This is a genomic window from Burkholderia stagnalis (genome assembly GCF_039848545.1).
GTDB lineage: Bacteria > Pseudomonadota > Gammaproteobacteria > Burkholderiales > Burkholderiaceae > Burkholderia > Burkholderia stagnalis.
Genome location: NZ_CP156687.1, coordinates 633,551 through 745,894, shown reverse-complemented (window position 1 = coordinate 745,894; position 112,344 = coordinate 633,551). Strand labels below are relative to the sequence as shown.

Here is a 112,344-nt window from a genome sequence, read left to right as displayed (position 1 = left end):
GAACGGCTTGCCGACCGGCTGGTACGCGTTCTGCTCGATGCTGTTCTGGTAGGGCAGCGTTTCCCCGCCCTGCACGGCCGCGTCGATCCGGTTCTGGCGCAGCTGCATCCGCGCGTCCGACGAGCCGTCGGTGCCCACCACGACGATCGCGGGCTTGCCGGCCTTTACGCAGTTCTCCGCGCTCCACGCGGCCGTGTTGTCGGGGAACGACGTGCGCCGGCTCGACCCGACCCGCTTGCCGCACAGCGCGCTCATCTGCGCGAACTCGCCGGCGCGCGCCTTCAGCGTGTAGAACTGCGGGCCGGTCTCGATGTAGTCGACGAACGTCACCGCGTCGCGGCGCGCCGGCAGGTCGGTCATGCCGGACAGGATCATGTCGACGCGCTGCGTCGCGACCGCGCTCATCATCTGGTCGAAGTTCGTCTCGACCCAGTTCAGCTTCACGCCCATCTTTGCAGCGAGCGCCTCGCCGAGATCGACGTCGAAGCCGGCGAGCTTGTCGGTCGCCGGATCCTTGTACTCGAACGGCGGATAGTTCGGCACGATCGCCACGTTCAGCGTGCGCTTCGCGGCGGCCGGCGCGGATTGCGCGGCCGCGAGCGACGCATGCAGGGCGACGGCGCCGAACGCGACGGCGGCCAGGGTGCGGGTCAGGATGGATGCTTTCATGGGGCGTTGCCTTGTCGTTGTGAGCGTGTTTCGTTGACGGAGAAATCGTTCGGGCGTGTCGCCCGCTCAAGCAATCACGGCCGAGATGAAGTCGCGCGTGCGCGGATGCGTCGGCGCGGACAGCACCTGCTCGGGCGGCCCGCTCTCGATGACGCGGCCGCCGTCCATGAACACGACGCGGTCGGCCACTTCGCGCGCGAAGCCCAGCTCGTGCGTGACGACGATCATCGTCATCCCGCTCTTCGCGAGATCGCGCATCACCGCCAGCACTTCGCCGACGAGTTCCGGATCGAGCGCGGACGTCGGCTCGTCGAACAGGATCAGCTGCGGATGCATCGCCAGCGCCCGCGCGATTGCGACGCGCTGCTGCTGGCCGCCCGACAGCTCGACCGGAAACGCGTCGCACTTGTGCCCGAGCCCGACGCGCGCAAGCAGCGCGCGCGCTTCCTCCTCCGCTTGCGCGCGGCGGCGCTTGAGCACCTGCACGGGGCCTTCGATCACGTTTTCGAGCACGGTCTTGTGCGGGAACAGGTTGAAGCGCTGGAACACCATGCTCGTCGACAGCCGCTGCCGCGCGACCTGCCGCTCGGACAGCTCGTGGAGCCGGTTGCCGGCGCGCCGGTAGCCGGCCAGTTCGCCGTTTACCCACAGCGCGCCCGCGCTGATCGTCTCGAGCTGGTTGATGCAGCGCAGGAACGTGCTCTTGCCCGATCCCGACGGCCCGATGATGCAGAGCACTTCGCCCTGCGCGACATCGAGCGTGATGCCGTGCAGCGCCTGGAATTCACCGTACGACTTGCGCACGTCGACGGCGCGAACCACTGCGTTCGTCATCGCGTTCTCCCGATGGTTGACGGTCGTGCCGTTCATTTGCGCGCTCCCCGTCCCGCGCCGCGTGCGAAGCGCCGTTCGACGCGCGCCTGCGCGAGCGACAGCACCGTGACGACGACGAGATACCAGACCCCCGCGACGATCAGCAGCTCGATCACGCGGGCGTTCGCGTAGTAGATGTTCTGCGCGTTGTGCAGCATTTCGGCGTACTGCACGACGCTCGCGAGCGACGTCAGCTTGACCATGCCGATCAGCTCGTTGCCGATCGGCGGCACGATCACGCGCATCGCCTGCGGCAGGATGATCCGCCGCAACGCCTGCATGCGCGCCATGCCGATCGACTTCGCGGCTTCGTACTGGCCGGTGTCGACGGACAGCAGCCCGGCGCGCACGACCTCCGACGTATACGCGCCCTGGTTGAGGCCGAGCCCGAGCACGGCCGCGAGGAACGGGGTCATCACGTCGACGGTCCGGTATTCGGCGATGCCCGGAATGCCGAGCGTCGGAAACACCAGCGCGAGGTTGAACCACAGCAGGAGCTGCAGGATCACCGGCGTGCCGCGGAACAGCCAGATGTAGCCCTGCGCGACCGCGCCCAGCACGGGGTTCGTCGACAGCCGCATCACCGCGGTGACGACGCCGAGCGTGATGCCGAGCGTCATCGCGAGGATCGTCATCACGATCGTGTTGCCGAGGCCGGTCAGGATCGAGCGCGCGGTCAGGAACTGGCCGACGACGCGCCATTCGATCTGGCCGTGCGCGAACGCGGCGGCCACGTAGGCCAGCGCGGCGACGATCGCGGCCGAGGCCGCATAGCGGCCCCAGTAGCGCCGCTTCACGCGCTCGAGACCGGCGAGGCCGGCCGTGTCGGCGCCGGCCGCCGGTGCGCCGTCGACACGGCGGGTATCGGATGCGCTCAGCATGACGGCCCCCGGTAGTCGGCCGCCCACGCGGCCTGGCGTTCGATCGCGCCGCGCAGGCGGTCGATCTGTTCGCGCACGCGCGCGGGCGATGTGCCGCCCGCGCCGCCGCGCGCCGCGACGGCGGCGTCGAGTGTCAGTCGCTCGCGCATCGCCGGTGCGAGACGCGCATCGATCGCCTGCAGTTGTTCGGCGCTCGCGTCGGCCAGCTCGATGCCGTCGCGCTCGCACGCGCGCACCAGCGCGCCGGTGATTTCGTGCGCCTCGCTGAACGGCACGCCCGTCAGCGCGAGCCAGTCCGCGACCTCCGTCGCGAGCGTGAAGCCGAGCGGCGCCTGGCGGCGCATTTCGTCGACGTTCACGCGCATCGTCCGGATCATCCCCGCCATCGCCGGCAGCACGAGTTCGAGCGTGTCGATCGAATCGAACGCGGCGATCTTGTCCTCCGCCAGATCGCGGTTGTACGCGAGCGGCAGCGATTTCAGCGTCGCGAGCAGGCCGCTCAGGTTGCCGATCAGCCGGCCGGCCTTGCCGCGCGTCAGCTCCGCGATGTCCGGGTTCTTCTTCTGCGGCATGATCGAACTGCCCGTCGCATAGCCGTCGTCGAGTTCCACCCAGCGGAATTGCCGCGACGTCCACAGGATCACTTCTTCCGACAGGCGGGACAGGTTCACCGAGAGCATGCTCGTCACGAACGCGAATTCCGCGACGTGATCGCGCGCGGCGACGGCGTCGATCGAGTTCTCGCACGGCGCGTCGTAGCCGAGTTCCCGCGCGGACAGCTCCGGCCGCACGCAGATGGCCGAGCCGGCGAGGGCGGCCGCGCCGAGCGGCGAGCGGGCGGTGCGGCGATCCCAGTCGACCAGGCGGTCGACGTCGCGATACAGCGCCTGCGCATGCGCGAGCAGCTGGTGCCCGAACACGATCGGCTGCGCCGGCTGCAGATGCGTGAAGCCGGCGGTAACCGTGTCGACGTGCTGGCCGGCCTGGGCCACGAGCGCGTCCTGCAGGTCGAGCACGCCGCGCACGAGCTGGCGCGACTTGTCGCGCAGATACAGGCGAAGATCGTTCGCGGCCTGGTCGTTGCGCGAGCGTCCGGCGCGCAGCTTGCCGCCAATTGCCGGCAGCCGCTGCGTGAGCACGCGTTCGAGGAACGTGTGGACATCCTCGTCGGCCAGCGACGGCACGATCGCGCCCGCCGCGAAATCGCGTTCGATGCCGTCCACCGCGGCGAGCAGCTTCGCGAGCTCGTCGTCGTTCAGGATGCCGGAGCGATTCAGTTCGCGTGCATGCGCCCGCGAGCCGGCGAGGTCGTACGGCGCGAGGCGGAAAAAGCTGGGATCGGAGCGCGACAGCGCCTGCAGCGCGTCGGACGGCTGCGACTGGAAACGGCCGCCCCACAGGCGTTCGATCGGTTCGGTAAGGCTCATTGCGGTTGACCTCGAGTCCGTTGAATTGCACCTACTGTAGGCATTCAATTTTTTTTGTTGTAGCGAGAAATTGAATCCGTTTAAATGAAATTTTTCTCAGCACGTGAAGGACGCCGATGCGCAACCGCCTGCCCCCGCTGAACCCCCTTCGCGCGTTCGAGGCCGCCGCCCGGCTCGGCAGCGTGTCGGCCGCCGCCGACGAGCTGCATGTGACCGCCAGCGCGGTCAGTCACCAGATCCGCATTCTCGAAAGCACGCTCGGCGTCGTGCTGTTCATCCGCTCGAAGCCGCGCGTGAAGCTCACGCCTGAAGGCGGGGCGCTGCTCGAGCCGGTCGGCCGCGCATTCGACATGATCGCGAACGCGACCGTGCAGCTCGATTCGCCGGCCGCCGTGGGCGATCTCGTCGTATCGACGCCGCTGTCGCTCACGTCGCGCTGGCTCGCGCGTCACATCGGCGATTTTCTCGAACGGTATCCGGGCATTCATCTGAAGGTAATCCCGTCGAACGACGATCGCGAGGTCTATTCGCCGGACGTCGACGTGTGCGTGCGCTACGGGGAGGGCAACTGGCGCAACCGGCGCGTCACGCTGCTCATGCACCCGACGCTCTTTCCGGTCGTGAGTCCGGCGCTGATGAACGGGCCCGACGCGATCCGCAAGGTGCAGGACCTGGCCGGGCGCGCGCTGTTCTGCGAACATTCGGGCTCGTGGATGCGGTGGCTCGCGGAGGCGAAAGCCGACCAGCTGCCGGGCATCCGCGTCCTCGAGATCGGCAATGCGCACATCGGCCTCGAGGCCGCCGCGCGGGGCCAGGGCGTTGCGCTCGGGGACAGCCTGTCGGTGCGCGACGACCTGCTCGACGGCACGCTCGTGCGCCCCTTCGACACGACCGTGCCGGCGCGGTATGCGTACTACGCGGTGACGCGCCAGGAGCTTGCCGACACGCCGCTCGTGACGGCGTTCATGTCGTGGATCGACGCGCATATTGCGTGACGCGGTGCGGCGGCGGGGCGTTCCCGCCCCGCCGGGGTTCAGAACCGATGCCGGATGCCGACGAGCGCGAGTTCCTGCGTACGCTTGCCCGAATCGATGCCCGACGACCCGATCACTGCCTGCGCGTTGCCGGCTCCGTTCGAGCCCGACGCGTGGCCGTAGCCGACGGACGCGTAGAGATCGGTGCGCTTGCTGAGCGCGTAGTCGACGGCGGCGCTCACCTGCTGATAGGTCGCCGACGAATGGCCGTTCGACTTCAGGTAGTTGTAGCCGACCTCGACGACGAGCGGCACCGACACCTGCCACAGCGCATAGACCGACCCGTTGTTGTAGCGCTCGCTGCCGCGGAACGACGAGCTGGCGTCGGCGACGTATTCGGAGAAGCTGTAATAGCCGCCGAGCGTGACGGGGCCGACCGCGTACTTCGCGCCGGCGCGCAGGATGTTGATCGCGCGCGCGGACGCATAGGCCTTGTTGACCGACGTCGCGAAGATGCTGTCGGCGCTCGACGTGCCGCGCGTCGACAGCGAGGCATTGCCGTTGTCGATGTGCATGTAGCCGGCTGCCGCGCCGAACGGCCCCGCGTTGTACGCGAGCGCGCCGCTGTACGATTGCCCCGAGCCCACCGAGCCCGCGACGCCGCCGAACGAATAGGTCGCGACGGCCTGCAGGCCCGACCACACCGGGCTTGCCCACTTCACCGTGTTGTTGAAGCGCACGCTGTTGTCGGCGTCGTCGACGTCGCCCGGCGACGTGAAGTACTGGAGATAGTTGTCGCCCTGCATGGGCTGCACGAGATCGCGCAGCGCGTCGTACTGGCGGCCGAGCGTGATCGTGCCCCAGCGGGCCGACCCGATGCCGACGTAAGCCTGGCGGCCGAACTCGCGGCCGCCCTGGTTGAGCCCGCCGGTGTTCACGTTGAAGCCGTTCTCGAGGCGGAACACGGCCTTGAGGCCGCCGCCCAGATCCTCGGAGCCGAGCAGGCCCCAGCGGCTGCCGGACATCACGCCCGAGGCGAGGCCGAGCTTCGTGCTCTTGCCGGCGACGTTATGCGTGTACTGGATCGCATCGTCGATGACGCCGTAGAGCGTCACCGTGCTTTGCGCATGCGCGTGATGGGCCGCGGCCAGGGCGGCAGCGGACAGAATCAGTTTTCTCTTCATGGGATGTCTCGTCGTAAGCGGATCAGGATCTCCGCCTGCCGGGGCACGCTCGCATCGGCATGCATGTGTGCGAACGGCTACCGGGTCAGGCGGGACTAGGTTAGACGTTGAAATTTCCGCGCGTGACGAGAAATAAATGTCGTGATCCTGAAGAAATTCTCAGCATGGAAGACGTCGTTGCAGGCACGGGCCCGCGCGGGGAGGCATGCCGCGCGCGCACGGGCCGATCCCGTTACCGCTCGACCTGCCGGTTCCAGCGCGCATCCCACTGCGCGCGGCGCGCATTGATCGCGGTCCAGTCGACGACCGTCGCCTTGCGCACGAGTTCGTCGACGTTGCCGAGGCTGCGCTGCATCGATGCCGGCATGGTCGCCAGCCGGTTGGTCGGAATCTGCTTGCCGGCCTCGGCGGCCTTGGTTTGCGCGGGCGCCGACAGCAGGAACTGCGCGAGCTTCTGCGCGAGCTGCGGATCGGGGTTGTTGGCGACGACGCACAGGTCGACGAGCAACAGCACCGGCCCTTCCTTCGGATTCGCATAGGCGACCGGAATGCCCTTGTCCTGCAGGTCGCCCACCGCGGTCGGCGTCAGCGGGAACAGCCCGGCTTCGCCTGTCTGCACCATCTCGGAGATCTTCGCCGAGTTGGGGATGTATTCGATGACGTTCGGCCCGACCGTGCTTGCCCACTTGCCGAAGGCCGGCTCGACGTTCTGCTCGTTGCCGCCGAGCAGGCGGTTGATCGCGAGGAAGCCGTGCAGCCCGAACGTGCTGCTCGACGCGGACTGGAACACCACCTTGCCCTTGTATTTCGGATCCGCGAAATCCATCCACGACGTCGGCGGCGCCCAGCCTTTCTCCGCGAACAGCTTCTTGTTGTAGGCGATGCCCGTCATGCCGAGCTGCACGCCCGCGCCGATGTCGTCCTTCATCCGCGCGAACGGGTACAACTCCTTCAGCACCGGCGAATCGTCGAGCTTCTGGCATACGCCGAGGCTGGCCGCGCGCGTCATCACGCCGTCGTCGAGCAGCGCGACGTGGATTTGCGGCTTGTTGCGATTCGCAAGCAGCTTCGCGAGCACGTCCGACGACGTGCCGGGCACGATCACCACCTTCACGTTGTTCGCCTTCTCGAAATCGGGCAGCACCTGGCTCGTGTAGGCCTTTTCCATCGGGCCGCCGTTCATGCCGACGTAGATCGTCTTCGTTTGCGCGAATGCGGGGGAACATGCGCCCGCGAAGCACAGTGCGGCCGCCGCCGCGATCGTTCCGAACAGTTTCATCTTTGAGTCTCCTCGTGAGGGTGTTGGTCAGACGGGGCAGCCTGCGACGCGAAGCGGTCGACCGCGAACGCGTCGAGCGGGGTGATGGTCTCGCCGGCCGTGACGAGATCGGCGAGCACGTCGCCGACGCCCGGCGCGAGCAGGAAGCCCCCGCCGGAGAAGCCGAAGGCATGCAGGAGGCGCGGTGTCGTACGGCTCGCGCCGATGATCGGGTTGTGATCGGGCGTGCAGCCTTCGACGCCGCTCCAGGTGCGGATCACGAGCGCATCGCGCAGCGCGGGCAGCAGCGCGCACGCGTCGCGCATCACCGCGCGCGTGGTGTCGACGGACGGCTGGCCGAACTCGCCGTCGCCGTGCCCGCGCCCGCCGCCGATCACGCAGTTGCCGCGCGCGACCTGCCGTGCATAGACCCCGCCGCCATAGACGCCGAGGTTGTGCACGATGAACGGCGGCAGCGGCTCGGTCACCCACATGTTCGGGTAGATCGGCTGCATCGGCACCGCTTCGTCGAAACGGTCGGCGATCGTGTTCGCCCACGCGCCCGCCGCGTTGATCAGCCAGGTCGCGCGGGTTTCGCGGCCTGCGGCGCGCAGCCGGAAGTGCACGCCGTCGTGATGCACGTCGTCGACCGGCGTGTGCTCGAACACGTCCGCGCCCGCCGCGCGGGCCGCGCGCGCAAATGCCGGCGACACGAGGCGCGGATTCGCATGGCCGTCGGTCGCGCACAGCGAGCCGCCGCGCGCCGCGCGGCCGAGCCAGGGGTAGCGGCGGCGAAACGCGTCGCCCGTGATCATCTGCAGCGGCAGGCCGTGTTCGCCGGCGAGCACGGCATACGCGTCGAGCGCGTCGAGATCGGCGTCGCTGCGCGCGAGCCGCAGGTGGCCCGACAGCACGAACTCGCCGTCGATGCCGATCAGCTCGGGCAGGCGATCCCAGATGCGCCGTGCGCGCAGCGCGAGCGGCAGCTGCTCGGCGGGGCGCCCCTGGCAGCGCACGCCGCCGTAGTTCACGCCGCTCGCCTGCGCGCCGCAGTCGCGACGCTCGAACAGGCCGACCGACAGGCCGCGCTTCGCCAGCGCCAGCGCCGCCGACGCGCCGACCAGGCCGCCGCCGACGATCGCGACGTCGTAATGCGTACGGTCATTCATCGCGCGCCTCGTCGGGAATGGCCGCGACGTCGTCGCCGGCGAGCGTGGCGGCGATCGGGAACGGTTTGACGGGCGGCTGCGCGCGCAGCCGGCCGACGTCGGCGAGCGGTCTGCCGGTTTCCGCGGCGAGCACGCGCGCCGCCGCGTCGCCGCACATGCGGCCCTGGCAGCGGCCCATGCCGACGCGCGTCAATGCCTTCAGCCGGTTGATCTCGTGCGCTTGCCCGCCGCGGATGCAGCGGCGCAAGGCGCCGGCGTCGACTTCCTCGCAGCGGCACACGATCGTGTCGTCCGGGCAGTGCATCGCGTCGAGCGCGGGCAGCGCGAATGCGGCTTCGAGGCCGGCGCGGAACGCGCCGACGCGCGCGAGCGTGCGTTCGAGGGCGCGCGCGTCGGGCTTCCCGCCGGGCGGGGGCGCGGCGATGCCGGCATCCTCGAGCAACGCGAGCGCCGCACGCCGGCCCGACGCTTCGGCCGCATCGGCGCCCGCGATACCCGCGCCGTCGCCCGCGACGTAGAGCCCATCCACCGACGTGCGGCCGGCCGCATCGCGCTCGGGCAGCCACGCGCGATTGAGCGGATCGAAGCGGAACCGGCAGCCCGCGAGATCGGCGAGCTGCGTTTCGGAACGCAGGCCGAAGCCGAGGCCGAGCGCGTCGCAATCGATCAGGCGCGACCTCGCGCGATCGCCCGCGCCGCGCCATGCAAGCCCGGTCACATGCCGGTCGCCAAGCACGCGTTCGAGCGTGACGCCGGTTTCGACCGCAATGCCGTGGGCACGCAGCCAGCCGACGTAATAGAGCCCCTTCGCGAAGGTCGATGGGGCGCGCAGCAGCTGCGGCACGGCCGCCGCCTGCTGTCGCCACGGGCTCGTGTCGAGCACCGCGACGACCCGCGCGCCGGCCTTCGCATACTGATACGCGACCAGATAGAGCAGCGGGCCCGTGCCCGCGAATACCACGCGTTGCCCGATCGCGCAGCCCTGCGCCTTCAGCGCGACCTGTGCGCCGCCGAGCGAGTACACGCCCGCGAGCGTCCAGCCGGGCACCGGCAGCAGGCGATCGGTCGCGCCGCTCGCGACGATCAGATGCGAGAACGGCACTGCGACTTCGCGGCCGTCCTGCAGCGTGTCGAGCCGGCCGGCGCCGCATGCCCACGCGAGCGTGTCCGGGCGATAGTCGAGCTGCGGCAGCAGCGCGGCCATGGTCCGATGCAGCGCATCCGCCTTGCCGGCTTCGAAGCCGTAGAGCGTCGACTTCGAGCGCGCAAAGGCACGATCGGCGGGCGGCTGCCGGTAGATCTGGCCGCCCCAGCGCGCGTTCTCGTCGATCACGACCGGCCGCAGCCCCGCGTCGACGAGCGCCTCAGCCGCGCGCACGCCGGCCGGGCCCGCGCCGACGATCACCGGTTGCAGGGGCCGGGTCATCGCGCGCCTTCGTCCGATGCGGCCACCGCGCCGGTGACGATGCGCATGCCCGCCGCGATCGGCGTCGAGCATGCGCGCAGCCGCGCGCCCGCTTCCGTGCGCACCCAGCAGTCCTGGCACGCGCCGATCAGGCAGAAACCCGCGCGCGGCAGGCCGCTGAATTCGCTGATACGCACGCATCGCTGCGCGACGAGGATCGCGGTGAGCACGGTGTCGCCGGCGAGCGCCTGCGCGGGGCGGCCGTCGAGCGTGAAGTTGACCGGCGCGCGCTCGCGCTCGGCCACGCGCACGAACTGGGCGCCGCCGGCCGGGCCGTCGTCCGCGGCGGATGAGCGAGAAGGGGAAGCGGAAACAGCAGCGGAAATCGCCATCAGTGTTGACCGATCAGGATGCGGTTGAGGCCGTACACGCGATCGAGCAGCAGCATCGCGGCGGCGGTGATGAAAATGACGAGCGCGGATACCGACGCCATCATCGGGTCGATCGATTCGGTCGCGTACATGTACATCCGCACCGGCAGCGTGACCGTCTGCGGCGACGTGATGAAGACCGACATCGTCAGTTCGTCGAAGCTGTTGATGAACGCGAGCAGCCAGCCGCCCGTGATGCCGGGCAGGATCATCGGCAGCGTGATGCGGCGGAACGTCGTCCACGGGGCCGCGCCGAGCGATGACGCGGCCTGCTCGATGCTCCGGTCGAGCCCGGCGACGGACGCGAGCACGAGCCGCATCACGAACGGCGTGACGACGATCATGTGCGCGAGCACGAGCCACGCGAACGAGCCCGTTGCGCCGATCATCGCGAAGAAGCGCAGCAGCGCGATGCCGAGCACGAGCCCGGGGATCATCAGCGGCGACAGCAGCAGGCCGTTTACGAACGCGCGGCCGGGAAACGTCGCGCGGCCGATCGCGAGGCCGGCGGGCAGCGCGATCGCGAGCGACAGCGTCGCCGACGCGAACGCGAGCTTCACGCTGTTGAGGAACGCGGTGACGAAGTCCGGATAGTCGAGGATCGCGCGGAACCAGCGCAGCGACAGGCCGCGCGTGGGCAGCGTCAGCGTTTCGTCGGGCGTGAACGCGACGAGCACGACGATCGCGAGCGGCGCGAGCACGAACGCGATCACGAGCGTGTGGAACGCGAGGGCGAAGGGGCCGTTCTTTCTCATCGGGATGCGCCTCCGAGGCTGCGTGCGTAGCGGCGTTCGAGCACGCGGTAGTAGGTGAGCATCACGACGAGATTCGCGACCAGCAGCAGCACCGCGATCGTCGCGCCGAGCGGCCAGTTCAGCGAGCCGAGGAATTCGTCGTAGACGGTGGTCGCGGCGACCTTCAGCCGGCGCCCGCCGAGCAGGCCCGGAATCGCGAACGCACTTGCCGAGAGCCCGAACACCATCAGGCTGCCCGACAGGATGCCGGGCACGAGCTGCGGCAGCACGATGCGGCGCAGCGTCGTCGCGGGCGACGCGCCGAGCGACAGCGCGGCGTGCTCCGTCTGTGGATCGAGGCGCTGCAATGCGGTCCAGACCGGAATCACCATGAACGGCAGCATCACGTGCACGAGCGCGATCACGATCGCGAAGGTCGTGTATTCGAGCTTGTAGGGCCCGAGGCCGGCCAGGCCGAGCGCCTGGTTCACGAGGCCGTTCGTGTTCAGCAGCATGCTCCAGCCGAACGCGCGGACGACGATCGACACGAGCAGCGGCGCGAGGATCGCGAGCAGGAACAGCGAGCGCCACGGGTCGCGCATCCGCGCGAGCACGTAGGCTTCCGGCGTGCCGATCGCGACGCAGATCACGGTGGTCAGCGCGGCGATGCCGAACGTGCGCGCGAAGATCGTGTGGAAGTACGACGAACCGATCACGTCGACATAGTTGCCGAACTGGAACGCCGCGATCGGGCCGGTGGCGGGATCGAAGCGGTAGAAGGTGAGCACCAGCGTCATCGCGAGCGGCACGAGCACGAGCGCGGCGAACAGCGCGAACGCGGGCGCGCACAACAGCCACATCGGCGCATGCGCGGACCACGTCGCGCGCAGCGACGGGCGCGACGCGGCGCGCGGTGCGGCGAGCGCGGGCGCGATGCCTTCAGGCGGGAGCGAGCGGGGGGATTGAGACATTCAGGCCTCCACGCGCATCACGCGCACCGCGTCGCTGTGCCAGTCGACGCCGACCGGCGCGCCTTCCGCGAGCGGCTCCGCGCCTTCGTTCTGGCAGCACACGAGCACTTCGCCGAGCGCGCTGTCGACGCGGTACAGCCACTGGCTGCCGAGGAAGAAGCGGCTCGTGACGGTTGCGGCGAGGCGGCCGGCGCCGGGCGCGCACAGGCGCAGCTTCTCCGGGCGGATGCACAGCGACACGCGCTCGCCGATTCGCACGTCGCGTTCGCGCGGCGGCAGGTGCGCGGTGCGGCCGGTTTCGGCGAGATCGTGGCCGAGGTCGATGCGGATCGCGTCGCCGTCATGCGCGACGACCGTGCCGGGCAGCAGGTTCGCCTTGCCGATGAACTGCGACACGAAATGGTTCTCCGGGCGCTCGTATGCGTGATACGGCGTGTCGATCTGCGTGATGCGGCCCGCTTCCATCACGACGACGCGATCGCTGATCGACAGCGCTTCCGACTGGTCGTGCGTGACCATGATCGTCGTCGTGCCGATCTTGCGCTGGATCGCGCGCAATTCGAACTGCATGTCCTCGCGCAGCTTCGCGTCGAGGTTCGACATCGGTTCGTCGAGCAGCAGCACCGGCGGTTCGATCACGACCGCGCGCGCGATCGCGACGCGCTGCCGCTGCCCGCCGGACAGCTCGCGCGGAAAGCGGTGCGCGAGCGCGTCGAGGCGCACGAGCGACAGCGCCGCGCGAATGCGCTCCGCGCGTTCGGCCTTGTCGACGCCGCGCATGTCGAGGCCGAAGCCGACGTTTTCCGCGACGCTCATGTGCGGGAACAGCGCATAGCTCTGGAACACGATGCCGAGCCCGCGGCGGTTCGGTTTCGTCCGCGTGATGTCCCGCCCGTCGAGTGCGATGCGGCCGCGCGTGACGTCGACGAAGCCGGCGATCATCTGCAGCGTCGTGGTCTTGCCGCAGCCCGACGGCCCGAGCAGCGACACGAACTCGCCCTTTTCGACTGACAAATTGACGTCGGCGACGGCGATCAGGTTGCCGAACGATTTCGTCAGATCCGTAAGCGTGAGAAAAGACATGGTTGGCCTTCCGGTGGTGCGCACCGCCGGACGGGTGCGTCATTGAGGCGGACTCTAGCCAGCCATAATCGGGAGCGTCAATTTCAAGTTCTGCTGGCCGGGATGAATTTTGAAAAAATTCCGGTGAACGGAACATATCCTGCCGGCGGCGTGAATTCGTTCCGGAAACCGAGGCGCGCGATACCCCCGAAATGCGCGCGTCAATCCCGTGTACGCCCGGATGCACGGGGATTTTCGGCGAGGCAATAATCGGAGCAATCGTATTCCGCTCAATGAAATCGTCGAGGAGGTCCCGCATGCCCAACACCCCGTCGCTCCGAAGGCCGGCGGTCGTTGCACCGGCCGGCGAACCGGCGGACGCGCCCGGCAGCGGGATGCTGCAGCGCGCGTTCGCGATCCTGCGCGCGCTCGCGGGCATGCAGCAGGACGGCGTGCGCGTCACGCATCTGGCGAAGGCCGTCGGCCTCACGCAGGGCACCGCGCATCGCATCCTGCAGTCGCTGATCGCGGAAGGGATGGTCGAGCAGGACGAGCAGACGAAGCTGTACCGGCTGAGCGTCGATTTCTTCGCGCTCGCCGCGCAGGCCGGCAACCCGAGCAGCATGCGCACGCTGTGCCGTCCCGCGTTGCTGAGGCTGTGCGCGAGCCTCGGCGAGACGATCTTCCTGCTCGTCAAAAGCGGCTTCGACGCGGTCTGCCTCGATCTGTGCGAAGGGCCGTTTCCGATCCGTTCGTTTACCGGCGATATCGGCGGGCGGGTTGCGCTCGGGGTCGGGCAGGGCAGCCTCGCGATTCTCGCGTTCCTGCCGGATGCGGAGCGCGAGGAGGTGATCCGCTTCAACGTGCCGCGCATCCGCGGCTACGGCGTGCTCGACGAGGTGTACCTGCGCACCGAGATCGAGCGCGTGCGGCAGCTTGGCCACGCGGGCCGCAACAGCGGCGTGCTCGACGGCATGGCGGGCGTCGCGGTGCCGATTCTCGATCGCACGGGTTACCCGGTCGGCGCGCTGAGCGTCGGCACGCTCGCGTCGCGGCTCGGCGACGACCGGTTGCCGATGGTGGTCGAACTGCTGCGGCGGCAGGCCGATGCGATCGGGCCGCGCACCAACCCGTTCGACGCCACGCTGCGTCGTCCGCTGCACGGGTTGGCGGGGGCGGTGGGGCAGGCGGTGGTGTGACGGGCGGTGCGGATGCGCAGACGTGCGCAGCGCCGGACCGTCAAAAACACGGGTGCGCCCGGAAAATTATCCGATGCAAATGGTCGCCCGGCACCTTAATATGCGTGTGCAAATCCGCAGGTGCGCGTGCATCGAGGGTGATCCGAATTGAACGAACGACTTCTGTCTTGCGAGATGCCGTGAGAATCGCCGTACTGGAAGATGATCCGGCCCAGTGCGCTTTCGTCAGTCAAATCCTGACGGCGGCGGGGCATACGTGCCGCACCTTCAGCGACGGCAACGCATTCACGAAGCACCTGAAACGCGAAACGTTCGACCTGCTGGTGCTCGACTGGGCAGTGCCCGGGGTGTCCGGCGAGGACGTGCTGAAGTGGGTGCGCGCCAATCAGACCGAGCACAGCCTGCCGATCATCTTCATGACGATCCGCGACGACGAGGCGGGCATTGCGCGGATTCTCGACGCGGGCGCGGACGATTACGTCGTCAAGCCGGTGTCCGGTCCGGTGCTGCTCGCGCGCATCGGCTCGTTGCTGCGCCGCGCCTATTCGTTCAACGCCGAGGCGGCGGTGCACGAGTTCGGCCAGTATCGCTTCGACGTGAACGCGAAGCAGGCCTGCGTCGGCGGCAAGCCGGTGAATCTCACGATGAAGGAATTCGAGCTCGCGTTGTTGCTGTTCCTGCACCTCGACCGGCCGCTGTCGCGTGCGCACATCGTCGACCGGATATGGAAGCAGGCGGCCGACATTCCGTCACGCACGATGGATACGCACATGTCGACGCTGCGCACGAAGCTCGGCTTGCGGCCGGGGAGCGGTTATCGCCTGACGCCGATCTATGGTTACGGTTACAGGCTCGAACGGGATGAACAGGACGAACGGCAGGAGGCGGCGAAGTCGTAAGCGTCGTCGTTGCGCCTGCTGCGCACGCTCCTTTTTAGCGCTGTAAGCGATGGGGCGCGACGCCGCGTCGCGCCCAGGCGGGATGCCGGACCTTAACCGCCGTGCACGCCAATCACATGCTCGAATACGTTCCAGCCACCCTCGACGTGGGTTTTCATGATCCCGTTGCGGTGTAGTGACGCATTCAGGGCCGCGGTCTGTGCGATGCCCCGACGGGCGAAGTCGGCGAGAGGATGCGCTGCCATTGCATTTTGCGGGATCGTCTGATCGCTGGCCTTGGCCTTGTCTCGCTCGAAGTCGCAGAGTTCCGTCGTCGTGTCGGCGGTGACCGGCTTTTGACGCAAGGCAATCGCCTTGGGATCGCTGTGCGCGGCGTCGACCAGCGCGGGTGACGCGCCGGGGCCCATCTGGAACAACGCGGCCGCCGTATTCTGCATCTCGCCGATGGTGCCTTTCGCAGCGAACGGCATGAGATTCTGCAGTGGCCCGCGCGTGTTCATGCTGGACGAGCGAGTCTGGTTTTGTGCGCTGTTGTCGCTCGGCCCCGGGGACGATGAATGGTCGATCGGTGCGCTGGTCGAGGTATTGCCAATCTTCGGAGTGGACATGTTTTCCTCTGGAGTCGTTCCGTCGTCGCGGCGCGACGAAGCGGAATCGACAGTCTTCTGAAAACGAATGAAAAAGCGCCATGCGGATTGGAAGGTATGTCGTGCGGGGCGAAGGAAGTCAAATCGGTTCGCCCAGGCAAGGCCGGCCTGCTAGACTGGAAATTCCCCTGCAAACCACGGAGGGAGACATGACCACCATCTATGTCGTGAAGACCGGCGAGCATTTCCTCTGCCTCGCCGAGGACGGCGACATCGGCATCGCGCCGGCGATCGAAGATGCCATGTCCTTTCTTTCGTATGAGGAAGCAAAAAAAACGGCGAACCTGCATGCCGACACCGGATACGAAATCGTGGCCGTCAACCTTGAACGTGTGCGCTGAGCGCCTGCATCACCGGCTAATCCACGATGGCTTCGCAATCGATTTCCAGCAGGAAGTCCGGATTGGGCAATGAAGCCACGATCGCCGTGGTACGGGCCGGATATTTCCCCGGCGCGAAATGCGTCGCGTAGATGCGGTTCATCTCCTTGAAATCCTCACGCCGCACGAGCAGGACGGTCACCTTGACGACACGATCCCAGCCTACGCCCGCGGCCTTCAACACTCCGCCGATGTTCTCCATCACCTGATTCATCTGCGCGGTGAAGTCGTTGGCGGCGACCTTCCCGTTCTTGTCCAGGGCCGGGGTGCCGGCGACGAACAGGAGATGGCCGGCTTTGACGGCCGGCGAGTACGGCACGGGGTTGACGAACTGTCCGCCGGGACGGATGTATTCGATCGACGGACGGGCATCGGCTGCCGGCTGCTGAGCCTTTGCGCCGCCGCCGAACATCAGGCCGGAAATCACCAGGCCGCAGGCAATGAGATGAGTAAGCATCACACCTCCTTGATTCATCAAGTTGCACGATGTGTCGACACGGCAACCATGATGTCGCCGACCGCGTCGGAGCGGATTAGCCTCGACGTGGCGCTTGCGTGAAGCGACTCGCGCGATCGGGGCGTACCGTGCGACCCGATCACGTGATGGGTTTCATCGCGGCCGGGATCGCGGGCCTGCCACGCGCGCCTACTTCTGAAACGTCCCGAGCAATTCGGCATGCGCCACCACATGCCCTTGCATCGCCTTCTCCAGCGCGGCCTTGGTCGGCTTGTGGAGATCGGGCAGCACCGTATCGAGCGCATACAGCTTGTGGAAATAGCGGTGGCGGCCAATAGGCGGGCAGGGGCCGCCATATGCGGCGTGCCGGAAGTCGTTGGTGCCTTCGAGCGTGCCCGCCGGCAGCGCGCTTCCGGTGAGCGCCTCCTGCAGCCCGGGCGCCGCGGGCGGGATGTTGTACAGCACCCAGTGGACCCATGTCGTTTGCGGCGCGGTCGGGTCCGGCGCGTCAGGGTCGTCGACGATCAGCGCGAGGCTCTTTGCGTTGGCGGGCACCCCGGACCACGCGAGCGGCGGCGACACATCCGCGCCCATGCAGGTATGGCGGCGGGGAATCTCGCCCCCTTCGCGAAAGGCCGGCGAAGTCAGGGTCAAGGTCATGGCGTGCTCCTCGGCGACGCTCTGCGCCGCCAATCCGGCGGCGCAGCAGATCAGCGGAATCAGAAGGCATGCCGCGCGGCAGCGCATCGCAGGTGCTCCATCGGTTTGCCCTGCGACGATCGCCACGCGCGAGGGCGCGCCGGTCATTCGCGCGATCTCGATCGCCGACCGGCGTCGGGCGAGGCGTCGCGGCATCGGTCGGGCATGTAGAAAAGCTAGTGCAGGCCGCGGCCAAATTCAACACGCGGCGAGTGGATGTTACTCGTCGGACAAATCGGCAAGCCAGCGGAGCGTCAGCCGGTTTTTGCCGCAAGGAAGCCGTTGTCCGATTGCTTGTCGCGGCGCGGGGTCGAATTCACGACGCGGAAAAGCCGGGGCGCATCACCCCGGCCAGAATTGCTTTCGCCGATTCCAGGCACCGAGACTGCCCATCTATATGCGCTCGACGGACAACAAGCTGCATCTTCCCGGGTAGGCGGTGTATACGGGATCGTCGGTTATCCAAAGACGAACCTGTTGATTGGCATTCTTCGCATCGCGCAACAGCGACAACATGCTCCTGTCGGCATCGATGGTCCTGAGTGTGGTGACGTAATGGATGTCGCAATTCACGGCGCCGGAAAGTTGAAGGCCGGCGGGCACGTAAATCTCCATGTTCCCCGGAGCCACGTGCCCGCCAAATGCGCCGCCGAGAACCGCGATACTGCCCAGGCTGACCGGCTGGGTATGGATCATGCCGGGGAAGGTGGCAGTCGAGATGCACAGGAGCCCGATGCCGAGCGTGGATTTCAGAATGTTCATATTCACACCTTTATAGGTATGTATTGCATGGGTGGAAATACATGACTGGGGTGTGCTCGATAAAACCGAGTTGAATCATAGGAAATCCATCGAAGCCCGCAAGGTGATTTCGGATCGTTCGACTCCGGTTTCCGGAGCGGTCGAATCGCCTTGAAATTATCGCGTCAAGAATTTCAGCTAGTGCGTCTTATTTAAAAACGCATCCAGAGATATTGCATTTTCCTTGCAATGACTGGCGAATGATGTAGGCTTGATGCCGCTGTCATGGATTTCGTGCAAACCCTTTTCGTGGTGCATTTAACTATGCGCAATTCACCAGGCCGTTCTGCATCAAATTCGATTCAATACCTGATTGGAATTCTGCTGATTGCAGCTGGCTTTGGCGAAATCGTCCATGCGGCGCCAATCGAGACGTCGTTGCAACGCGCGATCGAGCAGGCGCTCGACTCTCGATCGGGCAGGGCGCTGACACTGCCGGCCCGGTCGGACAGCAACCTGGTCGAGGCAATCAAAACCGACGACGTTTCCGGATGGGTATTTGGCACTGCGACGCAAATCCTGAACGGAGGCGAATCCGCCGATCCCGTCACGAAGCTGTTCCTTGCGCGCAACGTGAATGGCCGATGGATCACGGGCGTCGAGGGCAGCAGCCAGTTTGCGGCGTTGCTCGACGCGGCGCCGCCCACGCTGCTCGCTGCCGAGGAACGGAAAAATCTGGCGGTGAAACGCGCACTTGCGCCACGGTCGGCGGCATTGCCGCAACCGGGCCTTGCGTTGCCGTGGGAACTGAATGCCGGGTGGTATTGGACGGGCGGCGCGCACGGCTGGTCCGGACAAAGCAGGCCGTACAACTCCCTCGATTTCTCGGGCGGCAACGGCCGCGTGCTGGCGGCGCGAGACGGCTATCTCTACAAGAGCTGCGAGCGCAACGGCAGCGCGATCGTGAAGGTGGTTCACGACAATGGTTATGCGACGACCTATTACCACATGGTCCAGCTGACGTCGTTGAACAGCGGCACGCGTGTCCGTCAGGGGGAATATCTGGGCAGCGTCGGAAACGGCCTGCCGTGCGGCGGGCAAACGACAGGGCCGCATGTGCACCTTTCACTGAGCAAGGATGGCAACGACGTGTCGGTCAACGGCATGACGATCGGCGGCTGGCAGTTTTTCGAGGGCGCCTCGGCGTATGCCGGATACGCCGTTCGCGATCAACGGCGCGTCTCCCCGCAGGCATGGCTGGTCAATTACGGAGGCGCGGATTCCGGTAACCCGACCACGCCCGTCAGTGCGCGTGTCCAGGCATCAGGGCAGGTGAATCTGCGCAGCGCGCCTTCGTTGTCGGCGCCGATCGTCGGTTCGCTCGAGAATGGACGCACCGTGCAGCTCGCTTGCTATAAATACGGCGACTCCGTAAATGGCAACTGGGGCGCCACACGGCTCTGGTATCGACTCGATTCGAATCAATGGATCTCGGACGGATTCGTCTACACGGGCAGCAACGACCCGGTGGTGCCGGAATGCGTGAATTAGCGCGGGCGCGCCGGCGTACGCGAGGCCGCCGCATTGCACCGCGCGCGGCCCCGTGCAACGTCGACGCGCGACGTCAATGCGCGTCGACGAGCCGCGGATCGATATACGCGTCGACGTCCTGCGACTGCTTGTACACCGCGTTGCGCACGTTGAACGCGTTCGCGTTGCGGGTCGAGCCGTAGATCGAATCGAGGCCGTCGCCCTTGCGGAACGCCTGTTTCGCGGCCGCGGCGTCGAGCAGGTGCGTGCCCTTGAGCAGCGGCAGGTATTGCGCGGGCGCCAGGCCGACCCGCGCGGACATGATCTTCACCGCATCGGCCTGCGTCTTCGGGTCATTGATGTACGCCACGCAGCGATACCAGACCTTCACGACCTTGGCCCAGTCGGCCTTGCGGGCGGCGAGGCTCGTCGGCGTGACGGTGATCGCATCGTAGATCAGGCCCGGCGCGTCCGCCGACGTGAAGATCGCGCGCGCGCCCGGCGCCCGCTTCAGCGCCTCGCCGGCGTTCGGCTGCCACGCGGCGATCGCCGCGATGTCGGTCGACGCGCCGAGCACCTGCGGCAGCTCGTTGGTTTTCGCGTTGACGAGCGTGACGTCGGCATCCTTCAGCCCGTGCTTCTGCAGCGCGGTCTCGAGCAGCAGGTGATCGACGAGGCCGAGCTCGACGCCGATCTTCTTGCCCTTCAGGCCCGCCACTGACCGCAGCGGCGGCTTCGCGATGATCATGTCGTTGCCGGCGGAATAGTCGGTGAGCAGGATCATCACGTTCTTCGCGCCCGCCGCGCCCGTGACGAGCGCATCGCCGTTGGTCGCCGCGACGGCGTCGAGCTTGCCCGCCGAGAACGCGTCGAGCGACGCCGAGTAATCGAACCACTCGAAATCGACGTCGACGCCGGCTTCCTTGAACCAGCCCTTGTCGAGCGCGACCTGGAACGCGACCCAGCCGGGCCAGTCGCTGTAGCCGATCTTCAGCGGTGGGGCGGCGTGCGCGGCGGGACTCGCCAGCAGCGACGCGGCGAGGGCGGCGCTCAGCGCATGACGGACGAAACGGACGGGGCGGGCAGACAACAGGCGGCGGAACGGGAGGGCAAGGCGGGTCATCGTGTTCTCCAGGAGACCGGTTGAGGGTGCGTGGCGGCTCGCGCATGCGCGAGCCGGCCACGTGGCCGGTTCCTGCGGATGCGGGACGACAAGCCGGCCACGGAGAGGCGCGACGGCCGCCGCCATCGCCTTTTCTCCCGGGCTTTTGTCCCGCCGTGTAGCGCCGTGTTCGACGGTCCGGACGACCGCATGATCACGCGCCGGGCTGCTCTCGGACCAGACGTTCGAAGAACCGGAACCCTAGCATCCCTAAGATGCGACGCCGCCGCACCTCTCGGCGTGGGGTTGAGCGAGAAGCATGCCAACCGGTCGGGGCGGCATCGCGTTGCGGCGGATTCAGCGGCGGCGCGCGGGCCGCTGGAGTTCGATGAAGCGGGCGGAAAACAGCGCGGTGAGCACGCGCCGGAGCAGGTCGAGCTTGTTCATCTGCAATCGAGGACGGGTGGAGGATGCCCGTTTCGAGCAATGACCGTGCCATCGCGTGCGGCCCGCGCAACCGCCGGCCGCATCGCCCCGCGATGGTGCGCGTCGCGTTCGCGTGGTGCGCGCCGCGCCCAGCGCGTGGGCAAACGGCGCGGCGCGCGCGGTGCGGGATCACGCCGCGCACGCGGCGCAGCCCCGTCGCTGCGTGCGCGCCGGAACGCTGGCACGCATCTCGCTTGAACGATTGCCGAGAGGTGCGAAGCAATTTGCATCATCTTCAGGATCGCTAGGGTTCCGGTCGCATCGCGTGCTGCGCGTTGCGACGGCTGGTCCGAGAGCAATCCGGTCTTGCTGCCTTCCTCGCCACGAGGAACCGGCGAGGCTCCACGGAGGGATAAAAGCCCGGGAGGTCGCGATGTCGTTCGGTCGCCCTCTCACGCTTTTTTCCCGCAACCGATCCGAGGAGCCGCCATGTCGCCGAGCCCCCAAGCCTTGCTTGCCCCGCTGCCGCACGTCGTGTGGGAGACGGTCATTCCCGCCGGAACCCACTGGTCCGGCATTCTGCGTCGCGGCCTAGCGCTGCGCGTCGTCGACGTCGACGGCGGCGCGAATGTGTCCGCGGTGTTCCATCGCCACGAAGATCCGCTCGAACGCTACAACATGGCCGACACGCTGAAGGCGCAGCACACCGCGCACCTGACGCGCGGCCATGCGCTGTATACGGACATGGGCCGCGTGATCGCGTCGATCACCGCCGATACGCTCGGCTGGCACGACCCGCTCGGCGGCGTCGGCGACGCGCGGTTGTTCGCGCGCAAGTACCGCGCGTCGTCCTACCAGGCCGATCGCAACGCGATGATCCGCAACGGCCGCGACAGCCTCGTGCTCGAACTCGCGAAATACGGGCTGTCCGCACGCGACCTCGCCGCGAACGTCAACTTCTTCAGCAAGGTCGCACCGCGCGACGACGGCGCGCTCGATTTCGTCGCCGGCCATTCGCCGGCCGGCAGCGCATTCGACCTGCGCTTCGAAATGAACACGCTCGCCGCGTTCTCGACCGCGCCGCATCCGCTCGATCCCGATCCCGACTATGCGCCGAAGCCGGTGAAGCTGATCGCGTATCGTGCGTATCCGGCCGACGCCGCCGCGCCCGCCGACGATCCGTGCCGCCGCGCGTGCGCGGAGAACGTGCGCGGCTTCATCAACACCGACCGCCTGTTCGCGTGAGGAGCCCCGACATGCCGATCATCGAAAGCCGCCTCGACCCGCGGCACGCGATCTACGACACCACGCTGAACGCCGGCGAACCGTGGCTGCACGACGTGAAGCGCGGGCAGGTGCTGCGCATCCTCGACCTCGAAGGCAACCAGGCGGTCGACACGCTGTTCTACCGCACCGATGCGCCGGACGAGCGCTACAGCGCGCAGGACACGATCCGCGAGCAGCGCAACCTGTACCTGAGCGCGGGCAGCGTGCTGCTGTCCAGTCTCGGCAACCCGATGGTGACGATCGTCGCGGATACCTGCGGCCGCCACGACACGCTCGGCGGCGCATGCGCGGCCGAGAGCAACACGGTGCGCTACGCGCTCGACAAACGCTACATGCACAACTGCCGCGACAGCTTCCTCCACGCGATCGCGCAGTGCGCGTGCGGAGCCGGCGCGCGGCTGACCAAGCGCGACCTCGTCGGCAACGTCAACTTCTTCATGAACGTGCCCGTCACGCCGCTCGGCCAGCTCACGTTCGAGGACGGCATATCCGCGCCGGGCAAGTACGTCGAGATGCGCGCGGAGATGGACGTCACGGTGCTGATCTCGAACTGCCCGCAGCTCAACAACCCGTGCAACGGCTACAACCCGACGCCGGTGCGGCTCACGATCTGGGAGGCGGAATGAACGGCCCCCGCGCTCACTATCGTTCGCTGCCCCCCGAGGGGGCGGTTGCCGTCCACGGCCGGCTTTGCGAAGCCGGCCGGCTGCGCGGGCGCGGAGCGGTGCTCCGCGAATTCCCCGCTACGCCCCTTGGCGCGGCCCGGCGGGAGGCAACATGAGATTCCGTAAAGTCCTCGTCGCGAACCGCGGCGAAATCGCGTGCCGCGTGATCCGCACGCTGAAGCGGCTCGGCATCGCGTCGGTCGCGATCTACTCCGAAGCTGACCGCGACGCGCGTCACGTGAGGCTGGCCGACGAAGCGGTGTGCGTCGGCGCGGCGCCGGCGGCCGACAGCTACCTGAACGTCGCGGCGATTCTCGACGCGGCGCGCACCACGGGCGCGCAGGCCGTGCATCCCGGCTACGGCTTCCTGTCGGAGAACGCCGATTTCGCCGACGCGTGCGCGGCGGCCGGCGTGCGCTTCATCGGGCCGCGCGCGGACCAGATGCGCGCGTTCGGCCTCAAGCACACCGCGCGTGCGCTGGCGCGCGAGCACGGTGTCGCGCTGCTGCCCGGCACGGGGTTGCTGGCCGACGTCGCGACGGCGCTGGCCGAAGCGGACGCGATCGGCTATCCGGTGATGCTGAAAAGCACCGCGGGCGGCGGCGGCATCGGCATGTCGCTGTGCCGCGACGCCGCGCAGCTTGCGGCGGCGTTCGAGAGCGTCGTGCGGCTCGGCAGCGCGAATTTCGCGCATGCGGGCGTCTATCTGGAGAAGTTCGTCGAGCACGCGCGGCACATCGAGGTGCAGATCTTCGGCGACGGGCGCGGCGGCGTGATCGCGCTCGGCGAGCGCGACTGCTCGGTGCAGCGGCGCAACCAGAAGGTGATCGAGGAGACGCCCGCACCCGGCCTGAGCGATGCGGAGCGCGGCGCGCTGCACGCGAGCGCGGTGCGGCTCGCGCGCGCGGTCGACTACGCGTCGGCGGGCACCGTCGAATTCGTGTTCGATGCGCGCACGCGCCAGTTCCATTTCCTCGAAGTGAACACGCGGCTGCAGGTCGAGCATTGCGTGACCGAGGCAGTGACCGGCATCGATCTCGTCGAATGGATGATCCTGCAGGCCGAGGGCGACCTGCCGCCGCTCGACACGCTGGCCGTCGCGCCGCGCGGCGCGAGCATCCAGGTGCGGCTCTACGCGGAAGATCCGCACAAGCAGTTCCAGCCGAGCGCGGGCGTGCTCACGCATGTCGCGTTTCCGGAGGCGGCGCGCGTCGATACGTGGGTCGACGCGGGCACCGAGGTCAGCGCGCACTACGATCCGCTGCTCGCGAAGCTGATCGTGCGCGGCGACACGCGCGCGCACGCGCTCGCGGCGCTGCGGGCGGCGCTCGACGCGACGGCGCTGTACGGAATCGAGACCAATCTCGACTACCTGCGCGCGATCGCCGGCTCCGACACGTTCGCGCGCGGCGCGCAGACCACCGCGTTCCTGTCGCGCTTCGCGTTCGCGCCGCACACGATCGACGTGCTCGACGGCGGCGTGCAGACGACCGTCCAGCAGACGCCCGGCCGGGTCGGCTACTGGGATGTCGGCGTGCCGCCTTCGGGGCCGATGGACGGTCGCTCGTTCGACCTCGCGAACGCGCTGCTCGGCAACCCGCCCGACGCGGCGGGCCTCGAGTTTACGATGGTCGGCGCGACGCTGCGCTTCAACACGGAGACGCTGTTCGTGCTCGGCGGCGCGCCGCTCGCGGCGACGCTCGACGGCGCGCCGGCGCCGTTCTGGCAGGTGCTGCGCGCCGCGCCGGGCGCGCTGCTGAAGCTCGGCGGCGTGACCGGCGCGGGCGTGCGCGCGTGCCTCGCGGTGCAGGGCGGCCTGCAGGTGCCCGACTACCTGGGCAGCAAGGCGACCTTCACGCTCGGCCAGTTCGGCGGCCACGCGGGCCGCGCGCTGCGCAAGGGCGACGTGCTGCACCTGGGGCCGCACGCCGCGCGCGGCGACGCGGGCGCGACGCTCGCCGAAGCGGAGCGGCCCGTGCTGACGCACGCGTGGACGCTCGGCGTGCTCGACGGGCCGCACGGCGCGCCGGACTTCTTCACGCCGGACGACATCGCGATGCTGTACGGCACGCGCTGGACCGTTCACTACAACTCGAGCCGCACCGGCGTGCGGCTGATCGGCCCGAAGCCGCAGTGGGCGCGCGCGGACGGCGGCGAGGCGGGCCTGCATCCGTCGAACATCCACGACAACGCATACGCGATCGGCGCGGTCGATTTCACCGGCGACATGCCGGTGATTCTCGGGCCGGACGGGCCGAGCCTCGGCGGCTTCGTGTGCCCGGTGACGGTCGTGCGCGACGAGCTGTGGAAGCTCGGGCAACTGCGGCCCGGCGATACCGTGCAGTTCGCGCGGGCCGAAGTGGCACGGCCGCAGGCGCTGACAGCGCCGGCCGCGCTGTCGGATACCGCCGCGCCGGACGCCTGCGTGCTGTACCGCGATCCATCTGCCGGCAACGGCAACGGCATCGGCGTCGTCTACCGGCGCTCGGGCGATCGCAACGTGCTGATCGAGTATGGCCCGCTCGTGCTCGACCTGAACCTGCGCTTTCGCGTGCACGCGCTGATGGGCTGGCTCGACGCGCACCGGCTGCCCGGCATGCTGGACCTCACGCCCGGCATTCGTTCGCTGCAGGTGCATTTCGACGCGCGGACGCTGCCTCTCGATACGCTGCTCGCGCATCTGCAGGCGGCCGAGCGCGAATTGCCCGACGTCGCCGACATGCGCGTGCCGAACCGCATCGTGCATCTGCCGCTGTCGTGGGACGACCCGTCCACGCGCATCGCGATCGAGCGCTACATGCAGTCGGTGCGGCCGGACGCGCCGTGGTGCCCGAGCAATATCGAGTTCATCCGCCGCATCAACGGCCTCGCGAGCATCGACGACGTGAAGCGCATCGTGTTCGACGCACGCTACCTCGTGATGGGGCTCGGCGACGTCTATCTCGGCGCGCCGGTCGCGACGCCGATCGATCCGCGGCATCGGCTCGTGACGACCAAGTACAACCCCGCGCGTACGTGGACGCCGGAGAACGCGGTCGGCATCGGCGGCGCGTACCTGTGCGTGTACGGGATGGAAGGCCCCGGCGGCTACCAGTTCGTTGGCCGCACGGTGCAGATGTGGAACCGCCATCGCACGACGCGCGAGTTCGTGGCCGGCAAGCCTTGGCTGCTGCGCTTCTTCGACGAGATCCGCTTCTACGAAGTCAGCGAGGCCGAGCTGGCGGCGCTGCGCGCGGATTTCATCGCGGGCCGCGCGCAGTTGAAGATCGAGGAGTCGGTGTTCGATCTCGGCGACTACAACCGCTTCCTGCGCGATGAAGCCGGATCGATCGCCGCGTTCAAGGCCGCGCAGCAGGCGGCGTTCGACGCCGAACGCGAGCGCTGGCGCGCGGCCGGGCATGCCGAATACGTCGGCGATGCCGGTCACGACGCGGCGGGCGCGGTCGCGGCGGACGACGCGCTGACCGGCGCGCGGCGCGGGATTACCGCCGACGTGTCGGGCAGCGTGTGGCAGGTGCTGGTCGGCGAAGGCGCGCGGGTGAAGGAAGGGCAGGTGGTGGCGATTCTCGAATCGATGAAGATGGAGGTGTCCGTGGTGGCAATGGAAGATGGCGTGATCGAGACGATCGACTGCGCGCCCGGCACGGCGGTGGTCGCCGGCCAGCGGCTGATGGTGATGAAGGTGGGCGCTGCCGAGGAGGTCGCATGAGCAGGAACGATCCGCACGAAGTACCGGACCTTCGCTCGATCGCCGCGCTGCGCGCGCGCTACGCGAGCGGCGAGTTGACGCCGCACGCGCTCGTCGATGCGATCGCCGCGCGTTTCGCGCAAGGCGATCCGCATCACGCGTGGATCAGGCCGCTGACGCGCGACGAGATGCGCCGCCATGCCGACGCGCTCGCGGGGCGCGACGTCGCGGCGCTGCCGCTGTACGGCGTGCCGTTCGCGATCAAGGACAACATCGATCTTGCCGGCATTCCGACGACGGCCGGCTGCCCCGCGTATGCCTATACGCCCGCGCGCAGCGCGCCGGTCGTCGAACGGCTGATCGCCGCGGGCGCGATCCCGATCGGCAAGACCAATCTCGACCAGTTCGCGACCGGCCTGTCCGGGCAGCGCTCGCCGTACGGCGCGTGCCGCAACGCGCTCGACCCACGCTATGCGTCGGGCGGGTCGAGCTCGGGATCGGCGGTGGCCGTCGCGCTCGGCCTCGCCGCGTTCGCGCTCGGCACCGACACGGCCGGTTCGGGCCGCGTGCCGGCCGCGTTCCACGGGCTCGTCGGGCTGAAGCCGACCAAGGGCGTGCTGAGCACGCTCGGCGTCGTGCCCGCGTGCCGGTCGCTCGATTGCGTGTCGGTGTTCGCGCATGCGCCGGCCGACGCGCAGGCCGTGTTCGACGCCGCGCGCGGCGTGACGGCGGGCGACCCGTACGGTCGCGAATGGCAGCCGCTGCGCGATGCGCACGGCGGCGCGCATCACACGCGAGCGCTGAACCGCCTGCGCTTCGGCACGCCGCGCGCCGACCAGCTCGAATTCTTCGGCGATGCGTCGTATCGCGCGGCGTACGGCGCGGCGCTGGCGCGCCTGCGTGCGACCGGCGCGCATGTCGTCGAGATCGACTTCGCGCCGTTCGTCGCGACCGCGCGGCTGCTGTACGAAGGCCCGTGGGTGGCCGAGCGGTTCGCGGCGATCGGCGCGTTCATCGCGCAGCAGCCCGACGCGGTGCATCCGGTGATTCGCGAGATCGTCGGCGGCGCGTCGCGCTTCAGCGCCGCCGACGCGTTCGCCGCGTTCGACCGGCTCGCCGCGCTGCGCGTCGATGCCGCGCGCGCATGGGAAGGCCTCGACGCGATCGTGATGCCGACCTCGCCGACGACCGCGACCGTCGACGCGCTGGAAGCCGACCCGATTCGCGTCAATGCGCGCTTCGGCTACTACACGAACTTCGTCAACCTGCTCGACCTGTCGGCGATCGCGGTGCCGGCGGGCACGTGCGCGACGGGGCCGCACGCGGGGCTGCCGTTCGGCATCACGTTCGTCGGCCGCGCGCATGACGACGCGCTGCTGCTCGAGCTTGCGCAGGCCTGGATCGACGGGCTGGCGGACGACGCTGCCGGAAGCGGGCGCGGGATGTCCGGCGCGCACGCCCCCGCAGTTGCGGACACGTCGGGCGTCGTGCGGATCGCGGTGGTCGGCGCGCACCTGCGCGGCGAACCGTTGAACTGGCAGCTGACGCAGCGCGGCGCGCGCTTCGTCGCCGCGACGACGACGGCCGCCGCGTACCGGCTCCATGCGTTGCCGGCGGCTGCGGCGGGCGGCGTCGCGAAACCCGGCCTCGTGCGGGTCGCGGAAGGCGGCGCGGCGATTGCCGTCGAGCTGTGGACGCTGCCGGTCGCCGCCTACGGCAGCTTCGTCGCCGGGATTGCCGCGCCGCTCGGCATCGGCACGCTGACGCTCGCGGACGGCACGCAGGTGCAGGGCTTCCTGTGCGAAAGCGCCGCGCTCGACGGCGCGGAGGACATCACGCGCTTCGGCGGCTGGCGCGCATACCGCGCGCACGGCGCGCATGCAACCCGACACGGAGATTCACATGTCAACGATACGCAACACGGCTGACTGGTTCGCGGTGCGCCGCGCGCTGTCGGCGCGCGGCAAATGGCTGCTCGGCATCGCGTCGTTCCTGCTGCCGCTCGGCGTCTGGTGCCTGATCAGCTACGCGCCGTTCGTCTGGCACCCGCAGGTGCGCATCACGCACCCCGGCAGCGTCGACTACTTCCAGGCCGGCATGCAGGTCGACCGGGACGTGTTCGCCGACGAGCTGGCCCATGCGCGCGACGCGCACACGGCCGCGCCGGAAGGCGTGCGCGCGAACCCCGTCTACCTGCCCGCGCCGCACCAGGTGCTGCGCGCGTTCTACACCGCGTTCACGACGCCGCCCGCGTCGCGTGACGGCGTCTGGCTGCACGAGAGCCTGTGGCACAGCATCCGGATCATCTTCTGGGGCTTCGTGATCTCGTCCGCGATCGGCGTGCCGCTCGGCATCGTGTGCGGGACGTTCAGCGCGATCGCGCGGCTGCAGGAGCCGTTCTTCGAGTTCTTCCGCTATCTGCCGGCGCCCGCGTTCGGCGCGCTGATGGTTGCGATCCTCGGCATCTACGACGCGCCGAAGATCGCGATCATCGTGATCGGCACGCTGTTCCAGCAGGTGCTGATCGTCGCGAACACGACGCGCAAGCTCGAATACGGGCTGTTCGAGGCGGCGATGACGCTCGGCACGAACCGCCTGAAGCTGGTCTCTCACGTCGTGATTCCGGGCGTGCTGCCCGACCTGTACCGCGACCAGCGGATCCTGCTCGGCTGGGCGTGGACCTACCTGATCGTCGCCGAGCTGGTCGGCACCAGTTCGGGCATCACGTGGTACATCAGCCAGCAGGCGCGCTACCAGCATTTCGACAACGTGTACGCGGCGATCCTGATGATCGGCATCATCGGCCTCGGCACCGACGTCGTGCTCGCGCTGCTCGGCCGCAAGCTGTTCCCGTGGGACCGCGCGCTGAAAGCGTGACGGCCCGACACGACTCACCGAACGATTTCCGACGAGGCGATCATGCTGAATCCCCAGGCCATTCCCGACTACCTGACCCAGTCCGACGCGGTGCGCGAACGTTTCGAACGCCTGAAGGCGCGCGACGTGATCCTCGACGTGCGGCACGTCGGCAAGCGCTTTCGCACGCCGCAGGGCGACACCGTCGCGCTGCACGACATCAGCTTCACGACGCACCGGCGCGAGTTCGTCTGCGTGATCGGCCCGTCCGGCTGCGGCAAGTCCACGCTGATCCGCATCCTGGCCGGGCTCGAGGCGCAGACGAGCGGCGACGTGCTGCTCGACGGCAAGCCCGTGCGGGGGCCGGGCGCCGATCGCGGGATGGTGTTCCAGGGCTACACGCTGTTTCCGTGGCTGACCGTGAAGAAGAACGTGATGTTCGGGCTGCGGATGAACGGCAGCAGCAGCGGCCAGGCGGAGCGCGAGGCGCTGCAGTGGCTCGAGCTCGTCGGGCTCGCGCGCTTTGCCGAGGTGTATCCCCATCAGCTTTCCGGCGGGATGAAGCAGCGCGTCGCGATTGCGCGCGCGCTCGCGAACCGGCCGCGCATCCTGCTGATGGACGAGCCGTTCGGCGCGCTCGACGCGCAGACCCGCGCGAAGATGCAGGCGCACCTGCTCGACATCTGGCGCAACATCGACGTCACGATCCTGTTCATCACGCACGATCTCGACGAGGCGATCCTGCTCGCGGACCGCATCCTCGTGCTGAAGGCGCATCCCGGCGAAGTGCAGGAGCTGATCGAGGTGCCGGTGCCGCGGCCGCGCGGCTATGCGCAGGTCAATACGCCCGAGTTCGTCGCGACGAAGGCGCGGCTGGAGGCGCTCATTCATCCGCAGGGGGCGGCGGAGGACCCGGCGGCCGGCGAACCCGTGCGGCCGCACATGATCCGGATGACCGACGTGACCGATAACGTCGAGTGAAAGGCGGCCTCGCGCGTTTCGGAAATCGAATGTTTGAGGCCAATATCGGTTCATCAAGATAATGAAAGTTATCTTAACGTCCGCATCCCTATGTCACAATGGCGCGATGAACCGGCCCCCGATCCTCCCCCGTCCGACCGAATCCGCCCCCGCCGACTTCCCCGATGCCGACGAACTTGCCGCGTTGCGCGCATGGTATGCGGGCATGGCCGTGCGCCAGGCGGTCGAACGCTATCTGCCGGACCGCCTCGGCGACGGGCGCTCCGCGCGCGGCGTGCTCGGCGGCATTCGCCGGCGCCTCGTCCGCGCGGCCCGGCTGGCCCGCCGCCCCGATCTCGAGCAGGTGCTGACGCACGCCGACGGTGAGCGTTTACGGGAAGCGAAAGCGGTCGGCGAAGCGGTCGAGATCCTGCGCCATGCGCGTGCGCCGGCGCCGCACATCGGCGACGACATCGACGGCTGGCTGCCGGCGCGCGCAGTCGCCACGCTGCGCGCGTTCGGCATTGCGACGCTGGCCGATCTCACCGTGCGGATTCCGCGCCGGCGCCAGTGGTGGAAGGCGATTCCCGGGCTCGGCGCGGCCAGCGCGCGCCGCATCGAGGCGTTTTTCGCCGCGCATCCCGAACTGACGGCGCGCGCGCGGGCGCTCGTCGCGGCGTCGCCGCACAGCGGCATCGTGCCGTGGGAGCAGTTGCGGCTGCCGCACGAGGTCGACGGCTCGGCCGGGACGTTCCGCGCGCCGCGCGCCACCTGCACGCTCGACGCGGACAACGATTACCACGCGGTGCAGGCGTGGCTGTCGCTGCACGAATCGGCCGCGACCCGGCGCGCGTACCGGAAGGAGGCCGAGCGGCTGATCCTGTGGGCGATCGTCGAACGCGGGCGGGCGCTGTCGTCGCTCACGACCGAGGACGCGGTCGCGTACCGCGCCTTCCTGCGCCGCCCGACGCCGCGCGAGCGCTGGGTCGGGCCGGTCCGGCCGCGCAGCGCGGCCGACTGGCGTCCGTTCTCCGGCGGGCTGTCGGCGCGCTCGGCGGCGTACACGCTGTCCGTGCTGGGCGCGCTGTTCCGCTGGCTGATCGAGCAGCGCTACCTGCTCGCGAATCCGTTCTCGGGCGTGAAGGTGCGCGACACGCGCCGCTCGATCGTGCTCGACACGTCGCACGCGTTCACCGAAGGGGAGTGGCTGCTGGTCCGCACCATTGCCGACGGGCTCGAATGGTCGTACGGCTGGGACGCGCCGGCCGCGCAGCGGCTGCGTTTCATCCTCGACTTCGGCTACGCGACGGGCCTGCGCGCGAGCGAACTGGTCGGCGCGACGCTCGGCGACATCGAAACCGACGCGCACGGCGATCCGTGGATCAAGGTGATCGGCAAGGGGCGCAAGGCGGCGCGGGTCGCGTTGCCGCCGCTCGCCCGCGCGGCGCTCGATCGTCACCTGGTCGCGCGCCGCCTGCCGGTCACGCCGAGCCGCTGGCGGCCCGATACGCCGTTGATTCCGAGCCTCGCCGAAGACGGCGGCGCGGCGATCACCAGCGTGCGGCTCTGGAAAGTGCTGCAGCGCTTCTTCGCGCAGACGGCCGGCATCGTCGACGCGGACAACCCGGCGCTCGCCGCGAAGCTGCGGCAGGCGAGCCCGCACTGGATGCGCCACACGCATGCGACTCACGCGCTCGCGCGCGGCGCGGAGCTGACCACCGTGCGGGACAATCTCCGTCACGCGTCGATCTCGACGACGTCGATCTACCTGCACGGCGACGACGTGAAGCGCGCGCGCCAGTTGTCCGACGCGTTTTCGGCAGACAAGTGAACAGTTGGCGCCGGCCGCCGCTTGCGTTCGCCGGTTCGATCGCCTACCGTCGTCACCCATGCGGCCGGGCCGCCTTTCCAGGAAGATTCATGGCATCCAGTCAAAGCACGGTGGATTTCATCGTCGAGCAGATGGCCGCGGCCGGCGCCATCTCGGCGAAGAAGATGTTCGGCGAATTCGGCGTCTACTGCGACGACAAGATCGTCGCGCTCGTGTGCGACGACCGCCTGTTCGTCAAGCCGACGCCCGACGGCAAGGCGTTTCTCGGCACGTTCGAGGAAGACAGCCCGTATCCGGGCGCGAAGCCCTATCTCGTGATCCCGGGCGAACGGTGGGACGATCATGCATGGCTGTCCCGGCTGATCGCGATCACGGCCGCGCAATTGCCGCCGCCGAAGCCGCGCAGCCGCACGCGCAAAGGCGTAAGCTGAACGGCATGCGCACGCAACGTGCGCCGATTGCCGGAGCATGCGAATGTCGACCCCTGTAACACCCTGCGCGAACCGGCCATTCCGGCCGGTGTGGCGCGTCGTCCTCGCGGCATGCGGCCTGTGCTGGAGCGTACTGTCGTTCGGCGCGGACCCAGCCGCCACGTTGCGCAACCGATACGGCGACCTGTCCGAACAACTGAAGCGCAACCCGTTCAACCGCCCGCTGTACCTCGAATCGTCGGAAGCGAACGCCACGCTCAAGGGCGACATCTACGCGGTGGTGGATTACCCGTACACGGTGGTCAACGGCAAGCTCAACGACCCCGCGCAGGGCCCCGCGAACTGGTGCGCGGTGCTGATCCTGCATCTGAACGTCAAGTATTGCCATGCGTCGGCCGCCGGCGACGACGCCGTGCTCGACGTCAACATCGGCAGGAAGATCGAGCAGCAGCTGAGCGATACCTATCGCGTCGCGTTTCGCTACCGCACGCAGCCGGCCACGCCGGGCTACTTCCAGGTCGGCCTCAATGCGGACAGCGGGCCGATGAGCACGAAGGACTACCGCATCTCGCTGGAGGCGGTGCCGCTCGGCGACACGCGCACGTTCCTGCACCTGACCTACTCGTATGGCTTCGGCACGCTCGGGCGCGTCGCGATGAAGACCTATCTGGCCACGGTCGGCCGCGACAAGGTCGGCTTCACGACGGTCGGCGCGCCCGCCGGTACGCCGCCCGACTATATCGGCGGCGTGCGCGGGCTGCTGGAGCGCAACACGATGCGCTACTACCTCGCGATCGATGCGTACCTCGGCACGCTCGACAAGCCGCTCGACCAGCGCCTCGCCCGCTGGTTCGACGCGACCGAGCAGTACGCGCGGCAGCTCCACGAAATGGACCGGCAGGACTATCTGCAGATGAAGGCGAAGGAGGTCCAGCGCCAGCAGGCCGCGCGGTAGCCAGCCCCGATGCGCGCACGCCCGCGTGCAAGCGGGCGTGCGTGCTTCCACCGGATCGGCAGGCTACTTCCAGACCGGCGCCGGCGTGATCAGCATCGTATAGGCCGTCGCCGGCAGCAGCGTCACGTACGAGATCGACTGGCCGCCGTAGGTCTCGATCGACGTGCCGAACCTGACGCCCGTCACGGGCACGACGACGGATTGCCCGTCGGTGCGCGCGCCGCTCACGGTGATCGCCGTGCCGGGCGTCAGCGTGGCGACGACGTTCGACGTGTTGTAGATGCCGCGCTGGAACGCCAGCGTGCCGAGGTCGGTCAGGTACGGGCTGACGATCGGCAGGTTCTTGTAGTACTTGTTGTATTTCGTCAGCGTCGCGTTCAGCAGGTCGCCCAGCAGGAAGCTCTGCCCGCCGTAGTTGCGCAGGTTCGACTGGTGGAACATCATCGGCCGGTTGTCGAACGTGAGCAGGTACGACACCAGCGTGTCGGACACCTTGTCGAGCACCTGCGCATACGTGAGGTCGAAGCCCCAGCGCGTCGGATCGATCCCGTTCGCGCCGTAGAAGTAGTTGTACTCGTCGACCCACTCCTGCGGCTGCGACACGTTGTAGAACAGCGCGGTCGCGTAACGCGGCACCTCGAAGATTCCCTGGTTCACGCAGTTGAACTTGCCGGTATTGAACGCGGGCAGCGGCCACGGCGTGCCGTTGTTATTGATCGGGCAGCCCGCCGTGCCGACCTGTGGCGTCGGTTTCGACGAATCGGACACCAGCACCCGCGTGCCGAACGACACCAGCGCGCCGAGCGTCGTCGGGTTGTACAGGCCGGAGATCTCCGGCGTCACGAGCGTCTGCGTCGAATAGGTCGAGAAGCCGAAGCGGCGTGCCACGTTGTGGTTGCTCTGCATTTCGGTCGTGACCTGGCCGGCCGTGGTCGTGAACGGCGGATCCAGCAGCAGGTGGTCGTACGTGTGGCTGATCCACTTGAAGCGGTTCTGGTTCGAGCGGACCTGCGTGGTCAGCGAATCGGTGCCGGTGGCCGGGTAGTCGCCGAGGCCGCCGTACGCCGTGCCGAACCCCGAGCCGTTGAACGCGAACGAGAACTTCAGGGCCGCCGCATTGGCGGTCTTGCCGTTGACGTTCGACTGCCACTTGACGACGTTGTTGAGATCGGCGCCGGTCATCCGGTACTCGCACGAGGTCGTGCCCGTGTACGACGCGACCGATCCGGGCGGATTGCCGAGCGGGCAGAGCCCGTTCGGGCTCGTGCCGGTCACGGCGCCGGTCCTCACGTCGTACCAGAGGCCGGTGAGGTCCGATTGCGCATACGGAAAGATCTCGTCCGGAATGCCGATGTCGTCCACCTGCGGATCGATGTATACGTGCCGGTTGCCGAGGAACAGCCCGCGCGTGAGCCAGTTGACGAGGCCGTACGACAGCGTCATCGAATGGAGCAGGAACGGGTTGTTGTCGAACATCAGCGACAGGATTTCCCGCGACGTGCTGTCGCCCGCGAGCGGCGTGGTATTGCCGAACAGGCAGGTTGCGGCGATCGGGTAGGTGACGTTGTTCGCGCCGGCCGCCTGCAGCACCGGCGTGACGGTCGTGCCGGCCGGCAGCGGGCTTGCCGGCGACGCGAAATAGGTCCATGCGTTCTGCACGGTGAGCGGGTTGCTCGCGGTCGTGCCGGCGTTCATGTACGGGAACAGGGCCGCGCCCGCCGCCGTGAACGTCGACGGCAGCGGCGACGCGGTGGTGTCGCGGTAGCCGACGTACTGCAGGCACGCCGTGTCGCCCGGCCACGTATAGACGCTCGCGAGCCGCACGTTGTACTTGAACTGGTAGCGCGCGAGCGCTGTCGCGAGCGCGCCGCCGGAGAACGGGTTCATGTAGCGGGCGTCGCTGATCGGCATCAGGATGCCCTGGTACAGCGCGTGGTTGCCGGTTTCGAGCGGCGGCAGCGTCGGGTTGCTGGTGTCGTAGCTGTACACCGTGTACGGCACGCCGACGCGGTCGAGAATCGCCTGTGCGGCCTGCAGTTCCGGCCCGTTGCCGGTCTGCTGGCTCGCGAGGATCAGGATCTTCATGTCGATCTGTGCGTCGAGCGGCACGGCGTGGCCGGCGTTCGCGATCATGCAAAGCCACGCGACGACGATGCCGCGCGTCAGGATGTTTGGAAAACGAAACAATTTTCGGATTGCGCTCATGACGAACCTCACGCAACGAGTAGCGGGTGATCGGACGTTTCCCCTGGGCACTGCAATGGTTCGGCGCTTAGTTTTTTTTCGGCGTGACGGCCTGTCGGCTCATTGCCTCGCCCGGATGCGGGCCGGAGGGCAGCGACGCGCGCTGCGCGGGCAACTGCGCGTTGGGCGCGAGCCGTTGATGGCCGATGGCGCGCTTGCCGGCGGCGAGCGTCGGCGGCGAATCGAGGGCGGAGAAGGCGGCCAGGGCGGTGCAGGCGGCGCACAGCAGCGTGCGCCACGCGAGCCGGTGCCGTCTGATTCGGCAGGGGTTCATCGTGTCCTCGTAGCTTCGCAGGCGCGGCTGGATATGTTGCAGAAGTGACCATGCATCCGGCTGCGTGGCCTGCGCTCCACGCGCGCCGGCACGGCCCGGTGTTACCCGGGACGATGGCGAATGGTCTCCTGCACAAGCCGGTGCGTCGTGGGGCGCCGGCACAGCAACGCGTTCCGCGAAGGGAGGCGGCACGCTGCGGCGCTGTCGCGACGGCACGATGCCCGGCTTGCACGTTTCATGTAAGCCACTCGCATGCCATGTCTTGCAAGTGGTTGATTTTTTGGAGGGTTCTAGAGGGAGGCGGCGATGCGCCGTCTGGAAATCGTAATGAAACGTTTCAGGTTTGACACGCGGCGGCGGGAAGGCGGGGCGGTCGTACGCGCGGAGCGCGCTCAGCGCGCCCGCAGCTGCGCGACCATCTCGTGGATCACGATATGGCGGATCGCCCTCAGCAGCCGGACTTCGCCGCCCAGCGTCGCCGTGAGCTCCGGGCGTTCGGCCATCATCGCGTCGTTGTCGCGGCCGATTTCGAGCAGCAGCATGTCGGCCTGAGCCGGAATGCGCTGCAGCAGGTCGTCGATCTGGCGCAGCGCGGTCGCGCGCGTCAGGCCGAGCGCCGCGCCGGCCGCCACGAGCACCTCGCGCGTGAAATCCGCGTAGCGCTGCACGCCGGCCACCGGCCGCGTGAATTCCGCGAGATCGGGCCAGCGGCTGCGCGGGCTGTAGGTCGCGGTGTCGTACACGCTGTCGCACAGCAGGTCGTAGTGCGGCGCGAGCGACAGGCCGCTGTCGGCGACGACGAAGCTCAGGTTCTTCAGGTGCGAATCGCCGTTGCCGACCGCGATGCAGAACACGAGCCAGCGGAAGATCCGCAGCCGCGCCGGCGCCGGCGCGCGGCATGCCTGCGCGAGCGCCGCGAGCGCGTCCAGCGACCAGCCCGAATATTTCATCGTCGCGGCCAGGTTGAGCACCTGGCAGCCGTCGATCGCGTGACGCCGCTCGACGCCTTCGTCGGTCATGTCGCGATCGAAGCGGCGGATCACGTAGACGGGGGACGGCACGTAGCGGCGCTCGACGTCGGGCACGTCGAGGCCGACGCGGCGCGCCAGCGTCATCACGAACCACTCGTTGACGACCGAATGCGGGTATTCGTGCGCGTGCGGGTGATTCGGCTTGAGGATGTGGGTCGACACGGCCTGGCCGCTCGGCTCGAACAGCCGGCCGTCGTGCAGTACGACGGGCAGCTTGTGCTGCGCGCCCGCGAGCGACATCTTCTTCGGCGCATCGTGCGTGAGCGGGACGCTCGGCAGGTGGCGGATGCGCGCATCGAGTTCCGCGTCGTCGAGCGGGCGCAGGCGCGTATCGTCGTCGGTGCGATCGTCGGGCACGCGCAGCGTGACCGAGCCGGCCGATTCGCGGCCGTAGTGCGCGAGCAGCGCGAACGCGTCGCCGATGTCGGGCAGCCCCGCGTCGCTCGCGAGCAGCGCGCGCACGGTCTCCTCGGGCAGCAGGTTGTCGAAATACCACTGCACCGGGCGCGTGGTGGCGCCGTCGCGCAGCAACGCGGCCTGCAGCGGCAGGTGCGGGCTCAGCGCGAAACGCGCCGGGGCGTCGAGCCAGGACGGCGCGTATTCGAACGCCCACAGGTTCTGGTTTTCGTGCAGCGTGCCGATGCGCTGGCCGTCGATCGACGCGACGAGGGTTCGCTCAGTCATTCGGCGTTTCCTTGGCGGGCCGCGCCGCGTCCGCCTCGGCCAGCACGCGGCGCGCGATGTCCAGCGCGCGCGACGCGGCGGGCGGGCCGGCGGATTCCGCGGTGGCGGCGCCGGCCAGCAGCAGCCGGGCGGCGTTCAGCACGCGTTCGGGGGCGGGCGGGGCGCCGGCATGATCGCCTGCCGTGCGCACCGCGTCGCTGGTGCGCAGCAGCAATTGCTCGGCGGCGCGCCGCGCCCTGACGCTCGCGCGGTGGCTGGCCCGCGCGGACTGGCGCTCGAGCAGTTCGTCGTTCGCGTCGGGGATGTCGACCACCACCCGCACGCCGAGCCCCTGCAGGATCTGGAACAGCTTGCCCCACTGGACGGTGTCCGCGCCGCGCTCGGCCTTGACCATGAACGACTCGCTGACGCCGACGCTGCCGGCGGCATCGTCCTGGCGCAGGTTCTGCACCTTGCGCGCGGCGCGAATCACGCCGCCGATGTCGGATGCCTGTTCGATCGTGTAACGCATGTCGTGGAACTCCAGCGGCGGAAGCGGCGAAGGCCGGCGGGAATGAAACTGTGCGATCACACAGTATTGCATCAAAATGGCGAAATGCAAGGGGGAAACCGTACGATCGGCGAGTTTTTGGAAGTTTGACTGGAAATTCGCAGAAAACTGCTCGATCGAATAGTTTTTGTGAGAGCAAGCCTCGAATCGGCTGAAAAACCGTTCAAGCGCACAGTCTCGACAGATGCGACAGAGCAGACGATTACACGTCGTAATCGGTGCCGCGATTCATGTTTGCGTTGTATGCAATGATCGCGTGACTTGCTCATTATCCCGCAATGCACCATGAAAACCGGCCAAAAAAGGCATTTCCGGGGTGCTCGCTTCACAATTGGAAGCTGTTTGAAAAAACGTTAAGCGCCTACTGACACCTTGCCTCTCGCGCTATGCAATGTTTGGAATTCAGCATCAATTTACATGTCGCATTCGTCGGATCATAGTCTGACCAAACACGCAGCACCATAACGACGACCGGGTACCGACGGAGACCGAAATGAGACGCAGCAACGAGGCGCCGGCCAGGCAATTCCATTTCACGCGGACCGCCCGACAGGGCTCGGCACGCAACGTGCCGGCATCCCGCGCGACCGGCTGCTAGCCGGCGCTCCCAACGCAACACTTCATTCGCTTTCGCGCGCCGGCGCATCGTCCGGCGCGCGAGGGTTGTGCACGCGCGCTCTGGCCGACAGGGGGCGGCGCGCGATCCCGGCTGCCGTGCGCGACGGCCGGTACCAACGGCGACGGGCCGACGAGCCTGCGCCGACGAGACATACGTTCATCAATAGGAGGGGCTGATGCGTTTCAAGCCTGGGCTGTCCGTTTTATTGTCCTGTGCCGTGGTGGTCGTGCCGTTCATCGCCGGGTGCGGCGGAGGCGACGATCCGGTGCCGATCAGCGTGCCGCAGTGCTCGGGCAGCACGTGCGGGCCGAGCGGCCCGATCACCCAGCCGCCTGTCGTCACGAAGCTGTGCCCCGACGCGCTCGACTACACGACGACCTACACGGGCGGCTCCGGCAGCGGCGAATACGTGAAGGTGCGCTTCGACACGACGAAGCAGACCTACCAGATGCAGTTCATCGAATCGTCGGTGCCGACGTCGGCCGGCCAGATCAACACGACGCGCGCGGGCCTCACGATCAGCGGCGCCTTCCATCACCCGACCAATCTGCCGACGGCCGAGCAGAACCGCTGCGCATTCATTCTCGACAGCGGCGCGACGAGCGACGGCAGCTATGCGGTGAAGATCAACCGCTTCGATCCGCCGATGCTGTTCGTCGGCAACGGCGTCGTCGGCGGCGGCATTCCCGGCGCGACGATCGCGTTCGACGGCATCGAGCTCGCGCCGGGCGTGGTGCTCGGCGTCGTGCCGTCGCGCGCGTTCGACTTCTATCCGTTCATCGGCTTCAGCGAGACCGAGACCGACTTCACGAAGGTCGCCGGCAACTACAACGAGCTCGGCATCCATCTGCAGCCGACCGGCACCTCGTTCCAGAGCGCGGCGCCGCAAGGCTGGCAGCCGGACGTCGTGAACTGGAACCAGACGCTGAACGCGGACGGCTCGTGCACGATCACGGCGGGCAGCGACTACTCGTGCCAGACGACAGGCACGCCGTGGACGCGGCGCACGAATGCGGACAACTCGCCCGACAACGTGTTCGTCAGCCAGTCGGCGGGCGGCGCGTATCCGGGCGCCGGGCAGACGCAGCCGCTGGTGATTCTCACGCCGACGCAGGCGAAGGGCATCATGATCGTCGGCAAGCTGAACGGCGTGCTCGTGCCGGTCGTGATTCGCGTCGGCTACGCGTTTTCGCCGCCCGGCAACCCGTTCGGCTCGGTCGCGGACGCCGAGATCGGCATCTCGGTGCTGGCCCCCGCGACGGCGTTGCCGGCGAACGCGATGCAGGGCGGCTTCGTCGGCGCGACGAGCGCATCCGCGTGCGGCGTCGTCGCGGACAACGGCGTGAAGGGCGCGCCCGCGCAGGGCGGCCCGGCCTTCGATGCGTCGAAGCCGCACCCGAACCTGCCGGGCTCGTTCGACGGCACGTTCTTCCTGCCGGGCGCCGGCAACTGCACGGACGGCAGCGCGGTCTCGTCGATCGCGGCGAACTACACGTCGACGCTGTTCCAGGGCGCGACGGCCGCGTTCATCAATCCGCAGACCTCCGGCGTGACGGGCCAGTTCGCGCTCGACTATGCGCAGGCGACGCCCGGCAAGATCAAGGTGACGGCGCTGCGCGACTTCAATGCGAGAAACGCGAACGGCGACGTGGCGATCATCAGCAAGGGCGACACCGGCTGGGCGGTGAAGATCGGCAACGTCTACGCGATGGTCGTGAACGACAGCCGGACCAACCCATTCTTCACGGTCGGCGCATTCATCCAGTAATCGTTCGTCAGGCGGGGCGGCGCAGGCCGCCGCCCTCGTCCATATATACAGGATTCCTATGAAAATCTCCCATTGGATGGCCGCTGCCGCATTCGCGCCGGTGCTCGCGGCATGCGGCGGCGACGGCGATCCGCCGCCGGCGCCGGTCGTGCGCCTGTGCCCGCAGCAGATCGACTACGGCACGGCATTCATCGGCGGCGCCGGGTCGGGCGAACTCGTGAAGGTGCAGCTCGACACCGTGAAGATGACGTTCCGGATCACCTATCTCGCGTCGCCGGTGCCGGGCGCGCCAGGCACCGTGCAGCCGACCCGCGACGCCGCGCCGTACAACGTCCTGGACGGCACGCTCACCGCGGAAACCGGCCTGCCGACGCTGAAGCTGAACCAGTGCACGTTCCGCCTGAACAACGCGAGCCTCGACCCCGCGCGGCCGGCCCGCATGTTCCTCGGCGAGGGCGTGCTGGGCGGCGCGATCCCCGGCTCGACGATCCAGTTCGACGGCATGATCGGCGTCGGCCGGATCACGAAGACGACCTACCCGACTTACCCGTTCGTCAGCTTCTCGCAGCAGGAAACCGACCTGTCGAAGATCGCGGGTACCTACAACCAGCTCGGCTATCACCAGGTGCCGTCGCAGAATTTCACGGAGGTCGGGCTCGACCAGTCGGTGACGATCCGCGCCGACGGCAGCTTCTCCGAGACCGACAACCTCGGCGTGCGCAACGGCGGCGCGCCGCTCGAATCGTCCGCGCTGATCAACCGCAACTTCACGCTGCGCACGGATGCGCCGGCCTTCCAGTCGATCAACTACCAGCCGCAGATTCCGGCGACGCTCGCCGCCGTGGATCCGGCCAGGGCCGGGCGCGGCATCATGATCGTCGGCAAGCTGCGCAACCAGCTCGTGCCGGTCCTGATCCGCACCGGGGCCGCGAATGCCGACCTGACGCAGGGCGCGCCGTCCGCCGACGACGAATCGGGCATCTCGATCCTGAGCCCGCGCAACACGCTCGCGTCCGGCTCGCAGGACGGCGAGTACACCGGCCTCGACAACCGGCTCGACTACCGCGCGACCGCGCTGGTCGGCCCGGAGGCGACGCTGCTCGATCCGTTCAATGCGTCGCAGGCCGCGCTCACGCGCGCGCTGAATCTCGACTACACGCAGCGCGTGCCGGGCGTGATCACGACGGTGCATACGGATGCGGCGACGGGCCCGGCCACCGGCAAGTTCGTGTTCACGGGCGGCGTATTCGGCTTCCTCGATACGAGCATCGCGAGCCATCCGTATTTCACGATCGGCGCATTCGTGCAATGACGCCGGCAGACGCACCATGCGAGGAGATCAAATGAAGAAGCTGTTTGCTGCCGGCTTCGCCGCCGCGATGCCGCTGCTCGCGTGCGCCCAGCAGGCGGGCGACAACGTCGCGACGCTCGGCTGGCTGCACGTGATGCCGCAGGGCTCGGGCGGCCCGCTGACCACCAACGTCGTGAATTCGCCGATGAACGGCCCGCTGCGCCTGCCGAGCTCGTTCACGTCGCCGGGCACGAGCCTCACCGTCAACAACGCCGACACGGTCGGCCTCACGCTCACGCACTTCTTCACCGACCACATCGCGGTGACGTCGGTGCTCGGCATTCCGCCGGAGTTCGCGCTGACCGGGCACGGGACGATCCGCCCGTTCGGCCCGAGCGGCTCGCTCGGCAACGTCGTGCTCGACACGCCGTCGAACCAGCCGATCGTGAAGAACGCGCGGCAGTGGAGCCCGACCGTGATCCTGCAGTACTACTTCAACGCGCCGAACGCGCGCTTCCGGCCGTTCGTCGGGATCGGCGTCGCGTACAGCTGGTTCTCGAACATCGAGCTGAACGGCAACTTCGCGCGCGACGTGAACGAGAACCTCGGCAGCGTGCTGGCGGCGGGCGCGGGCAAGCCGGGGCCGACGTCGGTCGAGGGGAAGGCGTCGTCGTCGTTCACGCCGGTCTACAACCTCGGCGCGAGCTATGCGATCACGAACCGCTGGTCGGTGACCGCGACGCTGTCGTACATGCCGCTCAAGACGTATTCGACGCTGACCATCAAGGCGGCCGACGGCTCGACGCTCGCGACGACGCGCTCGAAGGTGAAGGCGGACCCGCTGATCACGTTCGTCGGCATCTCCTACAAGTTCTGACCCGGCGGGCGCCCGCCGGGCGCCATGCCGGGTTCCCTCGGCGCGCTGGCCGGTCCGGTTCGCGCGCCGACCATTCGGCGGCTCGCCGCCATTCGTCAAGTGAGGCCAGTACCATGAAGATTCGCAAAGCCGTTTCTGTCGTTGCTGCGCTTGCATTGTCGTCCGCGCTCGCCGCGCCCGCGTTCGCCGTCGTCGTGTCGCGCACGGACGGCCAGCCGATGAACCCCAATGGCGAACCGTTTTCCGCAACGGGCATCACCGCGCTGAGCAAGGGCACGATCAGCGCGAACTGCACGGCGACATTCAACGGCACGATCACGCCGACCGGCAGCGTGGTGATCACGTCGGCGCAGTTCACGGGCGGCGGCACCTGCGGGCTGATCTCGGCCGGCGGAACCCCGTGGACCGGGCAGGCGGACACCGCGACGCAGCTGTCGATCAACAACGTGAAGGTCGCGGTGACGCTGCTCGGCAACTGCGGCCCGAGCAAGGTCGTGGCGACGTGGAGCGATCCGAACTCGTCGCTGACGTTCAACAACGCGGCGCTGACGCCGGACTGCAAGGTGAGCGGCACGCTGCTGACGTCGCCGAAGCTCCACGTGCAGTAAAGCACCCGGGCGGGCCGCGCGTCACGAGCGCGCGGCTGCCCTGCGGATGCGCGCCGATCATCCGTATCGGCGCGACGCCGCGCGCGCCGCTTGTGCCGCTTGTGCCGCGACGATTCCCATCGAAGCCGGCAATGATTTCATGCGGCAAGCAGTATTGATGCCGAAGGTTCCCGCCCACTAGTCTGTAGCCCGGCGCGTCGCCCGTTGCGCGACGCCGGCGGCCCCGCTTCACGCGGCGCGCGCCCGATTCCTCTCATTCCGGGACCGCAGACCACATGGCTTCCTCTTCTCCCATCCCGCCGCTGTCGGGCGGGAAGCTCGCGCTCGGCACGCTCGCGGTATCGCTCGCGATGTTCATGAACGTGCTCGACTCGTCGATCGCGAACGTCGCGATCCCGACGATCTCGGGCGACCTCGGCGTGTCCATCGACGAAGGCACCTGGGTGATCACGATCTTCGCGGCCGCCAACGCGGTGTCGATTCCGCTCACGGGCTGGCTCACGCAGCGCTTCGGCCAGGTGCGGCTGTTCGTGACGTCGATCCTGCTGTTCGTGCTCGCGTCATGGCTGTGCGGCGTCGCGCCGAACCTGCCGACGCTGCTCGGCGCGCGGATCCTGCAGGGCGCGGTGGCCGGGCCGCTCGCGCCGCTGTCGCAGGCGCTGCTGCTCGGCGCCTGGCCGCGGCAGAAATCGGCGACCGCGCTCGCGCTGTGGTCGATGACGGCGCTCGTCGGGCCGATCGCGGGCCCGTCGCTCGGCGGCTGGATCACGTACGACTACAACTGGTCGTGGATCTTCTACATCAACGTTCCGGTGGGCTTCTTCGCGGCGGCCGTCACCTGGATGGTGTTCCGCGATCGCGAATCGCCGGTGCGCCGCCTGCCGATCGACACGGTCGGGCTCGGGCTGCTGGTGCTGTGGGTGGCGTCGCTGCAGATCATGCTGGACAAGGGCCGCGACCTCGACTGGTTCGACTCGCCCGTGATCGTCACGCTCGGCATCGTCGCGCTGATCGGCTTCGTGCTGTTCCTGATCTGGGAGCTGACCGAGCCGAACCCGGTCGTCGACATCCGCCTGTTCACGCAGCGCAACTTCGCGGGCGGCACGATCGCGATCTCGGTCGCGTACGGGATGTTCTTCGGCACGCTGGTGCTGCTGCCGCAATGGATGCAGAGCAACCTCGGCTACCGCGCCATCGATTCGGGGCTCACGACCGCGCCGCTCGGCATCTTCGCGGTCCTGCTGACGCCGGTGATGGGCCGCATCCTGCCGCGCAGCGACCCGCGCTATATCGCGACGCTCGCGTTCGTCGGCTTCGCGGCCGTATTCATGATGCGCACGCGCTTCTACGCCGACGTGTCGAACCGGGATCTCGTGTTGCCGACGCTGCTGCAGGGCATCCCGATGGCGATGTTCTTCGTGCCGCTCACGTCGATCATCCTGTCGGGCCTGCCGCCCGAGAAGATTCCGGCCGCCGCGGGCCTGTCGAATTTCGGGCGCACGTTCTGCGGCGCGGTCGGCACGTCGCTGATCGGCAATGCATGGAACAACCGCACGATCCTGCACCACGCGCGGCTCACCGAACAGGCGAGCCCGACCAACCCGGATTTCACGCAGCAGATCGACACGGCCCGCTCGCTGCTCCATCTGGGCCCCGACGCGGCGCACGCGATGTTCAATGCGTCGGTCGACGCGCAGGCCGCGGTGATGGGGCTGAACGACATCTTCTACATTTCCGCGTTCATCTTCATCGCGATCATCCCGCTGATCTGGATCACCCGCCCCGCGAAGGCGGGCGGCGGCGCGGATTCCGCGGCGGCGGCGGGCGCGCACTGACGGGCCGAACGGCGGCCCGGCCGCGGCGCCGTCACGCCTGCGCCGCCGCCTGCCGGTCGAGCTGTTCGACGCGCGCGGCATCCTGCTCGCCCGGCACGGGCCGGCCGAACAGGAAACCCTGCACCTCGCGGCAGCCTTCCTGCGTGATGCACGCGAGCTGTTCCTCGGTCTCGACGCCTTCGGCGACGGTCGTCACGCCGAGGCGCTTGCCGAGATCCGCCACCGCCCGCACCACGGCCGCGCAGTCGGGCCGCGTGACCGCGTCGCGCACGAAGGTGCCGTCGATCTTGATCTTGTCGAACGGAAACGCGCGCAGATGCGCGAGCGACGAGAAGCCCGTGCCGAAATCGTCGAGCGCGACGCGCACCCCCATCGCGCGCAGCGCGCGCAGGTCGGCGATCGCCTTGCCCTCGTCGTGCAGCAGCGCGGTTTCGGTCACCTCGATCTCCAGCCGGTCGGGCGCGAGGCCCGAGCCGGCCAGCGCCGCCGCGACGGCCGGCGCGATCGTGCCGTGGCCGAGCTGCGCGGCCGACACGTTGACGGCCACCCGCGCGCCGTCCTGCCAGCGCACCGCGTTGCGGCACGCCTGCTCGAGCACGAAGGTGCCGAGCCGGTCGATCAGCCCGCTGCCTTCCGCCACCGGAATGAACTTGCCCGGCGAGACCCAGCCCATGCGCGGATGGTGCCAGCGCAGCAGCGCTTCGCGCGTGGTCACCCGCTTGGTGTGGACGTCGACGATCGGCTGGTAGAACACGAACAGCTCGCGGTTGCCGTCGAGCGCGGCGCGCAGCTTCGATTCGAGCGCGACCCGTTCCAGCGCGCGCGTCTCCATGTCCGGCGCGAAGATCCGGAAGGTGCCCCGGCCGGCCGTCTTGGCCGCGTAGAGCGCCATGTCCGCGCGCGACAGCAGCACGCCGGCGGTGTCGCCGTGGTGCGGCGCGAGCACGCAGCCGATCGATGCGCCGATATGGATCAGCCGGCCGGGCGACGGCGCATACGGCGCGACGAGCGCAGCCACGAGCCGGGCGGCGGCGGCCCGCGCGGCGTCCGCATCGGTGTCGCGCAGCAGCACCGCGAATTCGTCGCCGCCGATGCGCCCGAGCATCATGCCCGGGCCCGGGCATTGCACGCGCAGGCGCTCGGCGACCTGCCGCAGCAGCGCGTCGCCGGCCGAATGCCCGCGCGCGTCGTTGACGAGCTTGAAGCCGTCGAGGTCGATGTAGAGCAGCGCGATCACCTGGCCGGCCTGGCGCAGGCTCGCGTCGAATTCGGCGAGGAACGTCGCGCGGTTCGGCAGGCCGGTGAGCGAATCGTGATGCGCGAGCTCGTGGATGCGCGTCTCCGCCTCGGCCTGCTGCGTGACGATCGACCACGACAGCATCGGGCAGATGTAATGGCCGTCGGTGTCGCGCACGGCCGACACCTGGATGTCGAGCACCTCCGGCCCGAGCCGGATGCGGGTGCGATGCGGCAGGTTCGCGGGATCGGCGAGCATGCGGCGCTGGCGCTGCGGTTGCCGGTGGAAGAAATCGAGCGACGCGCCGAGCGCGTCGTCGGCCCGGATCGGCAGCAGGTGCTCGATCTCGCGCAGCAGCGCCTTCGACGTCTCGTTCAGGTAGTCGATGGTGAACGTGTCCGGGTCGGCGGTCATCACGGCGACCGGCATGTCGTCGATCATGCGCAGCAGCCGCGTCTGCGCCTGCTCGCGGATGCGCGATTCGGCCTGGGCCTCGACGGTGCGCACGAAGCCGCGGTAGTTGACCGTGATGACGGCGATCAGCGCGGCCGACACGAACGCCATGTTGATCGCCGTCGCGACGAGCGTGGGCTGGTGCGTCGAGCCGAAGAACGCGATGAACGCGACGTTGACGATCACGGCGACGATCAGCGCGGCCGAGCGCAGGTACATCAGGCTGAAGATGCAGCCGATCACGGTGATCGCCATGTAGAACGCGACCTGCGCCTTCTGCCACGCGTCGCCGTACTGGAACAGCAGCAGCGCCCAGGTCGCGAAGGTCAGGGCCATCGGCACGACAAGCCAGTTCGTGTGCGTGAGCGCGCGCCGTACGATCTCCGGAGTCGGCTCCGTGAACCGGGCGCGGCGCCAGTGCAGCACGCGCACGAACGAGGCGAGCGACATCAGCGCCGGTATCGTGACGGTCAGCCAGAACGGCGCATCGCCGAGGTGCGTGAGCGCGAGGCTCCAGGTGCTCGTGATGAGGATCAGATACATCACCGGGAGCTGGCTGGCGAACACGCGGTATTGCGCCGTGAGCAGGTCCGGGTTCTGCGCGGGCGTCGTCATGCGGCGCAGCGATGCCGTCAATGCCTTGAGGATCTTCATGCGAACCTGCCTGTTGCAACACCGGTTCGGGGTGTCGGGCCCGGCCTGGCCGGCGGCCGCGCGCTCATGACTGCACCATCGCAAGGCCTGCCGCGTTCGCGGCCGGGAACGCCGGGTGGGCGCGCGCATCGCCGGCCAGCGCGAGCTGCCCGCTGCCGACGATCTCGTCGAGCGGCACGGGCCGGCCGAGCAGGAAGCCCTGCGCCTCGTCGCAGCCTTCCTCGGTCAGCAGCGACAGCTGGTCGGGCGTTTCGATGCCTTCGGCCAGGATCGGAATCCCGAGGCTCTTGCCGAGCGCGAGCACGGCCCGGACGATCGCGCGATCGGGCGGGTTGGTTTCCGCGTCCGTCACGAACGAGCGGTCGAGCTTGATCCGGTCGAACGGGAACGAGCGCAACGTGTCGAGCGACGAGTACCCGGTGCCGAAATCGTCGAGCGCGATGGTGACGCCCAGCGCCTTGATCTCGCGCAGCGTGCGCAGCGCGCGCTCGCGGCCGGCGAAGATCGTCGATTCGGTCAGCTCGAGCTGCAGGCGCGCCGGCGGCAGGCGGGTTTCCGCCAGCACGTCCGCGACGAGCTTCGTCAGGTCGGTGTGCATGAACTGCACGGCCGACACGTTCACCGCGACGATGTACGGCGGCTCCCAGCCGGCCGCGCTCGCGCACGCCTCGCGCAGCACCCATTCGCCGATGTCGAGGATCATCCCGTTTTCCTCGGCGAGCGGGATGAATTCGGATGGCGAAATGGCGCCGAGCGTCGCATGGCGCCAGCGCAGCAGCGCCTCGTAGCCGCGGACTTCGCCGGTCGTGAGCGACGTCTGCACCTGGTAGTGGATGCTCAGCTGCCTGTCGGCCACCGCGCGCCGCAGGTCGGCCGCGAGGCTGCGCCGCGCGCGCACGAGCTGGTCCATCGCCGGTTCGTAGAAGCAGACGGGCCGGGTGATGCTGCCCTTGGCGCGGTACATCGCGAGGTCTGCGTTGTTGACGAGCACGCCCTTGGTGGCCGCGTCGTCGGGGTAGATCGCGACGCCGAAGCTCGCGCCCGGCACGATCTCGTAGTCGTCGAGCCGGATCGTCTTGTAGAGCGCGGGTTCGAGCCGTTCGAGGAAGTCGGTCAGGTGGCCGTCGCTGCTCATCCGGCAGATCGCGGCGAACTCGTCGCCGCCGACGCGGGCGACGAATTCGCCGTCGCGCAGCAGGTTCGTCATGCGCCGCGCGAGGATGCGCAACACCTCGTCGCCGGCGTGGTGGCCGCGCAGGTCGTTGATCTCCTTGAAGCGGTTCAGGTCGATGCCGATCAGCGCGAGCTTCGCGCCGCGCTCGTGCGCCAGCGCGAGTTCGAGGTCGAGCCGTTCATTGAAGCTGGCGCGGTTCGGCAGGCCGGTCAGCATGTCGCTCAGCGCCATCCGGCGCAGGTGTTCGAGCGATTCGGCGCGCACGTTGCCGTCGATCACGTAGCTCACGAGCCCCGTGCAGACGATCACGAGCGACATGCCCGCGATCGCGAGCGCCAGCGTGCGCAGCGCGCCCGCGTCGGTCAGCGCGCCTTCGAGCGTGAGCGGCGTCACGCGCAGCGCGGTCATGCCGGTGAAGTGCAGCGCGAGGATCGCGAGCGACAGCAGGCCGGCCATGTGGTTGACCGCGTGCGGCACGCGCCGCATCGCGCAGTGCAGCGCAAGCGCGGACAGCGCGACCGACAGCGCCACCGACGCCACCAGGTAGCGGACGTCCCACGACAGGATGCCCTCGACCCGCCACGCGAGCATGCCGGTGTAATGCATCAGCGCGATCGCCGTGCCGACCGCCGCGCCGCCGAGCGCGGGCGCGGCGCGGGTCGCGCGGAAGGTGGTCAGCGCGAAGCCGATCGTGCTGCCGCCCACCGCGATCAGCAGCGACAGCACCGTCAGCGACGGATCGAAGTGCACGGGCGCGCCGGCGTCGAAGCCGAGCATCGCGATGAAGTGCGTGCACCAGATCGCCACGCCGGCCGAGATCGCCGTCAGCACCTGCCAGCCGAGCCGCTGCGTGCCGACCGTGCTCGCCGAGCGCTGGAACAGCCGCGCGGTCACCCACGAGCCGACCCCGCACAGCAGCGCGGCCAGCAGCACGAGCCAGAGATTGTGCTCATAAACGATGCACCCGAGAACTGTCGCCACACCCCATCCTTTCCTTGAACTTCCCGCTGCGCCTGCCGTCGGCGGCCGGTCGCGCACTCGGGTTGCCGCATTTCGCGACGAAACGCCTAAAAAAGATAACGGCAAGGACTAAACAAACTGAACGCCACGCCCTGGCGCGCAAACGATTCCGGTTCGGATTTTTAATTGGTGCCGGAACGGACGGGCGCCTGTGGGGCGGCGGATGGGCGGGAAGGCCGGTTTTCGGCGGCCGGGGTAGTATCGAGCGGCCCGGCGTGCGCCCGGCACGCCCGGCGTCATACAACAAGGAGAAACCGAGAGAAATGCAAGCGAACCAACCCTCCGTCCGGCCGACCCGCGTGATCGCGGGGCTGGCGTTTGCCGCCGCCGCGCTCACCGCCCATGCCGCCGACTGGATCGTGTCCGCCAACGACGGCAAGTACCAGCGTGTCGAGGGCCGCGACACCTACCTGGCCGCGCCGCCGTCCGACACGCTGACGCTGCTCGACGCCGCCACGTTCCCGCCGAAGGTCGCGCTGCAGGTGGACGTCGAGAACGGGATCCAGGGGCCGCCGCAGGCGGTCGCCGTCACGCCCGACGCGAGCGTCGCGCTCGTCGCCGCGCCCACCCGCTACGACCAGGCCGCGAAGCGGCTCGTGTTCGACACGTTCCTGCAGGTCGTGGACCTGAAGGCGGCGCCGCCCGCCGTCACGCGCATCGATCTGGCCGCGCATCCGCAGGGCATCGCGATCGACCGCTCGGGGCGGTTCGCGCTGGTCACGGACGTCGACGGCGGCGTGTCGGTGCTGCGCATCGACGGCACCGAGGGCGGCACGCGCGTGACGCTCGACGGCAGCCTGAAGATCGGCAAGAAGCGGCTCGGCGGCGTGAGCTTCACGCACGACGGCCGGCATGCGCTCGTCGCGCTGCGCGACGAGCAGGGCGTGGCGGTGCTGAACGTGGACGGCGGCAAGGTGACCGACAGCGGCACGCGCCTGTCCAGCGGGGTGGCGCCGTACACGATCGACGTGTCGAGCGACAACCGCTGGGCCGTGGTCAGCAACGTCGGGCTCGCGGGCCTGCCGGGCTATGCGGGCAAGCTCGCGGGCGATGCCGATACGGTCGCGCTGATCGACGTGTCGCGCGAGCCGTTCCGCACGGTCCAGTACCTGAGCGTGCCGTCGCTGCCGGAGGGCGTCGCGATTTCGCCGGACGGCAAGTGGATCGCCGTGCAGACGATGGACGGTTCGAACCTGACGACCGACAACGCCGGCCGCCGCGCGCGCGGCAAGGTGCTGCTGTTCGCGATCCGCGACGGCCAGGCCGTCAAGGCCGGCGAGGCGCCGGGCGGCGAGGCGGCGCAAGGGATCGTGTTTACGGCCGACAGCCGCCACGTGATCGTGCAGTTCAACGTCGAGCGGCAGCTCGCGCTCTATGCCGTCGACGGCGGCAGGCTGCGCGACACCGGCAAGCGGATCGCGCTGACGGGCGGGCCGTCGTCGCTGCGCTCGACGCCGCGCTGAGCGAGCGGGACGCGCGACCGGCGTACGGTCGCGTGTCCGGCATCGCGGGGGGCGCGATGAGGCGATGGTAAGGATTGCGACGACACTGACACCTTTGGCGGGTAGTTCACCAGCATCCGCATCGGTAACGCCCGCTCTGCGCATGGAGCGCCTGCGGCGGCAGCGCGACGAGGTTCGCTTTCGACAGGGTCAACTTGTCATGACAAGAGCGGACCGGTGTAGGGAGGGCGGGGGCGGTGCAACCGAAGCAGTTCTGATATCGATTTACCGGGGGGAGGGGGCGAGGCGGTGCGTGTTACGCTCGCGTTTCCTTCCGTCGACGTCCATGCTGAAAACCCAGTTCCTTCGCTTCCTGATTGCCGGCACCATCGGCTTCGCCGTCGATGCCGGCGTGCTGTCGCTGCTCGTGCGAGGCGGTGCCGGGTATTTCGAAGGGCGGGCGCTGTCGTTCCTTGCCGCCGTCTGGACCACGTGGCGGATCAACCGGCGCCATACGTTCGAGCAGCGGCGGCCGCAATCGGCGTGGCGCGAATGGTGGCGCTACCTGCTGGCGATGTCGCTCGGCGGGGCGATCAACTATGGCGCGTACAGCGTCGCGATCCTGACGCTGCCGACGAGCCCGTACCTGCCGCTGTGGGGCGTCGCGCTCGGTTCCGTCGCGGGCCTCGCGGCCAACTTCGCGTCCGCTCGCTGGTGGGTGTTCGGCGAGCGGTCGCGGTGAAGATCGCTATGTCGATGACGGTATCCGGAGGTCTGCTCGACGAGGCCGATCCGCATGCCTGACGCCGTTCCAGCAAGAAGCCCCGGTTCGAAGGGCAGTGAGCGGGATGTGCCGGGCGGCAATCACTCGTCCTCATGCGCGGACACGGCGGCGTCGCGCGCATCGCCCGCCGCCGTCTCGCCGAGATTCACGTCGCCCATGCCCTTGTTGAGCTGGTTCAGGAAGTGCACGAGCGACACCTTGTCGTCGAAGCGAAAGCTGGCGAGCGCCTGCCGATAGAACTCGTAGATCTTCGGCTGCAGGCTGTCCCAGAAGGCCCGCCCTTGCGGGGTCATCACGACGATCTTCGCGCGCCGGTCGACGGTGTCGGCCACGCGCCGCACGTGCTCCTCGCGCTCCAGGCGCTTGAGTACGCCATCGAGGCTCTGCCGGCTGACGACGAGATAGTCGGCCAGCTCGGAAAACGACATCCCGTCGGCCACCTGCTGGCGCGACAGCGCGCCCAGCACGGACCACTGCACCGTCGTGATGCCCAGCGCCTTGATCGTCTGCCGGTCGAGGGTATTGCCGGCCTGGAACAGCCGGAAGAACAGGCGGTTGTGGATGGACGATACGGATTGATCGTACGAAGGATCGATGTGGGTCATGGGTCGTCTGGTGATTCGCGCGGCGCCGGGCCGGCGCGCCCCGCTATTCTAAGACGTCGGCGGAGCGGTTCGGCGGCATCGGCAGGCGGATGCGCGCGCTGCGGGGCATCCCGGTGACGGGCGGGGAGACCCGATGAGGGCAGCATCGACTTCGACGAGTACCGGGGATCTGCCGGGTGAGGCATCTGCCGGGCGAGGCGAGCGGCGCGTGCCGCCAATGCTGACGTGTGGCGCTGGTTCCCGTGGCTGAGGGCGGCGCGCCGCATACGCTGGTGCCTTGCGACGGCTAGGTGGTACGTCAGCGTCGACAACCTTCACGTCGCCACCGAGCCGGGCTTCGACGGCGCGATCCGCGCGGCCAAGGCCAAGGCCAAGGCCAAAGCCAAAGCCAAAGCCAAAGCCAAAGCCAAAGCCAAAGCCAAGGCCAAAGCCAAAGCCAAAGCCAAGGTCGACCAATGAGAGATCGCGCCGTTCGAGCGGGCGCTGCGCAGGCGGTGCACCGCATGACGGCGCGCCGCGTAGCAAGTTGGATCGACCGCGCTTGCGCGCACCGGCGCACGGACCACTGACCGTGCGCCGGCGCGCGCACCGTTGCGTTACGCCGGAAGCTGCGGCACCGTCACCGACGTGCCGGCCGGATCGAGCGTCAGCTCGGTGCCGGGCGTCGGCCGCAGCGTCGCCTCGTTGTCGCTCGACAACACGACGAGCCCGAGCCGATGGCCCGCCGCGAGCTTGTAGTCGCGCGGCATGAACGTCAGGCGCAGGTCGTACGGCATGCCGGGCAGCACCGGCTCCGAGAGCCAGCTCGACAGGCGGTTGCGCGGGTCGGTCCACGCACGGGTGACGATCGTCGCGCTGCCGTCCGGCGCGCGATCGACGAGCAGCGCGGTCACGTTCGCGGTGGCCGAGAACGTCAGCCGCACGCGCGCGGTCACGCTGCCCGAGATCCGCGTCGCGCTCGCGAGCGGCGCCGTCTCGAAGCGGGAGCGGTGCTCGCCCGTGTTCGCGTTCGCCAGCGTGAGCGCGGTGAGCCGCGCGTCGTCGGTGAACTTCACGAGCGGGCCGCCGGTCGGCTCGCGCAGCAGCGAACCGGTGCCCGTGCCGTCGCCGCCCGCGAAATACGCGACCGGTGCCGCGCCGCGCGCCGGCCAGCTCGCTTCCTTCAGCAGCGTGCCGTCCGCCTGCTCGATCACCGCGCCCGGGCTGCGTTCGACGCCGTTGTCGAAGCCGAGCAGATAGCGCGTGAACCAGCGATTCACCTGCGCGGTCCATTCGGCGGCCATCGCCGGCACGCGGGTCGGATCGGTGTGGCGCGCGCGGTGCAGCCACAATTGCGCCGGCACGCCCTGGCGCCGCATCGCGAGATACCACGACGTCGACTGGTCGGTGCGCACGTTGTCGTCGGTGAGCCCCTGCGCGACGAGCGCCGGTGCGACCGCGAGCGCGGTCGGAATCTCGCGCGCCGCCCAGAACGCCGAGTAGTCGCCCGTCTTGCGATCCTCCCGCTGCAGCGCCTCGTCGACGAGGTGCGTGCAGCGTTCCGGATGCGGGTTCGTCAGCAGCGCCTTGATGTAGACGTCGACGTCCTCGCCCTGGTAGCCGTCCGGCGCGCGCACGAGCCCGCCCGAGCGGTAGTAGCCGTACATGTTCGACAGCCCGGCCACCGGCACGATCGCGTCGAGCCCGCGCGTGCGCAGGCTCGCGACCATCTTCGGCAGCGTGCCGTCGTACGACACGCCGTACATGCCGACGTGGCCCGTCGACCAGCTCGCGACCACCGGCTTGCCGTTCACGTCCTTCGCGGCGGCGCCGCGCCCGAGCCAGTGGATCACCGACGCCATCGCGACCGATTCGTCGCGCGTCAGGATCGTCGGGCAGCCGTCCGAGCCCGCGGTGCCGAGCGAATCCGCATAGACGATCGTGAAGCCGCGCTGCACGAAGTAGCCTTCGATCCACGAACGCCCGGCCGCGGCCGCCTCGAGCTGCTGCAGGATGCGCGTCTGCGGCGCGGCGGCCATGATGCGCGCCGACGTGGTGGGGTGCGGCGTGCCGTCGAGCTCGACGTCGACGTTGTGGTTCGGGCTGTCGGCGAGGTTGTTGTAGTACGGGCTCGCCAGCACGATCACCGGCGTGCGCGCGCCGGTCGCGGTTTCGGCCGGGCGCACGATGCGCACGTGAATCCGGTCCTGCGTGCCGTCGCCGTCGGAATCGACCGGCGTGTCGACCCATGCTTCCTCGGCGATCGTGCCGCCCGACAGCGACGGCTGGACCTGGCCGTCCTGGATGACGGGCCGATAGCGGCCGCTCGTCAGGCTCGCATACGGCACGCCGGACGGCGAGAAGCGCGCGGCGAGCTGCTTCGCGTCGGCCGCGGGCGCCGCGGCTTCGTCCTGCCGGCCCTGCGCGAGCGCGGAGGCGCCGGGCACGCCGGCGCCGTCTTCGCCGCCGCACGCGGCGAGCGTGGCGGCGGCCGCGAGCGCGACGAGCCAGGCGCGTCGCGGTTCGGTTCGATGATGTCTCATTGTTGTCCTTGTATCGATACGGATCGGGAAACGGTCATCCCGTGATGGATGGCGTCGTGTGGAACGAAGCCGGCTGACGCTGCCGGCCGCATCGCACGCGGCATCGCCCGGACTCGGCCGGGCGCGTTCGCGACGCGATGCTTCGGCGCCGCCGGCACGGCAAGGCCCGCCGGCGGCGCCGCGAGACGGGCGTTGCAATCGGGAGCAGGCGGCGCGCGCCGCATGCCGCGCGCGAACGCGCCGCCTGCTCGCGGCAACGCCCGTGTTCGCTTACTGCGCGGCGGCGGCGACGGCGTTGCCCGCGTCGAGCAGGCCCGCGCCGCAGGTGCTCGTCGAGCAGTTCGAGCCGCTCGCGAACGGCCGCGCGGTCGATTGCAGGATCTGCAGCACGCGCGCCGGCGACAGCGAGGGATTGACCGCGAGCATCAGCGCGACCGTGCCCGCGACGTGCGGCGTCGCCATGCTCGTGCCGTTGTAGCTCGCGTAGCTGTCCGCGCCCGGCGACGTCTGGCCGGCGTTGAGCGTCGACAGGATGCCGACGCCCGGTGCGGCGATCTTCACGGCCGGGCCGGTGTTGCTGAAGCTCGCGCGCACGCCGCGGCTGTCGATCGCGGCGACGGCGATCACGCCCTGGCAGTTCGCGGGCTGGCTCTGCGCGACGGGGCCGCCGCTGTTGCCGGCCGCGACGACGACGTTCGTGCCGCGCGCCGTGATCGCGTTGATCGCGTTCTGGTAGGTCGTGCTGCAGGTCCGGCCGTAGCCGCCGAGGCTCAGGTTCAGCACCTTCGCCGGGTTCGGGTTCGCCGGCGCGCCCGGCACCGCGAGCCCCGCGGCCCAGCGCATGCCGTCGGCGATGTCGCTCAGCGTTCCGCCGCACTTGCCGAGCACGCGCACCGGCAGCACCTTGCCGGCCCACGAGATGCCCGCGACGCCGTTGCCGTTGTTCGACACCGCGCCGATCGTGCCGGCGACGTGCGTGCCGTGCCACGAGCTGTTGCTCGCGCCGCAGTCGTAGAACGGGCCGTTCGGATCGGCGTCTTCCTGCGCGGTCACCCAGTCGCCCGGATCCAGTGCGCTGTTGTCGCGGCCGCCGCCGTCGTTCGCGCCGGCCGGATCCGACACGAAGTCGTAGCCGGGCAGCAGGTTGGCCGCGAGGTCCGCGTGCGGACGATAGCCCGTATCGATCACGCCGACGACGACGCTCGCCGAGCCCGTCGTGCGATCCCATGCCTTCGGCAGGTTCGCGCCGCCGGCCGGATTGAAGTAACCCCACTGCTCGGAGTAGCGCGTGTCGTTCGGCACGAGGAACGCGCGCATCCGCGCGTCCGGCTCCGCATACTCGATCGCGCCGTCCGCCGCGAAATCGCGCGCGAGCGCTTCGGCTTCGGCCACCGACACGTGGCGCTGCAGCGACAGCACGGTCGCGCCGCCCGACATGTCGCGCTTCACGCGCAGGCCGGCAGCGGGGTCGCCCGCGTTGCCGGGCGCGGTGGCGGCGGACGCGCCGAACGCGCGCGCGCCGGCGCGGGCCTTGCGCGCGGCGAGCACGCGATCGATCACCGCCTGCACGTCCGTGGGCTCGGCGCGCGCGATCGACGCGCCGGGCGAGGCCTTCGCGGCGCGCAACTTGATGATGAGCTGGTTGACCGCATCGGCCGGCCCGGGGCCGGACGGCGCGGCGGCCGCTTGCGCCCAGGCGGCCGACGAGAGCCCGGCCAGCGCCGCGCCGACGACGGTCGATTTAAGCGAAGCAGTGCGAATCAATCTGGACATGCCCATACACCCCCCAGGATGGCATTGAACGGCACGAGTCGACGATGTTGTAGGTGTAGCTGGATCTTGCTGCGATGCCGGCGAGAAAGAACACGCCGCGCCGATGCGAACGACCAGGAATCGATCGGGCGGCGTGTTGCCGGCAAAACGGTTGCGGCCGATCGATTCATCCGGCCGCGCGGGGCCGGACGATGCGTCGTCCGCCGGAGTTGTGTGACGGGAACTGACTGTTGCGAAACGGTGCCCGTGTTCGTTACGCGATGCGTGCGCCGCAGAGGCCCGTTTTTCTTTCCGGAAGCTTGCACAAAACTTATCCGACTGAAATCGTCATGTCAAACATTTTTAGCTTGAATCAAAAAAAGTTTGATTGTGTTGGAAGCTGGATCGATGACGAGGCGGTTGTACGGGGAATTGATGACTGCGCCGCAAGAGTCGGCGTCATTGTTCGGTGATTCGATGCGTCGATGCAGGTCAGCCGACGCATCGACGCCATCAATGCGTGCCCGCCTTCTTCATCAGCGCGTCCCGCGCATGCGCCGACAGCGTGGGGCTGATCGCGATCTGCTTGATGAGCGGCGCGTAGGCGACCGCCGCGAGCTTGTTCAACTGCGCGAGCAGGACGGTTTCGGGAATCGCCCCGAGATCGGTGGTCAGCCTGACGTTGTCGCTGGCCGTCAGGCACGCGAAGTTGCCGTTGGTCGTGTAGATCCACAGGTACGGCGGGATGTGATCCGGCGCCAGCACGGATTTTTCGGTGATCAGATTCTGGCGCGTGATGGCCGGATTGTTGGCAGTGAGATCGGCCCATTGTGCGGTGTCCTGATCGTCGACGGTCGGCACGTCGCGCAGCGACGCGATCAGCAGCGTCGCGTCCTCGGTCGCATACACCGACGAGCGCCACATCTCGCGCGCCAGGTACAGCCCTGCGCCGACGAGATTGTCGGCCGCCTTCGGGATGCCGGCCGCATGCTGTGCGAGCCGCCCGTGCGTGCACGCATCGATCCACTGCACGTTGTACGCGGCGGGCCCCCACGAATACCAGAGGCCCGTCGTGCGCTTGTCGCCGGAGACCGAACGGAATTTTTGCGCGGCGCTCGTGTATGACTCGATCCCGGCGATGTCGCCGGCGCTCACGCGCACCGCCGGGCTCGGCGGCGTGCCCGTCGGGGCGATGCGGTAATGCAGCGTCGTGCCGCCGGGCGTCGTTTCGGTATCGACGCCTTCGATGACGCCGCTGCGGCCATTTTTCAGGCGCACGTGTTGTCCTGCTTCGTAGATCGGCATGGTTGGCTCTCCAGTGCTTGCGTGGACGGGTGAAGGCCCGCGAGCGGGCATGCGTGAACGATAGGCGTGCGCGTGGCGGCGGCCCATGGGCCGAACGTGCCGCGCGAGGTCACGGGACGAAGGGCCGGGGCGTTTGCAAGCGGATGCCGATAGACTCTCTGTTACGTACGCTCATTCGCGCATGACGCCGGTCATGCGCCCACCGGACTTCCCGCGATGCGAAGACACGCGCAGCACGACACGCCGACCGTCCTGTTCGGCGCGTTCGATCGGCACAATTTCGGCGACCTGCTGTTCCCGCACGTCGCCGAGCGCATGCTCGACGGCGGCGACCTGCGTTTCGCCGGCCTGGCCACGCGCGACCTGCGCCGCTACGGCGGCCATCGCGTCGACGCGTTCGCCCGGATCGCGGCGGATTCGCGCGGGCACGCGCTGAACGTCGTGCATGTCGGCGGCGAACTGCTGACCTGCAATGCGTGGGAAGCGGCCGTCATGCTGTCGCGCCCGGGCGAGACCCGGGACGACCTCGCGCATGCCGACACGTGGGCGCAAAACGGGCCCGCGTGGGCGCATGCGCGGTTCGGCACGGCGTCGCTGGCACCGTACGTGCTGTCTCGGCATGCGTATCCGGACGCGCCGATGCGCCGCGTCGCGTTCAATGCGGTCGGCGGTGTCGCGCTCGACGCAGTCGATGCGGCGCTGCGCGACGAGGTGCTCGCCGCGCTCGCGGCGGCGGAAGACGTCAGCGTGCGCGACGCGCACACGCATGCGCTGCTGAGCGCGGCGGGCATTCGCGCGCGGCTCGTGCCCGATCCGGCAGCCATGACCTGCGCGCTGTTCGGCGCGCGGATTCGCCGCCACGCCGGCGAGCGCGCGATGCGGGAGGTGTTGCGCGCGTTTCCCGGCGGCTATGCGGCCGTGCAGTTCAGTGCCGATTTCGGCGACGATGCCACGCTGGACCTGCTCGCGCATGCGCTGACGCGCGCGGCGGAGTCGCATCGGCTCGGCATCGTGCTGTTCCGCGCGGGCGCGGCGCCGTGGCACGACGATCTCGCGTGCTACGAGCGCATCGCCGGCCGGATGCGGGGCGCGTCGGTCAGGCTCTTTTCGTCGCTGGATCTGTGGGATATTGGCGCGCTGATTGCCGGCAGCCGCGTGTATTGCGGCAGCAGCCTGCATGGCCGGATCGTCGCGATGTCGTTCGCGCGGCCGCGCGTCAACGTCCGTCATCCGGGCGACGGCGCGCGGATGACGAAGGCGGGTGCGTATGTGGCGACGTGGGAGGCGGCGGGGGTGCCGGGCGTCGTCGGCGTGGATGATGTCGGCGATGCGATCGGCGACGCACTGCATGCGGATGCGGCGACGCTCGAAGGCAAGGCGAGGGAACTGGCCGATCTTTACCGCGAAGGGTTCGCGTGGGTGCGCCGAATGTTTTGACCAACGAGAGTGGACATGACCTTGCTTAGTCTTTCCGATTCCCGCGTTGCGCTGATTCCGGTCGTCGACACCGGCGAGCCGCTGGTCGCGCTCGATGGGCTGAGCACGCGGCTGCGAATGGATCATTCGACGGAACACCGCGCCAACCTCGGTTATGACCTCGATTTTCGCGCGCGCGAGACGGTCGGCGTGAAACTGGCGAAAGCGTCGCTACAGCTTCCGGATGGTTTTACGTTGCTGGTGAAAGAGTCCTTGCGTCCGTCGACGCTGCAGGACAAGTGGTTCCGGGAGTATCGGCACAAGATCCTGGCCCACCATCCGGGCATCGCGGAAGACGACGCGAACGTGTTGGCTTCCCGGTACGTCGCGCCGCCTTCGGTCGCCGGGCATCCGACCGGCGGGGCGATCGACGTCACGCTGTGCGACGGCGAAGGCAGGGAACTGAATCTCGGATGCCCGTACGACGCCGATGAGGCCTCGTCCAACGGCGCATGCCGCTCCGCGTGCGACACGCTGGAGCCGCAAGCCGCGGCGCATCGCCGGATCCTCTTTACCGTTCTGGGCGAAGCAGGCTTCGTCAACTACCCGTTCGAATGGTGGCATTGGTCCTACGGCGACCGATATTGGGCTGTGGTTACGCGGCGCGAACATGCGATTTATGGGGCTGTAGATATGCGCTGACGCGCATCCGTGCCGGTGTTGCAAGAAGCGGCGTGACGCGCGCGACCCCTTCCGAATGAACGGAAGCGGTCGGCGCGCCACGTGACGCTCGAATCCCTCACTCGCGCTTCGGGGAAGGCAGCGTTTCGAAATCCTGGTGCAGGCTCGCCGTCGCGCGCGAGGCGTCCCACGCATTCGAACTATGACGCGCCGCCTCGAAATCGCGCGCGGGCCCGACGGTCATCGACGCCGCGGCATTGAGCGCCGAACCGAACGCGGTGACTGCGCCGTCGCGGTATTCGCCGCGCTGCAAATGCCCGAGTGCGTCAGTGCCGAACGACTTGCTTTCGGTCATGTGCGCACCGGTGTGCGTCTGCGTGCCCTGGGAGATGCCGTGGAGGTTGCCGAGCACGCTGTCGCGCGAACCCGGCGTAATGCCGAACCCATTGCTCTGCAGCGTCGAGCTGACGTGATGCACGGCCGCCGAATAGTAGGTTGCGTTCGATTGTCCCATGTAGGCGGCGGATTGCTCCGTCACCTCCTGGCGGCGCGTATGCGGCGTCGACAGGTTCTGCAGGCCCGTCAGCGATGCGCCACCGGTCGAACGCTCGTTCGGGCGCCGGGTCGGCTGGGAATCGCCGCTCGACGGAGCAGGCGTGGTGTAGTTCTGCAGCGGCGCGGCGTGGCCGCCGTTGATTTTATCGGGCATGGTCGAGACCTTTGCTCAAGAGATGAAAGGGCCGCCGGGCGCCGCGGCGCTCGACGGAACGATCGACTGGCAGTGTGTTCGTCGAAACCGGATGTCGGCGACCGTCGATCGATGAGGGCATGATGCGCGTCGCGGCGAGGGGGGCGGCGTGACACGCGAAGCGCGCGACGCGAAAGCGAAACGTCGAATGCATGGGCAGGCATCGGGTGTCGCCGCGCATCGCTCACTCACCGCCGCTGCAACACCGTCCGCATCGCCGTCACGTCATCAGGCGCGCGCTCACCCGATGCCGCCTGCTCCGCATACTCCCTCCCCGCATCCGTCGCGCGGGCATGCGACGTCGCCGCATCGTTCGCGAGACCGATCTCGATGCGCCGCACGATCAGGCTTTCGATCGCGACCCGCGCCTCGCCGCTGCGCATGCCGAGATCGCGCATCAGGTTGAATGCGTTCATGAGATCCGCATCCTTGTCGATCGCATCGCGCAGCGCGCGCTTCTGCTGCGACGTCGACGCATCCTTCGCGTGTATGCCCCGGTAGAACGCATGCAGCTTCGCGTGACCTTCGCCCGCGAAGCGATCGATGCTGCGGTCGACGATCGTCATCGCGTGCTTGGCCGTCAGGTCGGCCATGTCGTTCTTGTTCGTCGTCGATTTCTTCTCGTCGATCCAGCGCCCCGGAACGATCTTGCCGAAGCGCTTGCGATCGGCCTCGATCCGCCCGTTGTCCTTCAGCACCGCATGGATCCCCTCGATCGCTTCGTCGGGCGTCTCGTCGTCGATGCCGCGCGTATCGAGCGACATGCGCTCGCGCAGCGCGTTACGGTCGATCTCGCGCGCCTTGTCGTTGCGCATCCGCTGCTTCACGCCGCGCACGCCTTTGCCGATGTCGAGCGCGTTCATCAGCCCGAGCGCGAAGCCCGCCTGTTTCGTCGCGATCGCGGCCGCGCTGGCCGGCGCGGCCGCAAGCCCCTGCGTGCCGGCGATCAGCGCCGCGCCCGACGCGATGCCGAGCGCGTTGCGGCCGAGCTCGTAGGCGGCGCGGTTCATCCGCTTGCCGGCGACTTCGTGGCGGATGTAGAGCGTCAGCAGCACGTCCTTCGCACGCGCGCTTTCGGCCGCAAGCTGCGGATCGTCGCTCGCCGCAAGCGTCATCACCTTGTCGAGGTCGTAGTCGAGCCTGCCCTTGCGGTCGCGCGTGAGCATCAGCCGGTCGAGCCGGCGCGCATCGCTGCCGGCGGCCGCGCCGCTGAACGCCGCGACGTCACGGTCGCGCATCGCCGACAACTGGTGGTCGTAGCGCCGGCGCTTGCGCCACGATGCGAACAGCGCATGGCCGTTCACGCCCGCGCCGACCGTCTCGTGCGCGAGGCCGGCGCCGAGCCCGCCGATCGCGAGGCCGGTTGCGTCCGCGCCGTGATGATTGGCGGCGGCGGCGTTGAACAGCGGCGCGAGCGGGCGGATGCCGTTCGCCTCGACGAGCGTGAAGCCCGGCTTGCTGCGGTCGTAGGCCTGGCCGGGCTGGCGTTCGGGAGGCGGGGCGTGGAATGCGTCGACGGGCGGCGGAGCAGCCTGCTGTGTAGTGGGCGGGGGCGGTGGAGGCGGCGGCGCGGTGGTCGGCGACGTGCTGCCGTTCGTCTGGCCGATGATGGCGCCAAACGAAAGCGGCTCGCCGAGCGACAGCGGCGGCAACTGCGGCGGCGCGTCGCTTCGGCTGTGATTGACCGCCTCACGCGCGCTGCGCAACTGCCCGTGCGAGAACGCGCCGAGCGAGCGCCTCGGCCGGTCGCTTGGCGGGTTCGACGAGGAACCCGGCGCGTTCCGGTTCGGATCGGCGACGGTGGACGACTGCGTTGACTGCTGAACCGACTTCAACATGACGACGTGCCTCCTGTATGGATCGATACCCCCGGCAAACGACATGAGCGCCGATGCGCGCTTCCTGCAGATTTCCCGCTAATGACCGGCGAGCTGCTTCACCTGCTGCGCGAGCCCCGCCAGCGAAATCTGCCCGCGCATCTCGCTGACGAAACTCCCCGCCAGCACCGCGACGATCAGCACCGCGATCGCGCCCTTGAGCGGCTGGCTGACGTTCATCAGGTCGAGCTTCTGCGCAGACCGCGACACGAACGCCAGGCCCAGGTCGACGAGCAGCAGCATCGCCATCATCGGCGTGGCGATCCGCGCGACCATGTTCATCAGCATGTCGATGCGCGCCTGCGCGAACATTTCGAGCAGCGGCGCGGGCACCGGATCGAACGAGCCGAGCGGCCACCACGCATACGATTCATACAGCGCGCCGAGCAGGAACGTCATGCCGCCCAGCAGCCAGAACGACGCGATCGTCAGTTGCCCGAACAGCGTGGCCATCAGCGACGTCTGCGTGCCCGAGCTCGGGTTCTGCATCTGCACGTTGTTGAAGCCGGCGAGATCGTCGACGTAGGTGCCGATCGCCTCGGCGGCCCAGAACACGGTGGACGCCGCGATGCCGAGCACGAGCCCGATCACGGCCTCCTTCGCGCAAGCGATCACGAGGAACGCGCCGTGAAGCTGCGGCAGCAGCGCCTGTTGCCCGCACGCGACGAACAGGCACCACACCGCGGCCGCGCCGCTGCGCATCGGGCCCTTCATCACGTTGTCGGCGGTCGCGGGCAGGATCGTCATGATCACGAGCAGCCGCTCGCTCGACAGCGCGAGCAGCACGATGAAGCTGATGAATTCGTCGCCCAGGTGCTGCAGCGGAAAGATGTCGTAGGTCGTCATGCGTCCGTCTCGTTGGATGCCCGCGCGGCCGCGAGCCGGCGCGCGAGCACGCCTTCCTCGATCTCCTCGTCCTGCACGTCCTCGGCCGCTGCGTCGGCCGCGCGTGCGAGCCGGCGGATCCGCTCGTGCACGACGTCGATCTGCGCGTCGTTGCGCGCGATCTGGCGCGCGGTCGCGGCGAGCTGGTCGAGCTTCGCCTGCAAGGCCGCACGCAGCCGTGCGCACTGTGCGCTCGCGAGCGCGTGCTCGTCGAGCAGCACGTCGCGATAGCGGCGGCATGCCGCGTAATCGCCGATCGTGAACGGCGCGTGGCCGGCGGCCATCGCGTCGACGCGCGCCGCATAGCGATTCGCCGCGTCGAGCTTCGCGTACGCGTGCGCTTCGCCCTGCGCGAGCTCGGCCGCCGCCGCGTCGCGTTCGGCGCGCTGCGCGGCCTGCGCGTCGCGCAGCTTCGCGCCGCGCTGCTCGCGCCGCGCGAGCAGCGTCTCGAACGCGCGTTGCGTGCGGTGCTTCATTGTTGGACGAGCGCGTGCAGCGCGGCGAGCGTCGCTTCGGGCGCCATGTACTCGTCGGTGCGCTGGTTGAGGAACGCGCGGATCCGGTCGATCTTCGCGACGGCCTCGTCGGCCGCCGGGTCGCTGCCGGCCTGGTATTCGCCGAGCTGCAGCAGCGTCTCGATCTCGCGATGCTTCGCGAGCAGCTGGCGCAGCCGGCCGGCCGCGCCGACGTGCTCGCGCGTCGTGACCTGCGGCATGATCCGCGACAGGCTGCCGAGCACGTCGATCGCCGGATACTGGTTGCGCGCGGCGATATCGCGCGACAGGATGATGTGGCCGTCGAGAATGCCGCGCACTTCTTCGGCGATCGGGTCGCTGCCGGAATCGTCCTCCGCGAGCACCGTATACAGCGCGGTGATCGAGCCTTGCTCGCCCATCCCGGTGCGTTCGAGCAGGCGCGGCAGCTCGGCGAACACCGAAGGCGGGAAGCCGCGCCGCGCGGGCGGCTCGCCGGCCGCGAGGCCGATCTCGCGGCCGGCGCGCGCGAAGCGCGTCAGCGAATCCATCATCAGCAGCACGCGCTTGCCCTGGTCGCGGAAATACTCGGCGATCGCGGTGGCGGCATACGCGGCCTTCGCGCGCTCGATCGACGAGCGGTCGGAGGTCGCGCACACGACCACCGAGCGCGCCATGCCGTCCTCGCCCATGATCAGCTCGACGAACTCGCGCACTTCGCGGCCGCGCTCGCCGATCAGCGCGATCACGTTGATGTCGCACGACGCGCCGCGCGCGAACATCCCGAGCAGCGTGCTCTTGCCGACGCCCGCGGGCGCGAAGATCCCCATCCGCTGGCCTTCGCCGAGCGTGATCAGGCCGTCGACGATGCGCACGCCGGTCGCGAGCGACGCGTCCACCATGCGCCGCGACATCGGGTTCGGCGGCGGTGCGAGCACCGGGCGCAGCGCGTCGTAGTCGAGCGGGCCGCGCCCGTCGATCGGCTCGCCGAAGCTGTCGATCACGCGCCCGAGGATGCCGTGGCCGACCTTCACCGACAGCGGCCGCCGCAGGCCGATCACGCGCGTGCCGCGATTGACCTCGCCGAGCGTGCCGAACGGCGACAGCAGCGCGACGTTGCGCGTGAAGCCGACCACTTCCGCATGCTGGATCAGCACGCCCGACGCGCTGCGCAGCTCGCACAGCTCGCCGAGCGTCGCCTCGAGGCCGACGACGCGCACGATCGTGCCGATCACCTCGAGCACCTTGCCGGTCATGCCGACCGCGGGCTCGATCGCGAGCCGCGCGGCCATCGCGTCGGCGACGCGGGACAGGTCGGTCAGCGCGTTCATGCGCGCCCCGCGTCGTCGAGTGCGCGGGCGAGCGCCGCGCGGATCGCATTCAGCTGCGTGTCGAGGCTCGCGTCGACGGTGCCGAAGTCGGATTCGCACACGCAGGTGCCGCGCGCGACGCGCGGCTCGACCACGACGTCGACGGGCACGTTGCGCCCCTGCCGGCGCCATGCGTCGGCGAGCAGCCCGAACTGCTCGCGCGCGGCGTCGTAATCGGCGTCGCACACGCGCACCGTCAGGTAGCTCGCGCCGGCGACGACGCGCTCCACCGTCTCCGCCGCGCGCGCGAACAGGCCGCGCGCGTCTTCCGTGCGCACCATCTGCTGCACGGCCGCGGCGACGAGCTCCGCGAGCCGTTCGCGCATCCGGTCGCGCACGTTGCGCTCCTGCTCGAACGAATCGGCCGCTTTCGCATGCCAGTCGGCGATCGCCTGCGCGCGGCCCGCGTCGTAGCCGCGCGCATAGGCGCTGTCGTGCTCGCGCTGCGCTGCTGCGACGAGCGCGTCGGCCTGCGTGCGCGCGTCGGCGGCGATCCGTGCGGCGTCGTCGCGGGCCGCGCGCAGCACGGCGTCGCGTTCCGCCGCGAGCGCGTCGAGCGCGGCGTCGAGCGCCTCGACCGTCTCGTACGCGTCGCGGCGCAGCACGCCGTGCGGCGCGTCGATGCAGAGATCGTCGGCGAGCGGGATCTGTCGGTTCTTCAGCCAAAAAGCCATGACCACTCCGGAAACAGCGACGGCAGGCGCGCGAGCAGCGTCGCGCCGTCGGCGCTCGCGCCAGCGTGTTCGATCCACGGCGGGCGCACGGCGTCGCGCGGCAGCGCGAGGCGCACGATGCGCATCGGCCCCGCCGCCGACCACGCCCGTTCGTGCTCGAACAGGCACCAGCCTTCCCAGGCGACGTCGTCGCCGGACAGTTGCGCGAGCGGCGCGGCCGGCTCGCGCCGGTCGAGATCGCGCGCGCGCGGCGCATCCGGCAGCGCGGCCAGCGCGCGGCAGCCGTCGGCGCCGACCCAGCCGGCAAGCCGTTCGCGGCTCGCCCGGTCGATCCAGTGGCGCAGCTCGGTGCGCCGCCGCAGCAGCGCGCGCACGCGCAACAGCCGCAGCGCGTCGGCGACGGGCAGCGCGGCGAGCCGGTTCGCGGGCGCATCGAAGCCGTCGAGCGACGGCGACGCAATGCCGAGCGTGCGCAGCAGCCGCAGCGAGCACGCGGCGCGCAGCGCGGGCGCATGGGCATGCATCGTCGCGACGAGCGGCGCGAGCGCGCCGTGCCAGCTCGCGTGCGCCCAGTCGGCCGCGCGTCGCGCGTTCGTGTCGTAGCCGGCGAGCCATGCGGCCCGCGTCGCGACGCTCGCGACCGTCGCGCCGCCGCTCATCGCGCGGAGGCTTGCTGAGAAGCAGCCGCGTTCGCATCGCCGCCGCCACCGCCGCGCAGCCGCGCGGCGAGGCCGCCCGCGCCCGCGCCGCCCTGCTTGCGCGCACGCCACCACAGCACGCCGCCGCCGGCCGCGAGCAACATGCACACGACGACGGCGATCAGCACGCCGACGAGCGCGACGCCGCCGGATTTCTGCGCGGACGGCTGCGCGGCCGACACGAGATCGATCGGCTCGGCGGCGACCGACGTGACGCTCACCTCGTCGTATTTCAGCCCCTCGACGCTATGGACGACGAGGTTCTTGATCTGCGGCGTGAGCGTCGCGAGGTTCGCGTTCGGCCGGTACTTGATGAACACCGACGCCGACGACGGCTTCGCGACCTGCGCGAGCGGATCGTTGTTCGGCAGCACGATGTGCACGCGCGCGACCACGACGCCGTCGATTTTCGACAGCGTGTCCGACAGCTCCTGCGACACGCCGTAGATGAACCGCACGCGTTCCTCGGTCGGCGTCGACACGAGGCCGTCCTTCTTGAACAGCGCGCCGAGATCGTCGTAGCGCGTCGCGGGCAGCCCGCGCGCGCGCAGCACTTCCATCGCCTTGACGATCTGCTTGTCGTCGACGGCGAGCGTCCAGGTCTTGCCGCCGTCGGGCGACTTCTTCTGCGCGTCGACGCCGTTCTGCAGCAGTGCGGCCATCATCTCGTTGCAGTCGCGCTCCGCGAGGCCGCCGTACAGCTCCTGCTGGCAGCCGGCGACGAGCACGGCGCTCGCGAGCAGCACGGCGAGCCGGGCCGTGCGGCGGCGGCCGCTCGCGGAGATCGGGGGATGGAGTCGGTTCATGGCTATTGGTTCTTCATCAGCGAGCCGATCGCATCTTTCGTCGACGTGACGACGCCCATCTTCGCCTGCAGGTCGATCTGCATCGCGGTCGCCTCGGCCGACGCCTGGATCGACGCCGCGAACATCTGGTTCATCGACAGCTCGTCCGCGTGCTGGCTCAGGTACGCGGCGTTGTCGAGCGTCTGCCTGATCGCGGCGTCCGACGTCTCGACGAGCTTCGAGATCGCGCTGCCTTCCTGCGCGTGCGAGACGGGCGGCGTCGGCGTTGCGTTCGACATCAGCGCCTGGAAACGGCCGGCGACGTCGGGCGAAACCTCGGGCGGGACGTGGCTCGTGGCGCCGGCGGGCGCCGCCGCCGCGTCGGAGAAGGCGACGTCGAGCGCCCGGGTCAGGTCGGTCGGGGAAAGCGGGGCGGTCATGTCGGCCTCCTCGTCAAAGACGCAGATATTGCTGATGCGCGAACGCCGCCTGCGCGTCGAAGCCGCCGGCCGCGTTCGCGGGTGCGGCGCCGGTCGCATCGCCGTTCGCCGCGGCGGCCGATTCGGGCAATTCCCAGACGCCCGTGCGGTCCGCATGTTCCTTCGCGAGCATCACGTCGTGCTGCCGTTCGAGCGCACGCACCAGCGCGACCGCCTGAGCGGGGCTGCCGGCCGCCAGCACTTCGTCGGCGGCGATCCGCCATTCGGGGTCGCGCTTCAGTTGCAGCGCGAACGCGAGCAGCGCCTTGCCGTAGATCGCGTTGGTCGTGCCGTTCGCGATTTCCGCGAACACGCGCACCGCGTCGTCCCAGTTGCCGAGCGCAACGTGCAGCATGCCGTCGAACATGTCGGCGGCCGGCAGCTGCGGCGCGAGCACGCGCAGCGCGTCGATCAGCAGGCCGATGTCGTACGGATCGGCGGCCGGGCCGTCGAGCGCGCCGCCGAGCGCAAGGCTCGCGGCGTCGATCAGTTCGTTCAGCGCCGCTTGGCTGCATCGCAGGTAAGTCGGCCGGGATTCGTCCATGGTGTGCGCTCCGTGGCGCCGCGCGAGCGGCGCATGTCGTTGAGGGAAAGGCGTATGAGGCGCAAGGTAGCAGCGCGCCGCGGCCGGCCGGGCGCCGATGCGAAGCGTGCGCGCGCGGCGCGAAGCGGCGTCGTGCGCTTCGCGCCCGACGGCGCCGCTTCGGGTCGGCAAGCGCCTGCGCGTTCGTGCGCCGCTAACGTACGCGTCATGTCCGACTCTCGACAGGAACGGCGGCGATGGCCGAAGAGAAAACCGAAGAGCCTTCCGAGCGGAAGCTGAAGAAAGTTCGCGAGAAGGGCCAGGTCGCGAAGAGCAAGGACGTCGCCGACGCGGTGACGCTCGCGGCCGTGATCGGCGTGCTGAGCGCGGGCGAATCGTTGCTGTTGGGCGGCCTGACGCGCACGATCCGCACGGCGCTCGATTTCGTGAATGGCGATCGCACGCCGCAGGCAACGTTCTCGGCGCTGCACGACCTTGCCGCGAGCGCCGCGCTGACGATGCTGCCGTTCGTCGCCGCCGCGATCGTCGCGGGCATCGTGTCGCAGGCGCCGCAGGCGGGGTTCCTGATCACGCTCGAACCCGTGATGCCGAAGTTCGACGCGATCAACCCGATGGCGGGGATCAAGAAGATCTTCTCGATGAAGTCGCTGATCGAGCTCGTCAAGATGATCGTCAAGGCGATCGTGCTCGCGTGCGTGATCTGGAAGCTGATGACGTCGCTGTTCCCGCTGGTCGTCGCGAGCGTGTACGAGGCGACGCCGCAGTTGTCGCGCGTGCTGTGGACCGTGCTGATGAAGCTGCTCGGCGTGGTCGCGCTCGTCGTCACGGTGTTCGCGGCGGCCGACTACAAGCTCGCGCGCGTGATGTTCATCCGCGACAACCGGATGACGAAGGAAGAGACGAAGCGCGAGCACAAGGAGAGCGAAGGCGATCCGCACACGAAGGGCGAGCGCCGCCGGCTCGCGCGCGAGATCGCGACCAGCGCGCCGGCGCGGCAGAAGGTCGGGCAGGCGAACGTGCTGGTCGTCAACCCGACGCACTACGCGGTCGCGATCCGCTACGCGCCCGACGAGCATCCGCTGCCGCGGGTGATCGAGAAGGCCGTCGACGACGGCGCGCTCGCGCTGCGCCGCCACGCGCATGCGCAAGGCGTGCCGATCGTCGGCAACCCGCCCGTTGCGCGCGCGCTGTACCGCGTCGAGCGCGACGCGGCGATTCCCGAAGAACTGTTCGAGACGGTGGCCACGATCCTGCGCTGGGTCGAATCGGTCGCGGGCACGCGCGCCGAAGCCGCCGTCGCTCCCATCGCGAGGTCGTCATGACGCTGAAAACCCTCAAACTTCCCGCCGGCGGCGAGGTCGGCATCACGATGCTGATCGTCGCGATCGTCTCGCTGATGATCCTGCCGCTGCCGCCCGAAGTGATCGACGTGCTGCTCGGCATCAACATCGCGATCAGCGTCACGCTGCTGATGGTGACGATGTACGTCGGCAGCATCGTGTCGCTGTCGGTGTTTCCGTCGGTCCTGCTGTTCACGACGCTGTTCCGGCTGTCGCTGAACATCGCGTCGACGAAGTCGATCCTGCTGCACGCGAACGCGGGCGACATCATCGAAAGCTTCGGCGAGCTCGTCGTCGGCGGCAATCTGGTGGTGGGCCTCGTCGTGTTCCTGATCATCACGACCGTGCAGTTCATCGTGATCGCGAAGGGCTCGGAGCGGGTGGCCGAAGTCGGCGCGCGCTTCACGCTCGACGCGATGCCCGGCAAGCAGATGAGCATCGACGCGGACTTGCGCGCGAACATCCTGACGCCCGACGAGGCGCGCCGCAAGCGCGCGACGCTCGCGAAGGAGAGCCAGCTGCACGGCGGGATGGACGGCGCGATGAAGTTCGTGAAGGGCGACGCGATCGCGGGGCTCATCATCACGCTCGTCAACATCGTCGCGGGCATCGCGATCGGCGTGATGTACCACGGGATGACGGCCGGCGACGCGGCGAACCGCTTCTCGATCCTGTCGGTGGGCGACGCGATGGTGTCGCAGATTCCGTCGCTGCTGATCTCGGTGGCGGCCGGCGTGATGATCACGCGCGTCGCCGACGATCACGACGAAGGCGACGGCGCGTCGCTCGGCTCGGAGATCGCGAAGCAGCTCGGCGGCAGCCATCGCGCGCTGTATTTCGCGGCGGTGCTGCTGGTCGGCTTCGCCGCGGTGCCGGGTTTTCCGGCGATGCTGTTCGTGCTGCTGTCGGCGATGCTGGCGTTCGCCGGCTACCGGCTGCAGAAGGGCGCGCGCCGCACGACCGCGCGCGGCGAGCCGGTGATCGCGCTGCAGCGCGCGGGCGCGAAGAGCAGCACGCCGTCGATCCTGCCGCGCGCGCCGCTGTTCACCTGCGCGATCGGCGTGCGGGTGTCGCCGGATCTGGTCGCGCGGCTCGCGCCCGCCGCGCTCGATCGCGCGTTCGACGAGGAGCGCGCGAAGCTGCAGGAGGAGCAGGGGCTGCCGTTTCCGGGCATCACGCTGTGGACCACCGACGCGCTGCCCGACGCGACCTGCGAGATCCTGATGCGCGACGTGCCGCAGGCGCGGTTCGAACTGCCCGCCGACCAGACGATGCTGCCCGACGCGGCGTCGGACCCGGCGCTCGCCGGCCGCTGCACGAAGCGCGGGCCCGCGGGCGGCCTCGCCGAGAGCTACTGGATCGACGACAAGGCGGTGCCGGCCGGCGCGCGCGCGTGGCGCGCGGAGCAGGTGATCGCGCACGAGACGATCGCGCTGTTGCGGCGCAACGCGCACCTGTTCCTCGGCATCCAGGAAACCCAGTGGATTCTCGACCAGCTCGGCATCGACTATCCGGGGCTCGTCGCCGAAGTGCAGAAGGCGCTGCCGACGCAGCGGATCGCCGACGTGCTGCGCCGCCTGCTCGAAGAGCACATCCCGATCCGCAACGCGCGCGACATCATGGAGAGCCTCGTCGCGTGGGGGCCGAAGGAGAAGGACATGCTGATGCTCGCCGAATACGTGCGCGGCGACCTGTCGCGCTACCTCGCGTATCGCGCGTCGCGCGGCACGCGGCAACTGCCGGCCGTGCTGCTCGACCTGCCGGTCGAGCAGCATATCCGCCAGTCGATCAAGCAGACGCCCGCCGGCAACTTCCTCGCGCTGCCGCCCGAGCAGGTCCGCTATCTGGTCGACAGCGTCGCGTCGTTCGTCGGCGAGACGCCGCGCCACGACGTCGCGCTCGTCACGTCGATGGACGTGCGCCGCTACACGCGGCGGATGATCGAGGCGCGGCTCGGCTGGCTGCCGGTCTATTCGTACCAGGAGCTCGGCGACCAGGTCGAGCTGCAGCCGGTCGGCCGCGTGACGATGCCGTCGGCGGCGCCGGCATGAGCGCCGCCGACCTGAGGCCCGTGCGGATCATCGCGGGCGAGCCGGTGGCCGAAGCGGGCGGATCGCCGACGGCTGCGCGCGCGGCCCGGCGCGGCTTCGACTATGCGCAACTGCTGCGGCGCTCGCGCGTCGCGCCGGCCGGCGAACGCGCATCGGCCGGCGACGAGCGGTGGCGCGATGCATCGACGCCGTGGCGAGACGGCCCGCCGCCGTCGTTCGAGCGGGACCCGGACGCATTGCCGGACGCGCTCGGGCGCGAAGCGATGGCGCGCGCGTGCGCGGGTTCCGATGCGTTCGTCAATCAGGTGTTCGCGCAGCGCGAGCGGATGGTGCGCGTGGCCGAGACGCTCGCGGCCGAGATCGCCGCGCTGTGCGGCGACGACGCGGCGGGCCAGTGGGACATCAGCTTGCCGCTCGATGCGGCGCTGCTGCCGGACACGCTGCTGCATCTGGTTCTTTCGCGTTTCGACTTGCGGCTTCGGTTCGAGACGCCGGACGCGGCGACGCGGCACTTACTCTGCACGCATGGCGCGACGCTGCATGCGCGACTCGACACGCTGCTCGCGCATCACGGCACGCCGCGCACGATCGAGATCGACGTCGACTGAGCGCGCGCAACCGAACCCGACCAATCGCGACGATGGATACCGAGCCGATCGAACTGGAACCCGACACCGCGGCGCCGCGCGATATCGATGCAGCGCTGCCGCTGCCCGCATGCAGCGCGTTCGGCGCGGCGCTCGCGCGCATCGTCGCCGACGCGCGGCTCGCCGCGTGGCTCGCGCGCTTCCCGGCGATGTCCGGCTGGCGCGCGGCGCTGGACGAGCGGCCGCGCTTCGAGCGCCCCGGCGTGCTGGAGCTGCGGCTGAACGGCGCGACCGCGCGCGTCGCGATCGATCTCGCGGCGTTTCCGGCGCTCGACGTCGTGGCCGCACCGGCGCTCGACGCGCGCGGCGATGCCAGCGTGTCGCTGCGCACGGCGCTCGCGTCGGCCTTGCTCGCGCCGCTCGTCGCCGCGTTCGCGGCGGCGGGGCTAGACGGCGTGACGATCGGCGGGCTGCGCGCCGTGAATGCGGCGGCGCTCGACGCGGCCCGCTGCGTGCTGTCGTTCGCGCTCGACGGCGCGCCGATGCGCTGCGCGCTGCTCGATGCACAGATGCCGTGGCTCGACGCGCTCGCGGCCCGGCTGCGCGGCGAGCGGACACATGACGCCGCGGGCCTGCTCGCGCGCGTGCGCCTGCCCGGCCGGGTGCGGCTCGGCTCGCGCAGGCTGCCGCTCGCGGTGCTGCGCAGCCTGCGGCCGGGCGACGTGCTGCTGGATCTGGCGCCGGCCGCGCTCGGCGCCGCGCGGGCGGGCCCGCTGCACGCATGGTGGGGCGCGCGTCGCGCGACGCAATGGCATGCAACCGTTCTGATCGAGGGAACCACGATGACGATGATCGATACACCCGATACCGCCGACGATCTCGACGAGCCGATCGTCGCGGGCGACCTGCCGGCGGATTCGCCCGCAGATTCACGAGCCGATTCACAGGCCGATACGCCGGACGCCGATACGCCGGGCGCCGCGCCCGAGCGGGCGAGCCTCGGCGACGTCGACCTGCCCGTGCACGTCGAGATCGACACGCTGTCGCTGTCGATCGCCGAGCTGGCCGCGCTGCGGCCGGGCTACGTGCTCGAACTGCCGCTCGCCGCGCGCGACGTGCCGGTGCGGCTCGTCGCATACGGCCAGGCGATCGGCGGCGGCCGGCTCGTCGCGGTGGGCGCGCATCTCGGCGTGCGGATCGACCGGATGGCAGGCGACGATGGTTCAGTTTAACGACATCACCGGCCTGCTGATCGCCGTGCTCGTGATGAGCATGGTGCCGTTCATCGCGATGGTGGTCACGTCGTACGCGAAGATCGTCGTCGTGCTCGGCCTGCTGCGCAACGCGCTCGGCGTGCAGCAGGTGCCGCCGAACATGGTGCTGAACGGCATCGCGATCCTCGTGTCGCTGTACATCATGGCGCCGATCGGCTTCGCCGCGCAGCAGCAGCTGCAGGGGCAGGCGCTGTCGCCGCAGCCGACGCAGGCGATGCTGCAGGCGTTCGGCGCGGCGAAGGAGCCGTTCCGCCAGTTCCTCGCCGCGCACTCGCGCGAGCGCGAGAAGCGCTTCTTCCTGCGCTCCGCGTCGGTGGTCTGGCCGAAGGCCGCGGCCGCGCAGCTGCGCGAGGACGACCTGATCGTGCTCGCGCCCGCGTTCACGCTCGCGCAGATGACCGACGCGTTCCGCATCGGCTTCATCCTGTACATCGCGTTCATCATCGTCGATCTCGTGATCGCGAACGTGCTGATGTCGATGGGGATGAACCAGGTGCAGCCGACCAACGTCGCGATTCCGTTCAAGCTGATGCTGTTCGTCGTGATGGACGGCTGGTCGACGCTCGTGCACGGCCTCGTGCTGACCTATGCCTGAATCGCCATTCCCGTTTCCCGATCCCGAGGAGATTCATCGATGGACATCGACGACCTGATCCGGCTCACGTCGCAAGGCATGATGCTATGCCTCTACATCTCGCTGCCCGTCGTGCTCGTCGCGGCCGCATCCGGGCTCGCGATCTCGTTCCTGCAGGCGATCACGTCGCTGCAGGAGCAGAGCATCTCGTACGGCGTGAAGCTCGTCGCGGTGACGGTGACCGTCGCGGTCGCCGGGCCGTGGGCGGCCGCCGAGATCCTGCATTTCGCGCAGCAGCTTCTTTCCGCGGCGGTGCCGTCGTGAGCCGCGTGACGCATGCGAGTGCGCAGGCGATTCACGCGCCGAAGCCCGATCCGCGGCGACGCCGGCCGGTGCGCGCGCGCACCGCGACCACCTATGGCAAGTACGGCACGCGCTTCACTTATTCGAACGGCTATCAGGCGATCGCGCTCGCCGCGCGCAACCAGATGCTCGCGAAGCTCAAGCCGCGCCCGAAGACGGCCGCGGCGGGCTCGCGCCGGCGTCGCCGCGCCGAGAGCCAGGACGAATCGTTCGACGGCGGCGACGAATCGACGCTGCCGCACGCGCACGTCGCGCCGCATGACGAGCACGACCGGCATTCGGGCGGGCAGGGCGGCGGCGGGCAGCAGCGCGATCAGGACGAGCGCGACGGCGAACAGGGGACGGTCGCTGTGCTGCCGCGCGTGCGCATGGCGCGGGCGCGGCCCGCTTCCGCGCCCGCACCCGCGCAGCGCGCGCTGAGCGACATCGCCCGCACGCTCGCCGATGCGGCGCAGCGCGAGCATGCGCTGCGGCACCTGTGGGCCGACACGCTGCTCCAGCTCGGCCGGCGCGTCGATGCGCAGCCCGGCGCGCACGTCACGGCCGCGCTGCTGAATCACCAGGCGGATCTGCTCGCCGCGCGCCTGCGCAGCGGCCCGTTGACGCCGATCGGCTGGAGCGGCGTCAAGCAGGTGCTGCTCGACGCGATGCAAAGCGCGGGCGGCGCGCCGCGCGATGCGTCGGTCGCGCGCAGCGAGCGCGCGCGCACGCACTATCTGTTGCTGCCGCTGCTCGTGTTCAACGCGGAGCGCCCGTCGACGAACCCGCAGCTCGCACGCGCGATCGCGAGCGTCGAGACGCTGCGCGGCGGCGTGTCGGTCGCGCAGCGGCCGAATGCGTGAGCGTCGCGGCGCTTCGCAAATGCGGCGATGAATTCGCATGACGAAGCAACTGCGAGGCCGCATCGAACTATTCTGGCTACATGGACGAACGATGCAGTGCGATCGATTCGGCCGACGCAAGTGAACCGCACCACGCAACGTAAAGGAGCCACCGATGAAGCTGCTGCGAATCCTGACCGGGCTGCACGCCGGCGCGGAAATCGCGCTCGACGCGGGCGAGCACCGGATCGGCGCGGGCGAGGACGCGGAGATTCGCATCACCGACTGGCGCGACGGCGATCTGCTGCTGTCGATCGATGCGCAGGGCGTGACGTGCGCGCGGCGCGCGACGCCGGTGCCGCCGGAGACGGCCGCCGATCCGTTCGACGCGGACGGCTCGCCGCTGCTGATGCTCGACTTCGTGCCGGTGCCGTTCGGCGAGACCGCGCTTTGCGTCGGGCCGGCCGACGGCGCGTGGCCGGGCGATCTCGAACTGCTCGCGACGCTGTGGGCGCCGCCGCCCGGCGCCGATGCGGCGCGGCGCGGCGCGCAGCGCAAGCTCGCGGCGTGCGCGGCGGCAGGCGGCGCGCTCGTCGCCGGGCTGCTCGCGATGGGCGCGATGCTGGCGAGCGCGCATCCGGGTGCGCCGCCGCCGGTCGAGACCGCCGACGCGCTCGCGAACCGCCTGGGCGCGGCGCTCAAAGGCGCGGGCTACGCGGAGCTGCATGCCGCGCCGCGCGGCGCGATGGTCGCCGTCACCGGGATGGTCGCGACGCCCGCCGACGATCTGGCCGCGCGCAAGCTGCTCGACCGGCTCGCCGCGCACCGCGTCGAGCGCCAGTACGACGTCGCGCAGGACGATGCGCAGAGCATCGGCGAATCGCTCGGCGTGTCGGGCGCGACGGTCGCGTATGCGGGGCAGGGGCGCTTCCGGGTGTCGGGCGTCGTGCCGGACGTCGCGCGGCTGCGCGCGGCGGTCGAGCGGGTGCGCGCGGACGTCGGGCCGAACGTGCGGGCGATCGACGTCGATGCGCGCCAGTCCGGCGACGCGCCGGTGCCGGTTGCGTACTCGGGGATGCTCGAGATCGGCGATGTGCGCTACATCGAGACGCCGGACGGCGTGAAGCATGTGTTTGCGGGCGCGCCGGCTGACGGCGCGCCGGACCTCAACTGACAGGAGAAGCAGCATGTACGAAGCATTGGAACAGGCAGCGGACGCATGCGGGCCGCTCGAGCAGGCGCTTGGCGCACCCGACGCGGCAATGCGGATCGGCACGCTGCGCCAGGCGCTCGGCGAGACGGCCGAGCGGGTGAGCGCGGCCACCGCGCAGGCGGCGAGCGATTTCGATCGCGACGCGATGCAGAAGATCTATCGCGGGCTGCTGGCGGCGCAGCGGATCGTCGCGACGCTGCACGACGCGAACATGACGGCCGCATAGCGGCCACGGTTTCGCCGCGCGCTGCGCGGCAAAAAAGCGGCGAGTCGCCCGGTCGGGCGGCGGGCCGGATCTTTGTCAACGCGTGAACGAATCACGCACATTCAGGAGAGTAATCATGTCGGCATTGGTAGGCGGTGCGCTGGGCGAAATGACCAAGGACACGATGGCAGGCATCGCGTTTTCGAAAGCGGCGACGAAGCTGCAGCAGATGCAGGAAATGACGAAGGCGGAGAACGACGTGAAGAAGCAGGCGACGAAGATGGTCTCCGACGCGTCGAAGCCGGCGCAGTAAGCCGGTTGCCGTTCGGCATCGTGTTGTCCGGCCGGCGCGCGAGCGCCGGCTGGTTTCTTTTCGGCAGCCGGATACCGGGGTGGAACGGTCATGAGTTGGGAACGTTATGTGCAGGTCATCACGGAGGTGTGCGCGATCGTCGATCTGCCGGACGTCGAATACGTGCTCGAGACGCGCACGATCGACGTCGAGGGCTTCGATGTGCGCATCGAGTATTTCGACGAGGATCCCGAGTCGATGTACGTGAACTTCCATTTCGGGATCGTCAGCGCGGGCCGCACGCTCGCGGTGTACCGGCTGCTGCTCGAGGCGAACCTGCTGATCTATGCGCAGGACCAGGCGCAGCTCGGGATCGACGCGGATACGGGCAGCATCGTGCTGCTGATGCGGCTGCCGCTCACGCCGGACGTGACGGGCGAGACGGTCGCCAACCTGTTCGCGCACTACGCGGAGCACGGCCGCTACTGGCGGCAGAACATCATCGAATCGGGCGACGAGATGTTCGGCGGCATCGCGTCCGGCGAATACTTCTGGCTGCGGGTGTAGCGGCAAGCGCGTGGCGGCCGGCGCGCGCGAAGGGGAGACCCGACGGGCGAGCCCTACGGGTAGCCCAATCGTAACGGAACGTCACAAACTGCTGCGCGGATCCGGCGCGAACGAGACGATAGCGGCACGCATCCACGCGCTGCGCCCCGTACCAAGCGGCGGCACGGCGCGCGGATCGAGCCCGAACCCTTCGTATTCGAACCCGCTTGCCGAGAGGATCCGCCATGTTTTCGACACTCTATTTCGCCGCCGCCGCCGCGCTCGCCAATCCGTCGTCGACCGACGCCTATCCGGCGCGCGTGCTCGACGGCCGCTTCGCCGACGCGGCCGCGCTCGTCGCCGCGCGCTGCGAAGCCGAGCCGGGCGATGCGGCCGCCGACGTGCGCGATGTTCACGCGTACGCGGACATCCAGCTCGTGCTCGGCCGTTTCGAGGAAGCCGAGGAAACGTTCCGCCGCGCGCAGAAGCTGCTGCGCGATTCGCGCGACCAGACGCGCGTGATGACCTGCCGCAACGCGAGCTGGCAGGCATTCTTCCAGAACCGCTTCGGCGTCGCGCAGGCGGGCTTCCGGCGGATTGCCGACGATCGTGCGGCGAGCGCCGCGCAGAAGCTCGAGAGCCTCGTCGGCGAGTGCGTCGTCATGCATCATCTCGGCCGCGCCGAGGACGCGATGGCGGCGCTCGACGTGCTCGACGCCGCCGCCCGCGACGCCGATCCGCGCTGGCAGCCGCTCGCGGGCGCGCTGCGCGCGGACTTGCTGCTGCAATACCGGATCGGCCGCGCCGATGCGCTCGGCGACCATGTCTACTGGCGCTCCGCGCTCGCCGATATGCCGTTGTCGGCGTTCGCGGAAACCGCTGCGCCGGCGGTGGGCGCCGATGCGCTGCCGCTGCTGCGGATGCGCGTCGACTACCTGCGGCAGGCGTGCGCGCTCGCATCCGGCGACCACGCGGCGCTCGCGCAGATCGACGCGCACGTGAGCTGGTGCGCAAAGGCCGGGCTCGTCGATTACCAGCGCAGCGTGCGCCTGGAAGTCGCGCTCGCGGCGCTCGCCGGCCAGGCGCCGAACGTCGCGGACACGATGATCGCGCCGTATCGCGACGCGGCCGGGCGCTGCGGCTCGCACGTGCGCTGGACGCTCGACTACCTGTATTGCGCGGCGAAGGTGCGCGAGCAGCAGGGGCGGATTCGCGAATCGTCGTCGCTGTATGCGCGTTATGCGCTCGCATCGGTGCGGCACGTGCGCTCGGACGGCGCGGCGCTGGCGCCCGCGCTCGCGATCGCGCGCTGCGGCACGCAGGCGGCCGCGCCGAGCGACGACGTCAGCGCGCGGCTGCCCGGCAAGTACCGGCGCGCGTATCGCTACCTGATGGAGCGGCTCGACCAGCGCGACCTGTCGGTGCGGGAGATCGCCGCGCACATCGACGTGACCGAGCGCGCGCTGCAGGCGGCATTCAAGACCTATCTCGGGCTGTCGCCGAGCGAGCTGATCCGGCGCCAGCGGATGGAGCGGATTCGTGGCGAGCTGCTGTCCGATGCGCCGGGCGCGGCGAGCGTGCTGGAGGTCGCGAGCCGCTGGGGTATCCAGCATCGGTCGACGCTCGTCAACGGCTATCGGCGCATGTTCGACGAAGCGCCGTCGCAGACGGCCGGCCGTTGAACACGCGGGCGGCGATGCATGACGCGTCGCCGCATCGCTTCGGTGTCGCGGGCACGCATTACGACGACACCGCCTTCCTGATCATGTCGATCAGCTTCATCCTGAAGCTGTTGACCATCTCCGCCACCGCCAGCAGCTGTTTCGCGAAGCCGACTGCGCGCTGCATCTCGATCGCCTGCCGGGTCTCGTGCTCGATCTGCTGGGGGCTCGGCATGCCGGATGCGGCGAATGCCGGCGTACCAGGGGCGCCGTGCGATCCGTGCGCGGCCCCGAACGGCGCCGGTTGCGCGTGTGCGGGGCCGGTTGCCTGCGGCGCGTCGCTCAGATCGATGAGATGGCCTTCCTGTGCGTGGGTGGGATGCAGCGCGGTCGGTTGCAGAACCGGATGATGCGCGACTGCCTGCAATTCGTCGGGTGTCGCTTCGAGCAACGATGGCGGTGTTCCGACGGGCTTGGGCGTCGGAGGCGCGTCGCTCAGGTCGATGAGGTTGCCTTCGTGTGTGGGCGCTGAATGAAGCACGGTCGGCTGCAGAACCGGATGATGCGCGACCGCCTGCAATTCGTCGGGTGTCGCTTCGAGCAGTGACGGCGGTGTTCCGGCGGGCTTGGGCGTCGGAGGCGGGTCGCTCAGGTCGATGAGGTTGCTTTCGTGTGTGGGCGTCGAATGAAGCGCGGTCGGCTGCAGAACCGGATGATGCGCGACCGCCTGCAATTCATCGGGTGTCGCTTCGAGCAGTGACGGCGGTGTTCCGACGGGCTTCGGCGTCGAAGGCGGATCGCTCAGGTCGATGAGGTTGCCTTCGTACGAGGGCGCCGAATGAAGCACGGCCGGCTGCAGAACCGGAATATGTGCGACCGCCTGCAATTCGGCGGGCGTGGCTTCGAGCAGCGACGCCTGCTTGTCGGCGGGCTTCGGCGGCGATTGGGCTTTTGACGCATCGGAACGGACCGCCGCCGATGACGACTGGCTGGACGGCACGGCGCCGCGCTTGTGCGACATGCGCGCCCGCTGCACCGGATTGCCCGACGACGTCAGCCCCGGCGGCTTGGCGCGGATCGCGTTGCTCCGCTTGAGCGTGACCGCGCTGTTCGCGCCTCCGGACAGGCCGGCGCGGTCGGCTTGACCCGCGTTCGTGGTGGTCGGTACGGACCGGGCGTCGGTTCGAATCACGATACGGCTCCTGTAGAAATGCGTGTGCCGCATGTCCCGTCGAGCGACGGGCAGGGTCGGCGCACGGTGGCACTGTACGGGGTCGGTGCGCCGCGGGCGGCCGCGGCGCGAAGCGGCGCACCCGCGCGCGAACGTCGCGAACGTCGTCGGCGCGGCGCGCACGATCGCGATTCGCGCCCGTCACCGCGTCTTCGCATGCACGCGGCGCACCCGCGCGCCGGCGCCCGACAATCGACGCGTCCCTTCCCTGAACCGGAGCCCCCGATGAACGCCATCCGTCCGCCCGAGCTGATCGAAACCGATCGCCTTCACCTGCGCCCGCTCACCGACGACGACGCCCCCGAGGCCTTCGACGCGCTGTTCGGCGATCCGGCGACGACGCTCGATCTGCCCTGGCCGACGCATCGCAGCGTCGATGAAACCCGTGCAAGCATCGCCCGTCTCGCCGACGGCTGGCGCAGCGGCGCGTTCTTCTGCTGGGGGCTGTTCGAGAAGCGCGACGGACGCCTGATCGGCACGCTCGAGCTGCACGGCCGTTTGCCGCGCATGGAAATCGGCCTCGTGACGAGCTTCGCGCCGGGGCGGGTGCGTACGCGGGCATGGTCGGAGATGCTGCGCAGCTTCCTCGACTGGCTGATCGCACAGCCCGGCGTTTACCGGATCGAGGCGTTCTGCTCGGTGACGGGCCGCGCCGCGCCGTTCATGCCGAAGCTCGGCTTCGTTCGCGAGGGCGTCGTGCGGAACTATGAGGCGCGTCCGAATCTCGGGATGAGCGCGGGCGACAGCTATCTGTTCGCGATCACGAAGGCGCCGATGCCGTTGGGCGAGGGCGCGGCGGCGCACGACGCGCAGGCGTCGGAGAAGCGTGCGGCGTGAGCAGCCGGCGGCTCGGGCGGGCACCCTCGAACGGGGCGTGACCGCGAGCATCCGCGCGTGCGCCGGCACCGTGCGCCGCCGATGTCGAACGATCCCGCCCGTTTCGATGCATCCGCTTCACTCCATCCCGCTCGCGTGCACATGCCGCGCCCACTGGTAGCGATCGAGCCGCAGCAGTAGCGAGATGCGCGCGGCGACGTCGTCGTCGTGCATGCGGGCGCCTTCCGCGAGCGCGTCCACTTTCAGGAACCGGCCGACGAGCACCGTCGACGCCCGATCCCCCGACAGCACCACCGTCTGCGCATAGCGCCGCCAGTCGTCGTCCTGCAATGCATACAGGCACCAGCTCTGCAGCGCCGCGCACAGCGGCGTGCCGCGCTCCTGGTCTTCGAGCGTGCGCAGGATGTGCAGCGCGCCGATCCAGTCGCGCCGGCTGATCCGCAGCCGCACGTCGCACAGGTCGATCGCGGCGTTGCGCGGCTGCAGCACACGCAGCGCGAGCAGCAATTCGTCGAGGTCGGCGTGCGCGCTGGCGCGCAGCCCGGCCGAATAGACCGAGAGCAGCGCGCGCAAGGCGGCCTTGTTGCACGGTTTGATCGCCATGTCGGTGCGATGCGTCGAGTAGAGATGATCCGTCGACGATGATCGCCGCCATGCGCGCGCGCGCGGCCGGCGCGTGCGAAGCGGCGTCATCCGTGACGAAGCGCGGCGTGGCGCGCCGCCGCGGCAAGCGCGCCACGGCCGATCGTTTCGGACGCCGCGACGCCGCTTCGCGCGCGGCGCGGCGTCCGCGCGCATGCTGCCTAAGCTTGTCGTCGAACCGCGGGCACACGAAGGCCGCGCGCGTTCCTTTCCCTTTCCCTCAATCGATGCACATTCATAGCGAGACGGTCATGAGCGTTAACGGCATTTCGAACCATGCCCTCAATCCGGCGCAGTACCAGTCGTCGAAGCCGACGAGCAGCCGCGATCAGAAGATCGACGAACTGCTCCACGAAATCGAGGAGCTGCTGATGCAGGACGATTCGGGCGACGGCGACGACACGAGCGTCGGCGACGATTCGTCCGGCAACTCGCCGACAGGCGGCAACACGCCGACGGGGGGCCACAGCCCGACGAACCACACGACGACGGGCGGCAAGCCCGGCGAGGACATGCGCGACGTGAAGCTGAACACGAAGGCAGGCGGCGAGGCGTTGCACCTGAAGATGGACTCGCAGGGCAACCTGTACAACGGCAGCGGCAATTCGGTCGGCGTCGTCGACAAGGACGGCACCGTGAAGCTGAACTCCGGCGCGACGAAGGAACTGGAGCGTCTCGAGACGGGCGGCAACCCGTTGATGAACGCGAACGTCGGCAAGCGCGGCGCGGGCGGCAACATGGAGTTCACGCAGGACGAAGTGACGGTGAGCGCGGGCGACATCGACCAGAAGGCCGACTTCTGATCGTGCGGGCGACGCGGCACGGCGGCACTGGACAAGCGCTTTCGAATCGGGTCACACTGCGCGCTTGCGCCGCCGCGCCGCGGCTCGTCCAATCATTCGCGGACCATGACGTCCGCCGGAGCAGAACGTGAGCGTGCCGCCACGGGCCGATGCCCGGATCTTCGACGTGATGCAGGCCAGGCAGGCATGGGGCACGCTCGCGCTCGACCATGACGGCGCGATTCTCGCGGCCACCGCGCGTGCGCACGCGCTGTTCGGCCGCACGCTGCCCGCCGGGCTGCCGCTGCGCGCGATGCTCGGCGATGCGGCGAGCGCGGCGCTCGCGGATGCCGCCGCGCTGTTCGACGCACTCGAACAAGGATTCGAATTCGAAACCGACGATGCGATCCTGTGGTTGACGCTGCAGCGGGTCGAGCACGATCCGGAGATTGCCGCGACGGTCACGGTGGCCGATGTCACGCCGCTGCGGCGCGCGCTCGACGAGCGCGTCGCGTCGCTGCGCTTTCTTGCGCACGACCTGCGTTCGCCGCAGAATTCGATCCTCGCGCTGACCCAGCTCCACGACGCCGATCCGGACGCGTTCGCCGCGTGCGGCGGCCTCGGGCGGATCGAGCAGCTCGCGCGGCACGCGCTGCTGCTCGGCCAGGACTACCTCGTCGCGTCGGCGGCGGACGATCTCCGGCAACGGCATTTCGTGCGCTTCGACCTGCGCACGATGCTGCGCGAGCTCGTGCCGAAGCTCGAAGTGGGCGCCGTCTATCGCGGCGTCGCGCTGCAGCTGTGGCTCGACGACGCCACGCCGCTGTGGCTGCGCGGCGCGCGCGTGTTCGTCGCCCGCGCGCTGCAGAACCTCGTCGACAACGCGGTGCAGGCGTCGCGGCAGGGCGCGCGCGTCGAGATCCGGCTGCACGTGCGCGACGCGCATGCGGAAGTGACGATCCGCGACTGGGCCGGCGGCCTGCCGGGCCTCGCGCCGGATGCGCGCATGACCGATTTCGCGCCGCTCGCGAAGCGCGGCTCGATGGGCTTCGGCCTCGGGCTGCAGCTCGCCGCGCAGGTGGCGGCCGCGCATGCGGGCACGCTGTACGCCGAATCGAATCGCGGCGTCGGCACGACCTTCGTGTTGCGCGTGCCGATGCTTGCGCCGGCGGCGGCCCATGATGTACCGCCGGCCGTGCCGGAAGGCGTCGCGCGCTGGCGCGCGAGCGTCGCGCCGGACGGCTGAGCGCGCGCGCGTTTTTTCTTTTTCGCTTGACGACCCCTATTTCCACGATGTCCGAACCGAACATGCAGCGCAACGTGCAGCAGCCCAAGCAGATCGTCGTCGTCGAGGACGATCCGGTGCAGCGCACGCTGCTCGTCACCTGGCTCAAGGCCGAGGGCTACCGCGTCGAGGCGTTCGACGACGGCCTCGACGCGCGCCGCTTCCTCGGCGAGAGCTGGGCCGACTTGCTGCTGCTCGACTGGGATCTGCCCGGGATGACGGGCGAGCGGCTGCTCGCGTGGGTGCGCGGCCGCGCGCGCTCGATCGTCCCCGTGATCTTCCAGACCGTGCATTCGGACGAAGAGGACATCGTGAAGATCCTCGACGCCGGCGCGGACGATTTCCTCATCAAGCCGCTCGAAAAACAGACGCTGCTCGCGCGCGTACGCGCGCTGCTGCGGCGCTTCGCGGCGCTGTCGGTCGACAGCGGGCGCATGCAGCTCGGCGGCTACACGCTGTCGCGCGCGACGCTGAGCGTGTCCGACGGCAGCGCGTCGCATGCGTTCAGCGCGAAGGAGTTCGACATCCTGTGGCATCTGGCCGAGCATCCGGGCACCGTCGTGCAGCGGCAGGACCTGCTGCGGCTCGTGTGGGGCGCGGAAGCGAACGCGCAGACCCGCTCGGTCGACATGTACGTGAGCCGGCTGCGCAGCCGGCTGAAGGCGGCGGGCCTCGGCTGGGCCGTGCAGGCCGCTTACGCGACCGGCTATCGGCTGAACCTGGGCGCGGACGCGGAACCGGCGGATCGCGCATCGTGACGCGGCGTGCGGCCGCATCGGCTGCCGCGCTGGCGCTGGCGCTCGCGCTCGCGGGCCATGCGCCCGCGCTGCACGCGGTGCCGCTCACGTGGCCGCTCGCCCGCTTCGACTATCGCGTCGGGCCGGTGAACGCCGCCGACGCGTTGAGCGAGCTGAGCCGACGCTCGGGCGTCGCCATCGACATCAAGACAGACACGCCGTGCCGGTTCGACGCGCGCGACGCGCTGCCGCCGCAGCGTTTCGTCGACCGGGTCGCGCAGGCGTGCGGGCTCGCGTCGTACTACGACGGCGCGGTGCTGCAACTCGTCGCGCCCGCTGCGTTCGAGCGCGCGGCCGTGCGGCTCAACTACGCGACGCTGGCCGAGCTGCGCGCGACGCTCGCGCGGCAGCGGATCGCCGATGCGCGCTGGCAGCCCGGCTACGACGACGCGGCGCGGGTCGTGCGGGTTGCCGGCCCGCCGCGCTATGTCGCGCTGGTGCTGTCCGCCGCGCGCGCGCTGGACGAGGCCGCGCAGGCGCGCGTGCGCACCGAGACGCGGGCGTTCCGGCTGCGCACGCGCACGGCGGCCGATCGGCTCGTGAGCGGCGAAGATGACGATGCGCCGCTGCCGGGCCTCGCGACGCGGCTGCGCCGCCGGTTCGAGCAGGACGGCCTCGCGCCGCGCGCGGTGCCGGGCGTGCGCGAATTCACCGCGTCGCTGCCGATCGTCGACGCGGACGCACGCTCGAACACCGTGCTGATCCGCGACGTGCCCGCGCGGCTCGCCCGCGACGCGCGGCTTGTCGCGCAGCTCGATACGCTGCCGGCACCGATCCGGATCGATGCGTTCGGCGCGACGCTGGCGCCCGCCCGGCTCGATGCGCTCGGGCTGCGGTGGCGCGACGGCACGCAGGCGGCCGGCGCCCCGCGCGTCGCGATCGCGCCCGCACCGGACGGCTGCGCGCCGGCCCGTGCGCGCATCGCCGAACTGGCCGCGCACGGCGACGCGTCGATCGACGCCGATGGCTCGACGCTCACGCTGCCCGACGGCAGCGCCGATTTTGGCCGGTTGCGGCAGGCGTTCGTGCCGTCCGGCGACGGCGATGCGCGCTCGCTCGACGCGCAGCGCAACGGCTTCGCGATGCGCATCACGCCGCACGAAACCGCGCAGGCGGGCCGCTACGCGCTCGACCTGCGGATCGTCGAGCGCTGGGCGAGCGGGGGCGCGCCGTCGCGCGACACGGTGTCCGACGTGACGCTCTCGGCAGGAGAATGCGCGGCGCTCGCGCTGCCGCCCGCCGACGGGCGCGGCGAGCAGCGGCTCGTCCTGGTGACGCCGCGCGTTGCGCCGCCGCCCGCCAGCCCGGTCGCCCGTGCGCCGGCCACCGCGAAGCCCGCGCCGCGCACGCATGCGCCGTCACGCGCGCATCCGTCGGCCGGCCTCGGCCTCAGCACGCAAACGCGCCTGCTCGGCAATTGATGCCATTTTCGCTCATTATTAAAACGGCGATCGCGCACGATTTATACGCACGATCGAGCGCGACTTTTTAAATTAATGCGGCCGGTCAATTAACGTGCGATCCGTGCGTGTTTATCTGATTTTTTTTCGTTTTTAGATCGGCGATAAAAATGCCGGCCCGGCTGCGTACGTCTATCGATTAACAATGGACTGCATCATTTCATTCAGTTCGAGTCGATTGTAAGTCGCCCGTAATGCGTCCTTCGCCGTGATCCGGCTGCGGGCCGCGAGCGCGGCGAGATCGTCGTTCAGCGAGCGCGACATGTTGTCCTCGCGGCGCCGCAGGAACTCGTTGACGAGGTGCAGCTTGGCCGGATCCGCGATCAGCTTTGCGACCTGGTTGTTGTTGTTGAACAGCAGCTCGCTCGCGAGCACGAGGCTTTCGCCGTCCGCGCTCGGCACGAGGCTCTGGCAGACGATGCCGATCAGCGATTCGGCGAGCGCGACCGCGTGCCGGTCGCGCTGCTCGACTGGAAAGAACGACAGCAGCTTGTTGAGCGCGCTGACCGCGCTGCCCGTGTGCATCGTCGCGAGCACCAGATGCCCGGATTCGCCCGCCTGCAGCAGCGTGTCGGCCGTCTGCGCGTCGCGCACCTCGCCGACCATCACGACGTCCGGCTTCTGCCGCAGCGCCTCGCGCAGCCCGTGCGGGAAATTCGGCGTATCGGTCGGCACTTCGCGTTGCGAGATGATCGACTGGCGGCGCTCCAGATAGTATTCGATCGGCTCCTCGATCGTGACGATATGGGTGTTGCGCGTCGCGTTGATGTGCTCGAGCAGCGACGCGATCGTCGTCGTCTTGCCCGAGCCCGTCGGGCCGGTGACGAGGATGATGCCCTTCGTGTTGTCGAGCATCGAGCGCACGTAGACGGGCAGGCCGAGCTCCTCGAGGGGCAGCGGCTTGAGCGGCAGGCGGCGCATCGAGATCACGATCTTGCGGCCGCCGCCCGCGCGATATACGTGGCAGCGCAGCCGGCAGCGCGTGAGGACGAACGGGCGGTCGAGCGTGCCCTGACGCAGCGCGCTCTCCCAGTGCTCGTCGATGGCGTCGAGCAGCGGCCGCATGTCGTCGAGAAGCACCGGTTCGTCGCTCGTCTCGACCCAGCCGCGCGGCGTCTTGATCGTGACGGGGCGATCCTGCTCGATGTGGATGTCGGTGAACATCTGCTTCAGATCGATCAGGCCGAGCACTTCGCCGGCGAGATCGCGCAGCGGGGCGGCAGCATGCTGGTTCATCTTGATGGCGATTCGAGTGATTGAAAAGGACGGCGCATTACGCGCGGGCGGGAAATTTGAATGGTCTATTCAATTTTGCACGCAAACTAGCTTTTGTCAAACTGTTCGGGGTATATTTGCCGCGCAATAATCACTTCAATAATGCGACTGCGTGCGTAGACCTATTATGTACAGCCGCGCTAATCCCGGGTCCGGAAAGCCCATTGAGGCCGCGCAGGCGGCCCGAGGCGCCGGACACGACATCCGGGGTCATCGGGCGGCAAAGCGCGGGGCCAGCGGCGCACGGCAGCAGTCGAGTAACGAGGACAATCATGATGCACGGCGCTACGGTCGCCGCGGCCGCGTTCATCGCGTTCGCGCTTCTTGCAACCGATTGCGCGGCGAGCGGCACGCCCGCCGGCACCGAGCCGGCACCGGCCAGCCCATTTGCCGAGCGCTTCGATCACGCGCCGCTGACCGCGCAGCGCGGCGACGTGCCGCGGGTGGCGCAAGCGCAAACGCAGGCGCAAACGCAAACGCAGGCGCAAACGCAAACGCAGGCGCAAGCGCAAGCGCAGGCGCAGGCGCAGGCGCAGGCGGGCGCCACGCCAGCCCCGGCCGCGCGGCCCGTGCCGCCGCCGGTGGCGAACCTGCCCACCTGGGACGTGCGCGCCTCCGACGGCACGATTCGCGGCGTTTTGTCGCGCTGGGCGCGCACGGCGGGCTGGCAGCTCGTGTGGGACGCGCCGGTCGATTTCAGCATCGATGCGCAGGCGACGCTGCGCGGCTCGTTCGAGGACGCGCTGCAGGCGCTCGTCGCGAGCCTCGGCCGTACGTCGACGCCGATCCAGGCGATTCTCTATCAAGGCAATCATGTGTTGCGCGTCGTCGCGCAAGGAGCGGGCTGATGCGCATCTTTCTCGCCATTTCGTTACTGGCCGCCGTGCTGCTGGGCGGCTGCACCGGGCTGCGCAGCGGCATCGAACGGGATACGCAGCGCGATTCGAATGAATCCGGCGCGCTCGTGAAGCGCGCACTCGACGGCGACAACAGCGTGCATGCGCTGTCGCCCGTCGTCGTGAACGACGGGCTGTGGGTATCGGCGGGTACCGTCAAGCTGCAGCACGGCGAACAGCTGCCGTCGCTGTTCGACGAGCCGGCGTCGTTTGATCGCTCGGTCTCTTCGTTGTCCGAATTCGCCGAGCAGATCACGCGGCTCACGCAGGTGCCGACCCAGGTCGCCGCCAGCGCCCAGCAGGCGGCCGCGCGTTCGCAGCAGGGCGGCGGCGCGGACGGCGCCGCGCGCAGCGCGCCCGCGTTCCTCGACGCGGCGGGCGGGCGCTCGGTGCCGCCGCTGCCGCCCGGCATGCCGGGCGGCGCCTCGTCCGGCGGCGGCAACGCGGGCGGCGGCACGTCGTTCGCGCCGGCGCGGATCCTGTACACGGGCGGCACGCTGCGCGGCCTGCTCGACGCGGCGTGCGCGCGCTTCGGCGTGTTCTGGAAATACGAGCAGGGCGCGATCCGCTTCTTCTTCACCGATACCCGCACGTTCCAGGTCAACGCGATTCCCGGCGATTCGTCGCTGAACGCGTCGGTCGTGAGCGGCGCGACGAGCGACGGCACGTCGGGCGGTTCGCAGTCCGGCGGCTCGGGCGGCGGCACGAACGGCGGGAACGGCAACACGTCGGGCCTCACCGCGAACAACACGGCGAACACCGCGGTGAATTCGCAGCTGTCGGTGTTCAACGGCCTGCAGAGCGCGATCCAGTCGATGCTGTCGCGCTACGGCAGCTCGGTGTCGTCGCCGGCCACCGGCTCGATCTCGGTGACGGATACGCCCGACGTGCTCGAGCGCGTCGCCACGTTCATGACGCAGCAGAACCGCTCGCTGTCGCGGCAGGTGATGCTGAACGTGACCGTGCTCAGCGTGTCGCTGAAGGCGGGCGACGCGTACGGGATCGACTGGAGCCTCGTCTACAAGACGATGTCGGCGAGTTTCGGCATCACCAATCCGTTCAAGCCGGCGGCGCTGACGTCGCCCGCCGATCTCGCCGCGACCGTGCTCAGCCCGACGAGCCGCTTCAACGGCACGAAGCTGCTGATCCGCGCGCTGTCGCAGCAGGGCACGGTGCGGCGCAAGACGTCGGCGTCGGTCACGACGCTCAACAACCAGCCGGTGCCCGTGCAGGTCGCGACGCAGACGGGCTACCTCGCGTCGGTGTCGACGACGAACACCGCGAACGTCGGCTCGTCGACGGCGCTCACGCCGGGCACCGTGACGACCGGCTTCAACATGACGCTGCTGCCGCACGTGCTCGACGACGGCACCGTGATGCTGCAGTTCTCGACCAACATCTCGTCGCTGCTCGAGCTGAAGGACGTGTCGAGCAGCACGGGCAGCGGCGCGACGCGCATCCAGACGCCCAACGTCGACATGCGCAACTTCCTGCAGCGGGTCGCGATGAAGTCGGGCGAGACGCTCGTCATCAGCGGCTACGAAGGCGCGAACGATTCGCTCGACGAGCGCGGCGTCGGCACGCCGAAGATGATCGCGCTCGGCGGCGGCTACGAGGCGCAGCGCCAGCGCGAGGTGATCGTGATCCTGATCACGCCTGTCACGCAGCGCGGCGGCGCCTGACGGAGCCGGCGATGAGCGCGCAGGTGATTCAAATCGGCCGCCAGCGCTTTGTCGGCGGCCTGTTCTGGCAGTCGCTGTCGAGGCGCAACGAGCTGCGCGCCGAAGCGGTCGAGCTCGCGAAGAAGCTGAAGTTCGACCTGATGGTGCTGCGGATCGATCGCGGCGTCGCGGCGGCCGGCTATGCGAACACGCGCGACGGCTTCGCGCCCGGGCATCTGTCGCTCGGCGCGATGGTGTCGCGCGCGATCGCGCTCGAAGGCGCGTTCTACAACGGCCGCCGCCAGCCCGCGCCGAACTGGCTCGGTGCGTTCGCGCTGCCCGACGGGCGCTGGGCCTACTTCGCGGTGCGCGACCACGCGTTCATGCCGAACGGCGACTGGGTCGGCACGCGCGACGAAGCGCTGGAACGGCTGCATACCGACTATGCGTGGGGCGGCTGGAACGTCGTGATCGGCGAACCGGAGCTCGAGAAGCAGGGGTTCCAGAATTTCCAGCCGAAACGCCTCGACGAACTGCTGCCGCGCCGCGGCGGCCGGCCGCGCACCGAGCGCTGGTGGGCGCTGCGGCCGGTCGAGCGGCGCCTGTCGCCGCGCGCCGCGCTGATCGCGGCGACGGTCGTGTGCGTCGCGGCCGGCGCGGGGCTCGCGTATTGGCACCATCGCACGAAGGTCGAGGCCGAGGAACGCGAGGCGGCGCTCGAACGCGTGCGCGCGGAGCTCGCCGCGCGGCAGGCGAAGGGCGGCCCGATCGCGCACCCGTGGGCGACGCTGCCCGACGCGGTCGGCTTCGCGCGTGCGTGCGCCGCAAGCTTCGGCCGGCTCGCGCCGGGCGGCTGGCAGCTCGACCGCTATGAATGCACGCCGGGCACCGCGCACTACGGATGGGCGCGCAACGGTTCGAACGTGCGCTACCTGCTCGCCGTGGAGCCCGACGCAATTGTCGACACCGACGGCGAACGCGCGTCGCTCGACGTGCCGCTCGTCGCGCCGGCCGCGGGGGACACGCCGCTCGTCGACGATTCGGCTGTCAGGACGCAACTTCTGTCGCGGCTCCAATGGCTCGATGCCGCCGCTAAACTCGACGAGCTGCTTCCCGGCCAGGCGTCGCAGGCGCAGCTCGCGAATCTCGCGCAGCAGGCCGCCGCCGCGACCGCGTGGCGCACGTACCGGCTCACCGCGAACCTCGGCGGCGTGGCGCCGCCCGAGTTCGTGCGCGCGATCGACGTGCCGGGGCTGCGCGTGCAGCGCATCGCTTACCAGAACAACCAGTGGACTCTCGAAGGAGTGCTCTATGCGAAATAGTCGTGTCCGAACGACGTGCGTGCTGGGCCTGGCGTTGCTCGCCGGCGCCGCGCGCGCGGCGGGGCCCGCGTCGCTCGACGACAGCGGCGCGACCGCCGCACGGCTCACGCAGCTGCAAAGCGAGACGGTGCTGCTGCAGGCGCAGCTGAAGAAGCTCGAGACACAGCAGCAAGTGATCGAGCGTACCGCGCAGCTCGCGCGCGTGCTCGGCGGCGGCGCGCCGGCTGCCGGGCAGTTCACGGTGACGGCGATCGAAGGCGTCGGCAAGCGCGCGTTCGCGACGCTGCGGATGAACGGCGGCGCGGAATTCGAGGTGCAGCGCGGTGACGCGCTGCCGGACGGCGGGCGCGTCGTCGCGATCGAGCCGCGCGCGGTCGTCGTGTCGAATCGCGGGCGCACGATGCGGCTGTCGACGGCGTCGCCGTCGTCTTCCTATGCGGGCAATCCGCCGCTGCCGGCCGACGCGGCGCCGCCGCTGCCGACGCAGCCCACCCTGCCGGCGAGCGGTTCATGAGCCGGGGCGCGCATCGACCCGAGCCGGCGTTCGCGCATGCGACGCCGCCTGCGCCCGCCGCCGCGCAGCCGCGTGCGGTCAGCGAAGCGGGCGACTTCGCCGCGAGCGTCGAGGAGCGCAAGTTCGTCTGCCTGTTCGACGACGGGCGCCTGCTGATCGCCGACGGCCACGAGATGAACCCGTTCGTGCTGTCGTATCGCGCGCGGCTCGACCGGATGGGCCGGCCGTACCGGCCGACTGCCGCGACGCTGACGCAGGTGCGCGAGGCGTACCGGCAGCATGTCGCGGGCGGCGGCGAGCGGCTCGATCACACGGTGATGCAGGTGCTCGCGAAGGAGCTGATCGGCCGTGCGTGCCGCGAGCGCGCGTCGGACATCCATATCCGCGTGCGCCGCTTCAGCACCGAGGTCTACTTCCGGATCCACAACGAGCTCGCGCGCGTGAACGAGCACACGCGCGAGCACGGCGAGCGGCTGCTCGCGACGCTGTACGGCGCGATGACGACGGTGTCCGACAACAGCTACCGGCCGAGCGAGCGGCAGGACGCGAGCATCGGCGATCGCGACAAGCTGCCGGACGACCTGTACGGCGTGCGGATCGCGACGACGCCGACGAGCGACGGCAGCCTGATGGTGCTGCGGCTGTTGTACAACGATGCGGGCGACGCGACCGATCTCGCGGCGCTCGGCTTCGCGCCCGAGCATGTGGCGGCGTTCCGCGCGCTGCGCGCGCAGCCGCACGGGATGAACATCATCAGCGGCCCGACCGGCTCCGGCAAATCGACGACGCTGCAGCGCATGCTCGCCGCGCAGATCGACGAGTCGCGCGGCAGCCTGCACGTGATCACGGTCGAGGATCCGATCGAGTATCCGATCGACGGCGCGGTGCAGACGCCGGTGGCGAATGCGCAGACGGAGGACGCGCGCGCGCTCGCGTTCGCGGCGGCGATCACGAACGCGATGCGGCTCGATCCGGACACGATCATGATCGGCGAGATCCGCGACCGCGCGTCCGGGCAGACGGCGCTGCGCGCGTCGATGACGGGCCACCAGGTGTGGACGACGGTGCATGCGAACAGCGCGCTCGCGATCGCCGACCGCCTGATCGATCTCGGCCTGCACGCGCGGATGGTCACCGATCACACGGTGGTCTCCGGGCTCATCAGCCAGCGTCTCGTGAAGCTGTTGTGCCCGGATTGCAAGCTGCGGCTCGTCGATCATCCGGAGCGGATCGAGCCGGGCCTGTTCGCGCGGCTGCGGCTCGCGCTCGACGGCCGGCTGCACGACGTGTGCATCGCGGGCGACGGCTGCGAGCATTGCCGTTCGGTCGGCACGATCGGCCGCACGGTGGTGGCCGAAGTGATCCTGCCCGATGCGCGGCTGTTCGAATACCTGCGCGACGGCGACAAGGTCGGCGCGCTCGAATACTGGACTCGCACGCTCGGCGGGATGACGCTTGCCGAGCACGCGCTGCGCAAGGTCGCGGCGGGGCTCGTCGATCCGCGCGGCGTCGAGCGCATCGTCGGCACGCTCGCGCCGGTGGCGGGCGAAGCGCGGCAGCAGTTGTCGCTCGTCGGGCTGAGTTATGGCACTTGAGCTGAATCGCCGCTGGGCGAAGCTCAGCCTGAACGCCGACGAGCGGCTGCGCGTGTACCGCAAGGTCGCGAAGATGCTCGGCAACGGGCTGCCGCTGCTCAAGGTGCTCGAGGAGCTCGAATGGCGCGCGTCGCGCGAGGGCCGCAAGCCGCGCGAGCCGCTCGCGATCGTGCTGTCCGACTGGCGGCTTGCGGTGCAGAACGGCCGGATGCTGTCCGAGGCGATGGAAACGTGGGTGCCCGCGACCGAGCAGATGATCATCGCGGCCGGCGAGCAGGCGGGGCGCATCGAGGACGCGCTCGCGTCGGTGGCCGACATCGTGCAGTCGGGCCGCAAGATCCGCCGCGCGGTGACGGGCGGCGTCGCGTATCCGGTCGGGCTGGTCGTGATGGTGATCGGCTACCTGTACCTGTTCGGCACGCACGTGATCCCCAAGTTCGCGATGATCGCCGATCCGACGCACTGGCACGGCGCCGCGCGCTCGTTGTACGTGATGTCGGAGTTCGTGCAGGGGTGGATGCCTGTGGTGGTCGTGCTGCTCGTCGCGGTGTTCGCCGCGCTCGCGTGGTCGCTGCCGCGCTGGCGCGGCCCGCTGCGCATCGTAGCGGACCGCGTGCCGCCTTATTCGATCTACCGGCTCGTCACGGGCAGCGGCTTCCTGATCGCGTTCTCGGCGCTGCAGGCGTCGGGCGTCACGGTCGAGAAGGCGCTGCTCAAGATCGGCGCGGTCGCGGGGCCGTGGCTGCGCGAGCGGATCGACGACACGCTGGTCGGCGTGAAGTCGGGCCTCAACGCCGGCGAGGCGCTGCTCAACGCCGGCTATCACTTTCCGTCGCGCGAGATCGTCGAGGATCTGTGCATCTACGCCGAGTACGGCGGCTTCGACGCGGCGCTCAAGATGCTCGCCGACGAATGGCTCGAAGAGGGCGTCACGCGGATCGCCGCGCAGATGCGCGTGCTGAACGGCATTGCGATCGTCGTGCTCGCGATGCTGATCGGCTGGCTCGTGACGGGCTTCTTCGGTATCCAGCAGGAAATCGCCGCGATGACGCGCGCGATGCATTGACGTCGCGCAATTTCAATTCAGGAGAAGACCAGATGAAACCACTCGCTAATCATCCCGCTTATCGACATGAACCGGCGTTTTGCCGGCGGCATCGCAAGGAGCGCGGTGCATCGCTGCTCGAGAGCATCGCGTATCTCGGCGTTGCCGCGATCGTGATCGTCGGCGCGATCGCGCTGCTCGGGTCGGCGTTTTCCAGCGCGAATACGAATCGGCTTGCGGAGGAGCTGAATGCGATTCAGACGGGGACGAAGAAGCTTTATATGGGGCAGGTGAATAATTACGGGAAGGATTCGATGAACGCGAATCTGATTGCGGCGAAGGTGTTTCCTAGCACGCTACCTACGGGCGCCAACGATACCGTATCGAACACGTGGGGCGGTACCGTTACGGTGACTGGAACCGGACAGGCGTTCACGGTCAAATACACGAATGTTCCACGCGACGTCTGTATCAACACGTTGACGGCCGGCGGAAACTGGCAATCGGCGGCGATCGGTCAAAAGAACGTCAACTATCCGGTTTCGCCGGGCGATGCGACGGGCGCTTGCACTGACAACGCCACTATTATCTGGACATCGAACTGACGTAGCCCGGACTGTCTCGATAGCGCTCCCGTTGCCATGTACGCATTCGCGATCACGCTGATCCTCGCTTCGCTGGCGGCCGTCTACGCGACGCTGCAAAGCCCGTCCACCATTCCCGCGCTGCAGCCGGAGCGCACCGCGCAAGCGCTCGCCGAGAACCTCGCGATCTACCGGCAGGCGACGCTCGACTACGCGCGCACGCATCCCGGCACGCGTGGCGCGGTGCCTGACACGAAGCTTCCGCTTCCCGCGTGGTACCCGGGCGCGAACCCGCTATGGCGCAACTTCGTCAGGGACGGCACCGTTGTCGCGTATGCGTCGGCGGCACCGTCCGTCAATATCACGGGCGAGATCGCGACGCTTGCCGACGGTTCGCTGTTCGCGGGCGTCGCATACCGAAACGCGGTCGTGCGCCCCGGCCACGCGAATCCGAACGCGCCGGCGGACGGCGTGCCGTTGCCTGCCGGGCTGACGATCGCGAACGGCCTGCCGGTCTGGATGGGGCAAGCATACTGATGCGTTTCACGTCTTCCCGCCGCCGCGCGCGCGGCTTCTCGCTGATCGAGGTGCTCGGCGCGCTGGCAATCGCCGCAGTGATGCTCGCCGGCATCGCGATGTTGGTCGACACGTCGCTCGACGACGTGCGCGCACAGCAGGCCGCGCAATACCAGTCGCAGGTGACGGCGGCGGCCACGCGCGCGTTGAAGCGCGATTACGATGCCTGGTGGCAGCGCGCGAATAAGCTGACGCCCATCGTGATGAAGCTGACCGATTTGCAGACGACGAACGATCTGCCCGCCGCACTCCGCTCGACGAACGCGTACGGCCAGCACACGTGCGTGCTCATCAAGCGGAGCGCGGGCAGCGTCGGGCTCGACGCGCTCGTCGTGACGACGGGCGGCGAGCCGATCGGCGACAAGGAACTCGGCCTCGTCGCCGCGAGCGCGGGGCCGGGCGGCGGCTCGATCAGCAAGACGTTTCCGAACGAGGCGCGCGGCGCATTCGACGCATGGCGGATGCCGCTCGGCGCGTTCCTCGGCGGCAGTTCGCCGAAGTGCGATCCGGCCGACGCCGCGCCGCCGAACGCGGGACACCTCGCCAACGAAATCTTCTTCAACGGTCCGGGCCAGCAGATCAACAGCGATTACCTGTACCGCGTCGGCGTTACCGGCCATCCGGAGGCGAACGCGATGCAAGTGCCGATCTGGCTGACGCAGAAATTCGCGGAGGGCAACCTCGACGAAGCGAACTGCGGAACGGCCGGCAACTTCACGAACGGCAAGCTCGGCGCGGACACGTTCGGCAATCTGCTGAGCTGCCAGAACGGTGTTTGGCGCAGCACGGGCGGTCACTGGAAAGATCCTGTCGAGACGACTAACAAGCTGCCCAACGACGAATTGAACCATGTCGGCGACGTGCGCCTCACGCTCGACAAGTTCCGCGCGTATGCATGGACAGGCGCCGCCTGGCAGGCCCTCGCGGTCGACCAGAACGACAACCTGATCGTACCCGGCGTCGTCTCCGCGAACCAGTACGAGATCACCGGGCGCGTCGTCGTCAATACACCGTGCGCGGCCGACAAGAGTCGTCCAGACGCCGGCCTCATATCGATGGGCAAGGACGGACAAGTGCTGTCCTGCCAGGACGGCAAATGGCTGCCGCAGTCCGGGATCAAGATCGGCAGCACGGACATGGACTGCCAGATCCTGATGGCGACGCCGGGCGCGACCGATTTCTCGCAATGCTCGTACACCTATACCGGCGGCTATCCGAACGGCTCGTTCATCAGCTACGCGGAGGACGGCACCTACACGTACCGGATCGAACGCCCCGTCACGCTCGACAACAACGGGCTCATTTCGGTGAGCGCGTACATGCACATGAGCTACGCGGTCTGCAATTCGAAGGGCTGGGAAGGACAGATGCGGCTCGTCGTCGACATCGTCGATATTCAGAGCAACAAGGTGATCGCGCACGGCGACGCGCAATCGCCGAAGCTCATCGACGATGCGGCGACGATCAACGTCACGCTGAACCAGGCCGCCGAGCCGCGGCGGGGCTACAAGGTCGTGCTGTCCAGCAACTGGGCGACCTACGACCGCAACGCGACGCCGTGGACGTCGAACTACTGCAACAGCAAGAAGACCTTCCTCCAGACCCCCCTCGCCACCGGCTGGACCATCAATTCGTTCTATTGAACGCGCCTTCGCCGCGCGCCGCGTTCGCCGCGCGCGGCTGCGGTTAACTGCACGGGTCTCCCATTCGCGGCGCGCGCCGGTCCGACCGGCCGCCGCGCGCCCCCACCGGACGCCCCCATGAAGGCCAAGATCCCCGTATTGCTGTCCCTGCTGTGCTCGCTCGCGAGCCTTTCCGTCGACGCCGCGCCGATCCGCTGGCGCAGCACCGAAGTCCAGTACGCGGCGGAGGGCAAGGACGTGAAGGACGTGCTGCGCGACCTCTGCGCGAGCCAGAACATCGCGGCGAACGTCGCGCCCGGCGTGAGCGGCGCCGTCAGCGGCAAGATGAAGATGTCGCCGCAGCGCTTCCTCGACACGCTCGCCGCGTCGTTCGGCTTCGTCTGGTACTACGACGGCACCGTGCTGAACGTGACGCCCGCGAGCGACATGAAGAGCACGCTCGTCAAGCTCGATCACGCGAGCACGGGCGACCTGCGCGACCTGCTCGAGCAGATGAAGGTGGCCGATCCGCGCTATCCCGTCACCTACAACGAGAAGCAGCGCACCGCGCTCGTCGCGGGGCCGCCGCGCTACGTCGAGCTCGTGACGAGCGTCGCCGCGCGGCTCGACGAGAATTCCGCGCGCACGGGCGGCACGGCGATCCGCGTGTTCTCGCTGAAGCACGCGTGGGCCGCCGATCGCGACGTGAATGTCGACGGCACGACGGTGTCGATGCCCGGCGTCGCGTCGCTGCTGAACCGGATGTATCACCCGGGCGACGGCAAGCGCACGTCGCAGACCACGGTCGGCAAGCCGATCAGCCGCGCCGCGCCGATGACGGACATCGGCGGCGGGCGCAGCGGCGTGCCGGCCTTGCCGCCGCTGCCGCCGTACATGCAGGGCGCGCAGCCGGGCGACGGCGCGGGCCTGCCGTCCGGCGGCCAGGGTGGCGACCCGCGGCCGAGTGGCATGGTCGCCGCCGCGCTCGCGAATACCGGCGCGGCGCGCTTGCCCGATGCGACCGGCGGCGCGAGCGGCGTGCCGGTGGGCGCGGCCGACGCGTCCGACCTGCCGGTGATCCAGGCCGATCCGCGCACGAACTCGATCCTCGTGCGCGACGTGCCCGAACACATGGCCCAATACCCGGACCTCATCGCGCTGCTCGACGTGAAGCCGCGCCTGATCGAGATCGAGGCGCGCATCATCCAGATCGACGAAGGCGCGCTCAAGCAGCTGGGCGTCGACTGGCGCGCGCACAACAGCCATTTCGACGTGCAGACGGGCACGGGGCGCACGTCGCAGAATGCGTATGCGAACGGCTCGCTGAACCCGACGTTCGGCTCGATCTCGCTGTCCGGCAACGACTCGGTGAGCGTGCCGGCGAGCCCGCTCGGCTTGTCGCTGACGGCCGTGCTCGGCGACGCGGGCCGCTATCTGCTCACGCGGATCAACGCGCTCGAATCGTCGAACCAGGCGCGCACCGACGCCAGCCCGAAGGTCACGACGCTCGACAACGTCGAGGCGGTGATGGACAACAAGAAGCAGTTCTTCGTGCGCGTCGCGGGCTACACGTCGGCCGACCTGTACAGCATCTCGACGGGCGTGTCGCTGCGCGTGCTGCCGATGGTCGTCGAGGAGGGCGGGCGCACGCAGATCAAGCTCGACGTGCGGATCGTCGACGGCGAGTTGTCGAACCAGACGGTCGACAGCATTCCGGTGATCGTGTCGACCGAAATCAACACGCAGGCATTCATCGAGCAGGGGCAGGCGCTGCTGATCGCGGGCTACAAGGTGGATGCGCGCTCGAACACGCAATCGGGCGTGCCGGTGCTGTCGAAGCTGCCGCTGCTCGGCGCGCTGTTCCGCTCGACGGACAAGCAGGACGGGCACAGCGAGCGGCTGTTTCTCGTGACGCCGCGCGTGATCGAGCCTTGAGTGCCGATGCGTTCGGCGCGGGGGCTACTTGCGGTTCTTCAGGAAGGCCCGGCCGGCCGTCGTGATCGAAATGCCCGAACGGCCGTTCATGGGCGAATCAACCAGGCCCGCGCTGATGAGTTCCCGTGTGATGGACCAGCCGAGCGCGGGTGTCCCGCGTCCGTAGCGGACTTCCGCAAGGCGTTCCAGCGCCCAGATCGCGGATGAGGAAATGGTGGGGGCGTTTGACGTTTCGTGGTCGCTCATCGCGTCTCCGGAATCGAGAAAATAAGCCCTTGCCAGGGGCGCGGGGTGGTACGGGATCGAATGGCCAGGCCGGCTACTCGCCCTGCAGCAAGGGCAGGAGCGCGCGAAGCGCGGCGTCTTCATCGGGGCCGGTCGCCATCACTTGAGCGGACGTGCCGCCGCGCACCTGCAGCGATGCGATCGCCACGCCGTCCTTCGCATTGCCGTGGCGCCCGTTCGCAATCAGCAGGATGTCGCTGTCGAAGCGGCGTGCCATGCCGACGAGCGCATCCTGGGCGGCGTACGCGCCATGCCGGTTCCAGCTCGGGCCGATTTGAAGGTGCACGACGGTTGCCACGTTCTTTGCGAAGCCTCTGGATGGATCGTTGGGTTCAGTGCGACAGGTCGATCTGGCGGCCCGTCAGAAACGCCAGAAATGCGCTTTCCCACGCTGCGTCGCACACATCGATGTCGATGCCGGCGAGCCTGTCCAGCGCGCTGCCCAGGCACACCGCGCGCAGCGATCGAGGCGGCACGCCTTGCCGGAAACACCGGCCGTCGGCGTCGAGCAGCAGGCACGGATGGCGCCGGAACCGCGCGCTGGCCACCGAGATCGGATCCATGACATGCCGGGCCGAATCCCTCGGATAGACGAAGGCCAGATGAATCCCTGCCGCCGCGAGCCGTTCTCCCACGTCATGGAAGCGGTGAACCATCTGGAATCCGCGCTCGCCGCCACGCCCGACGCCTACGACGACGAGCCCCCGGCTTCCCGCGACGTCCCGCAGCGCGACGGGGCGCCGATCGGGCAACAGCAACGCTCCATCCAGCTCGAACATGTCGACATCCTCCGCGAAACCGACCGCAAGTCCGACGAAAGGCGGTAAGCCGTGGATTATAATGTACGGATAAGTTTATGTGTATAGCATTATAATGTCGTGTGTGCCGTCAGGTGCCGGTCGATGCGTCGACGGCACGACGGCCGATGCCGGCGAGGCGGGTTGCTCGCCGGTTTTTACTGACCGATCCCAAACCGTTTCAATGGAAGCCGCCATGCACGCTGCCCCTTCATGTCCCCAATGCTCGATGGAAAACACGTATCCGGACGGCGCGTTGTTCGTGTGCGCGGACTGCGGTCACGAATGGTCGGCGAGCGCCGGCGCCGACGCGGGCGATGAACCCGCCGGGAGCGTCGTCAAGGATGCGAACGGCAACGTGCTGTCGGACGGGGATTCGGTGGTGCTGATCAAGGATCTGCGCGTCAAGGGCTCGTCGATCACGCTGAAGATGGGCACCAAGGTGAAGAGCATCCGGATCGTCGGCGGCGATCACGAAATCGACTGCAAGACGGACGCCGGCAGCTTCATGCTCAAGGCCTGTTTCCTGAAGAAGGTCTGACCGTCTGGTCGGGCACCCCAAGCATGGCCGAGGAACGAACCTCCTACGACGCGTTCGTCGAATTCCTGTCGACGCCGATGCGTGACGGGCGACCCTATGTGCTGGAGACGCGGGACGCGGTGTCGCTGCACTTCGATCATTTCGCCACGCAGAGCTTCATGTCGCGCGGCGATCCGGAGAAGCTCGCGCTGGGCTATACGCGCACGATGATGGGATTCCTGCTGCTGCAGCCGGCCCCCGCGCACATCTGCATGATCGGGCTGGGCGGGGGATCGCTGGCGAAGTATTGCTATCGTCACCTGCCCGGGGCCGCGATCGACGCGGTCGAAATCAGCCCCGAGGTGATCGCGCTGCGCGACGTGTTCAGGATTCCTGCGGACGACGCGCGGTTCAGGGTGGTGTGCGCCGATGGCGCGGACTACGTGACGAACGAGGACGTCCGCACGGATGTGATCCTGCTGGACGCGTTCGTCACGGACGGGATCGCGAGCCGTTGCGCGGACCTCGCGTTCTTCGACGCCTGTCGCGAGCGCTTGAGCGAGACGGGTGTGCTCGTGATCAACTTCACCGACGACGATCCGGCGCTGCCGCTGCATCTCGAGCGGCTGGGCTCCGTGTTCGGTGCGTGCCACGCGCTCGTCCGGTGCAGTGACGACAGCAACTTCGTCGCGTTCGCGTGGAAGGGCGGCCACCGCCTGCCATCCACGCGAGTCCTGCTCGAACGCGCGCGGTCGTTGGCCGTGGCAGGCGAACTCGAGCTGTCAGCGACGGCCCGGCGCCTGAAGGCAGGCGAGCGCCTCGATCCGGATCGGCTGGTCTGGCATGAGAAAGGGAGTGCGCACTGGGCGATCGGCGTGTGACCGGCCCGTGGTGTTACTCGGCGCTTCGTCTGACCCGCTTGCCGAGCGGGCTCTGGGTCTTGTAGGTCACGCCGTGACGCTCGAGATACTCGCGGATCAATTGCCGGACGACTTGTGACGGCGTCAGATCCTGCTCGGAGCAGAGCATTTCGAATGCTTCCTTCTTGGCGGGATCGATCAGGACGGTCAGGCGTGCGGTTTTCGTTTCCATTGCGAGCGCGGGTCGGCAAATATGTTAATCGAATTATAATGCATCCGCCGTCGACGGCACGGCGGGAAGGGGCCGTATCACTGCGTGCCGGGGCTGCGCGTGCGGTCGCGCCGATAGCGCCAGGACAGCATATCGTCGACGACGGGCACGATCGCGAGCGTGACGAGTGCGCCGGCGAGCGGCACGGTCGACACGTAGCCCGCATGCTTGAAACCGACGGCGCCGATCAGGCCGCCCACGAAGAACGACGCGAGCATCGTGCCATGGATCCGCAGCTTCGCGCGGTTGGCGATGACCGCATGGGCGTCGGCGGTGACCTTCGATCGATTCCAGTAAAACAGCTTGCCCAGTTCGATGCCGAGGTCCGTCACGATGCCGGTCATGTGCGTGGTCCGGATCTCCGCGCCCGACAGCTTCGTGATCATCGCGTTCTGCAGCCCCATGATGAAGCACAGCAGGATCACGGTCACCGGCACGAAGAACGCTTCCCATAGCGCGAGGTGGCTGCCGAGCAGGCCGAACAGGAGCAGCAGCGCGGCCTCGACCAGCAGCGGCAGCACGTACTGGCTTTGCAGGCGCCGGCGGCGCCCCCAGTTGACGAGCACCGCCGAGCACGCCGCGCCGACGAGAAACGATGCCAGCGAACCGACGCCGGCCAGCACGAGCCGGATGTCCCCGAGCGCGGTCTGGTCCGCGATCGCCGACACGATGCCGCTCATGTGGGACGTGTATTGCTTGACCGCGAGGAAGCCGCCGGCATTGGTGGCGCCGGCGACGCAGGCAAGGGAAAAGCCGAGCTGGCGGTTCGCGCTCGCGCTGCGGTGTTTTCCCGTCAGGCTTCGAAAGTACTGCGCAGGCATAGGAGCTTCACTCGATCGCGCGGACCACCGGCAAGGGCGTTGCGGTTGGGCGCTTCGCGCACCGCATGCGGGCGACCGGTCCGCCGGGCCGCCCGCTATCCGCGAACATGTAGCTCACATGATAATGCAATTATCATGATCTGTTATCCGGATTGGCCTTTCGGTGTCATAATACGCACGGAACGAGCCCGGGATACCCGGGCTCGTTCCGTGCTCCTCGTCCAATCCGAGCGTACTGGAGACATTCCGGATGGCACCCGTGCCGGTCGTCCATTTCGTCCTGCTGGTCGCGGCCGCGTGGCTGGCGATCGGCACGCTCGGTCTCGGGGCCCTGCATCGCACGCGGCTCGTGGCGCACGGGCTGTTTCCGCTCGGCGCGCTGGGCGGGCTGCTGCTGAGTGCGGCGGGGCTCGCGGGCGTGTTCGCCGAACCGGGCGCCGCGGTGCTGCCGATCGGGCTGCCCGGGCTGCCGTTCCACCTGCGCGTCGACGGGCTGTCCGGCTATTTCCTGTTCGTGCTGGGCGTCGTCAGCGCGGGGATCGGCGCCTTTTCCGCCGGCTATTTCCGCAAGGGCGAAGGGGCCGCGCCAGGGCTCATCTGCTTCGAATACCACGTCTGCATCGCGAGCATCCTGCTCGTGCTGATTGCCGACGACGCGTACGTGTTCATGGTCGCCTGGGAAACGCTGACGTTGTCCGCGACGTTTCTCGTGATGACCAACCACCGGATCGCCGAGATCCGCCGCGCCGGCTACCTGTATTTCCTGATCTCCCACGTCGGCGCGCTCGCGCTGCTCCTGTGCTTCGGCATGCTGCAGGCGCGTACCGGCGACTACACCTTCGCCAACATGCGCGCGCAGTCACCGGGCGCGTTCGGGGCATCGCTCGCGTTCCTGTTCGCGCTGGCCGGATTCGGCGCCAAGGCGGGTGTGTTCCCGCTGCACGTGTGGCTGCCGGACGCCCATCCGGCCGCGCCGTCCCCCGTGTCGGCGCTGCTCAGCGGCGTCGTGCTGAAAGTGGGCCTGTACGGCCTGCTGCGCGTCGTGTTCGACCTGCTGCACGTGCAGGTCGCATGGTGGGGCGTGCTGCTGCTCGTGCTCGGCATCGGCACCGCGCTCCTCGGCGTCGTGTTCAGCACGATCCAGGTCGACATGAAGCGCCTGCTCGCGTATTCGTCGATCGACAACATCGGCCTGATGATGGTCGCGCTCGGGCTCGCGGTGCTGTTTCGCGCGTACGGGATGACGGGATTGTCCGCGCTCGCGCTGACCGCGATGCTCTATCAGGTCAGCGCGCATGCGGCATTCAAGAGTTTGCTGTTCCTCGGTACGGGCGCCGTGCTGCATGCCACCGGGGAGCGCAATCTCGGCAGGCTCGGCGGCCTGATCCGCTTCATGCCGTGGACCGCGTGGGCCGTACTGGCGGGCGTCGCGGCCAGCGCCGGCTTGCCGCCGCTGAGCGGCTTCGTCGGGGAATGGCTGCTGCTGCAGAGCTTCCTGTTCACGCCCGGCTTGCCGGATTCGGTGCTCGCGATGACGGTGCCGATCGCGGCCGCGCTGGTCGCGATGACGGCGGCGCTCGCCGGCTATACGATGGTCAAGTTCTTCGGCATCGTGTTCCTCGGACAGCCGAGAGAGGCGAGGCTGAGCCGCGCACGCGACGCGAATGCGTGGGAACGGTTCGCGTTCTGCTGGTTCGCGGCGGCCGGCGTGCTGCTCGGGCTGATGCCCGCGCAGTTCGTCAAGGTGCTGGATCGCGTCACGCGCGCGCTGGTCGGGGCCGGCATCGGCGCGGACAACCATGGCTGGCTGCTGTTCGTGCCCGTCGCCCCCGCGCGGGCCAGTTACATGCCCGCCGTGTTCATGCTGTTTTTCATCGCCTGCTGCGGTCTCGCCTGGGTGCTGGTGCGACGCTTCTACCACGGACGGCTGCGGCGCGCCGCACCGTGGAACTGCGGTTTCCCGTTCGCGAACGCGCGCATGCAGGACACGGCGGAAGGGTTCGGGCAGCCGATCCGTGAAATCTTCGCACCGCTCCTGCGCATCGAGCGGCAACTGCCTTCGCCGTTCGATGCGCGGCCGGCCTACCGGGTCTCGGTCACCGATCGCACGTGGCCCGCGCTCTACGAACGCGTCGCCGCGCTGACGCAGCGCATCGCGGAATGGACGGGCCGTCTGCAGACCGGCAGGATCGCCGTGTACCTGACCTACAGCTTCGCCGTGCTGATCCTGCTCCTGATACTGGTGAGACGATGGTGACCGTCTCCGGCGTGATGTCGCAAACCCTCGAGATCGTGGTGGCGCTGGCCGCCGCGCCGCTGCTCACGGGCTGGGTCAACCAGTGCCGCGCCTGGCTGCAGAACCGGCGCGCCCCCAGCATCTGGCAGCCGTACCGGATGCTCCACAAGCTGTTCAACAAGGAGTCGGTCGTCGCCCATGGCGCAAGCCCGGTGTTTCGTGGCGCACCGTACGTGGTGTGGGCGGCGATGACGCTCGCCTGCGCGATCGTACCGACCCTGTCGACCGAATTGCCGCTGTCGCCCGCCGCGGACGCGATCGCGCTCGTCGGCCTGTTCGCGCTCGCGCGCGTCGCGCTGTCGCTCGCGGCGATGGACGTCGGCACGGCGTTCGGCACGCTCGGCGCCCGCCGCGAAATGTTGATCGGTTTCCTCGCGGAGCCGGCGTTGCTGATGGTGCTGCTGTCGGCCTCGCTGATCACGCAGTCGACCCTGCTCACGCGCATCGTCGCGACGCTGGGGCGGGGCGAGCTGGCGATCTATCCGAGCCTCGCGTTCGCGGGCATCGCGTTCACGCTGGTGTCGCTCGCCGAGAACGCGCGGCTGCCCGTCGACAATCCGGCCACCCACCTCGAGCTGACGATGATCCACGAGGCGCTGATCCTCGAATACTCGGGGCGGCACCTCGCGCTGATGGAATGGGCGGCCAGCCTGAAGCTGTTCGCGTACTCGTGCATCGGCCTCGCACTCTTCATGCCGTGGGGGATTGCGGCGGCCGGTGATCCGCTGGCGCTGGTGTTCGCGGTGCCGGCGCTCTTCGTCAAGCTGATGGCGGGCGGCGCCGCGCTTGCCGTGGTCGAGACCGCCAACGCGAAGATGCGGATCTTCCGGGTGCCGGAATTCCTCGCGACGGCGTTCCTGCTCGCGGTGATCGGCATGCTCGTCCACTTGCTGCTGGGGGCATGAATGCACGGCTACGCGACGCAACTGATCAATTTCCTCGCGGCGGTGCTGCTGATGGTGTCGTTCGCGATGCTGAGCCAGCGTCGGATCCTGTCGCTGATCCACCTCTATACGCTGCAGGGTGTCGCGCTCGTCCTGGCCAACCTGATCCTCGGTTTCGTGACGGGGGACCCGAACCTGTACGTGTCGGCCGGACTGACGCTGGTGCTGAAGGCCGGCGCGATTCCATGGATCCTCTATCGGCTTGTGCGCAGGCTCGACGTGCGGGCCGACGTCGAGCCGCTCATCAACATCCCGACGACGCTGCTGATCGGCATCGTGCTCGTGATCATCGCGTTCAACGTCGCGTCGCCGATCAGCCAGCTCGCGACGTCGGTTGCGCGCGGTACGCTCGGGATCGCGCTCGCGTGCGTACTGCTGTCGTTCATGACGATGATCACGCGCGCCAAGGCGATTCCGCAGGTGATCGGCTTCCTGTCGATGGAGAACGGGCTGTTCTTCGCCGCCACGGCCGCGACCAACGGCATGCCGATGATCGTCGAGCTCGGCATCGGTCTCGACGTGCTGGTCGGGATCCTGATCCTGGGCGTGTTCATGTTCCAGATTCGCGAGCAGTTCGACAGCCTGGACATCCATCACCTCGAGAAGCTCAACGATGAATGACGCCCACGTCGTGCTCGCCGTGCTCGGCATTCCGCTCGCGGCCGCTGCATGTCTCGCGCTCGCGTGGCCGGGCCACGTCGCGCGCAACCTGAACGTCGGCTTCAGCTTCCTGACATTCGCGGCGACGCTCGTGCTCGCCGCCCGCACCGTCGAACAGGGGCCGTCGTTCGCGTTCGGCAGGGCGTTCTTCGTCGATCCGCTCAACGTCTACCTGGTCGCGCTGACGGCGTTCGTCGGCTGGACGACGTCGCTGTTCTCGCGGCCGTACATGCAGGTCGAGGAAGCCCGCGGCCGGATGACGGCGGCGCGGATGCGGCTTTATCACGGCATGTACCAGCTTTTCATGTTCGCGATGCTCGTTGCGCTTCTGACCAACAATCTGGGCGTGCTGTGGGTCGCGATGGAGGCCGCCACGCTTGCGACCGTGCTGCTCGTCAGCGTCTATCGGACCGCCGCGAGCCTCGAGGCGGCGTGGAAGTACTTCATCCTGTGCGGGGTCGGCATCGCGCAGGCGCTGTTCGGCACGATTCTGCTGTACCTCGCCGCGAGCCGGCGGCTGACCGACGGCGATGCGCTGCTGTGGACGAGCCTCGCCGCGATCAAGACGCAGCTCGACCCTGCCATCGTGTCGATCGCGTTCGTGTTCCTGCTCGTCGGCTACGGCACGAAGGTCGGGCTCGTGCCGATGCACAGCTGGTTGCCGGACGCGCATGCCGAAGGCCCGACGCCGATCTCGGCGGTGTTGTCCGGACTGCTGCTGAACGTCGCGCTGTACGCGGTGCTGCGCTGCAAGGTGCTCGCCGACGGCTCGCTCGGCAACGGCCTGCCGGGCCGGTTGCTGGTCGGGTTCGGGCTCGTGTCGGTGCTGGTGGCATCGTTCTCGCTGTTCCGGCAGAAGGACGTCAAGCGGCTGTTCTCGTATTCGTCGATCGAGCACATGGGGCTGATGACGTTCGCGTTCGGCCTCGGCGGGCCGGTCGCGACGTTCGCCGGGCTGCTGCACATGACCGTCCATTCCCTCGTCAAGTCGGCGATTTTCTTCGCGGTCGGCCACGCGGCGCAGAAGGCGGGCACGCAGACGATCGACGGCATTCGCGGGCTGCTGCAGGTCAGCCCGACGGTCGGCTGGGGCATGATGCTCGGCGCGCTCGCGATTCTCGGCCTGCCGCCGTTCGGCGTGTTCGCGAGCGAATTCCTGATCCTGACGACCGCAATGAACACGATCCCGTGGGCGGCGCCCTTGCTGCTGCTCGGCCTCGCCGTCGCATTCGCGGCGATCTTCGCGCGCGTGCAGCGCATGGTGTTCGGCGCAACGACGACCGCGCGACCGCTCGAGCATCGCCCCGCACTCCTGCCGGTATTCGTGCATCTCGGGCTGGGGCTGGTGCTCGGGCTCTATGTCCCGCCGTACCTGGCGATGTGGTATCGCCAGGCCGCAACGATGCTGGCGGGGTGACGCATGCGACTCGATTCGATGCCGTTCGCCGCGACCCGCCTGACGCGCAGTGCGGGCCAGATTTCGGTGGGCGTGGCGGACGCCGACGAGGCGGGGTGGCTCGCGATCGCGCGGACGGTGCACGCCGGGCAAGGCCGCCTCGTCGCGATGTGGGCCGGCGAAGCCGTCGAGCGCGCGTTTTCGGTGAACGCCGCGTACGAATGCGACGACGGCATCCTTTGGGTGCGCCTCGCGACGGGATGCACGCCGCAACCCGCGGGCGATTTTCCCGATCTCGCCGGCCTGTATCCGTGCGCGATGCGCATGCAGCGGGCGATCTTCGACCTGACCGGCCTGCGGGCCCGGGGCGCCGAGGATACCCGGCCGTGGCTCAATCATGGAAACTGGCCTGGCGATTATTTTCCGCTGCAGAAGCAGGCGACGGGCGTCGAAGCGTTCGAGTCGAGCGAGGCGGACTACCCGTTCGTGCAGGTGGCGGGCGACGGCGTGCACGAGATCGCGGTCGGGCCGATCCACGCCGGCATCATCGAGCCCGGGCATTTCCGGTTCTCGGTCGTCGGCGAGAAGGTGCTGCGCCTTGAAGCGCGTCTCGGCTACGCCCACCGCGGCGTCGAGCGGCTGTTCGAGCGTACCCCCGCGTCGGGCGGCCATCGGGTCGCCGCCCGGATCTCGGGCGATTCGACCGTCGCGTTCGCGTGGGCCTATTGCATGGCGCTCGAGCAGGCGTGCGGCGCGGCGCTGCCGAAGCGGGCGCTCTATTTGCGGGCGCTCCTGCTGGAACGCGAGCGCGTCGCCAACCATCTCGGCGACCTCGGCGCGCTCGGCAACGATGCCGGGTTCGGGTTCGGCCTCGCGCAGTTCTCGCGACTCAAGGAGGACTGGATACGGGTGAACGCGCGCCTGTTCGGGCATCGATATCTGATGGACCGGATCGTGCCGGGCGGCGTGGCGGTCGACGTTCGCGCCGGGGAGGCGGCTGTCGTCGCGGAACAATGCGCGCATGTCGAGCGTGAAGTCCACGTCATGCGGACCATCTACGAAGACCAGTCCGGGCTGCAGGATCGATTCCTCGGCACGGGGCGGCTGACCGCCGCCGTGGTCGAGCATTTCGGCGTGCGCGGCATGGCTGCCCGTGCCAGCGGCCGGGCCTTCGACGTGCGCGCGAACGTGCGGCCGGCGCCCTATGACGACATCGCCGTCAAGGCGGCCAGCGACGCGCGTGGGGACGTTGCCGCGCGCGTCGCCGTGCGCTTTGCCGAAATCGATGCATCCCTGCAGCTGATCCGTGCGCTGCTGGCCGAACTTCCGGACGGCCCGGTTGCCGTCGCCGTGCCGCCTGCCGCGGCGCCTTCCCGAGGGGCCGGGTGGGTGGAAGGCTGGCGCGGGGACGTGTTCGTCGCGCTCGACGTGGCACCGGGCGACGTCGTCGCACGCTGCCATTGCCACGATCCGTCGTGGCAGAACTGGCCGGCGCTCGAGCACGCGATCATCGGCAATATCGTTCCGGATTTCCCGTTGATCAACAAATCGTTCAACCTGAACTACGCGGGGCACGATCTCTGATGTGGCAGCTCATCCGGCAATTCGCGCGCACCGACTTTCCCGACGAACCTGCGCCGGCGGCGGAAGACGCGTGGCGGCACGAGGCGCAGCAGATTCGCCAGGACCTGCTCGATCTGCTCGGGCGTGCGCTGTGCATCCGGCAGATCGACGCGGGGTCATGCAACGGGTGCGAGCTGGAGATCCACGCGCTGAACAACCCGTACTACAACATCGAAGGGCTCGGCATCAAGTTCGTCGCCAGCCCGCGGCACGCCGACCTGCTGCTCGTGACCGGGCCGGTGACGCTCAACATGCGCGCGGCGATGCTCGCCGCGTACGACGCGACACCCGGCCCGAAACGGGTGGTGGCCGCAGGGGAGTGCGCGTGCACGGGCGGCATGTTTGCCGACGGTTATGCGGTGTGCGGGCCGGTTTCGTCGATCCTGCCGGTCGACGTGACGATCCCCGGGTGTCCGCCGCCCCCCATCGACCTGCTGCGCGGCATCCTCGCCGCGTGCCGGTCTCGCTGAGCCGGACGGCGACTGCCGTTCATGGCCCAGGCCTCTCAACCTCGATTCAACCCTTGTTCGCAATGACTTACGCTTCCGCTTCATGACTCCGATCAAATTCATACTTCGCTATACCGCCATCCCGTTCACGGCCATCGTGGCGGTCGTGATCTGGGCGGCCGTGCCGTCCTCGCAGGAAATCGATGCACGACAGTATGCGGCGCTGTCGCATGCGTACCGGAGCTTTCCTGCGCCGTTCCGGCGCGAGATCGTGGATGCGATGGCGCACGGCCGGATCACCGACTGGCAGTACCAGACGCTCGTGCGCGACTCGCTGGCCAACGGCGTCGCACTGGACTGGCCGGCGACGGGCCTGAGCGACGTCGCTGCCGAGCGGCGCAAGCTGGCCGCACTGATTCAAGCCGATTCCGATCTCGCAGGGCACTGAAAATGAAGACCTTACTGGTTGCTGTCGCATTCGTTCTGATTATCGGCAGCTTGATTTCCGCGCTGTATTTCATGAATCGCGACCGGGGGACGACGAAGCGCATGGCGTGGTCGCTCGCGGCGCGGGTCGGGATATCGATCACGCTGTTCCTGGCGCTCCTCATTTCGTACTGGCTGGGCTGGATCGAGCCGACCGGATTGCCGATCGGGCGTTAGGCGGCTCGTGCCTCCTGTCTGACTCGCCCGGCCCCGGCCGGGCGCCATTGTTGCACTGTTGTCCGGATTGGAAAGGACCCCTCCACGGCCGGCAATATGTGCGGCGAAAACGGCCGATTATTCTCCCGATCGCAGTTCCGATTCCCAAGCCGACAAGCTATCGGACTGCTTACAAAATCAACCGATCGGGGAGGCCTGTTCATGAGAAGCGTCGTCATTTCCAGTGGTATTGGCGCGGTGTTCGCCGTTGCAGCGTCGTCCGCGCTTGCGCAGAGTTCCGTCACCTTGTATGGCCTCGTCGACACGGCCATTCGCTATCAAACGAACGCCGGCCCGGACGGCCGGGATCTGATCGGCATGACGGTCGGCCCGGAAACGCACAGCCGGTGGGGCCTGCGCGGCAGCGAAGACCTCGGCGGCGGCCTGTCGGCGATCTTCCGCCTCGAGAACGGCTTCGAACTCGGCGACGGGAAGCTTCACGTGGCCAACACGCTGTTCAGCCGGCAGGCGTATGTCGGGCTGTCGAGCAACCGCTACGGCACGCTGACCTTCGGCAACCAGTACGCGCCGCTGTACGACACGATGGGCGACACCTTCGACCCGATGACCGTCGGCGACTACTG

105 protein-coding genes, 2 pseudogenes and 2 riboswitches (2 of these 109 only partly in view) are annotated in these 112,344 nt (G+C 69.0%); of the genes and pseudogenes, 62 read left to right on the top strand and 45 right to left on the bottom strand.

The annotated features are described in order from the left end of the window. The 4 genes from ABFO07_RS34065 to argH form a co-directional block, all read right to left on the bottom strand. Positions 1-669, bottom strand: the 5' portion of a protein-coding gene (locus ABFO07_RS34065; RefSeq protein WP_059923716.1) for an ABC transporter substrate-binding protein. 171 nt of this gene lie to the left of the window's left edge; 669 of the gene's 840 nt are visible here — the first part of the coding sequence; its start codon is at positions 667-669; its stop codon lies beyond the left edge, outside the window. Between the two features lie 66 nt (positions 670-735). Beyond that, positions 736-1,539, bottom strand: coding sequence for an amino acid ABC transporter ATP-binding protein (locus ABFO07_RS34060; protein WP_059809915.1), 804 nt, complete (start codon positions 1,537-1,539; stop codon positions 736-738). After that, positions 1,536-2,423 carry an amino acid ABC transporter permease gene (locus ABFO07_RS34055; protein ID WP_347469801.1) on the bottom strand — a complete coding sequence of 296 codons (888 nt, stop codon included), beginning with the start codon at positions 2,421-2,423 and terminating at the stop codon, positions 1,536-1,538. The genes ABFO07_RS34060 and ABFO07_RS34055 overlap by 4 nt, the downstream gene beginning before the upstream one ends. Further along, entirely contained in the window at positions 2,417-3,850 is a 1,434-nt protein-coding gene (argH, locus tag ABFO07_RS34050; RefSeq protein WP_347469800.1) for an argininosuccinate lyase, read from the bottom strand. The genes ABFO07_RS34055 and argH overlap by 7 nt, the downstream gene beginning before the upstream one ends. A 116-nt stretch (positions 3,851-3,966) precedes the next feature. Between argH and ABFO07_RS34045 the strand changes: the two genes are divergently transcribed. Continuing rightward, on the top strand, positions 3,967-4,845 hold the full coding sequence (locus ABFO07_RS34045; protein ID WP_059809922.1) for a LysR substrate-binding domain-containing protein: 879 nt from the start codon (positions 3,967-3,969) through the stop codon (positions 4,843-4,845). Between the two features lie 38 nt (positions 4,846-4,883). Here ABFO07_RS34045 and ABFO07_RS34040 read toward each other — a convergent pair whose 3' ends face one another. The 8 genes from ABFO07_RS34040 to ABFO07_RS34005 all read right to left on the bottom strand — a co-directional run bounded on the left by ABFO07_RS34040 (position 4,884) and on the right by ABFO07_RS34005 (position 13,059). Beyond that, on the bottom strand, positions 4,884-6,008 hold the full coding sequence (locus tag ABFO07_RS34040) for a porin (protein ID WP_059809924.1): 1,125 nt from the start codon (positions 6,006-6,008) through the stop codon (positions 4,884-4,886). Positions 6,009-6,240: 232 nt separating this feature from the next. Further along, complete coding sequence (locus tag ABFO07_RS34035; RefSeq protein ID WP_059881374.1) at positions 6,241-7,287, bottom strand: ABC transporter substrate-binding protein; 1,047 nt, start codon at positions 7,285-7,287, stop codon at positions 6,241-6,243. Continuing rightward, a complete protein-coding gene (locus ABFO07_RS34030) occupies positions 7,284-8,435 on the bottom strand; it encodes an NAD(P)/FAD-dependent oxidoreductase (protein WP_060015383.1) in 1,152 nt (383 codons plus the stop codon). The genes ABFO07_RS34035 and ABFO07_RS34030 overlap by 4 nt, the downstream gene beginning before the upstream one ends. Beyond that, positions 8,428-9,861 carry an NAD(P)/FAD-dependent oxidoreductase gene (locus tag ABFO07_RS34025; protein WP_347469799.1) on the bottom strand — a complete coding sequence of 478 codons (1,434 nt, stop codon included), beginning with the start codon at positions 9,859-9,861 and terminating at the stop codon, positions 8,428-8,430. Before ABFO07_RS34025 ends, ABFO07_RS34030 begins: the two co-directional genes overlap by 8 nt. Next, a complete protein-coding gene (locus ABFO07_RS34020; protein ID WP_059959580.1) occupies positions 9,858-10,232 on the bottom strand; it encodes a (2Fe-2S)-binding protein in 375 nt (124 codons plus the stop codon). The genes ABFO07_RS34025 and ABFO07_RS34020 overlap by 4 nt, the downstream gene beginning before the upstream one ends. Then, positions 10,232-11,026, bottom strand: a complete 795-nt coding sequence (locus ABFO07_RS34015; protein ID WP_059809937.1) for an ABC transporter permease — start codon at positions 11,024-11,026, stop codon at positions 10,232-10,234. The genes ABFO07_RS34020 and ABFO07_RS34015 overlap by 1 nt, the downstream gene beginning before the upstream one ends. Continuing rightward, positions 11,023-11,976, bottom strand: coding sequence for an ABC transporter permease (locus ABFO07_RS34010; protein ID WP_059809940.1), 954 nt, complete (start codon positions 11,974-11,976; stop codon positions 11,023-11,025). Before ABFO07_RS34010 ends, ABFO07_RS34015 begins: the two co-directional genes overlap by 4 nt. Next, positions 11,977-13,059, bottom strand: coding sequence for an ABC transporter ATP-binding protein (locus ABFO07_RS34005; protein ID WP_059809942.1), 1,083 nt, complete (start codon positions 13,057-13,059; stop codon positions 11,977-11,979). It lies immediately after the preceding gene. A 296-nt stretch (positions 13,060-13,355) separates the two neighbouring features. Between ABFO07_RS34005 and ABFO07_RS34000 the strand changes: the two genes are divergently transcribed. Next, complete coding sequence (locus ABFO07_RS34000; protein WP_347469797.1) at positions 13,356-14,237, top strand: IclR family transcriptional regulator; 882 nt, start codon at positions 13,356-13,358, stop codon at positions 14,235-14,237. Between the two features lie 179 nt (positions 14,238-14,416). Next, complete coding sequence (locus ABFO07_RS33995; RefSeq protein WP_347469796.1) at positions 14,417-15,136, top strand: response regulator transcription factor; 720 nt, start codon at positions 14,417-14,419, stop codon at positions 15,134-15,136. Positions 15,137-15,228: 92 nt separating this feature from the next. Here ABFO07_RS33995 and ABFO07_RS33990 read toward each other — a convergent pair whose 3' ends face one another. Then, positions 15,229-15,744, bottom strand: a complete 516-nt coding sequence (locus tag ABFO07_RS33990) for a hypothetical protein (RefSeq protein ID WP_059809948.1) — start codon at positions 15,742-15,744, stop codon at positions 15,229-15,231. Positions 15,745-15,932: 188 nt separating this feature from the next. Between ABFO07_RS33990 and ABFO07_RS33985 the strand changes: the two genes are divergently transcribed. Beyond that, entirely contained in the window at positions 15,933-16,124 is a 192-nt protein-coding gene (locus tag ABFO07_RS33985; protein WP_059557939.1) for a hypothetical protein, read from the top strand. A gap of 16 nt (positions 16,125-16,140) precedes the next feature. Here ABFO07_RS33985 and ABFO07_RS33980 read toward each other — a convergent pair whose 3' ends face one another. From ABFO07_RS33980 to ABFO07_RS33970, 3 genes are all read right to left on the bottom strand, one after another. Further along, entirely contained in the window at positions 16,141-16,620 is a 480-nt protein-coding gene (locus ABFO07_RS33980) for a RidA family protein (protein ID WP_059881390.1), read from the bottom strand. A 189-nt stretch (positions 16,621-16,809) separates the two neighbouring features. Beyond that, on the bottom strand, positions 16,810-17,280 hold the full coding sequence (locus ABFO07_RS33975) for a YbhB/YbcL family Raf kinase inhibitor-like protein (protein WP_347469957.1): 471 nt from the start codon (positions 17,278-17,280) through the stop codon (positions 16,810-16,812). Positions 17,281-17,712: 432 nt separating this feature from the next. After that, the gene (locus ABFO07_RS33970; RefSeq protein ID WP_347469795.1) at positions 17,713-18,081 is read right to left on the bottom strand and encodes a hypothetical protein; all 369 of its coding nucleotides are present in this window, start codon (positions 18,079-18,081) and stop codon (positions 17,713-17,715) included. A 264-nt stretch (positions 18,082-18,345) separates the two neighbouring features. Here ABFO07_RS33970 and ABFO07_RS33965 point away from each other — a divergent pair, with 264 nt between their 5' ends. Next, complete coding sequence (locus tag ABFO07_RS33965) at positions 18,346-19,611, top strand: peptidoglycan DD-metalloendopeptidase family protein (protein WP_347469794.1); 1,266 nt, start codon at positions 18,346-18,348, stop codon at positions 19,609-19,611. A gap of 73 nt (positions 19,612-19,684) precedes the next feature. On the opposite strand, the gene ABFO07_RS33960 is transcribed toward ABFO07_RS33965, so the two are convergent. Then, positions 19,685-20,713: an ABC transporter substrate-binding protein gene (locus tag ABFO07_RS33960; RefSeq protein ID WP_059881396.1), complete on the bottom strand. Its 1,029-nt coding sequence runs from the start codon at positions 20,711-20,713 to the stop codon at positions 19,685-19,687. Positions 20,714-20,845: 132 nt separating this feature from the next. Next, positions 20,846-20,968, bottom strand: a riboswitch (guanidine-I (ykkC/yxkD leader). Between the two features lie 443 nt (positions 20,969-21,411). Beyond that, positions 21,412-21,547, top strand: a riboswitch (guanidine-I (ykkC/yxkD leader). A 60-nt stretch (positions 21,548-21,607) separates the two neighbouring features. Here ABFO07_RS33960 and ABFO07_RS33955 point away from each other — a divergent pair. The 9 genes from ABFO07_RS33955 to ABFO07_RS33915 all read left to right on the top strand — a co-directional run bounded on the left by ABFO07_RS33955 (position 21,608) and on the right by ABFO07_RS33915 (position 33,791). Then, a complete protein-coding gene (locus tag ABFO07_RS33955; protein WP_059881397.1) occupies positions 21,608-22,363 on the top strand; it encodes an urea amidolyase associated protein UAAP1 in 756 nt (251 codons plus the stop codon). A gap of 11 nt (positions 22,364-22,374) precedes the next feature. Further along, positions 22,375-23,031 carry an urea amidolyase associated protein UAAP2 gene (locus ABFO07_RS33950; protein ID WP_347469793.1) on the top strand — a complete coding sequence of 219 codons (657 nt, stop codon included), beginning with the start codon at positions 22,375-22,377 and terminating at the stop codon, positions 23,029-23,031. Positions 23,032-23,182: 151 nt separating this feature from the next. Beyond that, positions 23,183-26,779 carry an urea carboxylase gene (gene uca, locus ABFO07_RS33945; protein ID WP_347469792.1) on the top strand — a complete coding sequence of 1,199 codons (3,597 nt, stop codon included), beginning with the start codon at positions 23,183-23,185 and terminating at the stop codon, positions 26,777-26,779. Further along, positions 26,776-28,686, top strand: a complete 1,911-nt coding sequence (gene atzF / locus ABFO07_RS33940; RefSeq protein ID WP_347469791.1) for an allophanate hydrolase — start codon at positions 26,776-26,778, stop codon at positions 28,684-28,686. Before uca ends, atzF begins: the two co-directional genes overlap by 4 nt. Beyond that, positions 28,661-29,635: an ABC transporter permease gene (locus ABFO07_RS33935; RefSeq protein WP_060148561.1), complete on the top strand. Its 975-nt coding sequence runs from the start codon at positions 28,661-28,663 to the stop codon at positions 29,633-29,635. Before atzF ends, ABFO07_RS33935 begins: the two co-directional genes overlap by 26 nt. Positions 29,636-29,677: 42 nt before the next feature. Beyond that, entirely contained in the window at positions 29,678-30,595 is a 918-nt protein-coding gene (locus tag ABFO07_RS33930) for an ABC transporter ATP-binding protein (RefSeq protein ID WP_059923707.1), read from the top strand. A gap of 106 nt (positions 30,596-30,701) precedes the next feature. After that, positions 30,702-32,405 carry a site-specific integrase gene (locus ABFO07_RS33925; RefSeq protein WP_059881409.1) on the top strand — a complete coding sequence of 568 codons (1,704 nt, stop codon included), beginning with the start codon at positions 30,702-30,704 and terminating at the stop codon, positions 32,403-32,405. An 89-nt stretch (positions 32,406-32,494) separates the two neighbouring features. Further along, complete coding sequence (locus ABFO07_RS33920) at positions 32,495-32,836, top strand: TfoX/Sxy family protein (RefSeq protein ID WP_059557925.1); 342 nt, start codon at positions 32,495-32,497, stop codon at positions 32,834-32,836. A gap of 43 nt (positions 32,837-32,879) precedes the next feature. Next, positions 32,880-33,791 (top strand): hypothetical protein, encoded by a 912-nt coding sequence (locus tag ABFO07_RS33915; RefSeq protein ID WP_155651136.1) that lies wholly within the window; start codon positions 32,880-32,882, stop codon positions 33,789-33,791. Positions 33,792-33,854: 63 nt separating this feature from the next. On the opposite strand, the gene ABFO07_RS33910 is transcribed toward ABFO07_RS33915, so the two are convergent. From ABFO07_RS33910 to ABFO07_RS34835, 4 genes are all read right to left on the bottom strand, one after another. Next, positions 33,855-35,978, bottom strand: coding sequence for a hypothetical protein (locus tag ABFO07_RS33910; RefSeq protein WP_347469790.1), 2,124 nt, complete (start codon positions 35,976-35,978; stop codon positions 33,855-33,857). 85 nt (positions 35,979-36,063) lie between these two features. After that, positions 36,064-36,309 (bottom strand): hypothetical protein, encoded by a 246-nt coding sequence (locus ABFO07_RS33905; protein WP_059892939.1) that lies wholly within the window; start codon positions 36,307-36,309, stop codon positions 36,064-36,066. Between the two features lie 392 nt (positions 36,310-36,701). Then, the gene (locus tag ABFO07_RS33900) at positions 36,702-38,024 is read right to left on the bottom strand and encodes a HipA domain-containing protein (protein ID WP_347469789.1); all 1,323 of its coding nucleotides are present in this window, start codon (positions 38,022-38,024) and stop codon (positions 36,702-36,704) included. Beyond that, positions 38,017-38,535 carry a helix-turn-helix domain-containing protein gene (locus ABFO07_RS34835; RefSeq protein WP_430733093.1) on the bottom strand — a complete coding sequence of 173 codons (519 nt, stop codon included), beginning with the start codon at positions 38,533-38,535 and terminating at the stop codon, positions 38,017-38,019. The genes ABFO07_RS33900 and ABFO07_RS34835 overlap by 8 nt, the downstream gene beginning before the upstream one ends. 833 nt (positions 38,536-39,368) lie before the next feature. On the opposite strand from ABFO07_RS34835, the gene ABFO07_RS33890 reads away from it, so the two are divergent. From ABFO07_RS33890 to ABFO07_RS33870, 5 genes are all read left to right on the top strand, one after another. Beyond that, entirely contained in the window at positions 39,369-40,961 is a 1,593-nt protein-coding gene (locus tag ABFO07_RS33890; protein WP_059881414.1) for a DUF2957 domain-containing protein, read from the top strand. 58 nt (positions 40,962-41,019) lie between these two features. Then, positions 41,020-42,273, top strand: a complete 1,254-nt coding sequence (locus tag ABFO07_RS33885) for a DUF2957 domain-containing protein (protein WP_059809973.1) — start codon at positions 41,020-41,022, stop codon at positions 42,271-42,273. Positions 42,274-42,304: 31 nt separating this feature from the next. Further along, complete coding sequence (locus ABFO07_RS33880; protein ID WP_059557912.1) at positions 42,305-43,129, top strand: OmpW/AlkL family protein; 825 nt, start codon at positions 42,305-42,307, stop codon at positions 43,127-43,129. A gap of 113 nt (positions 43,130-43,242) precedes the next feature. Continuing rightward, a complete protein-coding gene (locus tag ABFO07_RS33875; protein ID WP_059809975.1) occupies positions 43,243-43,737 on the top strand; it encodes a hypothetical protein in 495 nt (164 codons plus the stop codon). 275 nt (positions 43,738-44,012) lie between these two features. Then, the gene (locus ABFO07_RS33870) at positions 44,013-45,572 is read left to right on the top strand and encodes a DHA2 family efflux MFS transporter permease subunit (RefSeq protein WP_059557907.1); all 1,560 of its coding nucleotides are present in this window, start codon (positions 44,013-44,015) and stop codon (positions 45,570-45,572) included. A 31-nt stretch (positions 45,573-45,603) separates the two neighbouring features. Here ABFO07_RS33870 and ABFO07_RS33865 read toward each other — a convergent pair whose 3' ends face one another. Together ABFO07_RS33865 and ABFO07_RS33860 are read right to left on the bottom strand one after the other, a co-directional pair. Beyond that, on the bottom strand, positions 45,604-47,916 hold the full coding sequence (locus ABFO07_RS33865; RefSeq protein WP_347469788.1) for a putative bifunctional diguanylate cyclase/phosphodiesterase: 2,313 nt from the start codon (positions 47,914-47,916) through the stop codon (positions 45,604-45,606). 64 nt (positions 47,917-47,980) lie between these two features. Then, positions 47,981-50,071, bottom strand: a complete 2,091-nt coding sequence (locus ABFO07_RS33860) for a putative bifunctional diguanylate cyclase/phosphodiesterase (RefSeq protein ID WP_059809978.1) — start codon at positions 50,069-50,071, stop codon at positions 47,981-47,983. A 302-nt stretch (positions 50,072-50,373) separates the two neighbouring features. Here ABFO07_RS33860 and ABFO07_RS33855 point away from each other — a divergent pair, with 302 nt between their 5' ends. Then, positions 50,374-51,573 carry a YncE family protein gene (locus tag ABFO07_RS33855; RefSeq protein ID WP_060148565.1) on the top strand — a complete coding sequence of 400 codons (1,200 nt, stop codon included), beginning with the start codon at positions 50,374-50,376 and terminating at the stop codon, positions 51,571-51,573. A gap of 325 nt (positions 51,574-51,898) precedes the next feature. Further along, on the top strand, positions 51,899-52,294 hold the full coding sequence (locus ABFO07_RS33850; RefSeq protein ID WP_311732866.1) for a GtrA family protein: 396 nt from the start codon (positions 51,899-51,901) through the stop codon (positions 52,292-52,294). Positions 52,295-52,416: 122 nt separating this feature from the next. On the opposite strand, the gene ABFO07_RS33845 is transcribed toward ABFO07_RS33850, so the two are convergent. Beyond that, on the bottom strand, positions 52,417-52,941 hold the full coding sequence (locus ABFO07_RS33845; protein WP_059557898.1) for a MarR family winged helix-turn-helix transcriptional regulator: 525 nt from the start codon (positions 52,939-52,941) through the stop codon (positions 52,417-52,419). Between the two features lie 225 nt (positions 52,942-53,166). Between ABFO07_RS33845 and ABFO07_RS33840 the strand changes: the two genes are divergently transcribed. Beyond that, the gene (locus ABFO07_RS33840) at positions 53,167-53,400 is read left to right on the top strand and encodes a hypothetical protein (protein WP_347469787.1); all 234 of its coding nucleotides are present in this window, start codon (positions 53,167-53,169) and stop codon (positions 53,398-53,400) included. Between the two features lie 137 nt (positions 53,401-53,537). Here ABFO07_RS33840 and ABFO07_RS33835 read toward each other — a convergent pair whose 3' ends face one another. The 3 genes from ABFO07_RS33835 to ABFO07_RS33825 all read right to left on the bottom strand — a co-directional run bounded on the left by ABFO07_RS33835 (position 53,538) and on the right by ABFO07_RS33825 (position 58,520). Further along, entirely contained in the window at positions 53,538-55,463 is a 1,926-nt protein-coding gene (locus ABFO07_RS33835) for a Xaa-Pro dipeptidyl-peptidase (protein WP_060365447.1), read from the bottom strand. Between the two features lie 270 nt (positions 55,464-55,733). After that, positions 55,734-57,242 (bottom strand): S8 family peptidase, encoded by a 1,509-nt coding sequence (locus ABFO07_RS33830; protein ID WP_347469786.1) that lies wholly within the window; start codon positions 57,240-57,242, stop codon positions 55,734-55,736. A 486-nt stretch (positions 57,243-57,728) separates the two neighbouring features. Continuing rightward, positions 57,729-58,520 carry a hypothetical protein gene (locus ABFO07_RS33825; protein WP_059959526.1) on the bottom strand — a complete coding sequence of 264 codons (792 nt, stop codon included), beginning with the start codon at positions 58,518-58,520 and terminating at the stop codon, positions 57,729-57,731. A gap of 216 nt (positions 58,521-58,736) precedes the next feature. Here ABFO07_RS33825 and ABFO07_RS33820 point away from each other — a divergent pair, with 216 nt between their 5' ends. Beyond that, positions 58,737-59,957 carry a polysaccharide pyruvyl transferase family protein gene (locus ABFO07_RS33820; RefSeq protein ID WP_347469785.1) on the top strand — a complete coding sequence of 407 codons (1,221 nt, stop codon included), beginning with the start codon at positions 58,737-58,739 and terminating at the stop codon, positions 59,955-59,957. 15 nt (positions 59,958-59,972) lie between these two features. After that, positions 59,973-60,638 (top strand): M15 family metallopeptidase, encoded by a 666-nt coding sequence (locus ABFO07_RS33815; protein ID WP_060148569.1) that lies wholly within the window; start codon positions 59,973-59,975, stop codon positions 60,636-60,638. A 97-nt stretch (positions 60,639-60,735) separates the two neighbouring features. On the opposite strand, the gene ABFO07_RS33810 is transcribed toward ABFO07_RS33815, so the two are convergent. From ABFO07_RS33810 to ABFO07_RS33765, 10 genes and pseudogenes are all read right to left on the bottom strand, one after another. Further along, positions 60,736-61,326 (bottom strand): hypothetical protein, encoded by a 591-nt coding sequence (locus ABFO07_RS33810; protein WP_347469784.1) that lies wholly within the window; start codon positions 61,324-61,326, stop codon positions 60,736-60,738. A 227-nt stretch (positions 61,327-61,553) separates the two neighbouring features. Beyond that, positions 61,554-63,203 (bottom strand): hypothetical protein, encoded by a 1,650-nt coding sequence (locus ABFO07_RS33805; protein ID WP_347469783.1) that lies wholly within the window; start codon positions 63,201-63,203, stop codon positions 61,554-61,556. 87 nt (positions 63,204-63,290) lie between these two features. Further along, positions 63,291-64,088: pseudogene (sctT, locus tag ABFO07_RS33800) on the bottom strand (type III secretion system export apparatus subunit SctT); the annotation flags it as partial. After that, positions 64,085-64,603 carry a type III secretion protein HrpB7 gene (locus ABFO07_RS33795; RefSeq protein ID WP_060014996.1) on the bottom strand — a complete coding sequence of 173 codons (519 nt, stop codon included), beginning with the start codon at positions 64,601-64,603 and terminating at the stop codon, positions 64,085-64,087. The pseudogene sctT and the gene ABFO07_RS33795, both read right to left, overlap by 4 nt. Further along, the gene (gene sctN, locus ABFO07_RS33790; RefSeq protein ID WP_059557876.1) at positions 64,600-65,931 is read right to left on the bottom strand and encodes a type III secretion system ATPase SctN; all 1,332 of its coding nucleotides are present in this window, start codon (positions 65,929-65,931) and stop codon (positions 64,600-64,602) included. The genes ABFO07_RS33795 and sctN overlap by 4 nt, the downstream gene beginning before the upstream one ends. Beyond that, on the bottom strand, positions 65,928-66,644 hold the full coding sequence (gene sctL, locus ABFO07_RS33785; RefSeq protein WP_059891626.1) for a type III secretion system stator protein SctL: 717 nt from the start codon (positions 66,642-66,644) through the stop codon (positions 65,928-65,930). Before sctL ends, sctN begins: the two co-directional genes overlap by 4 nt. Then, the gene (locus ABFO07_RS33780; protein ID WP_060014992.1) at positions 66,629-67,303 is read right to left on the bottom strand and encodes a type III secretion protein HrpB4; all 675 of its coding nucleotides are present in this window, start codon (positions 67,301-67,303) and stop codon (positions 66,629-66,631) included. The genes sctL and ABFO07_RS33780 overlap by 16 nt, the downstream gene beginning before the upstream one ends. Then, positions 67,300-68,148, bottom strand: a complete 849-nt coding sequence (gene sctJ, locus ABFO07_RS33775; protein ID WP_060350667.1) for a type III secretion system inner membrane ring lipoprotein SctJ — start codon at positions 68,146-68,148, stop codon at positions 67,300-67,302. The genes ABFO07_RS33780 and sctJ overlap by 4 nt, the downstream gene beginning before the upstream one ends. Before the next feature lie 2 nt (positions 68,149-68,150). Continuing rightward, the gene (locus ABFO07_RS33770; protein WP_059881452.1) at positions 68,151-68,567 is read right to left on the bottom strand and encodes a type III secretion protein HrpB2; all 417 of its coding nucleotides are present in this window, start codon (positions 68,565-68,567) and stop codon (positions 68,151-68,153) included. A 13-nt stretch (positions 68,568-68,580) separates the two neighbouring features. Beyond that, positions 68,581-69,150 (bottom strand): HrpB1 family type III secretion system apparatus protein, encoded by a 570-nt coding sequence (locus tag ABFO07_RS33765; protein ID WP_060350666.1) that lies wholly within the window; start codon positions 69,148-69,150, stop codon positions 68,581-68,583. A 236-nt stretch (positions 69,151-69,386) separates the two neighbouring features. Here ABFO07_RS33765 and sctU point away from each other — a divergent pair, with 236 nt between their 5' ends. The 12 genes from sctU to ABFO07_RS33705 all read left to right on the top strand — a co-directional run bounded on the left by sctU (position 69,387) and on the right by ABFO07_RS33705 (position 80,098). Continuing rightward, on the top strand, positions 69,387-70,472 hold the full coding sequence (sctU, locus tag ABFO07_RS33760; protein WP_124490484.1) for a type III secretion system export apparatus subunit SctU: 1,086 nt from the start codon (positions 69,387-69,389) through the stop codon (positions 70,470-70,472). Further along, positions 70,469-72,541 carry a type III secretion system export apparatus subunit SctV gene (sctV, locus tag ABFO07_RS33755; protein WP_347469782.1) on the top strand — a complete coding sequence of 691 codons (2,073 nt, stop codon included), beginning with the start codon at positions 70,469-70,471 and terminating at the stop codon, positions 72,539-72,541. Before sctU ends, sctV begins: the two co-directional genes overlap by 4 nt. Then, positions 72,538-73,149 (top strand): type III secretion system protein SctP, encoded by a 612-nt coding sequence (gene sctP / locus ABFO07_RS33750; RefSeq protein WP_059810013.1) that lies wholly within the window; start codon positions 72,538-72,540, stop codon positions 73,147-73,149. Before sctV ends, sctP begins: the two co-directional genes overlap by 4 nt. Positions 73,150-73,181: 32 nt before the next feature. Continuing rightward, positions 73,182-74,360 (top strand): type III secretion system cytoplasmic ring protein SctQ, encoded by a 1,179-nt coding sequence (gene sctQ, locus ABFO07_RS33745; protein WP_347469781.1) that lies wholly within the window; start codon positions 73,182-73,184, stop codon positions 74,358-74,360. After that, positions 74,347-74,997 (top strand): type III secretion system export apparatus subunit SctR, encoded by a 651-nt coding sequence (gene sctR / locus ABFO07_RS33740; RefSeq protein ID WP_059557856.1) that lies wholly within the window; start codon positions 74,347-74,349, stop codon positions 74,995-74,997. The genes sctQ and sctR overlap by 14 nt, the downstream gene beginning before the upstream one ends. Before the next feature lie 39 nt (positions 74,998-75,036). After that, complete coding sequence (sctS, locus tag ABFO07_RS33735) at positions 75,037-75,300, top strand: type III secretion system export apparatus subunit SctS (RefSeq protein WP_059557854.1); 264 nt, start codon at positions 75,037-75,039, stop codon at positions 75,298-75,300. After that, positions 75,297-76,181, top strand: a complete 885-nt coding sequence (locus ABFO07_RS33730) for a type III secretion system protein (protein WP_347469779.1) — start codon at positions 75,297-75,299, stop codon at positions 76,179-76,181. Before sctS ends, ABFO07_RS33730 begins: the two co-directional genes overlap by 4 nt. Positions 76,182-76,335: 154 nt before the next feature. Continuing rightward, positions 76,336-77,334, top strand: a complete 999-nt coding sequence (hrpD5, locus tag ABFO07_RS33725; protein ID WP_059993489.1) for an HrpD5 family protein — start codon at positions 76,336-76,338, stop codon at positions 77,332-77,334. A gap of 13 nt (positions 77,335-77,347) precedes the next feature. Further along, positions 77,348-77,599, top strand: coding sequence for a hypothetical protein (locus ABFO07_RS33720; RefSeq protein WP_059557848.1), 252 nt, complete (start codon positions 77,348-77,350; stop codon positions 77,597-77,599). Between the two features lie 115 nt (positions 77,600-77,714). Continuing rightward, complete coding sequence (locus ABFO07_RS33715) at positions 77,715-77,891, top strand: hypothetical protein (RefSeq protein WP_006762820.1); 177 nt, start codon at positions 77,715-77,717, stop codon at positions 77,889-77,891. Between the two features lie 90 nt (positions 77,892-77,981). Beyond that, positions 77,982-78,437 (top strand): CesT family type III secretion system chaperone, encoded by a 456-nt coding sequence (locus tag ABFO07_RS33710; protein ID WP_059810021.1) that lies wholly within the window; start codon positions 77,982-77,984, stop codon positions 78,435-78,437. Positions 78,438-78,661: 224 nt separating this feature from the next. Next, positions 78,662-80,098 (top strand): helix-turn-helix transcriptional regulator, encoded by a 1,437-nt coding sequence (locus ABFO07_RS33705; RefSeq protein WP_059557843.1) that lies wholly within the window; start codon positions 78,662-78,664, stop codon positions 80,096-80,098. A 58-nt stretch (positions 80,099-80,156) separates the two neighbouring features. On the opposite strand, the pseudogene ABFO07_RS34830 reads toward ABFO07_RS33705, so the two are convergent. Continuing rightward, a pseudogene (locus ABFO07_RS34830) lies at positions 80,157-80,750 on the bottom strand (hypothetical protein); the annotation flags it as partial. 783 nt (positions 80,751-81,533) lie between these two features. Here ABFO07_RS34830 and ABFO07_RS33695 point away from each other — a divergent pair. Then, a complete protein-coding gene (locus ABFO07_RS33695; RefSeq protein WP_059810026.1) occupies positions 81,534-82,145 on the top strand; it encodes a GNAT family N-acetyltransferase in 612 nt (203 codons plus the stop codon). Between the two features lie 117 nt (positions 82,146-82,262). On the opposite strand, the gene ABFO07_RS33690 is transcribed toward ABFO07_RS33695, so the two are convergent. Beyond that, on the bottom strand, positions 82,263-82,748 hold the full coding sequence (locus tag ABFO07_RS33690; RefSeq protein ID WP_059557840.1) for an HrpB1 family type III secretion system apparatus protein: 486 nt from the start codon (positions 82,746-82,748) through the stop codon (positions 82,263-82,265). A 290-nt stretch (positions 82,749-83,038) separates the two neighbouring features. On the opposite strand from ABFO07_RS33690, the gene ABFO07_RS33685 reads away from it, so the two are divergent. The 4 genes from ABFO07_RS33685 (at position 83,039) to ABFO07_RS33670 (ending at position 87,072) form a co-directional block, all read left to right on the top strand. Continuing rightward, complete coding sequence (locus ABFO07_RS33685; RefSeq protein WP_347469774.1) at positions 83,039-83,590, top strand: hypothetical protein; 552 nt, start codon at positions 83,039-83,041, stop codon at positions 83,588-83,590. 133 nt (positions 83,591-83,723) lie between these two features. Further along, positions 83,724-84,815 carry a sensor histidine kinase gene (locus ABFO07_RS33680; protein ID WP_060015054.1) on the top strand — a complete coding sequence of 364 codons (1,092 nt, stop codon included), beginning with the start codon at positions 83,724-83,726 and terminating at the stop codon, positions 84,813-84,815. A 47-nt stretch (positions 84,816-84,862) separates the two neighbouring features. Then, positions 84,863-85,612, top strand: a complete 750-nt coding sequence (locus tag ABFO07_RS33675) for a response regulator transcription factor (protein WP_059810028.1) — start codon at positions 84,863-84,865, stop codon at positions 85,610-85,612. Beyond that, on the top strand, positions 85,609-87,072 hold the full coding sequence (locus tag ABFO07_RS33670) for a secretin N-terminal domain-containing protein (protein ID WP_124490488.1): 1,464 nt from the start codon (positions 85,609-85,611) through the stop codon (positions 87,070-87,072). Before ABFO07_RS33675 ends, ABFO07_RS33670 begins: the two co-directional genes overlap by 4 nt. A gap of 171 nt (positions 87,073-87,243) precedes the next feature. Here ABFO07_RS33670 and ABFO07_RS33665 read toward each other — a convergent pair whose 3' ends face one another. Beyond that, positions 87,244-88,347: a type IV pilus twitching motility protein PilT gene (locus ABFO07_RS33665; protein WP_059959495.1), complete on the bottom strand. Its 1,104-nt coding sequence runs from the start codon at positions 88,345-88,347 to the stop codon at positions 87,244-87,246. Between the two features lie 311 nt (positions 88,348-88,658). Here ABFO07_RS33665 and ABFO07_RS33660 point away from each other — a divergent pair, with 311 nt between their 5' ends. From ABFO07_RS33660 to sctC, 10 genes are all read left to right on the top strand, one after another. Beyond that, positions 88,659-89,234 (top strand): toxin co-regulated pilus biosynthesis Q family protein, encoded by a 576-nt coding sequence (locus ABFO07_RS33660; RefSeq protein WP_347469773.1) that lies wholly within the window; start codon positions 88,659-88,661, stop codon positions 89,232-89,234. Continuing rightward, the gene (locus ABFO07_RS33655; RefSeq protein WP_347469772.1) at positions 89,234-90,964 is read left to right on the top strand and encodes a PilN family type IVB pilus formation outer membrane protein; all 1,731 of its coding nucleotides are present in this window, start codon (positions 89,234-89,236) and stop codon (positions 90,962-90,964) included. Before ABFO07_RS33660 ends, ABFO07_RS33655 begins: the two co-directional genes overlap by 1 nt. 11 nt (positions 90,965-90,975) lie before the next feature. Next, on the top strand, positions 90,976-92,265 hold the full coding sequence (gene pilO2 / locus ABFO07_RS33650) for a type 4b pilus protein PilO2 (protein WP_059810036.1): 1,290 nt from the start codon (positions 90,976-90,978) through the stop codon (positions 92,263-92,265). Next, positions 92,255-92,779 carry a type IV pilus biogenesis protein PilP gene (gene pilP, locus ABFO07_RS33645; protein WP_347469771.1) on the top strand — a complete coding sequence of 175 codons (525 nt, stop codon included), beginning with the start codon at positions 92,255-92,257 and terminating at the stop codon, positions 92,777-92,779. Before pilO2 ends, pilP begins: the two co-directional genes overlap by 11 nt. Then, a complete protein-coding gene (locus tag ABFO07_RS33640; RefSeq protein WP_059891639.1) occupies positions 92,776-94,374 on the top strand; it encodes a GspE/PulE family protein in 1,599 nt (532 codons plus the stop codon). Before pilP ends, ABFO07_RS33640 begins: the two co-directional genes overlap by 4 nt. Next, positions 94,364-95,440 (top strand): type II secretion system F family protein, encoded by a 1,077-nt coding sequence (locus ABFO07_RS33635; protein ID WP_059557821.1) that lies wholly within the window; start codon positions 94,364-94,366, stop codon positions 95,438-95,440. Before ABFO07_RS33640 ends, ABFO07_RS33635 begins: the two co-directional genes overlap by 11 nt. A 32-nt stretch (positions 95,441-95,472) precedes the next feature. Further along, on the top strand, positions 95,473-96,024 hold the full coding sequence (locus ABFO07_RS33630; protein WP_059959488.1) for a type 4 pilus major pilin: 552 nt from the start codon (positions 95,473-95,475) through the stop codon (positions 96,022-96,024). 36 nt (positions 96,025-96,060) lie between these two features. Then, positions 96,061-96,540 (top strand): type IV pilus biogenesis protein PilM, encoded by a 480-nt coding sequence (pilM, locus tag ABFO07_RS33625; protein WP_060273115.1) that lies wholly within the window; start codon positions 96,061-96,063, stop codon positions 96,538-96,540. Continuing rightward, a complete protein-coding gene (locus ABFO07_RS33620; RefSeq protein WP_347469770.1) occupies positions 96,540-98,222 on the top strand; it encodes a type II secretion system protein in 1,683 nt (560 codons plus the stop codon). The genes pilM and ABFO07_RS33620 overlap by 1 nt, the downstream gene beginning before the upstream one ends. A gap of 117 nt (positions 98,223-98,339) precedes the next feature. Further along, positions 98,340-100,136 carry a type III secretion system outer membrane ring subunit SctC gene (gene sctC / locus ABFO07_RS33615; protein ID WP_059881487.1) on the top strand — a complete coding sequence of 599 codons (1,797 nt, stop codon included), beginning with the start codon at positions 98,340-98,342 and terminating at the stop codon, positions 100,134-100,136. A gap of 24 nt (positions 100,137-100,160) precedes the next feature. Here the strand turns inward: sctC and ABFO07_RS33610 are convergent, their stop codons facing one another. The 3 genes from ABFO07_RS33610 to ABFO07_RS33600 all read right to left on the bottom strand — a co-directional run bounded on the left by ABFO07_RS33610 (position 100,161) and on the right by ABFO07_RS33600 (position 101,200). After that, positions 100,161-100,382, bottom strand: coding sequence for a hypothetical protein (locus ABFO07_RS33610; protein WP_059810047.1), 222 nt, complete (start codon positions 100,380-100,382; stop codon positions 100,161-100,163). 73 nt (positions 100,383-100,455) lie between these two features. After that, complete coding sequence (locus ABFO07_RS33605) at positions 100,456-100,707, bottom strand: HPr family phosphocarrier protein (protein ID WP_230942031.1); 252 nt, start codon at positions 100,705-100,707, stop codon at positions 100,456-100,458. Positions 100,708-100,753: 46 nt separating this feature from the next. Beyond that, positions 100,754-101,200, bottom strand: a complete 447-nt coding sequence (locus ABFO07_RS33600) for a hypothetical protein (protein ID WP_059557806.1) — start codon at positions 101,198-101,200, stop codon at positions 100,754-100,756. Between the two features lie 214 nt (positions 101,201-101,414). Here ABFO07_RS33600 and ABFO07_RS33595 point away from each other — a divergent pair, with 214 nt between their 5' ends. Together ABFO07_RS33595 and ABFO07_RS33590 are read left to right on the top strand one after the other, a co-directional pair. Further along, positions 101,415-101,759, top strand: coding sequence for a zinc ribbon domain-containing protein YjdM (locus tag ABFO07_RS33595; protein ID WP_059810179.1), 345 nt, complete (start codon positions 101,415-101,417; stop codon positions 101,757-101,759). Positions 101,760-101,782: 23 nt separating this feature from the next. Next, positions 101,783-102,619: a spermidine synthase gene (locus ABFO07_RS33590; protein ID WP_059557804.1), complete on the top strand. Its 837-nt coding sequence runs from the start codon at positions 101,783-101,785 to the stop codon at positions 102,617-102,619. Positions 102,620-102,632: 13 nt separating this feature from the next. On the opposite strand, the gene ABFO07_RS33585 is transcribed toward ABFO07_RS33590, so the two are convergent. Both ABFO07_RS33585 and ABFO07_RS33580 read right to left on the bottom strand, forming a co-directional pair. After that, the gene (locus tag ABFO07_RS33585; RefSeq protein ID WP_017335154.1) at positions 102,633-102,830 is read right to left on the bottom strand and encodes a CopG family transcriptional regulator; all 198 of its coding nucleotides are present in this window, start codon (positions 102,828-102,830) and stop codon (positions 102,633-102,635) included. A gap of 77 nt (positions 102,831-102,907) precedes the next feature. Further along, the gene (locus ABFO07_RS33580; protein ID WP_059810053.1) at positions 102,908-103,690 is read right to left on the bottom strand and encodes a YoaK family protein; all 783 of its coding nucleotides are present in this window, start codon (positions 103,688-103,690) and stop codon (positions 102,908-102,910) included. A gap of 250 nt (positions 103,691-103,940) precedes the next feature. Between ABFO07_RS33580 and hyfB the strand changes: the two genes are divergently transcribed. From hyfB to ABFO07_RS33535, 9 genes are all read left to right on the top strand, one after another. Further along, complete coding sequence (gene hyfB, locus ABFO07_RS33575) at positions 103,941-105,947, top strand: hydrogenase 4 subunit B (protein ID WP_059810055.1); 2,007 nt, start codon at positions 103,941-103,943, stop codon at positions 105,945-105,947. Beyond that, positions 105,941-106,891, top strand: a complete 951-nt coding sequence (locus ABFO07_RS33570) for a respiratory chain complex I subunit 1 family protein (RefSeq protein WP_059810057.1) — start codon at positions 105,941-105,943, stop codon at positions 106,889-106,891. The genes hyfB and ABFO07_RS33570 overlap by 7 nt, the downstream gene beginning before the upstream one ends. Continuing rightward, a complete protein-coding gene (locus ABFO07_RS33565) occupies positions 106,892-107,551 on the top strand; it encodes a hypothetical protein (protein WP_059810059.1) in 660 nt (219 codons plus the stop codon). Further along, a complete protein-coding gene (locus tag ABFO07_RS33560) occupies positions 107,544-109,007 on the top strand; it encodes a hydrogenase 4 subunit F (protein WP_059881493.1) in 1,464 nt (487 codons plus the stop codon). Before ABFO07_RS33565 ends, ABFO07_RS33560 begins: the two co-directional genes overlap by 8 nt. Positions 109,008-109,010: 3 nt before the next feature. Beyond that, on the top strand, positions 109,011-110,570 hold the full coding sequence (locus tag ABFO07_RS33555) for an NADH-quinone oxidoreductase subunit C (RefSeq protein WP_060027766.1): 1,560 nt from the start codon (positions 109,011-109,013) through the stop codon (positions 110,568-110,570). Further along, positions 110,570-111,079 (top strand): NADH-quinone oxidoreductase subunit B family protein, encoded by a 510-nt coding sequence (locus tag ABFO07_RS33550; protein WP_059810065.1) that lies wholly within the window; start codon positions 110,570-110,572, stop codon positions 111,077-111,079. Before ABFO07_RS33555 ends, ABFO07_RS33550 begins: the two co-directional genes overlap by 1 nt. 82 nt (positions 111,080-111,161) lie before the next feature. Then, entirely contained in the window at positions 111,162-111,506 is a 345-nt protein-coding gene (locus tag ABFO07_RS33545) for a hypothetical protein (protein ID WP_059558203.1), read from the top strand. A 2-nt stretch (positions 111,507-111,508) separates the two neighbouring features. Further along, positions 111,509-111,721 (top strand): twin transmembrane helix small protein, encoded by a 213-nt coding sequence (locus ABFO07_RS33540; RefSeq protein ID WP_059557799.1) that lies wholly within the window; start codon positions 111,509-111,511, stop codon positions 111,719-111,721. A 201-nt stretch (positions 111,722-111,922) separates the two neighbouring features. Then, positions 111,923-112,344 carry the beginning of a porin gene (locus ABFO07_RS33535; RefSeq protein ID WP_059557796.1) on the top strand. 727 nt of this gene lie beyond the right edge of the window, so 422 of the gene's 1,149 nt are visible here — the first part of the coding sequence; the start codon lies at positions 111,923-111,925; its stop codon lies beyond the right edge, outside the window.

Bases quoted from the DNA above. Each gene is read 5' to 3' on its own strand.
- ABFO07_RS34060 (WP_059809915.1), bottom strand. From the start codon at position 1,539: ATGAACGGCACGACCGTCAACCATCGGGAGAACGCGATGACGAACGCA.
- ABFO07_RS34055 (WP_347469801.1), bottom strand. From the start codon at position 2,423: ATGCTGAGCGCATCCGATACCCGCCGTGTCGACGGCGCACCGGCGGCC.
- argH (WP_347469800.1), bottom strand. From the start codon at position 3,850: ATGAGCCTTACCGAACCGATCGAACGCCTGTGGGGCGGCCGTTTCCAG.
- ABFO07_RS34045 (WP_059809922.1), top strand. From the start codon at position 3,967: ATGCGCAACCGCCTGCCCCCGCTGAACCCCCTTCGCGCGTTCGAGGCC.
- ABFO07_RS34040 (WP_059809924.1), bottom strand. From the start codon at position 6,008: ATGAAGAGAAAACTGATTCTGTCCGCTGCCGCCCTGGCCGCGGCCCAT.
- ABFO07_RS34035 (WP_059881374.1), bottom strand. From the start codon at position 7,287: ATGAAACTGTTCGGAACGATCGCGGCGGCGGCCGCACTGTGCTTCGCG.
- ABFO07_RS34030 (WP_060015383.1), bottom strand. From the start codon at position 8,435: ATGAATGACCGTACGCATTACGACGTCGCGATCGTCGGCGGCGGCCTG.
- ABFO07_RS34025 (WP_347469799.1), bottom strand. From the start codon at position 9,861: ATGACCCGGCCCCTGCAACCGGTGATCGTCGGCGCGGGCCCGGCCGGC.
- ABFO07_RS34020 (WP_059959580.1), bottom strand. From the start codon at position 10,232: ATGGCGATTTCCGCTGCTGTTTCCGCTTCCCCTTCTCGCTCATCCGCC.
- ABFO07_RS34015 (WP_059809937.1), bottom strand. From the start codon at position 11,026: ATGAGAAAGAACGGCCCCTTCGCCCTCGCGTTCCACACGCTCGTGATC.
- ABFO07_RS34010 (WP_059809940.1), bottom strand. From the start codon at position 11,976: ATGTCTCAATCCCCCCGCTCGCTCCCGCCTGAAGGCATCGCGCCCGCG.
- ABFO07_RS34005 (WP_059809942.1), bottom strand. From the start codon at position 13,059: ATGTCTTTTCTCACGCTTACGGATCTGACGAAATCGTTCGGCAACCTG.
- ABFO07_RS34000 (WP_347469797.1), top strand. From the start codon at position 13,356: ATGCCCAACACCCCGTCGCTCCGAAGGCCGGCGGTCGTTGCACCGGCC.
- ABFO07_RS33990 (WP_059809948.1), bottom strand. From the start codon at position 15,744: ATGTCCACTCCGAAGATTGGCAATACCTCGACCAGCGCACCGATCGAC.
- ABFO07_RS33985 (WP_059557939.1), top strand. From the start codon at position 15,933: ATGACCACCATCTATGTCGTGAAGACCGGCGAGCATTTCCTCTGCCTC.
- ABFO07_RS33980 (WP_059881390.1), bottom strand. From the start codon at position 16,620: ATGCTTACTCATCTCATTGCCTGCGGCCTGGTGATTTCCGGCCTGATG.
- ABFO07_RS33975 (WP_347469957.1), bottom strand. From the start codon at position 17,280: ATGACCTTGACCCTGACTTCGCCGGCCTTTCGCGAAGGGGGCGAGATT.
- ABFO07_RS33970 (WP_347469795.1), bottom strand. From the start codon at position 18,081: ATGAACATTCTGAAATCCACGCTCGGCATCGGGCTCCTGTGCATCTCG.
- ABFO07_RS33965 (WP_347469794.1), top strand. From the start codon at position 18,346: ATGGATTTCGTGCAAACCCTTTTCGTGGTGCATTTAACTATGCGCAAT.
- ABFO07_RS33960 (WP_059881396.1), bottom strand. From the start codon at position 20,713: ATGACCCGCCTTGCCCTCCCGTTCCGCCGCCTGTTGTCTGCCCGCCCC.
- ABFO07_RS33955 (WP_059881397.1), top strand. From the start codon at position 21,608: ATGTCGCCGAGCCCCCAAGCCTTGCTTGCCCCGCTGCCGCACGTCGTG.
- ABFO07_RS33950 (WP_347469793.1), top strand. From the start codon at position 22,375: ATGCCGATCATCGAAAGCCGCCTCGACCCGCGGCACGCGATCTACGAC.
- uca (WP_347469792.1), top strand. From the start codon at position 23,183: ATGAGATTCCGTAAAGTCCTCGTCGCGAACCGCGGCGAAATCGCGTGC.
- atzF (WP_347469791.1), top strand. From the start codon at position 26,776: ATGAGCAGGAACGATCCGCACGAAGTACCGGACCTTCGCTCGATCGCC.
- ABFO07_RS33935 (WP_060148561.1), top strand. From the start codon at position 28,661: ATGTCAACGATACGCAACACGGCTGACTGGTTCGCGGTGCGCCGCGCG.
- ABFO07_RS33930 (WP_059923707.1), top strand. From the start codon at position 29,678: ATGCTGAATCCCCAGGCCATTCCCGACTACCTGACCCAGTCCGACGCG.
- ABFO07_RS33925 (WP_059881409.1), top strand. From the start codon at position 30,702: ATGAACCGGCCCCCGATCCTCCCCCGTCCGACCGAATCCGCCCCCGCC.
- ABFO07_RS33920 (WP_059557925.1), top strand. From the start codon at position 32,495: ATGGCATCCAGTCAAAGCACGGTGGATTTCATCGTCGAGCAGATGGCC.
- ABFO07_RS33915 (WP_155651136.1), top strand. From the start codon at position 32,880: ATGTCGACCCCTGTAACACCCTGCGCGAACCGGCCATTCCGGCCGGTG.
- ABFO07_RS33905 (WP_059892939.1), bottom strand. From the start codon at position 36,309: ATGAACCCCTGCCGAATCAGACGGCACCGGCTCGCGTGGCGCACGCTG.
- ABFO07_RS33900 (WP_347469789.1), bottom strand. From the start codon at position 38,024: ATGACTGAGCGAACCCTCGTCGCGTCGATCGACGGCCAGCGCATCGGC.
- ABFO07_RS34835 (WP_430733093.1), bottom strand. From the start codon at position 38,535: ATGCGTTACACGATCGAACAGGCATCCGACATCGGCGGCGTGATTCGC.
- ABFO07_RS33890 (WP_059881414.1), top strand. From the start codon at position 39,369: ATGCGTTTCAAGCCTGGGCTGTCCGTTTTATTGTCCTGTGCCGTGGTG.
- ABFO07_RS33885 (WP_059809973.1), top strand. From the start codon at position 41,020: ATGAAAATCTCCCATTGGATGGCCGCTGCCGCATTCGCGCCGGTGCTC.
- ABFO07_RS33880 (WP_059557912.1), top strand. From the start codon at position 42,305: ATGAAGAAGCTGTTTGCTGCCGGCTTCGCCGCCGCGATGCCGCTGCTC.
- ABFO07_RS33875 (WP_059809975.1), top strand. From the start codon at position 43,243: ATGAAGATTCGCAAAGCCGTTTCTGTCGTTGCTGCGCTTGCATTGTCG.
- ABFO07_RS33870 (WP_059557907.1), top strand. From the start codon at position 44,013: ATGGCTTCCTCTTCTCCCATCCCGCCGCTGTCGGGCGGGAAGCTCGCG.
- ABFO07_RS33865 (WP_347469788.1), bottom strand. From the start codon at position 47,916: ATGAAGATCCTCAAGGCATTGACGGCATCGCTGCGCCGCATGACGACG.
- ABFO07_RS33855 (WP_060148565.1), top strand. From the start codon at position 50,374: ATGCAAGCGAACCAACCCTCCGTCCGGCCGACCCGCGTGATCGCGGGG.
- ABFO07_RS33850 (WP_311732866.1), top strand. From the start codon at position 51,899: ATGCTGAAAACCCAGTTCCTTCGCTTCCTGATTGCCGGCACCATCGGC.
- ABFO07_RS33845 (WP_059557898.1), bottom strand. From the start codon at position 52,941: ATGACCCACATCGATCCTTCGTACGATCAATCCGTATCGTCCATCCAC.
- ABFO07_RS33835 (WP_060365447.1), bottom strand. From the start codon at position 55,463: ATGAGACATCATCGAACCGAACCGCGACGCGCCTGGCTCGTCGCGCTC.
- ABFO07_RS33830 (WP_347469786.1), bottom strand. From the start codon at position 57,242: ATGGGCATGTCCAGATTGATTCGCACTGCTTCGCTTAAATCGACCGTC.
- ABFO07_RS33825 (WP_059959526.1), bottom strand. From the start codon at position 58,520: ATGCCGATCTACGAAGCAGGACAACACGTGCGCCTGAAAAATGGCCGC.
- ABFO07_RS33820 (WP_347469785.1), top strand. From the start codon at position 58,737: ATGCGAAGACACGCGCAGCACGACACGCCGACCGTCCTGTTCGGCGCG.
- ABFO07_RS33815 (WP_060148569.1), top strand. From the start codon at position 59,973: ATGACCTTGCTTAGTCTTTCCGATTCCCGCGTTGCGCTGATTCCGGTC.
- ABFO07_RS33810 (WP_347469784.1), bottom strand. From the start codon at position 61,326: ATGCCCGATAAAATCAACGGCGGCCACGCCGCGCCGCTGCAGAACTAC.
- ABFO07_RS33805 (WP_347469783.1), bottom strand. From the start codon at position 63,203: ATGTTGAAGTCGGTTCAGCAGTCAACGCAGTCGTCCACCGTCGCCGAT.
- ABFO07_RS33795 (WP_060014996.1), bottom strand. From the start codon at position 64,603: ATGAAGCACCGCACGCAACGCGCGTTCGAGACGCTGCTCGCGCGGCGC.
- sctN (WP_059557876.1), bottom strand. From the start codon at position 65,931: ATGAACGCGCTGACCGACCTGTCCCGCGTCGCCGACGCGATGGCCGCG.
- sctL (WP_059891626.1), bottom strand. From the start codon at position 66,644: ATGGCTTTTTGGCTGAAGAACCGACAGATCCCGCTCGCCGACGATCTC.
- ABFO07_RS33780 (WP_060014992.1), bottom strand. From the start codon at position 67,303: ATGAGCGGCGGCGCGACGGTCGCGAGCGTCGCGACGCGGGCCGCATGG.
- sctJ (WP_060350667.1), bottom strand. From the start codon at position 68,148: ATGAACCGACTCCATCCCCCGATCTCCGCGAGCGGCCGCCGCCGCACG.
- ABFO07_RS33770 (WP_059881452.1), bottom strand. From the start codon at position 68,567: ATGACCGCCCCGCTTTCCCCGACCGACCTGACCCGGGCGCTCGACGTC.
- ABFO07_RS33765 (WP_060350666.1), bottom strand. From the start codon at position 69,150: ATGGACGAATCCCGGCCGACTTACCTGCGATGCAGCCAAGCGGCGCTG.
- sctU (WP_124490484.1), top strand. From the start codon at position 69,387: ATGGCCGAAGAGAAAACCGAAGAGCCTTCCGAGCGGAAGCTGAAGAAA.
- sctV (WP_347469782.1), top strand. From the start codon at position 70,469: ATGACGCTGAAAACCCTCAAACTTCCCGCCGGCGGCGAGGTCGGCATC.
- sctP (WP_059810013.1), top strand. From the start codon at position 72,538: ATGAGCGCCGCCGACCTGAGGCCCGTGCGGATCATCGCGGGCGAGCCG.
- sctQ (WP_347469781.1), top strand. From the start codon at position 73,182: ATGGATACCGAGCCGATCGAACTGGAACCCGACACCGCGGCGCCGCGC.
- sctR (WP_059557856.1), top strand. From the start codon at position 74,347: ATGGTTCAGTTTAACGACATCACCGGCCTGCTGATCGCCGTGCTCGTG.
- sctS (WP_059557854.1), top strand. From the start codon at position 75,037: ATGGACATCGACGACCTGATCCGGCTCACGTCGCAAGGCATGATGCTA.
- hrpD5 (WP_059993489.1), top strand. From the start codon at position 76,336: ATGAAGCTGCTGCGAATCCTGACCGGGCTGCACGCCGGCGCGGAAATC.
- ABFO07_RS33720 (WP_059557848.1), top strand. From the start codon at position 77,348: ATGTACGAAGCATTGGAACAGGCAGCGGACGCATGCGGGCCGCTCGAG.
- ABFO07_RS33715 (WP_006762820.1), top strand. From the start codon at position 77,715: ATGTCGGCATTGGTAGGCGGTGCGCTGGGCGAAATGACCAAGGACACG.
- ABFO07_RS33710 (WP_059810021.1), top strand. From the start codon at position 77,982: ATGAGTTGGGAACGTTATGTGCAGGTCATCACGGAGGTGTGCGCGATC.
- ABFO07_RS33705 (WP_059557843.1), top strand. From the start codon at position 78,662: ATGTTTTCGACACTCTATTTCGCCGCCGCCGCCGCGCTCGCCAATCCG.
- ABFO07_RS33695 (WP_059810026.1), top strand. From the start codon at position 81,534: ATGAACGCCATCCGTCCGCCCGAGCTGATCGAAACCGATCGCCTTCAC.
- ABFO07_RS33690 (WP_059557840.1), bottom strand. From the start codon at position 82,748: ATGGCGATCAAACCGTGCAACAAGGCCGCCTTGCGCGCGCTGCTCTCG.
- ABFO07_RS33685 (WP_347469774.1), top strand. From the start codon at position 83,039: ATGAGCGTTAACGGCATTTCGAACCATGCCCTCAATCCGGCGCAGTAC.
- ABFO07_RS33675 (WP_059810028.1), top strand. From the start codon at position 84,863: ATGTCCGAACCGAACATGCAGCGCAACGTGCAGCAGCCCAAGCAGATC.
- ABFO07_RS33665 (WP_059959495.1), bottom strand. From the start codon at position 88,347: ATGAACCAGCATGCTGCCGCCCCGCTGCGCGATCTCGCCGGCGAAGTG.
- ABFO07_RS33660 (WP_347469773.1), top strand. From the start codon at position 88,659: ATGATGCACGGCGCTACGGTCGCCGCGGCCGCGTTCATCGCGTTCGCG.
- ABFO07_RS33655 (WP_347469772.1), top strand. From the start codon at position 89,234: ATGCGCATCTTTCTCGCCATTTCGTTACTGGCCGCCGTGCTGCTGGGC.
- pilO2 (WP_059810036.1), top strand. From the start codon at position 90,976: ATGAGCGCGCAGGTGATTCAAATCGGCCGCCAGCGCTTTGTCGGCGGC.
- pilP (WP_347469771.1), top strand. From the start codon at position 92,255: ATGCGAAATAGTCGTGTCCGAACGACGTGCGTGCTGGGCCTGGCGTTG.
- ABFO07_RS33640 (WP_059891639.1), top strand. From the start codon at position 92,776: ATGAGCCGGGGCGCGCATCGACCCGAGCCGGCGTTCGCGCATGCGACG.
- ABFO07_RS33635 (WP_059557821.1), top strand. From the start codon at position 94,364: ATGGCACTTGAGCTGAATCGCCGCTGGGCGAAGCTCAGCCTGAACGCC.
- ABFO07_RS33630 (WP_059959488.1), top strand. From the start codon at position 95,473: ATGAAACCACTCGCTAATCATCCCGCTTATCGACATGAACCGGCGTTT.
- pilM (WP_060273115.1), top strand. From the start codon at position 96,061: ATGTACGCATTCGCGATCACGCTGATCCTCGCTTCGCTGGCGGCCGTC.
- ABFO07_RS33620 (WP_347469770.1), top strand. From the start codon at position 96,540: ATGCGTTTCACGTCTTCCCGCCGCCGCGCGCGCGGCTTCTCGCTGATC.
- sctC (WP_059881487.1), top strand. From the start codon at position 98,340: ATGAAGGCCAAGATCCCCGTATTGCTGTCCCTGCTGTGCTCGCTCGCG.
- ABFO07_RS33610 (WP_059810047.1), bottom strand. From the start codon at position 100,382: ATGAGCGACCACGAAACGTCAAACGCCCCCACCATTTCCTCATCCGCG.
- ABFO07_RS33600 (WP_059557806.1), bottom strand. From the start codon at position 101,200: ATGTTCGAGCTGGATGGAGCGTTGCTGTTGCCCGATCGGCGCCCCGTC.
- ABFO07_RS33595 (WP_059810179.1), top strand. From the start codon at position 101,415: ATGCACGCTGCCCCTTCATGTCCCCAATGCTCGATGGAAAACACGTAT.
- ABFO07_RS33590 (WP_059557804.1), top strand. From the start codon at position 101,783: ATGGCCGAGGAACGAACCTCCTACGACGCGTTCGTCGAATTCCTGTCG.
- ABFO07_RS33585 (WP_017335154.1), bottom strand. From the start codon at position 102,830: ATGGAAACGAAAACCGCACGCCTGACCGTCCTGATCGATCCCGCCAAG.
- ABFO07_RS33580 (WP_059810053.1), bottom strand. From the start codon at position 103,690: ATGCCTGCGCAGTACTTTCGAAGCCTGACGGGAAAACACCGCAGCGCG.
- hyfB (WP_059810055.1), top strand. From the start codon at position 103,941: ATGGCACCCGTGCCGGTCGTCCATTTCGTCCTGCTGGTCGCGGCCGCG.
- ABFO07_RS33570 (WP_059810057.1), top strand. From the start codon at position 105,941: ATGGTGACCGTCTCCGGCGTGATGTCGCAAACCCTCGAGATCGTGGTG.
- ABFO07_RS33565 (WP_059810059.1), top strand. From the start codon at position 106,892: ATGCACGGCTACGCGACGCAACTGATCAATTTCCTCGCGGCGGTGCTG.
- ABFO07_RS33560 (WP_059881493.1), top strand. From the start codon at position 107,544: ATGAATGACGCCCACGTCGTGCTCGCCGTGCTCGGCATTCCGCTCGCG.
- ABFO07_RS33555 (WP_060027766.1), top strand. From the start codon at position 109,011: ATGCGACTCGATTCGATGCCGTTCGCCGCGACCCGCCTGACGCGCAGT.
- ABFO07_RS33550 (WP_059810065.1), top strand. From the start codon at position 110,570: ATGTGGCAGCTCATCCGGCAATTCGCGCGCACCGACTTTCCCGACGAA.
- ABFO07_RS33545 (WP_059558203.1), top strand. From the start codon at position 111,162: ATGACTCCGATCAAATTCATACTTCGCTATACCGCCATCCCGTTCACG.
- ABFO07_RS33540 (WP_059557799.1), top strand. From the start codon at position 111,509: ATGAAGACCTTACTGGTTGCTGTCGCATTCGTTCTGATTATCGGCAGC.